At 37.7% G+C, this 115,343-nt stretch carries 103 protein-coding genes and 1 riboswitch (2 of these 104 running past the window's edge); of the genes, 53 read left to right on the top strand and 50 right to left on the bottom strand.

Annotated features, from left to right (window positions below):
• The 3 genes from J0M37_13345 to lexA all read right to left on the bottom strand — a co-directional run.
• On the bottom strand, nt 1–698 hold the 5' portion of the coding sequence (locus tag J0M37_13345) for a tetratricopeptide repeat protein (protein MBN8586070.1). It extends 169 nt beyond the left edge of the window; 698 of the gene's 867 nt are visible here — the first part of the coding sequence; it begins with the start codon at nt 696–698; its stop codon lies off the left edge, out of view.
• 38 nt (nt 699–736) lie between these two features.
• The gene (locus tag J0M37_13340) at nt 737–2,056 is read right to left on the bottom strand and encodes a DNA polymerase IV (protein ID MBN8586069.1); all 1,320 of its coding nucleotides are present in this window, start codon (nt 2,054–2,056) and stop codon (nt 737–739) included.
• Nucleotides 2,057–3,148: 1,092 nt separating this feature from the next.
• On the bottom strand, nt 3,149–3,769 hold the full coding sequence (gene lexA / locus J0M37_13335) for a transcriptional repressor LexA (GenBank protein ID MBN8586068.1): 621 nt from the start codon (nt 3,767–3,769) through the stop codon (nt 3,149–3,151).
• Between the two features lie 862 nt (nt 3,770–4,631).
• Between lexA and J0M37_13330 the strand changes: the two genes are divergently transcribed.
• The 3 genes from J0M37_13330 (at nt 4,632) to J0M37_13320 (ending at nt 8,465) form a co-directional block, all read left to right on the top strand.
• Entirely contained in the window at nt 4,632–4,898 is a 267-nt protein-coding gene (locus J0M37_13330; protein MBN8586067.1) for a hypothetical protein, read from the top strand.
• A 205-nt stretch (nt 4,899–5,103) separates the two neighbouring features.
• Nucleotides 5,104–6,882: a phosphoenolpyruvate carboxykinase (GTP) gene (locus J0M37_13325; GenBank protein ID MBN8586066.1), complete on the top strand. Its 1,779-nt coding sequence runs from the start codon at nt 5,104–5,106 to the stop codon at nt 6,880–6,882.
• A gap of 149 nt (nt 6,883–7,031) precedes the next feature.
• Nucleotides 7,032–8,465 (top strand): sodium/solute symporter, encoded by a 1,434-nt coding sequence (locus tag J0M37_13320; protein MBN8586065.1) that lies wholly within the window; start codon nt 7,032–7,034, stop codon nt 8,463–8,465.
• A gap of 49 nt (nt 8,466–8,514) precedes the next feature.
• On the opposite strand, the gene J0M37_13315 is transcribed toward J0M37_13320, so the two are convergent.
• Nucleotides 8,515–9,030: a TlpA family protein disulfide reductase gene (locus J0M37_13315; GenBank protein MBN8586064.1), complete on the bottom strand. Its 516-nt coding sequence runs from the start codon at nt 9,028–9,030 to the stop codon at nt 8,515–8,517.
• Between the two features lie 171 nt (nt 9,031–9,201).
• On the bottom strand, nt 9,202–9,615 hold the full coding sequence (gene mscL, locus J0M37_13310) for a large-conductance mechanosensitive channel protein MscL (GenBank protein MBN8586063.1): 414 nt from the start codon (nt 9,613–9,615) through the stop codon (nt 9,202–9,204).
• 115 nt (nt 9,616–9,730) lie between these two features.
• Here mscL and J0M37_13305 point away from each other — a divergent pair, with 115 nt between their 5' ends.
• The 3 genes from J0M37_13305 (at nt 9,731) to J0M37_13295 (ending at nt 16,133) form a co-directional block, all read left to right on the top strand.
• Nucleotides 9,731–11,614, top strand: coding sequence for a PAS domain S-box protein (locus tag J0M37_13305; GenBank protein MBN8586062.1), 1,884 nt, complete (start codon nt 9,731–9,733; stop codon nt 11,612–11,614).
• Nucleotides 11,615–11,786: 172 nt separating this feature from the next.
• A complete protein-coding gene (locus J0M37_13300) occupies nt 11,787–14,282 on the top strand; it encodes an ATP-dependent Clp protease ATP-binding subunit (protein MBN8586061.1) in 2,496 nt (831 codons plus the stop codon).
• Between the two features lie 165 nt (nt 14,283–14,447).
• Nucleotides 14,448–16,133 carry an ATP-binding protein gene (locus J0M37_13295; protein ID MBN8586060.1) on the top strand — a complete coding sequence of 562 codons (1,686 nt, stop codon included), beginning with the start codon at nt 14,448–14,450 and terminating at the stop codon, nt 16,131–16,133.
• A gap of 95 nt (nt 16,134–16,228) precedes the next feature.
• On the opposite strand, the gene J0M37_13290 is transcribed toward J0M37_13295, so the two are convergent.
• The 14 genes from J0M37_13290 to J0M37_13225 form a co-directional block, all read right to left on the bottom strand.
• Complete coding sequence (locus J0M37_13290) at nt 16,229–16,834, bottom strand: hypothetical protein (GenBank protein ID MBN8586059.1); 606 nt, start codon at nt 16,832–16,834, stop codon at nt 16,229–16,231.
• A gap of 1 nt (nt 16,835) precedes the next feature.
• On the bottom strand, nt 16,836–17,192 hold the full coding sequence (locus J0M37_13285; GenBank protein MBN8586058.1) for a hypothetical protein: 357 nt from the start codon (nt 17,190–17,192) through the stop codon (nt 16,836–16,838).
• A 293-nt stretch (nt 17,193–17,485) separates the two neighbouring features.
• A complete protein-coding gene (hemW, locus tag J0M37_13280; GenBank protein MBN8586057.1) occupies nt 17,486–18,607 on the bottom strand; it encodes a radical SAM family heme chaperone HemW in 1,122 nt (373 codons plus the stop codon).
• 276 nt (nt 18,608–18,883) lie between these two features.
• Nucleotides 18,884–19,993, bottom strand: coding sequence for a signal peptidase I (lepB, locus tag J0M37_13275; protein ID MBN8586056.1), 1,110 nt, complete (start codon nt 19,991–19,993; stop codon nt 18,884–18,886).
• Between the two features lie 5 nt (nt 19,994–19,998).
• A complete protein-coding gene (locus J0M37_13270) occupies nt 19,999–21,144 on the bottom strand; it encodes a hypothetical protein (protein ID MBN8586055.1) in 1,146 nt (381 codons plus the stop codon).
• A 29-nt stretch (nt 21,145–21,173) separates the two neighbouring features.
• Entirely contained in the window at nt 21,174–22,181 is a 1,008-nt protein-coding gene (gene lepB, locus J0M37_13265; GenBank protein ID MBN8586054.1) for a signal peptidase I, read from the bottom strand.
• 26 nt (nt 22,182–22,207) lie between these two features.
• A complete protein-coding gene (gene lepA, locus J0M37_13260) occupies nt 22,208–24,004 on the bottom strand; it encodes an elongation factor 4 (protein ID MBN8586053.1) in 1,797 nt (598 codons plus the stop codon).
• A gap of 216 nt (nt 24,005–24,220) precedes the next feature.
• On the bottom strand, nt 24,221–24,418 hold the full coding sequence (locus J0M37_13255; protein ID MBN8586052.1) for a histone H1: 198 nt from the start codon (nt 24,416–24,418) through the stop codon (nt 24,221–24,223).
• Nucleotides 24,419–24,462: 44 nt separating this feature from the next.
• Entirely contained in the window at nt 24,463–24,852 is a 390-nt protein-coding gene (sdhD, locus tag J0M37_13250; GenBank protein MBN8586051.1) for a succinate dehydrogenase, hydrophobic membrane anchor protein, read from the bottom strand.
• 6 nt (nt 24,853–24,858) lie between these two features.
• Nucleotides 24,859–25,269 carry a succinate dehydrogenase, cytochrome b556 subunit gene (gene sdhC / locus J0M37_13245; protein MBN8586050.1) on the bottom strand — a complete coding sequence of 137 codons (411 nt, stop codon included), beginning with the start codon at nt 25,267–25,269 and terminating at the stop codon, nt 24,859–24,861.
• A 100-nt stretch (nt 25,270–25,369) separates the two neighbouring features.
• Entirely contained in the window at nt 25,370–26,239 is an 870-nt protein-coding gene (locus J0M37_13240) for an ABC transporter permease (protein MBN8586049.1), read from the bottom strand.
• Complete coding sequence (locus tag J0M37_13235) at nt 26,240–26,560, bottom strand: DUF5615 family PIN-like protein (GenBank protein MBN8586048.1); 321 nt, start codon at nt 26,558–26,560, stop codon at nt 26,240–26,242.
• A 3-nt stretch (nt 26,561–26,563) separates the two neighbouring features.
• Nucleotides 26,564–26,779 (bottom strand): DUF433 domain-containing protein, encoded by a 216-nt coding sequence (locus J0M37_13230; GenBank protein ID MBN8586047.1) that lies wholly within the window; start codon nt 26,777–26,779, stop codon nt 26,564–26,566.
• A 48-nt stretch (nt 26,780–26,827) separates the two neighbouring features.
• Entirely contained in the window at nt 26,828–28,606 is a 1,779-nt protein-coding gene (locus J0M37_13225) for a Na+:solute symporter (GenBank protein ID MBN8586046.1), read from the bottom strand.
• Nucleotides 28,607–28,829: 223 nt separating this feature from the next.
• Between J0M37_13225 and J0M37_13220 the strand changes: the two genes are divergently transcribed.
• The 4 genes from J0M37_13220 to J0M37_13205 all read left to right on the top strand — a co-directional run bounded on the left by J0M37_13220 (nt 28,830) and on the right by J0M37_13205 (nt 34,726).
• Entirely contained in the window at nt 28,830–30,998 is a 2,169-nt protein-coding gene (locus tag J0M37_13220) for a T9SS type A sorting domain-containing protein (protein MBN8586045.1), read from the top strand.
• 166 nt (nt 30,999–31,164) lie between these two features.
• The gene (locus J0M37_13215) at nt 31,165–32,718 is read left to right on the top strand and encodes a M20/M25/M40 family metallo-hydrolase (protein ID MBN8586044.1); all 1,554 of its coding nucleotides are present in this window, start codon (nt 31,165–31,167) and stop codon (nt 32,716–32,718) included.
• 37 nt (nt 32,719–32,755) lie between these two features.
• Nucleotides 32,756–34,225 (top strand): exo-alpha-sialidase, encoded by a 1,470-nt coding sequence (locus J0M37_13210; GenBank protein ID MBN8586043.1) that lies wholly within the window; start codon nt 32,756–32,758, stop codon nt 34,223–34,225.
• Between the two features lie 51 nt (nt 34,226–34,276).
• Nucleotides 34,277–34,726, top strand: coding sequence for a hypothetical protein (locus J0M37_13205; GenBank protein ID MBN8586042.1), 450 nt, complete (start codon nt 34,277–34,279; stop codon nt 34,724–34,726).
• An 87-nt stretch (nt 34,727–34,813) separates the two neighbouring features.
• Here J0M37_13205 and J0M37_13200 read toward each other — a convergent pair whose 3' ends face one another.
• From J0M37_13200 to J0M37_13185, 4 genes are all read right to left on the bottom strand, one after another.
• A complete protein-coding gene (locus J0M37_13200; GenBank protein MBN8586041.1) occupies nt 34,814–35,170 on the bottom strand; it encodes a hypothetical protein in 357 nt (118 codons plus the stop codon).
• A 495-nt stretch (nt 35,171–35,665) separates the two neighbouring features.
• Nucleotides 35,666–37,735 carry a ferrous iron transport protein B gene (gene feoB / locus J0M37_13195; protein MBN8586040.1) on the bottom strand — a complete coding sequence of 690 codons (2,070 nt, stop codon included), beginning with the start codon at nt 37,733–37,735 and terminating at the stop codon, nt 35,666–35,668.
• A 3-nt stretch (nt 37,736–37,738) separates the two neighbouring features.
• Nucleotides 37,739–37,999 (bottom strand): ferrous iron transport protein A, encoded by a 261-nt coding sequence (locus J0M37_13190; GenBank protein MBN8586039.1) that lies wholly within the window; start codon nt 37,997–37,999, stop codon nt 37,739–37,741.
• A 215-nt stretch (nt 38,000–38,214) separates the two neighbouring features.
• Complete coding sequence (locus tag J0M37_13185) at nt 38,215–40,437, bottom strand: T9SS type A sorting domain-containing protein (GenBank protein MBN8586038.1); 2,223 nt, start codon at nt 40,435–40,437, stop codon at nt 38,215–38,217.
• A gap of 216 nt (nt 40,438–40,653) precedes the next feature.
• Here J0M37_13185 and J0M37_13180 point away from each other — a divergent pair, with 216 nt between their 5' ends.
• The 8 genes from J0M37_13180 to J0M37_13145 all read left to right on the top strand — a co-directional run bounded on the left by J0M37_13180 (nt 40,654) and on the right by J0M37_13145 (nt 49,032).
• Nucleotides 40,654–41,973 carry a thymidine phosphorylase gene (locus J0M37_13180; GenBank protein ID MBN8586037.1) on the top strand — a complete coding sequence of 440 codons (1,320 nt, stop codon included), beginning with the start codon at nt 40,654–40,656 and terminating at the stop codon, nt 41,971–41,973.
• Nucleotides 41,957–42,553: a thermonuclease family protein gene (locus J0M37_13175; protein MBN8586036.1), complete on the top strand. Its 597-nt coding sequence runs from the start codon at nt 41,957–41,959 to the stop codon at nt 42,551–42,553. The genes J0M37_13180 and J0M37_13175 overlap by 17 nt, the downstream gene beginning before the upstream one ends.
• 77 nt (nt 42,554–42,630) lie before the next feature.
• A complete protein-coding gene (locus tag J0M37_13170) occupies nt 42,631–43,044 on the top strand; it encodes a hypothetical protein (protein ID MBN8586035.1) in 414 nt (137 codons plus the stop codon).
• 67 nt (nt 43,045–43,111) lie between these two features.
• Nucleotides 43,112–43,975, top strand: coding sequence for a hypothetical protein (locus tag J0M37_13165; GenBank protein MBN8586034.1), 864 nt, complete (start codon nt 43,112–43,114; stop codon nt 43,973–43,975).
• 95 nt (nt 43,976–44,070) lie between these two features.
• Complete coding sequence (locus J0M37_13160; GenBank protein ID MBN8586033.1) at nt 44,071–44,892, top strand: hypothetical protein; 822 nt, start codon at nt 44,071–44,073, stop codon at nt 44,890–44,892.
• Nucleotides 44,893–44,913: 21 nt separating this feature from the next.
• Nucleotides 44,914–46,140: an ABC transporter permease gene (locus tag J0M37_13155; GenBank protein MBN8586032.1), complete on the top strand. Its 1,227-nt coding sequence runs from the start codon at nt 44,914–44,916 to the stop codon at nt 46,138–46,140.
• Nucleotides 46,141–46,358: 218 nt separating this feature from the next.
• Nucleotides 46,359–46,982: an ABC transporter ATP-binding protein gene (locus tag J0M37_13150; protein ID MBN8586031.1), complete on the top strand. Its 624-nt coding sequence runs from the start codon at nt 46,359–46,361 to the stop codon at nt 46,980–46,982.
• Nucleotides 46,983–47,115: 133 nt separating this feature from the next.
• Nucleotides 47,116–49,032, top strand: coding sequence for a hypothetical protein (locus tag J0M37_13145; protein MBN8586030.1), 1,917 nt, complete (start codon nt 47,116–47,118; stop codon nt 49,030–49,032).
• Here the strand turns inward: J0M37_13145 and J0M37_13140 are convergent.
• The 5 genes from J0M37_13140 to J0M37_13120 form a co-directional block, all read right to left on the bottom strand.
• The gene (locus J0M37_13140) at nt 48,997–50,076 is read right to left on the bottom strand and encodes a glycosyltransferase family 9 protein (GenBank protein ID MBN8586029.1); all 1,080 of its coding nucleotides are present in this window, start codon (nt 50,074–50,076) and stop codon (nt 48,997–48,999) included. The genes J0M37_13145 and J0M37_13140 overlap by 36 nt on opposite strands.
• A 101-nt stretch (nt 50,077–50,177) precedes the next feature.
• A complete protein-coding gene (locus J0M37_13135; GenBank protein ID MBN8586028.1) occupies nt 50,178–50,855 on the bottom strand; it encodes a class I SAM-dependent methyltransferase in 678 nt (225 codons plus the stop codon).
• A 21-nt stretch (nt 50,856–50,876) separates the two neighbouring features.
• Entirely contained in the window at nt 50,877–52,880 is a 2,004-nt protein-coding gene (locus J0M37_13130; GenBank protein MBN8586027.1) for a hypothetical protein, read from the bottom strand.
• Between the two features lie 88 nt (nt 52,881–52,968).
• Nucleotides 52,969–55,788, bottom strand: coding sequence for a DUF2723 domain-containing protein (locus J0M37_13125; GenBank protein MBN8586026.1), 2,820 nt, complete (start codon nt 55,786–55,788; stop codon nt 52,969–52,971).
• 526 nt (nt 55,789–56,314) lie between these two features.
• A complete protein-coding gene (locus J0M37_13120; protein MBN8586025.1) occupies nt 56,315–57,229 on the bottom strand; it encodes a T9SS type A sorting domain-containing protein in 915 nt (304 codons plus the stop codon).
• A 162-nt stretch (nt 57,230–57,391) separates the two neighbouring features.
• On the opposite strand from J0M37_13120, the gene rfaD reads away from it, so the two are divergent.
• Nucleotides 57,392–58,378, top strand: coding sequence for an ADP-glyceromanno-heptose 6-epimerase (gene rfaD, locus J0M37_13115; GenBank protein MBN8586024.1), 987 nt, complete (start codon nt 57,392–57,394; stop codon nt 58,376–58,378).
• 66 nt (nt 58,379–58,444) lie between these two features.
• On the top strand, nt 58,445–58,855 hold the full coding sequence (locus J0M37_13110) for a GxxExxY protein (GenBank protein MBN8586023.1): 411 nt from the start codon (nt 58,445–58,447) through the stop codon (nt 58,853–58,855).
• Between the two features lie 121 nt (nt 58,856–58,976).
• Here J0M37_13110 and J0M37_13105 read toward each other — a convergent pair whose 3' ends face one another.
• The 5 genes from J0M37_13105 to J0M37_13085 form a co-directional block, all read right to left on the bottom strand.
• On the bottom strand, nt 58,977–59,720 hold the full coding sequence (locus J0M37_13105; GenBank protein MBN8586022.1) for a glycosyltransferase: 744 nt from the start codon (nt 59,718–59,720) through the stop codon (nt 58,977–58,979).
• A 106-nt stretch (nt 59,721–59,826) separates the two neighbouring features.
• A complete protein-coding gene (rpmB, locus tag J0M37_13100; protein MBN8586021.1) occupies nt 59,827–60,054 on the bottom strand; it encodes a 50S ribosomal protein L28 in 228 nt (75 codons plus the stop codon).
• 63 nt (nt 60,055–60,117) lie between these two features.
• Nucleotides 60,118–60,321 carry a hypothetical protein gene (locus J0M37_13095; GenBank protein ID MBN8586020.1) on the bottom strand — a complete coding sequence of 68 codons (204 nt, stop codon included), beginning with the start codon at nt 60,319–60,321 and terminating at the stop codon, nt 60,118–60,120.
• Between the two features lie 53 nt (nt 60,322–60,374).
• Nucleotides 60,375–61,412 (bottom strand): DUF2279 domain-containing protein, encoded by a 1,038-nt coding sequence (locus J0M37_13090; GenBank protein ID MBN8586019.1) that lies wholly within the window; start codon nt 61,410–61,412, stop codon nt 60,375–60,377.
• Entirely contained in the window at nt 61,412–62,374 is a 963-nt protein-coding gene (locus tag J0M37_13085) for a DUF2279 domain-containing protein (protein MBN8586018.1), read from the bottom strand. The genes J0M37_13090 and J0M37_13085 overlap by 1 nt, the downstream gene beginning before the upstream one ends.
• A gap of 191 nt (nt 62,375–62,565) precedes the next feature.
• On the opposite strand from J0M37_13085, the gene def reads away from it, so the two are divergent.
• Nucleotides 62,566–63,147: a peptide deformylase gene (def, locus tag J0M37_13080; protein ID MBN8586017.1), complete on the top strand. Its 582-nt coding sequence runs from the start codon at nt 62,566–62,568 to the stop codon at nt 63,145–63,147.
• Complete coding sequence (locus J0M37_13075; protein MBN8586016.1) at nt 63,147–64,076, top strand: methionyl-tRNA formyltransferase; 930 nt, start codon at nt 63,147–63,149, stop codon at nt 64,074–64,076. Before def ends, J0M37_13075 begins: the two co-directional genes overlap by 1 nt.
• 3 nt (nt 64,077–64,079) lie before the next feature.
• Here the strand turns inward: J0M37_13075 and J0M37_13070 are convergent, their stop codons facing one another.
• Nucleotides 64,080–65,513 carry a hypothetical protein gene (locus J0M37_13070; protein ID MBN8586015.1) on the bottom strand — a complete coding sequence of 478 codons (1,434 nt, stop codon included), beginning with the start codon at nt 65,511–65,513 and terminating at the stop codon, nt 64,080–64,082.
• 236 nt (nt 65,514–65,749) lie between these two features.
• Between J0M37_13070 and J0M37_13065 the strand changes: the two genes are divergently transcribed.
• The 5 genes from J0M37_13065 (at nt 65,750) to J0M37_13045 (ending at nt 73,081) form a co-directional block, all read left to right on the top strand.
• Nucleotides 65,750–67,489 (top strand): T9SS type A sorting domain-containing protein, encoded by a 1,740-nt coding sequence (locus J0M37_13065; GenBank protein ID MBN8586014.1) that lies wholly within the window; start codon nt 65,750–65,752, stop codon nt 67,487–67,489.
• Nucleotides 67,490–68,242: 753 nt separating this feature from the next.
• Nucleotides 68,243–69,073 carry a hypothetical protein gene (locus J0M37_13060; GenBank protein ID MBN8586013.1) on the top strand — a complete coding sequence of 277 codons (831 nt, stop codon included), beginning with the start codon at nt 68,243–68,245 and terminating at the stop codon, nt 69,071–69,073.
• Between the two features lie 293 nt (nt 69,074–69,366).
• A complete protein-coding gene (locus J0M37_13055) occupies nt 69,367–71,244 on the top strand; it encodes a T9SS type A sorting domain-containing protein (GenBank protein MBN8586012.1) in 1,878 nt (625 codons plus the stop codon).
• A 189-nt stretch (nt 71,245–71,433) separates the two neighbouring features.
• Entirely contained in the window at nt 71,434–72,495 is a 1,062-nt protein-coding gene (locus J0M37_13050) for a hypothetical protein (protein ID MBN8586011.1), read from the top strand.
• A 55-nt stretch (nt 72,496–72,550) separates the two neighbouring features.
• Nucleotides 72,551–73,081: a hypothetical protein gene (locus tag J0M37_13045; GenBank protein MBN8586010.1), complete on the top strand. Its 531-nt coding sequence runs from the start codon at nt 72,551–72,553 to the stop codon at nt 73,079–73,081.
• 76 nt (nt 73,082–73,157) lie between these two features.
• Here J0M37_13045 and J0M37_13040 read toward each other — a convergent pair whose 3' ends face one another.
• Complete coding sequence (locus J0M37_13040) at nt 73,158–75,236, bottom strand: VWA domain-containing protein (protein MBN8586009.1); 2,079 nt, start codon at nt 75,234–75,236, stop codon at nt 73,158–73,160.
• A gap of 148 nt (nt 75,237–75,384) precedes the next feature.
• Between J0M37_13040 and J0M37_13035 the strand changes: the two genes are divergently transcribed.
• From J0M37_13035 to rmuC, 3 genes are read left to right on the top strand one after another with little or no spacing between them, the layout of a single operon-like run.
• A complete protein-coding gene (locus J0M37_13035; GenBank protein MBN8586008.1) occupies nt 75,385–75,801 on the top strand; it encodes a GatB/YqeY domain-containing protein in 417 nt (138 codons plus the stop codon).
• Between the two features lie 24 nt (nt 75,802–75,825).
• On the top strand, nt 75,826–76,659 hold the full coding sequence (locus tag J0M37_13030) for a tetratricopeptide repeat protein (GenBank protein ID MBN8586007.1): 834 nt from the start codon (nt 75,826–75,828) through the stop codon (nt 76,657–76,659).
• A 17-nt stretch (nt 76,660–76,676) separates the two neighbouring features.
• The gene (gene rmuC / locus J0M37_13025) at nt 76,677–78,008 is read left to right on the top strand and encodes a DNA recombination protein RmuC (GenBank protein MBN8586006.1); all 1,332 of its coding nucleotides are present in this window, start codon (nt 76,677–76,679) and stop codon (nt 78,006–78,008) included.
• Here the strand turns inward: rmuC and J0M37_13020 are convergent.
• Nucleotides 78,005–79,228, bottom strand: coding sequence for an FAD-dependent oxidoreductase (locus J0M37_13020; protein MBN8586005.1), 1,224 nt, complete (start codon nt 79,226–79,228; stop codon nt 78,005–78,007). The genes rmuC and J0M37_13020 overlap by 4 nt on opposite strands.
• Nucleotides 79,229–79,347: 119 nt before the next feature.
• On the opposite strand from J0M37_13020, the gene J0M37_13015 reads away from it, so the two are divergent.
• Both J0M37_13015 and J0M37_13010 read left to right on the top strand, forming a co-directional pair.
• On the top strand, nt 79,348–80,868 hold the full coding sequence (locus J0M37_13015) for a DUF3808 domain-containing protein (GenBank protein ID MBN8586004.1): 1,521 nt from the start codon (nt 79,348–79,350) through the stop codon (nt 80,866–80,868).
• A gap of 63 nt (nt 80,869–80,931) precedes the next feature.
• Entirely contained in the window at nt 80,932–81,351 is a 420-nt protein-coding gene (locus tag J0M37_13010; GenBank protein ID MBN8586003.1) for a YjbQ family protein, read from the top strand.
• A 7-nt stretch (nt 81,352–81,358) separates the two neighbouring features.
• On the opposite strand, the gene J0M37_13005 is transcribed toward J0M37_13010, so the two are convergent.
• The 3 genes from J0M37_13005 to J0M37_12995 form a co-directional block, all read right to left on the bottom strand.
• Entirely contained in the window at nt 81,359–83,485 is a 2,127-nt protein-coding gene (locus tag J0M37_13005; protein MBN8586002.1) for a GAF domain-containing protein, read from the bottom strand.
• A 115-nt stretch (nt 83,486–83,600) separates the two neighbouring features.
• On the bottom strand, nt 83,601–84,029 hold the full coding sequence (locus tag J0M37_13000; GenBank protein MBN8586001.1) for a T9SS type A sorting domain-containing protein: 429 nt from the start codon (nt 84,027–84,029) through the stop codon (nt 83,601–83,603).
• A 623-nt stretch (nt 84,030–84,652) separates the two neighbouring features.
• Nucleotides 84,653–84,925, bottom strand: coding sequence for an oxidative damage protection protein (locus J0M37_12995; protein MBN8586000.1), 273 nt, complete (start codon nt 84,923–84,925; stop codon nt 84,653–84,655).
• Between the two features lie 225 nt (nt 84,926–85,150).
• Here J0M37_12995 and J0M37_12990 point away from each other — a divergent pair, with 225 nt between their 5' ends.
• Nucleotides 85,151–86,911, top strand: coding sequence for a M61 family metallopeptidase (locus tag J0M37_12990; protein ID MBN8585999.1), 1,761 nt, complete (start codon nt 85,151–85,153; stop codon nt 86,909–86,911).
• Nucleotides 86,912–86,979: 68 nt separating this feature from the next.
• Here J0M37_12990 and J0M37_12985 read toward each other — a convergent pair whose 3' ends face one another.
• From J0M37_12985 to J0M37_12965, 5 genes are all read right to left on the bottom strand, one after another.
• Complete coding sequence (locus tag J0M37_12985) at nt 86,980–87,333, bottom strand: hypothetical protein (GenBank protein MBN8585998.1); 354 nt, start codon at nt 87,331–87,333, stop codon at nt 86,980–86,982.
• 113 nt (nt 87,334–87,446) lie between these two features.
• Nucleotides 87,447–88,421, bottom strand: a complete 975-nt coding sequence (locus tag J0M37_12980; protein ID MBN8585997.1) for an AAA family ATPase — start codon at nt 88,419–88,421, stop codon at nt 87,447–87,449.
• Nucleotides 88,422–88,552: 131 nt separating this feature from the next.
• The gene (locus J0M37_12975; protein ID MBN8585996.1) at nt 88,553–89,947 is read right to left on the bottom strand and encodes an insulinase family protein; all 1,395 of its coding nucleotides are present in this window, start codon (nt 89,945–89,947) and stop codon (nt 88,553–88,555) included.
• A 53-nt stretch (nt 89,948–90,000) separates the two neighbouring features.
• Nucleotides 90,001–91,308, bottom strand: coding sequence for an insulinase family protein (locus tag J0M37_12970; GenBank protein ID MBN8585995.1), 1,308 nt, complete (start codon nt 91,306–91,308; stop codon nt 90,001–90,003).
• Nucleotides 91,309–91,368: 60 nt separating this feature from the next.
• Complete coding sequence (locus tag J0M37_12965) at nt 91,369–92,670, bottom strand: insulinase family protein (protein MBN8585994.1); 1,302 nt, start codon at nt 92,668–92,670, stop codon at nt 91,369–91,371.
• Between the two features lie 319 nt (nt 92,671–92,989).
• On the opposite strand from J0M37_12965, the gene J0M37_12960 reads away from it, so the two are divergent.
• The 20 genes from J0M37_12960 (at nt 92,990) to J0M37_12865 (ending at nt 111,539) form a co-directional block, all read left to right on the top strand.
• On the top strand, nt 92,990–93,562 hold the full coding sequence (locus J0M37_12960) for a CDP-alcohol phosphatidyltransferase family protein (GenBank protein ID MBN8585993.1): 573 nt from the start codon (nt 92,990–92,992) through the stop codon (nt 93,560–93,562).
• 28 nt (nt 93,563–93,590) lie between these two features.
• Nucleotides 93,591–93,926, top strand: coding sequence for an integration host factor subunit beta (locus J0M37_12955; GenBank protein MBN8585992.1), 336 nt, complete (start codon nt 93,591–93,593; stop codon nt 93,924–93,926).
• Nucleotides 93,927–94,085: 159 nt separating this feature from the next.
• The gene (ruvX, locus tag J0M37_12950) at nt 94,086–94,547 is read left to right on the top strand and encodes a Holliday junction resolvase RuvX (GenBank protein ID MBN8585991.1); all 462 of its coding nucleotides are present in this window, start codon (nt 94,086–94,088) and stop codon (nt 94,545–94,547) included.
• 24 nt (nt 94,548–94,571) lie between these two features.
• The gene (locus J0M37_12945) at nt 94,572–95,246 is read left to right on the top strand and encodes an ATP-binding protein (GenBank protein ID MBN8585990.1); all 675 of its coding nucleotides are present in this window, start codon (nt 94,572–94,574) and stop codon (nt 95,244–95,246) included.
• 117 nt (nt 95,247–95,363) lie between these two features.
• Nucleotides 95,364–96,251: a hypothetical protein gene (locus J0M37_12940; GenBank protein MBN8585989.1), complete on the top strand. Its 888-nt coding sequence runs from the start codon at nt 95,364–95,366 to the stop codon at nt 96,249–96,251.
• 1 nt (nt 96,252) lies between these two features.
• Complete coding sequence (locus J0M37_12935; protein MBN8585988.1) at nt 96,253–98,193, top strand: T9SS type A sorting domain-containing protein; 1,941 nt, start codon at nt 96,253–96,255, stop codon at nt 98,191–98,193.
• A gap of 52 nt (nt 98,194–98,245) precedes the next feature.
• Nucleotides 98,246–98,362, top strand: a riboswitch (TPP riboswitch).
• Between the two features lie 207 nt (nt 98,363–98,569).
• Complete coding sequence (thiC, locus tag J0M37_12930) at nt 98,570–100,486, top strand: phosphomethylpyrimidine synthase ThiC (GenBank protein ID MBN8585987.1); 1,917 nt, start codon at nt 98,570–98,572, stop codon at nt 100,484–100,486.
• Between the two features lie 71 nt (nt 100,487–100,557).
• The gene (locus J0M37_12925) at nt 100,558–101,034 is read left to right on the top strand and encodes a cupin domain-containing protein (GenBank protein MBN8585986.1); all 477 of its coding nucleotides are present in this window, start codon (nt 100,558–100,560) and stop codon (nt 101,032–101,034) included.
• A gap of 13 nt (nt 101,035–101,047) precedes the next feature.
• A complete protein-coding gene (gene thiO / locus J0M37_12920) occupies nt 101,048–102,169 on the top strand; it encodes a glycine oxidase ThiO (protein MBN8585985.1) in 1,122 nt (373 codons plus the stop codon).
• A gap of 5 nt (nt 102,170–102,174) precedes the next feature.
• On the top strand, nt 102,175–102,381 hold the full coding sequence (thiS, locus tag J0M37_12915) for a sulfur carrier protein ThiS (protein ID MBN8585984.1): 207 nt from the start codon (nt 102,175–102,177) through the stop codon (nt 102,379–102,381).
• 88 nt (nt 102,382–102,469) lie between these two features.
• Nucleotides 102,470–103,246: a thiazole synthase gene (locus J0M37_12910; protein ID MBN8585983.1), complete on the top strand. Its 777-nt coding sequence runs from the start codon at nt 102,470–102,472 to the stop codon at nt 103,244–103,246.
• A 35-nt stretch (nt 103,247–103,281) separates the two neighbouring features.
• Nucleotides 103,282–103,605, top strand: coding sequence for a hypothetical protein (locus J0M37_12905; protein ID MBN8585982.1), 324 nt, complete (start codon nt 103,282–103,284; stop codon nt 103,603–103,605).
• An 86-nt stretch (nt 103,606–103,691) separates the two neighbouring features.
• Entirely contained in the window at nt 103,692–104,255 is a 564-nt protein-coding gene (locus J0M37_12900) for a thiamine phosphate synthase (protein MBN8585981.1), read from the top strand.
• Nucleotide 104,256: 1 nt separating this feature from the next.
• Nucleotides 104,257–104,877, top strand: a complete 621-nt coding sequence (gene thiE / locus J0M37_12895; protein ID MBN8585980.1) for a thiamine phosphate synthase — start codon at nt 104,257–104,259, stop codon at nt 104,875–104,877.
• Between the two features lie 7 nt (nt 104,878–104,884).
• Nucleotides 104,885–105,685: a bifunctional hydroxymethylpyrimidine kinase/phosphomethylpyrimidine kinase gene (gene thiD, locus J0M37_12890; GenBank protein MBN8585979.1), complete on the top strand. Its 801-nt coding sequence runs from the start codon at nt 104,885–104,887 to the stop codon at nt 105,683–105,685.
• A 20-nt stretch (nt 105,686–105,705) separates the two neighbouring features.
• Nucleotides 105,706–106,128 (top strand): aminoacyl-tRNA hydrolase, encoded by a 423-nt coding sequence (gene arfB, locus J0M37_12885; protein ID MBN8585978.1) that lies wholly within the window; start codon nt 105,706–105,708, stop codon nt 106,126–106,128.
• A gap of 104 nt (nt 106,129–106,232) precedes the next feature.
• The gene (locus tag J0M37_12880; protein MBN8585977.1) at nt 106,233–109,052 is read left to right on the top strand and encodes a S8 family serine peptidase; all 2,820 of its coding nucleotides are present in this window, start codon (nt 106,233–106,235) and stop codon (nt 109,050–109,052) included.
• A gap of 290 nt (nt 109,053–109,342) precedes the next feature.
• A complete protein-coding gene (locus tag J0M37_12875) occupies nt 109,343–110,197 on the top strand; it encodes a hypothetical protein (protein ID MBN8585976.1) in 855 nt (284 codons plus the stop codon).
• 44 nt (nt 110,198–110,241) lie between these two features.
• Entirely contained in the window at nt 110,242–111,165 is a 924-nt protein-coding gene (locus J0M37_12870; GenBank protein ID MBN8585975.1) for a carboxypeptidase regulatory-like domain-containing protein, read from the top strand.
• Between the two features lie 107 nt (nt 111,166–111,272).
• Nucleotides 111,273–111,539, top strand: a complete 267-nt coding sequence (locus J0M37_12865) for a hypothetical protein (protein ID MBN8585974.1) — start codon at nt 111,273–111,275, stop codon at nt 111,537–111,539.
• Nucleotides 111,540–111,619: 80 nt separating this feature from the next.
• Here the strand turns inward: J0M37_12865 and J0M37_12860 are convergent, their stop codons facing one another.
• The 6 genes from J0M37_12860 to J0M37_12835 form a co-directional block, all read right to left on the bottom strand.
• Nucleotides 111,620–112,084, bottom strand: coding sequence for a hypothetical protein (locus tag J0M37_12860; GenBank protein ID MBN8585973.1), 465 nt, complete (start codon nt 112,082–112,084; stop codon nt 111,620–111,622).
• A gap of 64 nt (nt 112,085–112,148) precedes the next feature.
• Nucleotides 112,149–112,739 carry a hypothetical protein gene (locus J0M37_12855; protein MBN8585972.1) on the bottom strand — a complete coding sequence of 197 codons (591 nt, stop codon included), beginning with the start codon at nt 112,737–112,739 and terminating at the stop codon, nt 112,149–112,151.
• A complete protein-coding gene (locus tag J0M37_12850; protein MBN8585971.1) occupies nt 112,739–113,512 on the bottom strand; it encodes a class I SAM-dependent methyltransferase in 774 nt (257 codons plus the stop codon). The genes J0M37_12855 and J0M37_12850 overlap by 1 nt, the downstream gene beginning before the upstream one ends.
• Before the next feature lie 8 nt (nt 113,513–113,520).
• A complete protein-coding gene (gene recR / locus J0M37_12845; GenBank protein MBN8585970.1) occupies nt 113,521–114,114 on the bottom strand; it encodes a recombination protein RecR in 594 nt (197 codons plus the stop codon).
• A 23-nt stretch (nt 114,115–114,137) separates the two neighbouring features.
• Nucleotides 114,138–114,473: a YbaB/EbfC family nucleoid-associated protein gene (locus J0M37_12840; protein MBN8585969.1), complete on the bottom strand. Its 336-nt coding sequence runs from the start codon at nt 114,471–114,473 to the stop codon at nt 114,138–114,140.
• A gap of 139 nt (nt 114,474–114,612) precedes the next feature.
• Nucleotides 114,613–115,343, bottom strand: the 3' portion of a protein-coding gene (locus J0M37_12835) for a CHASE3 domain-containing protein (GenBank protein ID MBN8585968.1). The gene runs 412 nt beyond the window's last position; 731 of the gene's 1,143 nt are visible here — the last part of the coding sequence; the start codon falls outside the window, past its right edge; the stop codon is at nt 114,613–114,615.

Here is a 115,343-nt window from a genome sequence, read left to right as displayed (position 1 = left end):
TCAATTGACCTGTTCTCATCAAGCATTTGCAGCATCATTCTTGCTGATTCGCTCATTTTTTCGTTCGGGTCTTCATCCTTCGGGTATTTATCAAGGAATTTCTGGTAATTGGCTTTTGCTTTTTCCTTATCCTTCAGCATTTCATCATAAATAAAAGCTACCATGAACATGCCGTATTTTGATTCTTTTGTTCCGGGATGTTTCTGTATCAGCTCTTCGTAATGCTTTATCGCATTGGGATAGTCTTTTAAATTATCCACGTAAATTTTTGCAATGCTGCTGTAAACTTCAGGAGCTTTCTGCGATGCCGGGTATTCTTTCAAAAACTTTTTATACAGCTCAATAGCTTCACCGTATGCTTTTTTGGCATCTTCCGGTTTATTTTCCGTATCAAGCTTTTTTGCTTCTTCAAGCTTTGTTTTAGCTGCAAGCAGAATTGAATCTTCTGATTCCTTTGAACATGCTGTTAACAGCAGGGCGGGAATTAAGATAAATAACAGGATCTTCAGTTTTTGCATAGTTTTTAACGGGATTTGAATGATTAGTTTAATAATTAATGCAAAATTATCAATATTCAGCAAAACTATCAATGAACGGGTTTTTCCTATAATGTGGGTTACAAGTTTAATTATTGCTGTATGACCTTTATGGATTTTGTCGTTGGTGAAAACACCAACGACGGCGTAAAAGGCTTTCAAGTACACAATTTTATATAAGTTCGCAAAAATCAGTGTGCTCAGCTATTGCCCAAACCCATACGGATTATATTTTCACCGTACTTATCCTTCAGCAGGTCAATTTGCTTATAGGGTATCAGATGATCGCGGTTGAAAAGGTCGAGATTGTAAGCTGTGACCTTGAAGAGGTCGTAAACAAAGATGCCGAATGTTCTTATCTTGTATAACGGACCCGGCTGGGGGAGCCTGCGGTAAATTTCCATAGCATTATGGAAAAGCTCCTTTTCGCTGTTGGTTGCATGGCAAAGCCTTACCTTATCGCCCTGGTAGCCAAGGTCTTCGTAACGGAGCGAGAGTCCCACATGATCGGCAATCAGATCCTTCGCGCGCATTCTGCGGCATACATATTCTGTCATCCGTTTGATCTCCATCTCAGCCTTGTCGCTTTCATATATTGCGGTTGAAAGCGTGTGGTTGTGGGTGAATGATTTTTCAACGCGCGGGGTATCGCCCGAGGCGATGCCGCTTGTATCTTCGCCGCGCGCAATTTTGCGCAGTATAACGCCGTTGATACCGAACTCCTTATGTATGGCATGGAAATTGGATTCCGCCAGCTCGCCAATTGTTCGTATGCCGAGGGAGTGCATGCGTATTTCCATACGGTGGCCTATGCCCCACATCTTTTTTACAGGCAGGCGGTATATCATATCACGGTTCTCTTCGCGCACAATTGTAAGCCCGTCAGGCTTGTTGAACTTTGTGGCCATTTTGGCGTAGGATTTATTGAACGAGAGCCCGATAGATGCCGTTAGATCTTCTTTATCGCGGATAAGCTTTTTTATCTGCCATGCAAGCTTTGCCGCCTTAAAATAATCAGGGGCCACGGGCGTAATATCAAGGAAGCATTCATCAACGCTGTACTGCTCAATGCAGTCTTCAGGCAGCAGCTTTGATATTTCATACAGAATGCTCTGCAGGACGGCTTCGTATTTTGTGCCGTAGCAGGGCAGGGAGATCAGCTCAGGGCAGAGCCGCTTCGCGTCAACTACAGACATGCCTATATCAACGCCGTAACGCCGGGCTTCATAGCTTGCTGTCATCACGATACCCTTGTTGCCTTCGCCGCCGCCTACTGAGACAGGCCTGCCGCGCAGCTTTGGATTATCGCGCTGCTCTACCTGCGCGTAAAACGCGTCAAGATCAAGATGTATGAAATATTTGTTGCGGTTTGCGCCTGTGGTGTTGCCAAGATCTTTGTGGTGGGGGAAGGAATACAGCGGCATCATCCTTATCCTTTTAAAAAGATGCGCAGAACGCGAGGCATCTCTGGGGATAAAGAATGATGAACTTATTTTACCTGTATTTTTTGCTGTATTCATTATGACCTCACCCCTATCCTAAGAGGAAAGGGGTGCAATGTGTGATTGAAATGGCTTTAGTGTAGAGACGTCCCGGTGGGACGTCTCCTGATTTTCAGCCTGACAATAATTTTTTAGAGAGCGTTTTATGTGTGGAATAAAATAATCTTTGTAAAATTATTGCCACACACCCTCCCGCTATGGCGGGACAAGCAGTCACCGCCTGCGGCGGTGCCACCCCTCTATAGAGGGGAATATGTGCGACCCCTACGGGGTCATTGAACCATTGTTAATATTTACGTAAATCCTTGTCAGCCTGAGCGAAGATCGTATTATGCAAAGCTTGATCACAGCTTTAACTAATGTGATGATTCACCAAGCTTAAATATCGTCGTCTGGATATAGAAGAGCACTTCGTGACTTCACTCGCTTCGCTCGTTCAGAATGACAAGACTGATAAAAAGTATTGTTATCCTGAGCGCAGCGAAGGATCCAGGGAGTTGAGCGTATTATAATAAAGCTTGATCGCAGCTTTGCTAATGTGATGATTCACCAAGCTTAAATATCGTCCTCTAGATATAGAAGAGCACTCCGTGACTTCACTCGCTTCGCTCGTTCAGAATGACAAGACTAATAAAAAGTATTGTCATCCTGAGCGCAGCGAAGGATCTAGACGATAATTTTTAACAGAACATTGAGCTATGAAATAAGATCATCATATAAAAGCAGCTGAATATGCTATACTCTCACCCCTTCAAAACGCACCCGCAGGTGCGTTTTGGCAGGCAGAAATCTTTGCGGGAGAGTTTTCTGCTTATGCTGCAGGGTGAAAAAATTGCCTGTCACCCTGAACTTGGTTCAGGGTCTACCTTCGGATTCAATAATTATCAATTTAACATTTATTAATTCCATTCTAAAAACTTGCTTCCTGATTTCATTATCCAATGGGTATTCTGACAGATGCTGAAACAAGTTCAGCATGACAGAAAAATTGTCATCCTGAACGGACCGAAGTCACGAAGTGCTCTTCTAAATCCAGTCGATAATTTTCAAGAGAGCGTTACGCTGCCTTGAGACGTCCCGGCGGGACGTCTCTACAAAAGCAAAAGCATGTTACGCTGCTGTAAAATCCCGTGTCAGCCCCACAACAATACCAAGTATCTTAAACGGCCTGTGTATCGGGTCATACTTATTATTAGCCGGCTGAAGGTAGGGTGAACCGTTATTTTTCTTAAACACCTTTACGGTCACTTCATCATCAAGCAGGGCAACAACAATTTCGCCGTCGTTTGCCGTGTTTTGTTTGCGCACTATCAGCTTATCACGCTCAATGATCTTTTTATCGGTCATACTATCGCCGCGGACTGTAACGGCAAACAGCTCGCCTGCGGAGCGTTGGGGCTTATCAACCGTTATGTAGCCTTCTATATTGTTATCGGCAAAGATGGGCTCGCCGGCAGCTACGCTGCCGTATAAGGGAATGGTTATCATCGCCGTGCTACCGTGAAGTATTTCCGCATCAGGCGCGGGCTTTATCCTTAAGCCCCGCGCAATGCCTTCGGAGCGTTCAAGGGCATCCTTTTTTATAAGCGCCGCTACTGTTTGCTGAATGGCGTTAACGTTCACCCCGAAATGCTCAGCGATCTCTTTGTATGTGGGTGAATACAAATGTTTCTTTGTGAACCGGCTGATGAAATCCGCAACCTTTTGCTGGTTTTTAGTGAGTTTTTTCATTTTTTCTCTTTACCCTTATCAGCCCTCCCCCTTAAAGGGGGAGCCGGAGGGGGTTTAAATATACTGTATAAATTTACACTGTATAAATATACAGTATTTTTTAAGCGAAGTCAAGCAGGAAATAATGGAATTTTTTGAGGGGGATTTACAGGGTAATTTTGAACGGGGATTTGCAGTTTTGCAATACATGCGACCCCTGACGGGGTCGTGAGATAATGGCATATCCTTTCTATAAACGTACGACCCCTGACGGGGTCGTGAGTAAAACATGTCATCCTGAGCGCAGCGAAGGATCCAGGGGAGTTGAGTGATATTATATAAAGTTTGATTGTAGTTTTGACTAATGTGATGATTCACCAAACTTAAATATCGTCGTCTAGATTCTTCACTCGCTTCGCTCGTTCAGAATGACAAGGCTAATAAAAAGTATTGTCATCCTGAGCGAAGCGAAGGATCCAGGGAGGTTGAGCGTATTATATAAAGGTTGGATTTAATATTAATTGAAATGTGAAGTTTCAACATGCAATTAAAATTATCGACTAGATATAGAAGAGCACTTCGTGACTTCACTCGCTTTGCTCGTTCCGAATGACAAGGCTGATAAAAAGTATTGTCATCCTGAGCGCAGCGCCTGCCTTGTTGCTAAGGAAGGATCCAGGGGAGTTGAGCGTTATTTTTAAAGTTGGATTTTATATTGATTGAATGTGGAGATTATATTCACATTAAAATTATCGACTAGATATAGAAGAGCACTTCGTGACTTCACTCGCTTCACTCGTTCAGAATGACAAGGCTGAACGCGGCACTAAAAAAAACAAACTCTTTTTGGCATTTGAGCTTTGATATTTGATATCAGTTAGTTATGACCTACATACAAAACCAGGTATATAAACCCATAGAGGTAATTTCGTATTTCCACAACTCAAAGGTTGATATCCTTAAGTTCAAGTGGGATAGGCGCGTGTACAAAGTACACCGCATAGCCAATACATGGCGGCTGCCGGATAATGAAGAAGGATTTAAAACTCACTTTACCGTTATATGCGAGGATGAATCCCTGATATGCGAGCTTTCATTTTACCACAAAAGCCTTAAATGGGAAATTGTGCAGTATGATTCTCTGGATTGAGGACGGGAATCCAGCCAAAACCACGAAAATCCTTACCATATATCCACTATTTTCTAAATTGAAAAAAACATCAAAAAAGCGTATTTTAGCTTTTTGGTTTACCAAAAATTCTGTAAAAAATGAAAAGCTTGGATGAGGAAGTGGGCTTATATTCATTATTTACACTTTCAAGATGTGTTTAATTTCTAACTAATGTTGAGTAAAAATGACAAACAATCAAAAGCTTAAAGACTGGGTTAAGCAAATGGCGGAACTTTGCCAGCCCGATTCAGTCCATTGGTGTGACGGCTCTGAAGAAGAGAATAAAATGCTCATTGAACAGTGCGTAAAGAGCGGTCAGTTCAAACCCCTTAAAAAAAGAGAGAACAGCTACTGGGTGGTATCAGATCCGAGTGACGTAGCAAGAGTAGAAGATAAAACTTTTATCTGTTCCCAAAAGAAAGAAGATGCAGGCCCTACCAATAACTGGATGGATCCGAATGAAATGAAATCAATTTTAAACGGGTTGTTTGCCGGATGCATGAAAGGCAGAACGATGTATGTTATTCCTTTCAGCATGGGTCCGCTTGGCTCAAAAATTTCTCACATTGGTGTTGAGCTTACCGATTCACCCTATGTTGTTATCAACATGAGGATCATGACACGCATCGGACAGAAGGTACTTGATGTACTTGGCGCAGATGGCGAGTTTGTTCCCGCAATTCATTCCGTAGGCTACCCGCTTGAAGGCGGCAAGGCAGATGTTGCATGGCCGTGCAATTCAACAAAATATATTGTACACTTCCCCGAAGAAAAAGCTATCTGGTCATACGGCAGCGGCTACGGCGGAAACGCACTGCTGGGTAAAAAATGTTTCGCGCTCAGGATAGCTTCAGTGCTTGCAAAAGAGCAGGGCTGGCTGGCTGAGCATATGCTTATACTCGGAGTTACACCTCCGGGAGGCGAGAAAAAATATATTGCCGCTGCATTTCCAAGCGCATGCGGAAAGACAAATCTCGCAATGTTAACCCCGTCACTTCCGGGCTGGAAGGTTGAAACAGTGGGTGATGATATCGCATGGATGAAATTCGGCGAAGACGGCAGGCTGTACGCTATTAATCCTGAATACGGATTCTTCGGCGTAGCTCCCGGAACTTCAATGAAAACTAATGCCAATGCAATGCTTTCAATGACAAAAAATACTATCTTCACCAATGTTGCCTATACAGATGACGGCGATGTATGGTGGGAAGGTATGACAGACGAAAAGCCTGCGCATTTAATTGACTGGCATAAGAACGACTGGACACCAGAGAGCAAAGAGCTTTCTTCACATCCCAATTCACGTTTTACAGCGCCTGCTTCTCAGTGCCCTGTAATTGATCCGGCATGGGAAGACCCCAAAGGTGTGCCGATCTCAGCATTCCTTTTCGGCGGAAGAAGGGCAACATTCGTTCCTTTGATCACCGAAGCATATGACTGGAATCACGGCGTGTTTATGGGCTCATCCTGCTCAAGCGAAATGACTGCTGCAGCAGCAGGTACAGTAGGCAAGCTGCGCCATGACCCGTTTGCTATGCTTCCGTTCTGCGGGTATAATATGGGCGACTATTTCGGTCACTGGATAAATATAGGCAGTAAAAACGATAACGCAAAATTACCGAAGATATTTTATGTTAACTGGTTCCGCAAGGATGAAAACGGAAAGTTCATGTGGCCAGGCTACGGTGAAAATATCCGCTCGATAAAATGGGCAATTGAGCGTGTTAACGGAACCGCTAAAGCGGTTGATGCGCCTATCGGCAGGCTCCCGGTTATCGAAGAATTTGATGTAGCAGGACTCGATATAACAAAAGAGAACCTGGAAAAATTATTTGCAGTAGATAATGAACAGGGTATTGCTGAGCTTAACGAAATGCGCGAGTATTATAAAATATTCGAAGGCACATTGCCAAAAGAATTAAGCGCAGAAGTTGATAAAGCTGAAAAAAGATACAAAGCTTAATAAATAGATTCTACGTTTAATAAAAAGATACAAAGTATATTAAAACAGAATTGTTATATTTAATGTGAAATGTACGGTTTAGATATAAATATATTTTTTTAATTAAAGGATTCCCGCTTATGGCGGGAATTTTTTTTATTTAATTTATCATGATAACCCGAATAATAATAATATCACTCTTCTGCCTCGCAATTATTGCAATTGGTATAATAGGCATGAGGAAAACCAAAACGTTCAACGATTACTTCCTGGGGGGAGGTAAGATTGGTGCATGGATGACAGCTTTCACATACGGCACGGCATATTTTTCAGCAGTACTGTTTATTGGTTTCGCAGGGCAGGTTGGCTGGAATTTCGGATTTTCAGGCTTATGGATAGCGCTCTTCAATTCACTGCTCGGTGTACTTGCTGTATGGTGGGTACTTGGCCACAGGATAAAACAAATGTCAATTGAATATAAAGTATCCACGCTGCCTGAATTTTTTGAAAAACGGTATAACAGCAAAGCATTAAAGCTATATTCATCAATTGCGATATTTTTCCTTTTTATACCTTATTCAGCAGCGGTGTTCATTGGACTTTCATATTTATTCAAAGTAACATTTAATATAGATTACACTGTTGCGCTGATATTTATGGGGGGATTCACCGGACTTTACCTTGTGCTAGGCGGGTATAACTCAATGACTATGATAGACGTGATTTTCGGGGTAATAATGATAATAGGCTGTGTAGTCCTGGCATCGGCAACTGTATCATCAGCAGGGGGGATTTCAGTTCTATCAGCTAAGCTTGAAGAGTTTGATCCCAGGCTGGTATCTGTAATAGGACCTGCGGGATTCTGGAACCTGTTTTACCTGGTATTCTTAACTTCAGCAGCGCCGTTTGCAATGCCGCAGCTTATACAGAAATTTTACGCTGTACGTGATAAAAAAGCCATCAGGCTGGGAATGATAGCATCAACTTTATTTTCGGTATTAATAGCCTCAACGGCGTATTTTGTCGGCTCAACTTCGCGGGTGTTTTTAACCCCTGAAAATGCGCCAAACGCATTTAGTAACGGCAAGCCCGTTTTTGATTCTCTTATGCCTGAGCTATTGAATAAAGTAATTCCTGAGTATCTATTTGTAATAATGCTGCTTCTTATCTTATCGGCATCAATGTCAACGCTTGCGGCAATTATACTTATTTCAAGCTCATCGGTTGTAAAGGATTTTTACGCTGGATTTATAAATAATAATGCTTCTGACAGAATGCTTACAAACCTGATGAGGCTGTGTGCGCTCATCTTTATAATAATTTCCGTTGTGCTTGCTTATTTTAAACCGTCTACAATTGTTGCGATACTTGGCATTTCATGGGGAGCAATCGGCGCAGCTTTCCTGGGACCGTTTGTGTGGGGATTACTCTGGAAGAAAACTTCGCTTGCCGGAGCTTTCAGCTCTTCTGCTGCCGGTTTGGGTATTTGCTTAGGAATGTACTTTACCGGTTCGCCATCACCTGAAGCCGGAACAATTGGAATGCTTGTTTCGTTTTTGCTGTGTCCGCTGGTGAGTTTATTATTACCTTCAAAAAATGATTGAATATAGAATTTAAAAAATTCAATTGAATCTAAGAAGATTATTTTTTTATTTATTCCTTTAGAGTATTATCAATTAAATCTTCAAGGTTTTTTTCTGAGGGATGACCAACGAAAACTATTTTCCCGTTTTTGTCTATAAGAAAACAGAGTGGAAGACGAAAATCAGATCCTTCAGATACTCCGTCCCAGTCTTTCTGCATAGAAAGATTTGAATCATATGCAACCCGGTATTCCATTTCATTTCCATGTCTTAACATAAAGTCATCCAGTTTTGTACGACCTTCAAATTCGTGGGTAGCGACTCCAATTACAATCAATCCATCATTTAAATACTTTTTTTGAATTTTACTTAAGTGAGGAATATTAGCAATACAGGGAGAGCACCATGTTCCCCAAAATTCCACTAAATATACTTTACCGTTATCAAATGAATTGATAGCTTCACCTTTAATCCATTCTTCAACTGTTAATGCTGGTGCTTTATCTCCTATTTTTGTACCATTTTGTGAGTATATACTTATTGTATACAATAATATAACTGTTATGAAGATTGTTTTTATTATCATAGTTTTCAATGTTAAATATATCAACTATTTATTAGATGAATAAAATCATAAATTGGTTGTATCTAAAAAATTAATATAAGATCAATATTTGAAAAACATAAAATCTAAAAAAATAAAAAAGCGGCTAATAATTAGCCGCTTTTATAAATTAATTTCAGGATTATAAATATATTAATTCTTCTTCGCCAGCAGGTCCCTTATTTCAGTAAGTAATATTTCTTCTTTTGTTGGGGGAGCCGGCGGGGGAGCTTCTTCCTTTCGTTTCATTGAATTGAACGCTTTTACAAAAACAAAAATAGCTGCTGCAATGATAATAAAATCTATGCCCGTCTGTATAAAATTACCGTAATTAATAGAAACTGCTTCAACAACTTTACCGGCTGGATCAGTTGAAGCTTCCTTTAATATAAATTTTAGTGAAGAAAAATTCATACCTCCAAGCAACACGCCGATCGGTGGCATTATTATATCATCAACTATAGATGAAACTATTTTGCCAAATGCAGCTCCTATTATAACACCAACAGCCAGATCCACAACGTTTCCGCGGGAAATAAATTCTTTAAATTCTTTAAAAAGTCCCATAAATTGCCTCCGTAATTTGTTAATTTCCATAAAATAATAAAATTTTACAACAAATATCAATCTCTTTTATAGCTATAGAATATGTCTAAAAATAGTATTAATATGCATGCCAGGTATGAAAAATGAACCTCTTAACAATACTATAAGTTCTGATGAAGAGATCGCAGCGCTGAAAAAACGTATTTCTGAGCTGGAAAAGCAGCTTGAATCATATGATTTTTCACTGTTCAGCTATCCAAAAGTTGTAGAAAACGCTCCCATAGCGTTTACCCGTGTATTGCAGGATACACAGGGCTATGCCCTTGCAAACAAAGAGTTCACAAGACAATCAGGTTATACACGCGAAGAATTCAATTCACTAAAAGATGATGAAATACTTTCAAGTATTCACAAAGATGACCTTGACGGTTTTTTGAAAGCGCATGAGCAGTGGTGTGATAACGATTTTAAGGATACCTTCCGCTATATGTACAGGATAATTAACCGCGAAGGCAAAACCCTGTGGCTGGATGTATATTATTACGCAGAGCTTGATGAAGACGGAACGCCTTACGCCATAGACCAGATATATGTTGATATTACTGACAGGATAAACGCTGAAAAGCTTCTGCGTGAAAGTGAAGATAAGTACAGAAGGCTGACAGAATCAGTACCTGCCGCAATATTTATTTACTCAGATAATAAGTTCATCTACGGAAATGAATATTCAACTAAAATCACCGGATATGGTGTAAAAGAGCTTATCGGGAAGAACTTCTGGGAGCTTGCGCATCCTGATTTCCGCGAAACTGTAAAGCAGCGGGGTATGAACCGCATAAGCGGCAAAGAAGCTCCCGCAAGGTATGAGCTTAAGATACTTGATAAATACGGCAATGAAAGGTGGCTTGATTACAGCGGCACAAGTATAAACTTCCAGGGCAAACCGGCTGTACTGGGCGTTGCTTATGATATAACAGAGCTTAAAAAAACACAGCAGGCTTTAATAGATAGCGAGCTGAAATACCGTACACTCATAGAAAATATGAGTGAAGTAATATTGTATGTTGATAACGAAGACAGGATACTGTTTGTGAATGATAACGCTATTAACATGTTTGGCTACAGCAAGGATGAGCTTATCGGGAAAATATCAGGCAAGCTTCTGGTAGAGGATGAATATTCTGATTTTGTAAAAGACAGGATAAAGCTCCGCCGCCATGGCTTTACGGACAGGTATGAAGTGAAGATGAAGCGCAAGAACGGCGAGATTATCTGGGTTGAAATTTCGAGCGCTCCGCTGAAAGATGTAAACGGAAAGATCATCGGCTCAATTGGCATTCACAGCGATATCACTGACAGGAAAAAATACGAAAATACCATTGAAAATTCTCTGAAACAAAAGGACTTGCTGCTTAAGGAGATACATCACAGGGTTAAAAATAACCTGCAGATAATTTCAAGCCTTATTAAGCTGCAATCAGCCCATGTAAAGGATAAGGAGATACACAGCCTGTTTGCAGAAAGCCAGAACAGGATAAAAACCATGGCTTTAATACATGAAAAGCTGTACCGCTCAACGGATATTTCTGTGATAGAGTTCTATGATTACATCAAAAATCTTGTTGACAGCCTCTATGCATCATACGGAATGAGCTCTGAGCGGGTAAAGCCGGTAATTGAATTCAGAAGTATTTACCTGGATATCGATACGGCTATACCGTGCGGCCTGATAATAAACGAGCTTGTAAGCAATTGTTTAAAATACGCCTTCCCGGCATTAAAAAAGGGGCAGATAACCATTGACCTGCTGGAAGTCAGCGAAAGTGAATATATGCTTAAAATTCATGACGATGGCATAGGAATTTCAGAAAATATCAACTTTGCCAATACTTCATCACTTGGCTTAAAACTGGTAAAAATACTCTCAGAGCAGCTTGGAGGAAATGCGGAAATTATAAGAGGTGGCGGTACGGAGTTCAGAATAAGCTTTAAGAGGTCAAATTACCTGAGAAGGACTTAAGAATAATAATTAACCATAAAAACCTTATAATTTTTAAAATTTAATCAAAATATGTTTTGCAATGTAAAATAGCAATCATTGCAAATAGTTGAATTAAAGCGTAATTTCAGCTGTAGGAAACTAAATTTTAACGTAAATTGTTGAATTTAGTAAATAAAGGAAAATAACATATATGGACAGTAATTTTTCAAACAGAGTTCAGGATGTGATAAGGTTAAGCAGGGAAGAAGCAATTCGCCTCGGGCATGATTACATCGGTACTGAACATCTCCTGCTTGGAATAATCCGTGAAGGAGAAGGGATCGCTATCAAGATCTTCCGGAACCTTGGAAAAGATATCGGCAAGATAAAAAAGACCATAGAAGATACAGTAAGGCAGTCCGGTGCAACACTTACAGTGGGGAATATTCCACTCACCAAACAGGCCGAAAAAGTTTTAAAAATAACTTATCTGGAAGCAAAGATTTTCAAATCAGACGTAATAGGAACAGAGCATTTATTGCTTTCGATATTACGCGAAGATGACAATCTTGCATCGCAGATACTGCAGCAGTTCGGCATAACTTATGAAGTTGTGAAGGAAGAGCTTTCCGCAATACTGAGCGGTAAAACCGCTCCACAGCAGCAGAAGACACCCGCAGCCGAGAAGAAACCGGAAAGGACAAAAACACCGGTACTCGATAATTTCGGCAGGGATCTGACCAAGCTTGCGATGGAAGAAAAGCTTGACCCTATTGTTGGCAGGGAAAAAGAGATAGAGCGCGTTGCGCAGGTATTAAGCCGCAGGAAAAAGAACAACCCTGTGCTTATCGGTGAGCCCGGTGTTGGTAAAACCGCTATTGCTGAAGGCCTTGCAATAAGGATAGTACAGAAAAAAGTATCACGCGTTCTGCATGATAAAAGGGTTGTAACCCTTGACCTTGCTTCGCTTGTTGCGGGTACAAAATACCGCGGCCAGTTTGAAGAGCGTATGAAAGCTGTAATGAATGAGCTTGAAAAGGCGAAGGATGTTATCCTTTTCATAGATGAGCTGCATACAATTGTAGGCGCAGGCGGCGCATCCGGCTCCCTGGACGCATCGAACATTTTCAAGCCGGCGCTTGCAAGGGGAGACCTTCAGTGCATAGGCGCAACAACACTTGATGAATACAGGCAGTATATCGAAAAGGACGGCGCTTTAGACCGCCGCTTCCAGAAGATCATAGTTGACCCCACAACAGAGGAAGAAACTATGCAGATCTTAAACAACATCAAGCATAAATACGAAGAGCATCATAACGTAAAATATACAGAAAAAGCAATTGAAGCGGCTGTTAAGCTGAGCTCAAGGTATATCACAGACCGTTACCTGCCGGATAAGGCGATTGACGTAATGGATGAAGCCGGTTCAAGGGTTCATTTGGCAAATATTGTGGTGCCTGAAAATATCGTGGCTTTGGAAAATGATATTACAAACATCAAATCAAAGAAGAACCAGGTTGTAAAGAACCAGAACTTCGAAGAAGCAGCGAAGCTGCGTGATGAGGAAAAGCGCCTACTCAATGAGCTTGAGCAGGCAAAGCTTGACTGGGAAGTTAAATCACAGAGCATTATTCACGAGGTATCAGAAGAGAACGTTGCTGATGTGGTATCGATGATGACAGGCATTCCCGTTAACCGCGTAGCGCAGTCAGAAAGCGACAAGCTGGTTAAAATGGAAGATGAGCTTAAGAAATATATCATCGGCCAGGATGAAGCTATCGTAAAGCTTTCCAAAGCAATACGCAGAACAAGGGCAGGACTAAAAGACCCCAACAGGCCAATCGGTTCATTCATCTTTACAGGACCTACCGGTGTTGGTAAAACCGAAATGGCGAAGGTACTTTCAAGATTCCTGTTTGACAGCGAAGAGAACCTGATAAGGATCGATATGAGCGAATACATGGAAAAATTCAATGTATCTCGCCTGGTCGGTGCTCCTCCGGGATATGTGGGATATGAAGAAGGCGGACAGCTTACCGAAAAGGTAAGGCGCAAGCCGTATTCTGTGGTGCTGCTTGATGAAATTGAAAAGGCGCACCCGGATATTTTCAATATCCTTTTGCAGGTATTGGATGAAGGTATGCTGACAGACAGCCTTGGCAGAAAAGTTGATTTCAAGAATACTATTATGATAATGACTTCAAATATCGGTACACGCGATATTAAGTCAATAGGCGGTATGGGATTCGGTGATCCTAACCAGAACGATAAGCATGATAAGATGAAAACACAGATTGAAGAATCAGTAAGACGTGTTTTCAGTCCGGAGTTTATCAACAGAATAGATGACCTGATAACATTTAAACAGCTTGAAAAGGCTGATATATTCAGAATTATAGATATATCAACAAGGCAGCTGCTTAAGAGGATACAGGCGCTCGGCATTACGTTTGAATTTGACGATGCAGCCAAGACGTTCCTTTCAGAAAAAGGCTATGACCCCAAATACGGCGCAAGGCCGCTCAGAAGGGCTATACAGAAATATGTTGAAGACCCAGTGAGCGAAGAAGTTCTGAAGGGTTCATTCAAAGAGGGTTCGCATGTAATGGTATCATACAAAGAAGGCGCAGATGAGCTGGTATTTGTTGATATTTCTCAGAGCAAGCTCCCCGAGAAGATAGAACCGGAATCGATTAAGGAAAATTAAGAAAAATCAGAATTATAATCATGAGGCGGTCAATGACCGCCTTTTTTATTGCTTATGCTTTGCATTTCCCATTGATATTTTTATTGTAAAAACATAAGTTTGAATTTCCAAGGGAATATTGAAAATTCAAACCCTTATTTTACAAAACTAAAAATTTATAGGATAATGAATCCAAAAGTTTGGATCAGCAAGATTAAAATTAATGATGGGACTGAAATTCCATTAAAGCAAAATGATATACTAGTATTTGTTGGACCTAATAATGCTGGTAAGAGTGCTGCATTAAGAGAAATTAATTTATTAATAGAGTCTATTGATAAACCTACAGTTATTATAAAACATGTAGAAATTGAAAAAATTGGAAATGAATCAGATTTAATAGATTTCTTGAAAACTTTTTCCAATATTAAAGTGCACAATTCAAATAATACTCATTACAGTGGTTTTGAGTATTCATTCTTTGAGTCTAATTTAAACTATTTTTGGCCCAATTATAAAAAAGGTTTAGACCAAGTCAAAAATATTTTTGTTAAGTTACTATCAACAATCGATAGAATAAGAGTCTCCGACCCCCCAAATAATATTGCCTTGGATTATGAACCATTTCAACATCCTATACATTTCTTACAAGAAAATGATACAATTGAGAAAAAGTTAAGTGAATATTTTAAGCTTGCTTTTGGAACTGATTTAATCTTAGATAGAAATGCAGGTAGCATTGTCCCTCTTCGTGTAGGTGATATACCATTGAAGGAAATGGGAGAAGATAGGGTTTCCAATAGTTATGTTAAAAAAGTAAAAAAATTACCTTTGTTACAAGAGCAAGGTGATGGAATGAGAAGTTTTACTGGTGTATTATTATATACAACTTTTTTAAGCAGGTATTCGATAGTATTAATTGACGAACCTGAGGCATTTTTACATCCGCCACAAGCAAAACTAATTGGGAAAATGTTAGCAAAAGATTTACTTACTGATAGGCAATTATTTTTGGCGACACATAGTGAAGACTTTCTGAAAGGATTGCTTGATTCAGGAAATCAAAATATCAAGGTGGTAAGAATTAGAAGAGAAGGAGTAGTAAATAAAGTACATATATTAGATAAGAATGATATTAAAGAAATTTGGGAAGATTCATTATTAAGACATTCGAATATACTAGGTGGACTTTTTCATTCTAGAGTGGTTATATGCGAAAGTGATTCTGATTGCAGATTTTATTCTGCAATTTTAACGTCATTGTTTGAAGTAAAAGATGAAATTGCCCCAGATATTTTATTTTTGCATTGTGGTGGTAAACATAGGATCCCAATTGCAATAAAAGCATTAAAAAAATTGGATGTACCGATGCATGTCGTTACTGACTTTGATATTCTAAATGATGAGAACCCATTTAAAGAAATTATAGAGACGCTAGGTGGGGTATGGGATAATTTCAAAGATGATTGGAGAAAAATAAAAATTGGAATTGATGGGAAAAGACCAGAATTACTAAAAGAAAACCTTAAAGAAGAAATTGATAAAGTATTTGCTTCAATTTCAGAAACAAATGTTGGTAAGGAAAAAATACAGGAATTTTCAAAATTGCTTAAAAAAGCATCTCCATGGGCTGAAGCAAAGTTGAATGGTAAAAGTTTTATACCACCTGGTGATGCAAGTAAAGCGTTTATTAAATTAAATACTGAGGCTAGGAGAATTGGGTTAGAAATAGTAGAAATAGGTGAATTAGAAAGTTTTGATAAAAGTGTTGGAAATCACGGTCCTAAATGGGTAAATGAAGTTTTAAAAAAAGATCTTGTAAATGATCCTGAGCTTAAAGAAGCAAGAGATTTTGTACAGAGGTTTGTTTAACAATTCAATAACACTGTAAATTATAAATTTTGTGTCAAGTATAACCCTTTCAACACATGAAAAAGCGGACAATTGAGCACTTTTTTATGAATATTTCATTTTTCATAACTTAAAATTTGTTGAAGTTTTGGGTCAACTTCTAAAGATAACGTATCTGTTTTCGATACAAATGTGAAACTATAACTCTCATTGTCTTCATTCCATTTTTTCTTTATTATGTTAGCGGTAGCGTAAAAACTAGAGTCACTTCTTTGTAAGTATTCTTTTGCAGTTAATTCTGACCTTATAATATCATTTTTATATTTTTCTTTGTCAAATGTTACAGAAAAAATTACAAAACAAGCAACACCAATAAATAAGAGAAAATAGGCAATATTTGATGTTCGTATTGCATTATTAATATTGTTATTATCATCAAGATGACTAACTAGTGATCCTAAAGCGAATAAACATGCAGAAATGCAAAGACCCATAAAAATCCATGTTGCAAATAAGAAACTAGGAATTGAATCTATATTAGGATTATATAATTTTTCAGAAAATGTTACCGTAAAGGCTAAAAAGCCTGTAGTAATTGTAATAATTAATTTTAGGAATTCTTGCATTGTACCCGATGCTTCTGAGTTAATTCTTCTATTTGGGTTGGTTGAAGATGAGGTGCTACCAACTCCTCCATTAGTATTGTCAACTGTTTGAGGCATGTTATCTCCTTTTTTTAATAGGGCATATATTATTTAAGTTATCAGCTAACCAATGAATTAAATCAAACGTTGTTACTTTTTTATATTCATATATATTAATCATAGTCTCTAAATCTTTGTGTAACGATCCTAATTTATCATTAAGTACTATTTCTCTTTCTCGTTTTGAATCACTCCACTGATTTGAAGGATCATTAATTATTGCTTCGAGTAAGTTCATCATTATAACTCTCGCCCCTGTTGTGATTTCAACATTCATTTCTTTACCTATATCATTTGAAACTTGTTCAACTTGTCTTATAATAATGTCTACAAAATCATTTCGAAAGTCATTTGATGGAAAGTATATAAATGGCATTTATAATTCCTTTCTTATCTTAATTTTTAAAAACCTAAAATTTTAATAATAAGTTAAATAATTGTTTTTCATAGCAATTGTAATATTTACAGTAAGCTTAAATAAATTAAATGCTAATTTAAAGTTCACCAAATTTAAAACTTTATTATAGAAATAAAAACGTAAAACTCAGTTTCTCAATAAAGGACATTTAGTATTATGCATGCTATAAGATGCTTTAAAATACTATTCGTTGACAATATTTTCTTAAACATTCCTTAATCTTCAATCGTCATAACTAATCAGGAAAAAGCTCAGAATAGAGTTGCCACTATCTCATCACACACTGCGTAACCTTTGCGGGTGAGGGAGAGTTTGTTTTCATCTTTTACTGCATAGCCGTTGGTGATCAAAGTATTGATAGGGGATTTGTATGTAGATTCAAAATCAATATTATGCCTGCTGCGGAAATCGTCGAAGTTCACTCCAATACTCCTTAGACCCAGCATGATGTGTTCGGTAACGGATGTATCTTTATCGATAGTTTCAATGAAATCATATGCAGGCTTTGCGGAATCCACAAGCTCAATATATCTGCCGATATTTTTAATATTTGTCCACCTGTTATTACCGATAAAAGATGAAGCTGAAGGGCCGAATGAAATATACTCTTCAAGTGTCCAATACTTAAGGTTATGCCGGCACTCGTAGCCGGGCTTAGCGTAATTGGATATTTCATACTGCCTGTAGCCGGCATCCGCCAGTGTTTGCATTGTGTATTCATACATCTCTTGCTCAAGCTCAATATCAGCATTTTTAACCTGACCCTTATCACGCATGCTGTAAAGCATGGTGCCTTTTTCAAATATAAGCGAGTATGCTGAAATATGTTTAGTATCAAGCTTAATGGCTTCATCAAGATTGTATTTCCAGCTATCCATTGTTTGGCCGGGCAGGGCGAATATCATATCCAGGTTAATGTTCTCAAATCCAGACTCTTTAGCGGCATTGATAGATGCCCTTGCCTGCTCTGATGTATGTATCCTCGTTAAGAACTGCAATTCCCGGTCTATGAATGACTGCACGCCAAAGCTTATTCTGTTAATCGGCAATTTCCTGAATACTTCAAGTTTTTTTATATCAAGCGTGCCCGGGTTTGCTTCTATGGTGATTTCGCTATTACCGGAAATATTATAACACTTATAAAGCTCATCAAATATAGCCGTAAATTCATCATAACTTAAGAGTGATGGCGTTCCGCCGCCAAAGAAGATCGAATCGAACTCACGGTTTGCCAGCTGCTGTGAATAGAATTGAATTTCCTTTTTTATGGAATTAAGGAATTCAGCTTTTTTTGTGTGATTTGTAATTGAGTAGAAATCGCAGTAGATGCATTTGGTATCACAAAAGGGGATATGTAGGTAAATTCCTGCCATTGGTTAGTTTAATTTGAAGAAGGGGCTCGAGCCCCTTGTTTATCTCCGTCCGATACTCCGGATTGGGAAGCAGCTAATTATTTGAATAACATTAGTTCTTCACCCTGAGCTTCTCTAAGGGTGGAACAGCATCCCTCGACAAGCTCGGGATGAGATATATCTTTCTCCTTCCCAAACTTCAGTTTGGGAAGGTAAGAAAACTTTTCTTGGAGTGCATCAACTGCGTTGATGCATGCACTGACACAGTCAGTGCACTCCACGACAGGAGATGTTGGTTTACTTTATCGGCATTCCGATCCTATCCCAGCGGATAGAGCCGAGAAGTTTGCCAAAATCACTGAACGGAATTTCTGAATTCCATGAAAAATATGTGAACCATGCCTTGCCAACCATTGCTTCGCGCTTTACAAATCCCCAGAACCTGCTATCAAGTGAATTATGGCGGTTATCGCCCATCATAAAATAATAATTGTTTTCGACGGTATATTTATCAGTTTCCTTGTTATCAATAAATACCTTACCGCCGCGGAGCTCTATATTATGCCCTTCACGCTTTATGAAGGTATCCCACTCACCATAGTTTGCGGCATCAATTGTTACAACATCGCCCTTCACAGGTACGCGCAGCGGACCGTAGTTATCGCGGTTCCATAATTTGTTTTTGGGAAAAATGTCCAAATCCGGCTTATTTGCAGGCTGAAAATTCAATTCAGCAGATTTAACATAGGGTAGTCTCCTGAATTCTTCAACAGTTTTAATAGGGAGAGGAACTACAAGATATTTTTTTCTAAACTCATTTGAATCAATCCGGACTTGTCTTAAATCGGTAATTTCATACTTTTCTAAAAATTCTGAGTTTTGAAGTATTCCGAAAAATTTATTAAAATTCATTTTGGTAGAGTCGAAATAAACTCTAAATGAATATTGCATCGCAGGTGTTTCAGGGAATTTATTCCCGTTAACATACAAAATGGCGTCCTTAATTTCGATAGTATCACCGGGCTCACCCACGCAGCGTTTTAAATATTGAACTTTCATCGAAGCATCAACTTCCTCGCGGTTGCCGGGGAACTCGAAATTCACAATATCTTCCTTCCGAGGATCGCGTATAGCCGGAAGCTGGATATACGGCAGCCTTATTTCTGTAAATGGGATATTCCTGGGTGTTGAACCGCCATATAAAAACTGGTTAAAAAACATTTTATCGCCAATGAGGATTGTATTTAACATTGAGCCGGTTGGCGTGCTGTAACCCTGAATAAAGAAAGACTGAACGAATAACACCACTATCAGGGTCAATACCAGTGAGCCAAAGCTTTTTGCTTTTTCCTCAAGTGAGCTTACCGGTTTTTTCTTTTGTGTTTTTTTACCTAATGTACTTGCCATAAAATTTATTCTATCATTTTACCGATACGATCCCATCGTATCGACCTTAATTTTTTACCGAATTCTGTTAAAGGAATGTCTCTATCCCATGAAAAATAAATCATTGTTAATTTAGATTCGATATCATTTTCATTTACAAATCCGGTAAACCTGCTGTCAAGCGAGTTATACCAGTTATCACCTATCATGAAGTAATAATTATCTTTGAATGTATAACTGTATTTTTCAATATCGTTAATGAAAATTCTATCCTTAATTATTTCCAGCTTATTGCCTTCATCCCTTATTATTCTTTTCCACACATTGATGTTTGAAGTATCAAAACTTACTGTTTCACCTGATTTAGGGACGGTTAATGGACCGTAATTATCAACATTCCAGTTTGAACCTTCCGGAAAGATCAAAGAACTTGTTCCCTTTCCTAAGTATGAGAAGTTCTCGTCAAAATAAAAATTATTGTTTATATACAGCTTACCATTTAGATTAATGACCCTGTTATTTATTACAAGCGAATCGCCCGGAACAGCCAGAATTCTTTTGAGGTAAAGAATTTTTTCCCCGGCAGGAGCCTGGCCGGGTAATCCTTTATATTTAAATTTTACAATTTCACCATTTTCAGGTTTATTATAAATAACTACATACTTTCCTGTAAATGGATTTTTAATACCGTAATAAAGATCATTATCAAAGAACTTGTCACCGGGCAATATAGTATAAATCATGCTGCCGGTAGGTGTTGAAAAATTCCCCGGAATAAATATATCAGTAACCGGACTTACATAAAAAATTGAAGTCATTACAATAGCACTGTAATACCGGGCACTATTATAAAATTGCAGCTTATATTTGTTTTTTTTAATAGCAATGATTATGGATTCGATCAGAAAATATAAACCGATTGGTAATTCTATTAATATTGCTATAACAAAGATCGATTTTTGCGGAATAAACTTAATAACAGCATAAAATAAAACTGTGATAAAAGTAACTGAGAGAAATACAAAAAAGCCGCGTTTTACCTCTCCGCAATAAAAATGTCCCAAACCAGGAACGAGTAATGTTAAAAGAGCTGCAGCTAAAGGTGACCTTTTTTTATAATTTACTTCAGTATTTGTGCCGGAATTTTCAGCAGCTTTAATTTCAGAATTCATTATTTCAGGATTAATGAATTAATTGTAAATTAATGTATTATCTTCGCTATCCTGTTCCACCTTATAGAATCAAACAGCCTGCCGAATTCAGCAAACGGAATATCGGGATTCCATGACCAGTAAATAATCATGGCTTCGCCGATTATGTTATCTTCAGGCATAAAGCCCCATACCCGGCTATCTGAGCTGTTATTCCTGTTATCACCCATCATAAAATAATAATTCTTTTCAACTTTATAACTTGAATTTTCGGTCTCATCTATAAAAACCTTGTTATCGGCTGTGAGCCTTATGGAATGACCTTCTCGCTTGATGAATGTTTTCCAGTCATCAATATTATCCGGTGTAATTTTGATAATATCTCCCTTTTTAGGTACAACAACCGGGCCGTAATTATCATCATTCCACGGCCTGCCTCTCGGAAAAATATCTGTGAACGTGCCGGGTGAAACATTTTTGCTGAACTTTGCATCCGGCGGATTTGGAAATTCTGCTGAGTTAACAAACAGTGTTTTGTTCACTATATGGATAGTATCCCCGGGTTTTCCCACAAGCCTTTTGATATAATTTGTGACCTCGGGAGCTGAGACTTCATTAGCATTGCCGGGGAAATCAAAAACTACAACATCGCCCCTTTCAGGTTCTTTAAGTGCCGGGAAACGGAAAAAAGGGATACGGGTCTGGGTAAAGGGAATATTCCTAGGCGTGGTAGCGCCGTAAATAAATTTATTAACCAGCAGAAAGTCACCAACCAGAAGTGTATTTTCCATTGAGCCTGTTGGAATTCTGTAGGCTTCTACGAAAATAATTTTCAATATTATTGCGACAAGTCCCGCAAAAAGCAGGGCATCAAAATATTCCTTAAGCTTTGAATTTGGTTTTGGACTGTGTGTAACGTGAATTACAGTGCTTTTAGGCGCAGCATCATTATTATCCTTTATCAGGGTAGTATCTGTGCTTTTAACTGCTGGATCATTTTTTGTGGAATTAGTTTCGCTGTTTACCGGAATTTTATCAGTCTTTTCTTTTTCTGTCATTTCAGAATTTAGTTTGTCATCCCGGTTTATTCATCAATTGAAAGCACAGCCAGGAAGGCTTCCTGCGGAAGCTGGACGGAGCCAACCTGTTTCATACGTTTTTTGCCTTCTTTTTGTTTTTCCAAAAGTTTGCGTTTACGTGAAATATCGCCGCCGTAACATTTTGCAATAACATTCTTGCGAAGCGCTTTTACGGTTTCGCGTGAAATGATCTTAGCGCCAATTGCTCCCTGTATCACAATTTCAAACATCTGCCTGGGGATAAGCTCCTTTAGCTTTGTACAAAGCTTTCGGCCGTATTCATAGCTTTTTGAGCGGTGTACAATTGATGAAAGCGCGTCAACCGGCTCATTGTTAAGGAGTATATCAAGCTTAACAAGGTCAGACTTGCGGTAATCGATAAATTCGTAATCAAGCGAAGCATAGCCTTTGGAAATTGACTTAAGCTTATCGTGGAAATCAAAAATTATTTCACTCAAAGGGAATTCAAATATCAGGTCAACCTTTGTTTCAGAAAGATAATTTGTACTTACAAATACGCCGCGCCTGTCATTTGCAAGCTTCATTATGTTTCCCATATAATCTGTGGGAGTTATGATCTGCGCTTTAATGTATGGCTCTGTAATGTAATCAATATTTCCAAGAGGCGGCATTTGTGAAGGATTATCAACAAGCACCATGTTGCCATCAGTTTTGAATACCTGGTATTCTACGTTAGGAACGGTGGTGATAATAGTCTGGTTGTATTCCCTGTCAAGCCTTTCCTGGGTGATCTCCATATGAAGAAGTCCGAGGAAACCGCAGCGGAAACCGAAACCGAGAGCTGAGGATGTTTCAGGCTCAAAGATAAGGGATGCATCATTGGTTTTAAGCTTAATGAGTGATTCCCTGAGGTCTTCAAAATCATCACTTGATGAAGGGTAGATACCTGAAAAAACCATTGGCTTAATCTTCTTATACCCGCCAAGCGGCTCTGCCGCGGGATTTGCTACGTTGATTATCGTATCACCAACAAGCAGCTCTGCGGCTGTTTTAATGCCTGTAACCATATAACCAACATCACCTGAGCGGAGCTGGTCTTTTACGACCCGGTTCATTTTTAAAATTCCAACTTCTTCGGCATCACTTGGAATTTCTGTTTCAAAAAATCTAACCTTATCGCCTTTTTTCAGAACACCGTCAACAACTCTTAAATAAACAATAATTCCGCGGTATGCGTCAAATGTTGAATCGAATACCATAGCCCTAAGCGGAGCGTCTTCTTTTATCTCAGGCGCAGGTATCCTGTTTACAATAGCCTCGAGGATATCTTCTGTGCCGATATTTGCTTTTGCGCTTGCTAGAATAATTTCGCTTTCATCGCAGCCAAGCATTTCTATTATTTGCTTTTTAACGCCTGCAACATTTGCGCTGGGCAGGTCAACTTTATTTATCACAGGAATAATTGTCAGGTTTGCATCAATAGCCAGGTAAAGATTGCTCACGGTCTGCGCTTCAATCCCCTGGGAAGCATCAACAACAAGCAATGCGCCTTCACAGGCTGCAAGTGAGCGTGATACTTCATATGAAAAATCAACGTGCCCGGGGGTATCGATCAGGTTCAGTGTATAAAGCTCGTTATCTTTGGCTTTGTACTGAAGCTGGATAGCATGCAATTTAATTGTAATACCGCGTTCCTGTTCAAGATCCATATCATCAAGCACCTGCTTGATCATATCACGCTGTGCTATTGTGTGGGTTTCTTCAAGTAAACGGTCTGCAAGGGTAGATTTACCGTGATCAATATGTGCAATTATGCAAAAATTCCTGATTTTAGACTTCATCTGCTCTGGTTAAGTAAAACTTAAATTCCGTATGGTTTGTATTAATAATGTAAAAAAAGAGTATTAAATTCCTGAAAAATTAAATGCTGTAATATAAATAAAAATAAGTAGCAATTTAATCCGAAAGCAATATACCTCCGTTTAAACCGCTACTTAAAGAAATTTGTAAAAAATCGTTTCCTTCGCTATAATCCCAGCAGCTAAAATCCCTTTAAATTAAGAAGCAGGAGCTGATGATTTTCTATCCTGTCTTATGGTCTGGATCTCATTTCTCATTTCCTGGCATTTCTTTCTGACTTCGTTCAAAGATTTTCTTAACCTTGTGCCGGCAGAATTCTGTCCTTTGGAATAAAACTTCTCAAGATCCTTGCCCATATCATCCAGCATTGCTTTAATTTCGTTGATTTTTTCCATTTGTTTTCTCCTTTTTGATTGAAAAAAGTTATTTAATGGTACAGCTATTTTACAAGAAGCTCTCCGGTGGAAGTTTGGACATATGGAATATCAAGAATAGTTTTGATGCCCCATAAAGTAAATGCCAAACCGATAATTATTAATAAGCTGACAATTGTAATTGATTGCCAGGATTTCAGCCTGTAATCCCTGAATATTCCCCACACACCGTTTAAACCGTGATACATAGCAAGAACAACAAATGTAAGGTCTAAAACACGGTACCAGTTGCTCTGCATTCTGGCTAGTACTGCATCGTATGTGTGACCTGATTCAGGTGTGTAATGCATTAAAATATAGTGACCTATCATTACAACAACAAGTATTAAGCCTGTTACCCGCTGGAATACCCAGCTGAATGACCCTGAACCCTGAGAATTTCTGTGTTTGTACAACTTAGCTTATCTGAATAATTTGTGAATTTCGTGTGAAAACATTACATAGCCCATTGCAAAAAACATTACCACGCCTATAACTATCGAATACCTGTATAAAGCTTTATGGTATCTTGCGCCGTCAGCCCAATCAACCAATACAATTCTCACTCCGTTGAGTGAGTGAAACAAAACAAATGCAAATAAAAACCACTCCAATGCCATAAAAAACGGAGTAGTGTATGCTGAAATAAATTTATTAAATGCTTCTCTGCCCTGTGAAAGAGGAGAAAGGGAATAAATATGCATAAAAAGGTAACCTAATAATGCAATTCCGGTTATGCGGTGCAATATCCAGGCCCAGCTTCCGCTATCCTTCTTATAACTTAAATTGGTTTTTACCCAATTTCTCTGGTCAAATTTTTTAAATTCTGCCATTTCTATACAAAAGTAGTTAAAAATGTAAGAAAATGCAATATCTGAAAAAAAATATTTGTTTTTTGATTGTTTTTAAAAGTGAGGGCAAAAAAGTGATTAATTAAGCTATTTTTAAAAATCTGCGTATAGAAATCGCGCTGCCTAAAGTACCAAGTAATGAACCAAAGATGACAAGTAATATCAGGAACTTAGTATCCATAATTGAAAAATTAAAATCATTATTGGTATAAGTAGCATAAAAATAACCTAAAAATACCTGAAGCAGAATTACAGCTAAAAGGCTTCCTACGAATCCCTGGAAAAATCCTTCCATTATGAAAGGAGTGCGTATGGTTTCCTTTGTAGCTCCAATTAACTTCATAATTTCAATGGTATCTTTTTTGGCAACTATCATTAACCTTATCGTATTGCCGATAAGGAATATTGAAGAAAATGTAATAATTACCAATAAACTAAGATTAAGGAATACAAGCGATTGTGAGTTCCTTTCAATTATTTCTAGATTTTTCTGAGCGTAAACAACATCTGTAATTTCTCGATTTTTCCCAAGTTCCTGTTTTATCTTCTCAATACGGTCAATAGTTTTATATTCATCATAAAGATTTATCTTAAGCGAAGGCGGCAGGGGATTATGGTCAAATACTTCGAGTATATCCTGCCCGAATTCTTCGGCAAAGATCTTTGCTGCTTCATCTTTTGAAACGAAATTCACGCTTTTTACTCCGCCAATTGATTTAATTGATGATGTTAATTTGCTGATATCGGCAGTCTGAATGTTATCTACAAGGTATGCGTCAATTTCCACTTTATCTCGAATGAGCTTAAGCAGCTTTACGGAATTTATGGATATGGTCAAATAAATGCCAAGCAGTAATACTGCAAGCGCTATGACCACGGTGGAGCTGATAACAGCCGATTTGGCTGTCTTCAGGTACCGCATAAATTCCTTAAAGTAGTATGATGGATTCATTTAAATAATTTTCGTTATACCTGTTGGTAGGGCAGAATTCAATAAATCTAATAATTTATCTTTGTATTTACTTAAAGTAATAAAAGTGTTATCAGGTGCATTAAAAACAAGTACAGGTATCGTAAATTTTCTGAAATTTTGCTGGAATTCGATATTTTTATCAAAGGTTATTATGACATCAAACTTTTTAGCTGCCATAAGTCCCAGTAACTCACCGTTTTGTTTGCCATTCCATCCCATATCGCTCACGGTATGTACCTCATGCAACTTTAAAATTGATTTCAATTTCTTAGGTAAATTTTCGTCAAGTAGAATTTTCATTTACTATTTCAGGCTTTCAGCAGTCACAAGTCCCTCTGCAATTTCCAATAGCTCAATTGCATGTTCTTTTTTTACAGAAGGAAAGTCTTCCAAAAATTCATCTAATGAAATCCCTTTTTCCAGATGAATGAAAAGTGTTTCAATTGGTACACGGGTACCTTTAAAGACCGGTCTGCCGCCCTGTATTTCAGGGTCAATATTTATTATGTCTTTCTTCATCTGTTGATAATTTAATCATTTTTTTGGAATACTTTGAACCATTTTTCATTACTTCTTCTTCACAACTTCATCCCAGCCGAGATAATTTACATGCTTAAGGATTATCCAGCCGGCTGCTGTGCCCAGAACAAGATATATCAATCCCGCCATAAAATCACCTAAGATTATTTTTCCAATACCGAATAAATACATGTATACCAGAATTATCCCGAGCATCCAGTCAATAAACAAAACTGCGTAGCCGCGGTCAGCTTTGATATGCGGGTGTTTCTGCGCGAATTTTTTCCAGCCCCAGCCGCCGGGGTGGACGCGCATATAAAATATGGAAAGCTTATCCTCTGTAACGGGTTTTGTGATGAAAACAGTAACAAGCCATGCAAGTGTTGTTACAGGTACAATTATAAATAATGTTTCCGGGAATTTTACTCCGAAGTTACCAAAATAAAGAATGGCATATACAATAAATGGTGTTACTGTCGCAACTATTTCAGATATCGCATTTATGCGCCACCAGTACCACCGCAGGATCAATATTAAGCCAAGACCCGCGCCGCACTCAATAACAAACGCCCATACACCGGATATTGTTGTCATGAACATTGTTACAATAACAGAAATTATCATAAATATTATTGTAGCAACCCTTGAAACTGTAACGTAGCTTTTTTCTGATCTGCCGGGGGAAATAAAGCGCTTATAAAAATCATTTACAAAATATGAAGTGCCCCAGTTAAGATGAGTAGCAATTGTTGACATGTATGCGGCAAGAAATGCGGCAAGCAGCAGACCCTTCAATCCCATTGGGAGGAAGTCGTTCATAGCTTTAACATAGCCAAGTCCTTTATCTGCCATTGAAAGCTCAGGGTAAAGCACGATAGCGGAGAGTCCGACAAGTATCCATGGCCACGGTCTGATACAATAGTGGGCAACTTGAAAGAATAACGTTGCAAGTAGTGAGTTTTTCTCGTCTTTGGCGGACATTATTCTTTGCGCAATATAACCACCGCCACCCGGTTCAGCGCCTGGATACCAGCTTGCCCACCATTGAATACCTATAAAAGCCAGAAATGTAGATACTGTCATCATTAAAATGCCGCCGGTGCCTGTAGAAGTTCCCGTTTCACCGCCAATTTGAGGTGTAAATCTTAAAGCCCAGTCAGGCAGTTTTTCCTGCAGACCGGTTATACCGCCTATCTGCGGTGAGTTTACAACTATTATAGCCAGAATAATACAGCCTGTCATTGCAAGTATGAACTGGAATGCATCTGTCACTGCTACACCCCACAGGCCGGATATTGCAGAATAAACCGCTGTAATGAACATACAGCCGGCAAGAAAATAAATTACATTACCGGGGTTCACATATTCTGGGAACATACCAAGCATTATCTTACCCATTGCAAGGTTTACCCAGCCCATAATTATACAATTCATGAATATACCGAGGTAAAGCGCTTTGAATCCGCGAAGGAATGATGCTGATTTGCCGGAATATCTTAGCTCAATAAATTCAACATCAGTCAATATGCCCGCTCTGCGCCAAAGCTTGGCAAAAAAGAAAACGGTGAGCATTCCGCCGATAAGCATGTTCCACCAGAGCCAGTTGCCTGCAATTCCGTTCTGCCCTACAAGCTCAGCAACTGCAAGCGGTGTATCGGCGGCAAATGTGGTGGCGACCATGCTCAACCCGGCAAGCCACCACGGCAGCTTTCTGCCGCTTAAGAAAAAATCTTCGGTGTTGCTGCTTGCTTTGCGGTAATAGTATAAACCAATACCAAGGCTGATAATGAAATACAGAGCAATGATGATCCAGTCGATAATATGCATAATATATTATAGTATGATGTAATGCTGAACTCAGATTTCAGCATTTGAATTACTTTTAAATTTATTCCCTGAATAAAAAAACAACGTGATACTCTCACTTAAATATCAAACAAAAATAACGTAAATGCTTTATAATTGCAATTTTTAAAGCTATGTTAATATTTAAATAATAATTTCGAACATTATTGATTATATTTGAATAACCTAAATAAGGAGGCGGCTTATGAAAGCCATTATTACTTTAATATTCCTTCTTCCATCCGTATTATTCACTCAAAATTCAGACTGGGCTTACCGGAATACAAATCCGCAAACCAATTTTTACGGTATAAAATTTTTTGATCAGAATACAGGCTATGTGATAGGCTCCGGCGGAGCGTTCTTGAAAAATGTTACCGGTTCAGATAACTGGATAAATATTGCTACATACACTTCACGTGACCTTTTTGCGATGCATTTTTTTAATATGAGTACCGGGTATATAGTTGGCGATGGCGGAATTATTTTATATACATCAAACGGCGGAGCGAACTGGACTACTATTGCAACCACTAATAATTATGCTTTAAGATCCGTTAAGTTTATAAACCATAACACAGGATTTATTGCCGGTGATAACGGAGCATTATACAAGACAACCAGCGGCATAACTGGGTGGCAGCAACTAAATGTTACATCAGCTAATTTAAGATATATATATTTTTATGATTCGCTTACAGGGTACGTTTGCGGTGATAGCGGTAAATTCCTAAAAACAACAAACTGCGGATTAAACTGGAGTGTACAAACTGTAGGTACAGAAAATCTGCTTAGTGTTGCTTTCATAAATTCTTTAACAGGATACCTAACACCCAGATTAGGCGGATTGAAAACAACAAACGGAGGAAATAACTGGTTCACAAGCCAGGTTGGTTATGCGGGACAGGAGAACTTTGTTAAATTTACTGATGCAAATACCGGTTATGTATATGGGAAGAATGGTCCTGTATCCAGAACGACTAACGGTGGTTCTGTTTGGCAGCCATGGTGTTCATACCAGCTTTTTTCAGGAAACTCATTTTATGATATAAGTATAGTTGATTCTAACACAGCATTTTTATGCGGAAAAAACGGGTGGATCATCAAATGTATCGGTACAGACCAGGTGAATCAGAATGCTTATAACCTGGGGGGTTCACTCGCAAACTTAAGCAGGATCAATTTTACAGATGCCTTAAACGGTGCAGTGATGAGCATTGACGGCTCACTGTTGTTTACAACAAGCAACGGCGGTGATAAATGGAATGTAATTTTTTGCGGAACTAACAGCTGGTTTGAAGGCTCAAGCTCTCTAACTGATCTATGGTTATTTTCACAAAACAGCTGGTATAGAGAAATATATTATCCGGGCATCGGAGGTTTCCCGTCTTTTTCTGTTCAACAGTCTACAGATCAGGGCTTAACATGGGCAGGTCCAAGAAACTATGGTTCAATGGGATACGGGGTTAGTGATATTTTTGAAACTGGCGGAGTAACATATTTAACTAACAGTTTTTCGGTTTTAAAAAATTCCGGAGCTAACTGGGCAACGGTTTATACAGGTTCAACAACCGGGAAAATATATTTTGCAGACGCGAATACAGGATTTGTTTCTATAGGCGCAAGCGGTATAAGGGGTATACTATTCACATCTAATGGCGGAACAAACTGGATTATTTATTCTACAGGTTCAACAAAGTATATTGAATCGGTATATCTAAGGCCTTCCGGCCTGGGGTTCGTAGGGTGTGATTCTTCGCTGCTGCTTAGAACAACGAATTTTGGCTTAAACTGGTCACAAATAACAGTGCCAAATAACCTGCGAGTGCAGAATATCAGGTTTGTTAATGAAAACACAGGCTGGTTCATGGCTACTAACCGGAATTCACCATATACAGGCAGGCTTTATGTTACCAATAACGGCGGTACATCATTCCAGCAAATGATGTCTTTAATGAACTTTGATGTTAAGGGATATTCATTCGTAGATGTGCAAAACGGCTTTATATGCGGTGATTCAGGTAAAGTTATAAAAACAACAAACGGCGGATTAACATTTGTGACTCACTATCCCGGAATTACACCTGATAAATATTCACTTTCCCAAAACTATCCCAACCCGTTCAATCCGGTAACGAACATTAAATTCGATATTCCGAAATCAGGGTTTGTGAAAATTACAGTTTATGATCTGCTTGGTAGAGAAATTACTACGCTTGTAAATGAGCAAATGAAGCCGGGAAGTTATAATGTTGATTGGGACGCATCAAACTATTCAAGTGGAGTGTATTTTTATAAGATTGAGGCAGGTGATCCTTCGACAGGCTCAGGACGAAGTTTTGTTGTATCAAGAAAAATGGTTCTGATAAAGTAAAAATTCACAAGATTTTATAATGAAGTTATTTATCATTAATATTAATGATAAATATCATAATTATTCCTTACACTCATAGATATATTTGTAATACCTGAAGCCTTGCATTCAGGCAGCATTCCGCATTCATCCATCCCCATATTTATCAATCTATTTATTAAAACCCATGAAAGCTATCTATACAATTTTTGTTGTATTCATTATTGTTTCATCAACTATTTTTTCACAGGTTGGGTACAGCCCACGGATTGATTCCATTTCAAACCTGGTTACCTTGCAGACACTTTCAAAGCTCAACAGGGAGCTTTGCGGTGATACTTCTACTATAATAGGCGGAGTGCCGTATACTATTGTATCAAGGCATTCAAACACTGTGCATAACCCAAAAGCAGCACAGTTCATTTATGAACGATTCCAGAGTTACGGACTGACTGCAAGGTATATGAATTACAGAACAAACGGTCAGAATGTTATAGCAACGAAGATCGGTACCAAATATCCAAATCAATACTACATAATATGCGGACATTATGATAATATGCCCTCAGGCTCACTGGCACCAGGAGCAGATGATAACGCTTCAGGCACTTGTGCTGTAATGGAAGCAGCAAGGCTGCTTGCTCCGTTTAATTTTGATTATACTTTAATTTTTGTAGCTTTTGATGAAGAAGAGCAGGGTCTAATAGGCAGCCGCGCTTATGCGGATTCATCATATAACAGGGGAGACTCTATTAAAGGAGTATTGAACTTTGATATGATAGCCTGGGACGGGAACAATGATTATAAGCTGAATCTCTTCACAAATTCAGCTTCGCAAAACTTTACCAATATTACCAAGATCGCCTATAACATATATCAGCCAATGCTCGACCCGGTTGTTTCAGTCGGCAATATGTCATCAAGTGATCATTATTACTTCTGGCAGCGCGGCTACAATGCATACTGCGGTATTGAGCTTATGAGCGATTTTCATCCGTATTATCATACTGTGAACGATAATTTCGCCAATGTAAAAATGCCGTATTTTCTTAAGTTCACACAGGCTTCACTTGCAGCTTTAATGACTTACGGATGGAATTTTACAATAAATTTTGCACATACACCAATTACAGGCTCAAGTGATACGGGACCCAGGACTGCCAGCGTGGTAATCACATCACCATATAAACTTAAAAAGATCACAAACGGACCGAGGCTATATTACAGGGTTAATGGAGGCTCGTTTACGGCATTGAATTATGTTTACAATAATCTCGATACTTTCAGATTTACCATTCCCGGCCAAAGCACCGGAGCAAATGTAGAATATTATTTTGCAGCACAGGATTCACTTGCTAATTTTATTGGCACGCTGCCCGTTGGCGGAAAAGGACTTAACCCGCCGGGTACAGTACCACCTGCAACATTCCTGCAGTATACAGTGTTGACGGCTATTGCTTCCAATAATGAACCGGCTGAATTCACTTTAAGCCAGAACTATCCAAACCCGTTTAACCCGATGACGAATATTGAGTTTTCAACCGGGAAATACAGTCATATAAGAATAACAGTGAGTGACCTCTTAGGCAGGGAAACTATTGAGCTGGTTGATAATTATTACCCGCTGGGCGTACATAATGCAGTATTTGAAGGAAAAAGATATTCATCAGGAATATATTTTTATTCAATGTATGTCGATGGAATCCTTACTCATACAAAGAAAATGATGCTGATAAAATAAGCATAATAATTAAAGCAGTTTAATTAATAAATTCAATTTGAAAAACATGAAATATATTAGTTATACAATTGCTTTCATTTTTATTGTACATTGTACTGTAATAAATGAAAATTGTTTTACGCAGTGGGGTCCCGATCTCAGGTTGACGAACGCATCGGGTAGTTCTAATACTACTCACAATCATGCGTGGAGTGTTGCATCAAACGGGAATGTTGTACATGCATTATTTTATGATGATCGCGATGGTAATCAAGAAATATATTATAAACGCTCTATTAACGCAGGCACAACCTGGGGAACGGATACACGGCTAACAAATAACTCCGCTTCATCTCTAATGCCTTCTATTTCAATTGTCGACAATTTAGTACATGCAGTATGGCACGATAACCGTGATGGCAACTGGGAAGTTTACTACAAACGATCAACTGACATGGGTATAACATGGGGAATGGATACACGAATTACTAATAACTCAGCAACTAATTGGCATCCCTCAATTGCTGTCTTTGGTTCAAATGTACATATTGTATGGAGAGACAATCGAGATGGCAACCAAGAGATATATTACAAAAACTCAACAGACGGAGGAGTGACTTGGGGAGCCGATGTACGCTTGACAATTAATTCTTCTTTTTCATGGATGGCAAACATCGCAGTTTATAACTCGGTTGTGCATATAGTGTGGCAGGATAATCGCGATGGTAATTATGAGATTTACTATAAACGGTCGCCCGATGGTGGTTTGAGTTGGGGAGTGGATACACGCATGACAAATAATTCTGCAATTTCTGAGGTTCCTTCCATTTCTGTTTCAAATCAGAATGTGCATATTGTATGGGGAGACCAACGCGACGGCAATAAAGAGATTTACTACAAACGGTCGCCCGATGGGGGTATAAGTTGGGGACCTGATGTACGCGTTACCAGTAACTCTGCTATTTCTGATTATCCATGCATTGCAGTATACAACTCGATATTGCATATTGTCTGGCATGATAATCGCGACGGCAATACTGAGATCTATTATAAACTCTCGATGGACGGGGGATTAAACTGGGGAACTGATACCCGAATAACAAATAATCCTTCTTCCTCTGAATATGCTTCTGTTTCAATCGCTGGTTATAATTTACACATTGTTTGGCAGGATAATAGAGATGGTAACTATGAGATATACTATAAACGCGACCCTACAGGTAATCCAACCAGCATATCAGTAATAAATACAGAAATACCAAAGTATTTTTCACTTTCTCAAAACTATCCAAACCCGTTTAACCCGATGACGAATATTGAGTTTTCAACAGGAAAATACAGTCATATAAGAATTACAGTGAGTGACCTCTTAGGCAGGGAAACTGAAAAGCTAGTAGATCTGAATTTAAATCCGGGAGTATATAATGCTGTATTTGAGGGTAGAAATTATCCATCTGGAATTTATTTCTATACTATGTATATTGATGGAATTAAATTTGATACTAAAAAAATGATGGTTTTAAAATAGATGGTTTTGATGCTTCAATATAAATCAGTTTCAACTCTCGTGTTGCTGTTCATGGTTTTACTAATTACCCTTCCCGGGTGTTTTGCATCAAAAATTGACCGTGAATATTTAGAAGGTGAGTGGACAACCGAAAAGCATGAAGAAGGAAAAATTTATTTTGAAGGCCATCCAGTAACTATATTGTTTAATAAGGACAGCTTTATATTCAGGGAAGCTAATTGGAGTGATGTGGTATCAAATGATCCTTGTAACTTAAATAATGCAGAAAGAAGTGCAAAAGGAACTTATTCAGTTAATGATAATAAGATATATTTAAAAGGATTATGGGATAAAATTCCGGTTGATAAGAGTAAAAATCCATGTTATGATTTTGGGCAATTTGATCTGGTATATCAGGAAGTAGAAAGTCAGGCTGGAATTTTAACCCTCCAACTGATGAAAACTGTAACTCAAAATAATGTATGGCCTTTTAAAGAAAAAATTACGCTTTACAGAAAATAAAAATATGATACAATAACGTTTTAACAGTTTGTATATAAAAAAGCCCGGCAATTGATGCCGGGCTTATATTTTTGCTGCGCTAAACTTTTATTTTGAAAAAGCTACAAATACGGAATCACTTCCCCCGCACTCAACTTTTTGTTTTGTTACATATGTGATCGCTTTGGGGTCAATGTAGTCAGGGTCCTGGTATTCAGCTTTCACCTTGATCCTTTTACCCTGGTCATTTTGCAGATTAATGGTGTAGGTTTTGCTTTTGCCTACAAGCAAATTACCTGAAGGAAATCCGTCAATTGTTAATGTAATTTCGAATAAAGAATTGTTCGATACATAAATATATGCTTCGCAATTTGCTTTGCCGGCATCAGCGTTTATTGCTGAGAGCCCGATATATAAAACAGAAATTATTGCTATAATTGAAAAAAGTATAGTTATGTTTTTCATGATATATGATCCTTTCACTGCACAAATTTAAGCAACATTTACTCAATATAAAATCATATTCCAAGGGATTTTTATTAAAACATATAAACCGATGAATCGGTTAGTGTGATATATTGAATAATGTCCCACGACTGAAGTCGTGGGCTAACATACGAAACAATGTTTAACAACAACTTCGGTAGTGGATCCCAAAAGATTTGATTGAATAAATTGATTCCGATAAGGATTGCTGCAATTATCCCTTGAATTTCAAAACCGGTTAATTCGAACTTTGAATTAAAATGAATAACAGCCCACGACTTCAGTCGTGGAATAAAAGCAAAACACTTTTTTTTATAGCAGCTTAGATTGATTAATCCGCTTTTTGAATTAAAATGAAAAATAGCCCACGACTTCAGTCGTGGGTAAAAATGATATAAAAATTATATAATAACCACTTCAGTGGTTTATTTTAGAAATTTGTAGTGAATTAGTTGGATGTGAGGGGAGTTGTCACTACTGCACACCCAGCAGATTTAAACCGCGGTATGTAATAAACGCCAGCACATAAGCCATGACAGTATATAATCCTATTTGTAATAAAGGGATTTTCCATGAGCCGGTTTCTTTCCTCGCAACAGCAACTGTTGAAAGGCACTGCATTGCGAACATAAAATAAATAATAAGTGCAATTGTAGAAGCAGTTGTGAAAAGCGGCTTTGTGCCGTCAGGTGAACGCGCTTCGCGCATTGAGCTCAAAATTGACTGCTGGAAGTTCTCTTCATCATCTTCGCTTTCGGTTATATTAAACGTAATAGCCATTGCGCTTACAAATATCTCACGGGCTGCAAATGCTGAAATCAGCGAAACCCCTATTCTCCAATCCCACCCGAGCGGTTTTAAGATCGGTTCAAAAACATATTTGCCAATGGTAGCTGCATATGATGTATTCAGACGTTCGGAATCCACTATGTGAGATACCTGCTCTTCGGTCAAACCTGCGGTTCTGACTTCAGGCAGTTCCGGGTTTACATTCGGGAAATATGTTAAAGCCCAAAGGATGAGTGAAAATAAAATTATTATCGGACCTGCCTGTTTTACATATACGAGAGCTTTATAATATGTATTCTTGAAAATATGCCTGAATACAGGAAGCCTGTAGGGGGGAAGCTCAAGCATAAATGTTGATTTCTCTTCGGTCTTTTTGAATTTGCTTATTATTCCGGCAGTTACTGCCCCTGATATTAGGCTGAAAAGATACAATGCTCCAAGCCCGATACCGCCTATCCACGGCTTATCAGGCGGAACAACAAAGGCGAGCAGCATAGCATAAACAGGAAGCCGCGCGCTGCAGCTCATAAGCGGAATTATCATGATTGTCAGGAACCGTTCACGCCTGTTAGAAATTGTCCTTGCCGCCATCATTGCGGGAATCGCGCAGGCGTAGCCTGAGAGCATTGGAATAAATGACCTGCCGTTAAGCCCGAATTTACTGAGCGGTTTATCTATCAGCATTGCAGCCCTTGCAAGGTACCCTGTATCTTCAAGCAGCCCGAGTAAAATGAAAAGTATAACGATCTGCGGAACGAATATCATAACCGAGCCAAAACCGTTGATTAAGCCGTTGGTTATAAGGCTGCTGTACCATGCATCCGGCGGGAGTGCCTCAGAAACCAAACCGGATAAATTGCTGAAACCAGCATCGATGAGATCCATTAAAGGCTGAGCAATCCAGAAGATTGACGTGAATATTATTCCCATTGAGATAATGAAAATAATTATCCCCCAAAGCGGGTGCAGAAAAACTTTATCAAGCTTAAGTGAATTTTTATCAGGGGTTCTTGAAAGTGAATGAAAGCTTTTTTTATTTATTTCATCGAGATCCGGCTTATTAGAAATATGTTCAATTACTTTTCTCTCTGCTGCTTCAGTGTAGTCATAAAGCCTTGCAACATCCTCTTCAGTGGGTAAGGCAAGCTTATGTATATTCGATTTATAGTCTAAAACAGAATTATCTTTATAAAGTGCTTCGGCTTTATTTATAAGTATATCAAGTCCCGCCCGTGATTTACTGTTAACTTTAATAACGGGTGTATCAAGAAGCAGTGAAAGCTTTTCGGCAGAAACTACAAGCTCCTTTTTTTCAAGAAGGTCATTCATAGTTAATGCCACAATAGTTTTAAAGCCCGTATCAATAACCTGTTTTACCAGGAAAAGCTGCCTTGAAAGCTGGGTAGCATCACAGCTTACAATAACCACATCGGGCATTCCGAATTTAGGGTGGTTGAATAATCCGTCAATTGTTACTTCTTCATCAGGAGAGCTTGGATTTAAGCTGATAATTCCCGGTGAATCCATAACGTATGAGTTAAACCGGAATTTGCCGGTAAGCTTTCCAAGTGAATACTCAACAGTTGCCCCGGGATAATTGGATGTTTTGAAGTTTGATCCGGTAAGCGCGTTAAATAAAGTTGTTTTGCCTGAGTTAGGCATGCCAATGAGTGCAATTACCGGTAAATTATTTTCTTTGGTTAAATTATTAAGGGTATCTGTGTGACAGTCTTTTTCAGTGATGTTTAAAGCCATTTATCAGTTTATCTTAATACATTCAGCTTCACTTTTTCTTAAAGCAATTATCGTTCCGCGTACGGATACAGCTATAGGATCTTTAAAAGGTGATCTGGCAATAATTGTGACTTCCTGCCCCGGTGTGAAGCCAAGCTCCATCAGCCTTAAGCAATGGCAGTGTATATCGATGCAGTCATCCCCGACAGAAGTTATGCTGGCAGTTTCACCAATTTTCATATCGGCTACAGAAATATTATTGATTATTCCGGTATTTTCAGTCAATTGCTATAAATTAAAATGATATAAGACTAAATATGTCCAATATTTAGCACAAATTCAATGCAAATAACTTGCAATATAGCAAAATCTATTGAGCCCCGAAAGTACTAAAGAATTGTTTTATCTGTTTATTAATTTTCGGTGATCATGTGAATCATTCTGATTAATAAAAAACCCCGGCTATAAACCGGGGTTTTAATAAATAAAATAAAATGTGATTATTTAATAAGTATCATTTTCTTTGAATCTGTGAATTCACCTGCTTCTATCCTGTAATAATAGATACCGCTTGGAAGGTTTGTTGCGTCGAATTCAACGTTGTAGTAACCTTCTGTTTTAATTTCATTATTTACCAGGGTAGCTGTTTCTCTGCCAAGAGCGTCATATATTTTAAGTGTGACTGCGGATTTTTTAGGCAGAGCGTAAGTTAATATTGTAACAGGATTGAACGGGTTAGGGAAATTCTGAGCAAGCTCAAATTTTACCGGGGTACCGTTCTGATTGTTATTTATACCAATTGAAGCGGTAATAGTAAAGTTAGCATTTGACATATCAAAGAAGATATTATCAAGAGCTTCGATCTTTATTCTTGCCTGTGAATTTTCAATTGCAGGCAGGGTAACTGATTCACTTCCGTCATTTGGAGTGCTAGCTGAAAGAACAGTAGGGAATGTATTACCGCCATCAGTAGAAAGTGATATCTTCACGTTTGCGCAGTTCACAGGTGCTGTGTTAGTATTTGCAACATCCCATGTAACAGTCTGCGCGCCGCCAATAGTAACATTGGTATTAGGAAATGTAACAAGGAACGGTCCTGCGCTTGCAGTAGCCTGGAATACAACTTCATCTGAAGCAATACCGCCGCCGCCGGCACGGTTATCTCTTACTGTCAGCCTGAACTTAAGAAGCCTGTCATATGTAGGCAGACGCTCGCCCAGGGTCTGTGTATTATTGATAATATCAGAAAGCTTGGGGAAAACCCTTGTACCGTTTGTAACCGGTGAAAATGGCCTGAAAATAGGCGCATTGCCGGTTGGAGCATTTGGATTTCCCTGCGGTCCGATATTTGTCTGCTCCCATGAGTATGTTAAAGGATCATTATCAGGATCAGTTGCAGAGCCTGTTAAGCTGAATGGAGTTGAAATAGGTATTACATATCCTCCAACAGAAGGCAGAGTAAGAACAGGCGGATTATTTCCGGTATTGGTAACAACAGGGCAGTTACTGCCTGCTCCAAATTGTGTGAAAGGAAGCATTTCTACAAAAAGGTTGCCGCCGTGTAAATATGGAATACTGTTGTTCGCTAAATTAGGAGCGCAGACTCCTGCATAACCCATAATTGTAATACCGCTTCCGGGTTCCCATGCAGTGGGTGGATTTGCATTACAGCTCAGGTTATTCTGTGTATGGTTGCCGCTGAACTGGTGTCCCATTTCGTGAGCAACATAATCAATTGACCAGGGATCTCCAACCGGATTTGTTGAGCCGGTTGCTCCGCGGCCTTTGTTTCCTGTAACACAAACTACACCGAGTCCTGCAATACCGCCAAAACTGCCTGTACTGAAAACATGCCCGATATCATAATTAGCGTTACCAATAACATTATCCAGGTTAGTCTGGTTTTCCCCGAGTAATGCACCGCCGCTGTTATTAGTATAGGGGTCAGTACCGCCGTTTGTATATATGATGCTCATGTTATTTGCAATAATTACCAGTCTTACTGCCATATCAGTTTCATAAACACCGGTAATTCTGTTAGTGGTTGTTACAACATTATTTAAAGCATTTGCCTGTCCTCCAAGTAAAGTTGTAAATTCACCTGTGCAAGCTACAGCAAGCCTGTAAGTTCTAAGCTGCTCGCCGGTTCTGGTCAATACATTATTGTAGACAGGGCTTTCATGGCTGCTTTCAGTTAAGCAAACAAAGTTCTGCTGAACTACCGGCCTGAAATCATCCCTGTAGTAAGAAATGTAATAATCAGTTTCATTCATGCTGAAAGGATCGATAAAAACAGATCCGTTTGGAGAAAGTATCATAGCATGAAAACCCATTGGAGTGTTATCAAACCTGATCGTTGCATACGGGTCATCAATACCCTGTCCAAGATAAGTTCTCATTTCAGGATGCTGGGCCTGAAGCTCTGCTTCCATAACCGGAGATTCAACGAATCTGAACTTTGCGAATGTACCGTTTGGCATCGGCAAAGAAATAATAGTTGCTGAATTTTTTACCTTAACATTAACTTCAAGAGGTGCAGTGCTTAAAACTCTGAAAAGCTCAGCTTTATTCAGCTTAACAGTCCTGTAAGCTATTGGAGCAAGGTAAACCTGTCCTTTAACTATAAATGAACCGGGCTGAACATCCTGCCACATTGTATTATTTGAAAAAATTGAGGTAGTTAAAACAGAAAAAAACAGTAAAACAGAAAAGAAAATTTTCATGTTAATTTTTTTTAAATTATGAATTAAAAGTTGATAGAAACTGAACAGTAATCCTCCTTTACCGTTCAATTTATCTGAAGAATTGACTGTAAGATAACATTAAATGCAATGTTTTTCAATATATGATTTTAAACTAACGATCATTTGGGGTTAGTTACCCTAATACTACCAATTTTATGGCAAATAAATGATGACTTAAAACCATATATTTGTTGTATGAATCCTGTAGAAATCATAAAAAAGAAGCGAAATGGTGATTCTTTAACTCCCGAAGAGATAAATTATTTTATCTCTCATTACGTTAAAGGTAAGATACCCGATTATCAGAAATCAGCGTTGCTAATGGCTATATATTTCAGGGGTTTAAATGATGATGAGACCCTTGGCTTTGTAAAAGCTTTTATTAATTCAGGTGAAAGGGTTGATCTGTCACATATCAAAAAACCTAAGGTAGATAAACATTCAACAGGCGGAGTTGGGGATAAAACTTCCATAATATTGGCTCCGCTGGTAGCATGTTTTGATGTTATCGTGCCAATGATGTCAGGCAGGGGATTGGGTCACACAGGCGGAACGCTTGATAAGCTTGAATCAATACCCGGGTTTAACGTTCATTTAAGCATACCGGAGTTTGTTAAGAACCTGGAAAAGCTGAATGTTTCTATGATAGGGCAAACCGAAACATTAACTCCCGCCGATAAAAAGATCTACGCACTGCGTGATGTTACAGCTACAGTTGAAAATGTGGGACTCATAACAGCAAGCATAACTAGCAAAAAAATTGCAGAAGGTTCTGAAGGTATAGTTTATGATGTTAAAGTTGGCAACGGCTCAACCCTGCCAACGTATGAAAAATCAAAAGAGCTTGCTTCCAAGCTACTGAAAACTTCAAAAGATTTTGGACAGAGTGCAATTGCTGTACTAACGGATATGAGCTCTCCTTTAGGTTATGCAATAGGTAACTGGGCGGAAATAATGGAATGTATTGAGATAATGGATCCTGCAAGAAAAACATCACCGCTCTCCAAAGATCTTTACGATGTAACGTTATATCTTGCAGGAGCAATGTTAATGATTGCAGGCAAATGCAAAGATATAGAAGAAGGTATTGCAATGGCTGAGGGTAAGTTAAACAATGGTGAGTGCTTTGAAAGATTCAAGCAGCTTGTAAAAATGCAAAATGGTGATCTTTCTGTAATTAACGATCTTGAAAAATACCCCAAAGCATTATTTTCTGATGAGGTCACAGCAAGTGAGAACGGATACATCGCCGGGTTGGATGCCCTGACTTTCGGTTTAGCGGCTGTGAACCTTGGATGCGGCAGAAAGACCGTTGAAGATAAGATAGATTATTCATCAGCAATACTTCTTGAGAAAAAAATCGGTTATAGTGTTAACAAAGATGATATTGTATGCCGGATCTTTGGAGAAACTAAACAACAGGTGCAAAGCACTATAGAGATGCTTATAAATGCAGTTAAGATCTCCGCTGAGAAGCCTGCTGAAAAAGGAAGGATTATTGAAGTCATTAGTTAAAATTGCATTTAAAACCGTTACTACCGCTGCAGTTCTGGTTTTGTTGATTTATTTCGGTTGGAAATATATTATTCCAAAACTGGATCAAAAGGACCTTAAGGATAAACGTTCTTACACAGTGAAAAAGATCTTTGACGGAGATACTTTTGAAGCTGATATTGACGGAAAGTCAGAAAAAGTAAGAATGCTGGGTATTGATACTCCTGAAAAATGGGATTCCGATAAATTTGAAAGGGATTCAGAAAGAACAGGCAGAGATAAAGAAACCATCAGGAAGCTTGGGCAGCTTTCATCTGATTATACAACCAGGCTTATAGGGGGCAAAAAAGTAATACTTGTACCGGATAGCAAAGGCGATGATAAGGATAAATACGGCAGACTGCTGAGATATGTATATCTTGAAGACGGAACATTTGTAAACCTGAAGATAGTGGAAGATGGCTATGCCAATGCATACAGGAAGTTCAATGTTTCTAAACAAAGTGAGTTCATAAAAGCAGAAAAGGAAGCCAGGGAAAATAAAAGAGGTTTATGGGGAGATATTGAAGGGCTTAAATATCTTGATTCACGTGATAAATGAATGTTTCTTATTTTCAGATATTTCGTTATTTTTACATTATAAAATTCCATAAAGGGGAAAATAATTAAGGAGACAAAATGAATAACAGGATCAATTTTAACAGGATTAAACTTTTCGCTTCTTTAGCTGTCTTATTTTTAGTAGTTGTATCATGCTCTAAGCTGCAGGATCTGACAGGCGGTGACAGGCTTTATTTCTGTGAAAAATATACTACTAAAGAGATCGGTGAAGGCACAAAGTTCACTACCGGCACAATTACAGTGATGCTTAAGCTTAAAAAACCGATTGGTGTTACTTCTGTTGATATCAATGTTACAGATGTTGCTTCAGGAAAGGCTGTAGAAACATTTCCGTTCACAGTACAATCAAGCTGGGATTATATTCACTTTGATGATGTAGAATTTAAAGAGCCCGGAAAATATAAGGTCAGCTGCTTAAAGAAAGACGGTACCGTGATTGCAACAAATGAAGTTGAAATAGTAAGTAAATAAAATTTTATAATAGTACATCTTTTAAACGGGCATAACTTTATGCCCGTTTTTTGTTAAAAATACTGAAATGAAAAAATACTGCGGAGCTTTGCCGGTTTTGTTTTTACTTTTGCTCTTTAGCAGCGATACTTCCGCACAGCGCGTGCGCGGGAACCGTTTGCTTGATATACTTGGCCAGACTGCATATTCATACCTGTTGAATGCCAACAGGCCCGGTTACGGTGTTGACGCGTTTACAACTGAAAAAGGTAAAACTAATCTTTCAATTGGAATTTCTTACGGAGATGAAGTTATTGATATTCCGGTTTCTGTTAGTTATGGAATTACTGATAATTTAGAGCTCTCAGGGGGACTTTCCCCGTTTACTGAAAGCTACAATTTCCAGGGAAATAAGGTCAGCGGCTTTGGTGACTCATACCTTGGAATTAAATATTCCTTTCTTGAAACGGATTATTTAATTCACGGTATACAGGGTATCGTTAAGCTTCCAACTGCAAGCCAGTCAAAAGAGCTTGGCACAGGTAAAGCAGATTTTTATTTCGGGATTGCACAGGGGTATGTTAACGGCAGATTCGGGTATGACCTGAGCTTTGAGCTGAATTTGCTGCAAAGGCGTGACTTTCCTAATACAAAAAAATATCCTGCAGTTATTCAGAATCAGATAGACAGCGCCAAGAATTCATACAATTATTCAATTGAACCTGAAATTGTAATTTCAGGAGGTCCATCAGTTGATATATCGAAAAATGTTTCTTGCTACGCCGGATATTCATTTACCAGAAACACACGGCTTAACTATAATTCTCATAGCATATACAGCGGGCTGGGATTTGTACTTTCCAAGAGAATTGGATTTTCAATTGGCAGTTCATACGGACTTGAAGAGGCCGGAACCTGGGGCATTTCAGGGGGCTTAGGTTATACTTTTTAGTGATTTAAGCCAATAACTATAGGATTAATCTTTATACAGAAATCAATTATTATGATTGTTATATTGCCTTTAAAATTTTGACCAAAAATTAAATTATGTCCATCCTCGCCGGGGAAAAGTTTGAACTTAAACTTCTGCCTTCAAAAGCTGTTGCATTACATGAAGAATGCGAAGGTAACAGAAGCAGCAGGCTAGTTGACCGTTTTAAAGATGAGCACGTTCTTTATAATCCGTTAATTGTTGCTAAATATAATGAGAGCCATATACTGATAGATGGAGCAAACAGGTTTGAAGCTTTAAAGCAGCTGGGCTGCAAAGCAATATTGGCACAGCTTGTAGATTATGCTTCAGAAGAAGTTGTACTTAAAACCTGGTATCACTATGTCAGCTTTATGACTATGGCAGAACTCACAGAGTTCGCATCATCAGCAGGGCTTAAGCTGAAAAAAATCCAAAGAACAAAAAATACTGCTTCAGCATGTGATTTACTTGTTTACTCTTCAGAAGGAGAAGCTGTTTCAGTTACGCTTGATAATGACCTGAAAACCATGTTATCTCAGCTTGCGGCACTAAACAGGTATTACGATGAAAAGTACAGCTACACCAGGATAGACAGTGATACGGATATTTCTGATGTAAAAACACTTTCGCCTGATGAAGGGCTTTTGTTCGTGTTTCCGTGTTTGAAAAAAGAGGATATTATAAAAATAGCTGGATTTGATCAAAAGCTGCCGGCGGGTATTTCAAGGCACCTGATACCTAACAGGGTACTTCATATTAAGATACTTATTGATGCTCTTAATACGGATGAAAATATTGATAAACGCAACGAAGAACTGCAGAAACATATTCAGCATAAAATAGATTCAAAAAAAGTAAGGCTTTACAGAGAGCCAATTTTAGTTTTTGATGAATAAAACGGAGCTGTTTAAAAAATAATGTTTGAAAGATTCATTGCCGGAAGATACCTGCTTTCAAAACGAAAAGTTCAGTTTATTACTGTAATTACTTTAATTTCCGTAATAGGGCTATCTGTTGGCGTTACTGCTTTAATTGTTATGCTTTCAGTGTTCAACGGATTCAATAAATTCCAGCTTGATACTCTCACAGGTTTTGATCCGCATATCAGGGTGGAAGCGGATACAGGCTCCACGGTTACTGACTATGCTTCGCTGATAAGTAAAATTTCAGTGGAATCAAATCCTACTGAAATTGCTCCTTATACAATGAACAAAGGGGTTATTTCAACTAAAAAAAATAACATAGTTGCCTTTGTAAAAGGCGTTGATGATAAAAAAATATCGGGACTCTCTGATGTAAAGGATAAAGTGAACCTTGGTACTTTTGAATTCCGTGATAATGATGAATTCGGCGGCATAGTGCTGGGCAACAGCCTAGCTGCCAAGCTTGAAGCAAGAGTGCTGGATACTATCACAGTTATGAGCACAGTTGGAATGGAAAAAGCTTTAACACAGATAATAACTCCCAGGACACAGAAGTTCATAGTCCGCGGGATATTTGACGCAAATAACCGTGATTACGATAAGCTTTATTCATTTATTTCAATACCCAAATCACAAAGCCTGTATGACCTTAAAAATGCAGTTAACGGTGTTGAGCTGAGGATAAGTGATATTGATAATTCTGAGGAAACAAAGCAGAAACTCAGAGCAGTATTAGGAAATGGCTACAGGATCAATTCATGGTATGACCTTCATGAAGACCTTTATTCAGTTATGAAGGTTGAAAGGTGGACCGCTTTTATAGTTCTTTCACTCATAATAGCAGTTGCTTCATTCAGTATTGTAGGCTCATTAACTATGACGGTTATAGAAAAGAAGCGGGATATTGGCATATTAAAGGCAATGGGTACTAAGAACTCCGGTATACTTAAGATTTTTATGTTCGAAGGTATTTTAATAGGTATTTACGGCACTGTTTTAGGTTCAATTTTGGGGCTTGGCGTTTGTTTAGCACAGATAAAATTTAAATTCTACCCGCTTGATAGCATGGTTTATTCAATTGACGCATTGCCTGTTGATATAAGATATACTGATTTTATTTATGTGGGCTTATGCGCTTTGTTGATATCATTTGCTGCCTCATTATACCCGGCATTTAAAGCTGCAAGGCAGGAGCCTATAAAAGCTATTCGCTGGGAATAATTAGCTATGTGCAATGTACAATGAACAATGTACAGTGAGCAATGAAAATGTGTATATAAATAGTATATAACATAATCAGAATATCTAAAATCACAAAGAACTAGAAATGTAGTCGAGGTCTTTCAGGCCTCGTTAAAAATTGCAGGAAAATTTTGGATACAGCAAGAAAAGTAATAATAAAAACAAAAGGCTTAACCAAGGAATACCAGGTATCTAAAGTGGAAACACTGAAGGTATTAAAGGGTATTGATACTGAAATTTATGAAGGCGAGGTAATAACAATTGTCGGACCTTCAGGTGCCGGAAAAAGCACATTGCTGCATATAATTGGCACACTTGATAAGCCAACCAAGGGCGAAGTAATTTTTGACGGCGAAGACGTTTTCAGTATGGGAAGCAATGAGCTTGCAAGGTTCCGCAATACCCGTATAGGCTTTGTATTTCAGTTTCACCACCTTCTGCCGGAATTCAGCGCAATTGAAAATGTTTGCCTGGCTGCGATGATATCGGGTAAATCGATGAAATCGGTGGAACAAAAAGCTAAAGATATACTAACCGAAGTAGGACTTGGTGAAAGGCTTCATCACAAGCCGTCAGAACTATCAGGCGGCGAAGCTCAAAGAGTTGCAATAGCCCGCGCACTGATAAATTCACCCAAGGTTATACTTGCAGATGAGCCGACTGGAAATCTTGACACAAAGAACAGCGATGAAGTTATGCACCTGATATTTGACCTGCGCAAAAAATATAATCAGACATTCGTAATTGTAACGCACAATGAAAAATTCGCAGAAATGACTGACCGCACACTGAAAATGGTGGATGGATTGATACAGGTTTAATAAGTACTTTTAATTCTTCTTGTATATTGTCATTCCTGAATGGCAGGAATCTTATTTGTAGAAAGCTGTAAAATTCAGAATAAACTATTAATTGAATAAAAATATAGTAAATATAATAACATTTTTTCTATTATTGATATCAATTAATATCATTACCTTTACACAGGATACAACAAAACCGCAAACAGCCCCCGTAAAAAAAGAAGACACATTGTATGTTCAGAATTTTATTCTGGCTGACCATAATTACCAGTACATAAACAAAACATCTCCCGATACTCTAACACGCCGCAGATTTTTGTGGTACCCTGCCAAAACTCTTGAGGATATTTTTAACTATATACCGGGATATTATACAAAATTCATGGATGTTGGCCAGCTTAACCCTGTAAATTACAACCAGCAGCCTTATACCAGAACTGGCTTGCTTAGACATGGCAGACCGATTAATGATCCGCTGGATGGTTCGATAGATTATAATTTGTTTTCAAGGAATGAGATAGCGGAAATTGAATTTTCAGGTGACTACAGCAATAATATTTATGGATACAGCAACACAATAAATATTATTCAACGGCAGCTCTTCCAATTCAGACCATATACTGAAATAAGCTACTACCAGGATAGGTATGAAAATCTTTACTTTGACGGAAATTTCCACCAGAATTTATTCCGTAAGCTGAATTTTAATTTTGGCATAACAAAACACTCCTATGACGGGCATTATACAAACAGCGATTTTGATAAATGGCTTGGCAGGTTCAATTTGACATTTGCTCCAAACAATAAGCTTAATTTTTTCGCTTATGTAAATTATGCAAGGATCCAGAAAGGGCTTAATAGCGGTATTGATCCTGATACTGTTAACCTTGGGGATAAAGGCGAAGTTTTTGATGCTACAGAGGCATTTGTGTTTAACGGTGATGCATACGATATAAAAGAAAGATTTGATGTTGATCTGGGAACAATTTTCAAAACCGGTAAGAATTCCAGAACACTCATTCAGGTTTTTGTCAGCAATTCATTCCGCATGTACAGGGATGAAGAGAATCGCAGCAATCCCAACGGTATTTACGAAAAAAATAATTACCAGTGGATTAATTATGGAATAAAATTAAAAGAAGAATTGAATTTTAGCTTATCCCGCGCGTTAAATTTGTATTCTAATACTGAAGGAGAATATAATTATACGATTAAAAATTATAATTTTAGTTTTGGGACTGAGCCTTTTTACAGAAATACTAAAAATATTAATTTTATTCAGGAGCTAACCTTAAAATATAACGATCTGTTGCTCTCCGGATTCGTAAGGGGATTTTCTGAGGCATTTGATTATGAATATTACGCTGCCGGTTTTAACAGCATTAGCATTACTCCCGGCGCTAGAGCAGAGTATAAACTGAAATTTTCGGAAAGCGAAAACATGCAGTTTAAGCTGCAGTACAGTTATAAGGATAACCATGTAAGCACTTCAGCAGTTTACAAGAACGATTTCATGAATGTGGGTACAGAGTTTTATTATTACAAAACGAGAACTTACGATTACTATTTTACCCTGCTTAATTATCCACCTTCAACTGTATTCAGAGGAGTAAATTTATTTTCTGAAATTAAAGTGTTTAAAATTAAGATTGGATTAAATCATTCATACTCGTTTAGAAATGATCATAATATGGATAGTCCTGAAAATTATGGCAGGATAAACTTAGCATGGGAAGACAATGCCTTCAAGAATAAACTTGAATACAAAATCGGACTTGGAACCCGCTATTGGTCAGAATACAGGGCACTATATTATTCCGGTAGTGCAAATACATTCCAGCCGTTTATATTCGAATTAAATTCATTGGAAAGAAGCATTAGAATCCCTGCCAACGCAACATTAGATTTTTACATAATGGGCAGGATAGGCAAAGCCACTTTTGGGTTAACTTTTGAAAATATTCTGGACAGGATAATTTATAACACGGGAGTTTACCCGTTCATGGATAGGGGAGGGTTCTTAAACGCAATGTCAAGGTTTAACATTACGTGGAATTTCTTCGATTAACACTTCGCATGCTCCCATTACATCACTTACTTCAACAAGTTTAATACATTTGAATTCATCCTTACCTTTATAAATACAATTTACGGGTTTAGGTGAATTAAAAAAACAGGGTGAGCAGTCCAGCTCAGTTCGCACAATAATATGCCGGTTTTGCCAGGGGTAAAGCTCTTTGTAATTGGTATATGCAAATACCGCTACCTGCGGTATTGCGAGTCCCGCAGCCATATGCATTAACGCTGAATCATTGCTTACAAACAGGCTGCACTTTTCCATTAATGCCAGAGATTCCATCAGGTTCTTAGTTTCAGGGATAATTACATTTTTACCCCCGAGAGTCTGTATCATTTCGTTAACATCTTTTTCAGTGCCAAAAAGCAGTATTCGCGCGTTATATTGCATAACAAGCTGTTTTGCTAGAGAAGCGTATTTAACCGGTGACCAGCGTTTGTTAATATGGCCTTTAAAAGTTGCTGAGCCTGCATGAAATCCAATGGTTAATTTATCATTCAGCCCGTTATCGTTAAAATATTGTTCGGCAAAGTCCGCGTTATCGCGGGTTAAATATACCTCAAGCGGCCCTGTTTCTTCAGCATTCATGCCCGGAAAAGCAACCTTAACAAGCTCAAAGTTTTCTATGACATTGTGCCTGTCTTTAACCTCATCGATCAAAATATTATTCAGGAAATCCAGGTTAGACTTTGAGTAATTATTATACCTGTGTGCAATTTTTACCTTCGCCCCCTGGAGGTATTGTACAAGATTATATTCCCTGCGGTTAGAAGGATAAACGTTTATTGATACATCATATTTAAGCTTCCTGAGCTCAAGGGTTTGTTTTAACGATTTGAATTTAGATTGTTTGAGGAAATCTATAAAGTAAACTTTGTTTACATGCGGATTGTTTCTAAACAGGTCTTCAACCGGTTTGAACATAACGGCAATATCAATAATGCTTTCGGGTGAGTGTTTTTTCAGAAGGGCAAGCGCAGGTGTGAACATTAATGCATCACCAATACCTGATAACGCGTTAATTAATATTTTCATACCTGATTTTACGAGTTAGTTTTTGTAATGACCGCGAAGGCGGGCATCAGGAAAATAATTTAGTACAGACCTGTAAACAACAGAAAAAGCTTTAACTGGTATTAAGGCTTTCTGAATATCACAAAATACTTATCATTAAAATCTACCTTGGTAAGTACTTCTGAATTCCCGTAAACCTTTTGATACCATTCAATTCCGCGGGGTTTTTCGATCCGGTTCAGGCGAAGCTTGTTTGCAAGGTAAACGTTCTTTGCCGGGTCCCACATGGTAATTATCAGCTTTGCGCCGCTTTTTAATGAGCGCCACAGGTTATCCATAGCCTTTTTGAATCTCTCATCATCTGTAATATGCTGGGTAACGTCTATCATAACGCCAAGATCAAAAGTATTTTCAGGCAGCCTTACTTCGCTGATATCACCGTGTATAAAATTATACTGCGGGTATTTTTTCTGCAGGTTTATAATCGATATTTCGGCAATATCATTACCTGTATAATTCTTTGCGCCAAGAGAGCTGAAAAAATCTGTCCAGTAGCCAACACCTATTCCAATTTCAACTATATTCATATCAGGCGTGATCTCAATACCTGCTTTTTTCATTTCACCCATAAGCACAGTTTTCTTTTCCTCGTACATCTTAAGGTTCTCTTCATTGCTAAGGCGGTAATGCCCAACGCCTTTCAGGTCAAATGAGTTTGTCAGCAGCTCATTCCAGAAAGTTTTAGGCTTGTAGTTGAACATCATTTTGAAGTATATCTTAATATCGTTGTATAGTCCCATAAATTAATTGTCCGTTAGCTGCTATCTGCCCAGCATTTCAGGCGCGTACTTTCTTATTTTATTTAAATTAGCCATTGCATTGGCTGTATCGTTTTTTTCTGCGTAAAGCTGGTATAGATAGTAATGTGCCATTACGTTGTAATCATCCAGCTGAACCGCTTTCTGATAATTTTTAAATGCCTCATCCTTGTTCTTCTGCTGCATATAAATGTCGCCAATCATCTGATATGGTGTGCCCCAGCCTGCGGGTCCCGCAGCAGCTGACTGCAAGTACAGATTGATGGCTTCCTGCAGCTTGGTTTTATCCTTTGTAGTGTTCATTGCCTGGTTATACAGGTTTACAAAGGATTTTTGGTAATTCGGATTCGGGGGAAGCTCCGTAATCTGCTTTACTTCATCATCAGTTTTGCGCTTATACATTACATCAGTAAAGCCTGCTTCTTTTATTGTGAAATAATACGGGTAGTAATATTTCATGAACTCATTGCTTGTGAATAATCCGCGCTCAGCATAAGCGCTGGGCTTTATGCCCGTTGAAAAATAAATATAATCAGGCTTGCGGCTCATAATGTACTCAACATTATAATTTCTTTCCCTCCAGCCTACATCTTTGCTCGAAATCTCAGGTATTGGCTTCGGATTGTGCGCCACTTCCTTATCTGTAAGCCCAAGCATATCTATTAAAATCACATCTGAATAATATGAAATTGCCCCTATAGTTGTGGCTGCTACTGTGAGTGGTTTGCCGTTTTGTGTCTGTTTATTTTTCAGCCAGCCTGCGGTGAGCTTCATTTTTTCAACAAGTCCATTTTCAAGCTCAGCGTAACCCTTAATCGTTTCGGCTTCATTGCTGTATGTGTAATATAACGAGCCTCCTATTATCAGCAGTCCCACAACTGCGCCCATTGCCATTTCACGCTTTTTATCGAACAGGCTCACAAGCATTGCTAGCCCTTCCTGCACCAGGATAAAGAATACCGGCATAATTGGTACAAAGAAACGGTTAGGTCTTAATACATCGCCGCCTACAAAGATCACGTAAACAGTAAATACAACAAATATCATTACAAGGTAAAGATAGCTGTAGAATTTTTCTTTTGAAGTTAGGGTGTAAAATGCTATCAATACAAATAAGCCGTAAAATCCGTATGATTTCAGGAAGGTCCAAGTATAATCAAACCCTGTAGCGAAGTATTCAAGCGATGAACCTGTTTTTGCATAGAATGTATTTGGCAGCATATAACCGTAATATGAATACCGCCATATCATGAATATAATTGCAGGCACAAGGTAAAGACTTAACCAAATCAGGTTATTTTTACTCAGCAGAGTTTTAATCGGGGAAATGCCTTCGGCACGGTTTTGTTTGAGTGTAATTATAAGCTTATGCAGAACTGTAACTGCAAAAATCAGGTTTCCTTCGGGTCTTGTTAACGCAGCAAATAAAAATACCAGCGATGAAATTGGGAAGCCGTCGGAATTTTCCCTTATCTCTGTGAGATATAAGTATATTCCCAGTGTTATCAGGCAAGCGAACAATCCTGTTTCCATTCCGCTGACAGCCCAATAGGCAAACGAACCGTTTGCGGTAAGCATTGCCGATGCTGAAAGCGTGAATACCAGATTATATGCTGAACCCTTGGTTTTAGGGAATATTTTTGACGAAATTAAATATGTGAAAAGTAATGTCAGAAGCGAAGAGATTATCCCAAGTACCTGTGATGCTGAGATAAAATTAAATCCAAGTGATTTTACTCCGGAGAGCAGTATAACCCAGAGAAAGCATGTATAGCCTTCAACACGTTCTCCGATATTGAATACGAGCCCGTTGCCTTCGGTGAAGTTTTTCACATACCGGTAAGTAATAAAGGAATCATCCTGTATAAAATTGAATGTCCTTGCGTAATAATAAGCTATAAGAGCAAGCAGGCCAACACCGATAAAACCGTATATCTTAACATCTGCAGCTACAGGCTTATTCTGTGTTTTAACCGCCGTTTTTTTTACTTGTTTTTTCTGGCTCAATAAAAATTCTGAATAATTTTAAACTGATACGGCAGCCACCTTAAGCAAATAATATTGCTATGATAGCTGCCGTAATTGAAATTGTGATCTATTTACTCTGCTGCTTCTGTTTCATGTTCTCTATTTTGTTCTTAACCTCAGGGTTATTGGGCGAAAGCCTGTCAAGCTTATACAATATATCCAGCGCTTTTGCGTAATCATTTCTTGCTTCGTAAATATCAAGCAGCAGCTTGTATGGATTCCAGTATGACTGAATATCATTCGGATTCTTGTTCATTGCGTCAATTGCTTCTTTTTCAACTATGGGTGAGAGCTCATTGAACTTAGCTATATTATCTGCTTTCAGATACTGCATGGAAACATCGTATAATATTCTGTAATCGTATGGAATTATATTTTTCGGGAATAAAGCTTCCATCCTGTCAAGCACCTGGTTGGTTTTTGCTTTATCGCCGCGGTTCACATATTCATACGCGAACTGCAGGTACTGTGTGCGGTAGCTTTGTACAGCATTGGTTTCTACCTGGTTGAAGAAAATATCCGGATTCTGGAAGTTCTTAAAGAAGTAGCCATCCTGCGGGGTTTTTGAATAACCTGCGGGAGTTTCCATGAAGTTCTTCCACATTCTTTCTTCATTTATCCTGAACTGTGTAAGGCCATCGGCTTTAAACGGCACAATGCGCTTAGCCATACCTTCCTGTACAACATATTCTTCAAGACCGATGAAGTTATCTTCTGTAACTGTGGCTGAAAAATACATCGGCCTTTGCCAGTTGTTTGTTTTAACTATATCAAATATCATCTGGTCCTGAACTTTAACAGCTTTTACATTGCCGGATGCGAAAGTGAACGGCATACGCCATGAAAGCTTATCAGGTGTCTGGTTCTTTGCTTTGAGTGAATCCGGGTAAGCTGTAGGCGGAACAGTTACGCTTACAACCTTGAAATCACCCCATTGAATAGGGGAAAGGCGTTTTATTTCATCATCACTGTAGCTGATCGGTACTTTTAAGCTGCCGTAAGGCATTGAATTCTTCATTTCAAGTATGTACCAGTCAGTATTCAGAAGGCTCAGATTAACAACCCTTACATCAGTTCTGTAGCCTTCAACTGCCTGCAGGTACCATAACGGGAATGTATCGTTATCACCATTGGTAAATAGTATTGCGTCTTTATCGATACCCTGCAGAAGGTTATAAGCATACTCAAAAGGAACGGTATTATCATTCCTGTTATTGTAATGGAAATTCGTTTTGAACATCATACCCGGCACCATAACAAGACATGCTGCAAGCACTGTACCTGAAATTATCTTATTCATCTGGATACTGGGAAGGCTTTCTTTAATAAGCTCCAAAATGCCCATTATACCTATACCGATCCATAATGAATAAACAAAGAATGCCCCGGTATAGAAGTAATCTCTTTCCCTCGGCTGCGGGTCCTGCTGCCTTTGGAAGAGCGCTGTGAATACACCCATAAGCAGGAACATCCAAAGGAATGTAAGACCCAGCTTCCAGTCCTTTCGGAAGTGGTAGAAGAGCCCGAAGAGCCCGATGAGGAACGGTATGGCTTTAAATGCCGTAGACCAGAATCCCGCTGCCCCCACCACCAGCAATAAAATTACACTTACTAAGCTGTAAAGATATTTTTGAGAAGAATAAAAATACATCGATGCCAGCAGCAATGCGCTGAGCCCGATAATTATCAGCATTTTTGAGCCGCTTGATGCGTTCCAGCCGATACCAACATCCTGGTCATAACTTTCTCTGCCGATAAACTGCCAGCCAAGGTAGCGGTTGAACATCTGATTTATCTGGTAGCGCCACATGAAATCTATATCACTCGTGTACATAGACCATGTCCTTTTATGCATCGGTTCCTGTGAGTATCTCCTTGGCCAGAAAGGTGCATCGCCGTACTGTTCACGGCTAAGGTATGATACCAGTGAAGGAAGATTTTTCGGATCGTTCTCATCGATAGGGATATTATCAACTCTAGCCCTTAATATTACTCCGGCATAGATCGTGTATCCCAGTATAACGAGGAAGATAGCAGAAAACGCAACGGCATGAGTTTGTTTTTTATTTTTGATAGCCCAGTAAATGCCGTAAATAAGCGCAGGCGCTATCAGCGCAGCAAACAATGTAACAGCCCCGCTGTCTTCTATCTTAAATGCTTTAATATCGCCGCCAAGCCATGTTGGGAACCAAATTACTGTTATCGGGTAAATGGCAATGAACGCGGCCGCAGAAATTGCGACTGCTATTAAAAATCCTTTTCTTTCGTATTTGTGTTTCCTGAAATAGAATATAAAACCGGCAACCAGAATTACCTGTACAACAAGCAAATGGATACCGAGAGAAATACCAACTATAAAAGCAACAAGAAGCAGTATTCTTTCATTTCCTTTTTCGTCAGCTTTTTCCCACCAGTGCATAAGCAGCCAGATACAAAGCCCGACAAGCATTGTTCCCAATGCGTATACTTCAGATTCCATAGCGTTGAACCATTCAGCGTCACTGAATGTAAATGAGAGCGCGCCTATGGCTGCGGCTGAATAGATCATTATTGCATCCCAGTTATTTGTTATCTCTTTTTTCCATACCTTAATAACAGAAACTATTACGAGGTATAAAAATGCCGCTGTAAAAGCTGAACTTATTGCCGCAAGAGCATTCATCCTTAAAGCGGGATTTGACCCTATTGGTATCATTGTAGCGACTTTACCAAGAAGGATCCATAACGGCGCGCCCGGAGGGTGCGGAATGGAAAGTGTATATGCGCAAGCAATGAACTCACCGCAGTCCCAAAAAGAAAGGGTTTTCTGCATGGTGTATAAATAGGTAATAGCGGAAATAAGCAGCACTATTCCGGCAAAAATGTAATTCAGCCTCTTATAATTCATGTATTTGGTAAAATGTTATGAAAAACAAATATATTTAATCATATGGTCAGTTTCAATGAAAATCGAAGTTTTTTGAGGGTTATTTATTTGCTGATTTTATAGAATTGCAGCATGAAACTCCGCTAAAAACTTAATGAACACTTGTGAAACTGATTACCTATTTCCCAAAATTAGCCGCCGGAATCCCGCTCTGGCAGGAATTACAGAAGCCATAGAACGCCGATGATGCCGGTTGTTTAAATATTCAGGTAAAAAGTGCTTATATCTTAAGTTTTTAAATCCCTTCTTTACAAGATACACCCGTGGGTGTAACGCAGTCAAGCAGAATGATCCATATTTCATTTTGACCACCCCATTCAAAACAATATGACGATTGTTTTGAATTTCCCCTCCTAATAACAGGAGGGGAGCTTTGTTATAATTCAGTTATATCCGTTTCATCAGTGTTCGATTAATTTCAGTCCATGCATAAAAAAAGGGACGCAAAATTGCGTCCCTTTTTGATAAAAACTATTTAATGATGATTTTATTTAACAAGTATCATTTTATTTGTCTGTACAAAATCACCTGCTGTTAGCCTGTAAAAATATGAACCGCTTGGCAATCCGGAAGCATTGAAGTCATATTTATATGTTCCGGGTTTTAATTCCTGGTTAACAAGAGTTGATACAACCTGACCAAGTGAGTTAAACACAATTAAATTAACCTGATTAGTTTTAGCTATACTAAACTCAATGTTTGTAACCGGGTTAAACGGATTTGGGTAATTTTGTTTAAGCGCATATTTTTGAGGAATTTCAGTGCTTATATTCTGAATGCCGATTGGATTGTTAACTTCAACATCATCTATGTGCATAAAAACGCCGTCCGTTGTCACATCCATATTATACCTGAAGCCAACCCAAACTGTCTGCCCTACATAAGAACTAAAATCAACTGCGAACTGGGTAAATTCACCCCAGGTTCCCGGACCTATGACCTGTGTTTCATAATAATGAGTAAATGATTGAGGTGTTGAATCAACTGTACTTATCCATATCTGAAGACTATCCAGTAAAGTAGGAGTACCTCCTGCAAGCCAATAAGTCATGATTGCTGATGATGAATGGACCTGGATCCTTTTTGAAACCAGCCAGGCATCTGAAACTGTACTTGTTCCGGTATTAGTATCTATTCCTGTATACCAGCTTACTCCAATAGCTTTTAAGCCTGTATGTGAACGAGATAACCTTATAGCGTTAACACCAGGTAAAACTTTGCCTGTGTCTCTAACTGTCCAGTTTGTAAAAGGCTGTATTGGAAAATTTGCCCTGTTATATACACTCCAACCAGCAGGAAGAGATGTAGAGTCGTTTGACTCAAACCCTTCTGTCCAGTTCTGGGAAAATACAGAGCCGGATATTATAGATGTAAAAAAAATTAATAGTAATGCTTTCTTCATGTTATACCTCCACGAGAAATATATAGTTAATTGAGTTAAGAGAAAGTTAACCATTTCTTAACTGAAATTCCATTGAAAAAAATATAAAAATATGTAAAAATGTGTAATAAATTGAATTAGATATAACAAAATCTTAAATTTGTAAATTAAATTACAACTACTATGAAGATAATTACAGGCGGTGCAGGATTTATCGGCAGTGCAATATGCTGGAAACTGAATAAACAGGGGATATCTGATATTATCCTTGTTGATGAAAATACTAACGGCTCAAAAGAGCAGAATATTTCCGGTTTAAAATTTTCAGACTACATCGATAAAGATATTTTCTTAACCAAAATTAATAAAAGCGCTATCAATTATAAGGTTGATACTATTTATCATATGGGAGCTTGCAGCTCAACCACTGAAAATAATATGGAATATCTTATCGAAAATAATGTAGAGTATTCCAAATCACTGGGAAAGTGGTGCCTAAATAATAATGCAAAGTACATATATGCCTCAAGTGCGGCTACTTATGGCAATGGTGAAAACGGATTTGATGATGATATTGCTATCATCCCAAAACTAAAGCCGCTGAATAAATACGGCTTATCTAAGCAGATGTTCGATATGTGGGTGATTGAAAATAAACTCCTTGATAAGTTCACAGGACTTAAATATTTCAATGTATTTGGTCCTAATGAATCACATAAAGGTGATATGCGCTCAATGGTGAATAAAGCATATGACCAGATAAAAGAAACCGGTAAGCTGAAATTATTCCGTTCACTAAAGCAGGAATATAAAGATGGCGAACAGCTTCGCGATTTCGTATATATAAAAGATGCAGTGGGTATGACCGTGTTTTTTGATCCTGTTCTCGGCTCAGGGAAGAATAAGACAGGTATCTTTAATATAGGCTCAGGCACTGCTTCAACATGGCTTGCTGCAGCTGCTGCTGTATTTAAAGCTTTAGGTAAACAAATGCAGATTGAGTGGATCGATATGCCTGATAATATTAAAGACCAGTACCAGTATTTCAGCAAGGCAAATATCACTAAGCTTCGTGAAGCAGGGTATAATAATGAAATTATGAAGCTGGAAGTTTCAATTGACGACTATGTGAAGAATTATTTGATCCCTGGAATTACTCTTTCAGTTTAAATTTCATAGACACTAAGGCGCGAAGTGCACTAAGATTCACAAAGTATTGAATGAAAATTAAATTTTATGGATTCTGAAAAATCAAGTAAGTTCCTGCCATTAAGCGAAAGAGAAGAAGAAATCGGAAAAATTATTGTGAATTCTGCTTTCAAAGTTCATAAAGCTTTAGGGCCAGGTTTACTGGAAAAAATTTATGAGATTTGTTTTGTCTATGAACTGCATAAGGCAGGCTTAAACGCTGTCAGACAAATCGATCTTCCGGTAAGATATGATGGAATGATTTTTGAAGAAGGACTTAGACTCGATGTGTTTGTTGAAAATCTGGTTATTGTCGAAATAAAAGCAGTTGAACAGGTAAATCCATTATGGAGCGCTCAGGTATTAAGCCATTTGAATCTTACAGGAAAACGTTTAGGATACTTGATTAATTTTAATGTAGAATTGATAAAAAATGGAATTAAAAGAATTATCAATTGACAGTGTATATAATTATTTAACTTTTAAACTTTCCGGAATTTCTTTGTGTACCTTGGTGGTCTTTGTGACTTTGTGTCTGTAGCAATATAACTTTAGGATTTTGGATGCAGAAATCTGTTGCTTACCTCACTGCTTCCCATTCTTTGCTAACCGATTTATTTTTAAAGAATACTGAAAAGGAATTTTTTGTCCAGTCGCCCAGCACCTTCAGGTATCCGAATTTCCTGTATCTGCGGGGTGATTCATACACAAGCACATCATTCAGGAATTTTATCCTGCCTGAACCAAGCTTTTTTATCCTTCGGTAAAGGTCGTAATCTTCCCCTGCGGCAAGCAGCTCATTATAACCGTTCACTTTCATAAATACATCGCTTCGTACCATTTGGCACTCACCCCTGCCCATACCCATTCCAAGCTTATTGAGCAAACGAACATAGTTATTATAAAACCCATGGAATAATCTATCGGATAAACGGACATCTTCCGGGAATACATGAAACCTGCAGGTAATGGCAAGGTTCCTGCTGTCGCTGAATTCCGTCACAGTTCTTTCAAAGAATTTATTTACATCCTGAAGGATGGTATCTGCGTTGATAAAATAAAGGTATTTTCCGTCCGCAGCTTTTGCGCCTGCATTTCTGCCCTGGGGAATGTTTTGCTTAACTCCCGGGATAGCATGCACTACTTTATCTACATTATCTGTAAGCAACGAAAGTGTTTTATCGGTGCTGCCGCCGTCAGAAATGATTATTTCTAAATTGAACTTGTTTTTTATTTGTTGAGTGAATTGTTCAAGCGTTTTAACGATGAGTTTTTCTTCGTTAAGTGTGGGTATTATTACGCTTATTTTGGGGATGTTTTGCAAAATGCAGAAATCTTTAACAATATTTTAATACACCGTTACACAAAATAATAGGAGTGTAATGAAAATTACACTCCCAAAATTTGTTTTTAGAAAACTGTTTTTTAGATCAGCTGGCCCTGTTCATTTCAGCTACCATTTTAGCATAGCCTTTTTTCTTCAGTGTTCTGAGAGCACTTGTTGAAATCTTCAGGGTAACATATTTATTTTCTTCCTCAACCCAGATCCTTTTGGTGCGTAAGTTGGGAAGCTGTTTTCTTTTTGTTTTATTATGCGCGTGGGAAACGTGGTTTCCTGATAGCGGTTTTTTTCCGGTTAATTCGCAAACTTTTGACATTGTACTGTTTTCTTTTCCTGGTTAAAAAATTCTTACTAAAAAATAAACTGTAAACAGTTATTGTTACGGTTTATACGGTTTCAAAGATGATTCATACACCTTCTGCATTCTTTCCAAGAATTTCCAGGTGCCTTTTTCAGTTTTAACTGATTCTATGAATTTTACGTTCAGCAGTTTAGTTTCTTTTCCTGAATCCGGATCAATAACTACTTCAGCTTTTTTGCCTAATTTTCCTGCTTTATCTGCAAATGTTTGTTGTTTAGCCATCGGTTTATGATATGTGAAATTGTATTAAAGCTACAAAAATAAAAGAAAAATACTTAAAAATAAAGTCCATACCAGACTCCCTCAGGAGAAATCTTTACTGCAGGTGCCGGGAAATGGTAAAAATTGAGTATTTTCTTCAGTTTTTTCATAAAATCTGATTTTCCCGGAAGCTGATTCACATCCCAGTCAAGTGATAAAAACCATTCGACTTTGGCAGTTCCGCTGCCTGTAACATGCGAAGCGTTCTTAATGCTCATCCCGACAGCTAAAGCGAGGAAATTCGGGTATAATTTAGCTTTTGTCACTTCTTTTGGCAAAGCAATCATTGGATTAACGCTTAACCAAAAGGTCATATTAGTATAATCATCCAGAAGGTCATCCTGTGAGCTTGAAGTTTTTGATTTAATCCAGCCCGGTTTAAAGCTCCATTTAAAATTAATATGCCTGAAAGGCTTCACTTCTTCCTGTATAAAAGGATAAACCGCACCGAAAACATTTGCGCCCATATCACCCCAGTCAAATCCCCAGTTCGGAGCGAAACCGTCGTTTATTTCAATATATGTTTCGTAAGCCAGGGATGTAATTGCACCGTATAAAAGAGATTTAGATGGGGAAATTCCAGCCCATTCATAAGCAACAGAAGTAGCAACTGTGAAAAAATTTGCTGTATAAATATGCGAAGCTTTATCCATATTCCTGGCGTAATATCCATCTGCCGCGTATTTAAAATAATCCCTTTGATCTTTCCACCATGTGTTTGAATAATAAATATGGAATCCGGTAAACACACCTGCACCAACTACACCAAGTATGGTTAATTTTAACGGGTCAGCTTTATATTGCTTTATTTTACGGGGAGTGCTGTTCTTTTCATAAGAAAGATCAGTAATTGATAGTTTTTTTTCAGCAAAAGTTTTTTTAATGCCATTGAGATCAGGCTTGAAAAATTCTGATTTTTGCTTTTCTTTTAGCTTAAGCTTTATTTCTGATAATCCTTTCAGGCCTGATGCTTCCTCAGCATTAATAGTGATAGAAAATATCAATAATGCAGTTAAAGCCGTTATAAGTTTATCGGAAATATTTTTTTTCATCAGAAGTTAACAATATAAGTTACGCCGTCTTTATTAAATCTTAAAGCAGGCAGAGGAAGAAAGCGGAAATGGTTGATTACATTTTTGAACCAAAGCATAAATTTTGAATTGCCGGGAATGATGCGCTCCCAGTTCAGATCAAGTCCAACATAATAATCTGCGTAGCGTTTATCATATTCCTGGTAATGATTTACACCATAACCGGTTACAATATTCAGGTAATCCGGCCAGAATTTCTTTGCCTTTTTACCAAGGAAATCATGTACATTTACTGATAGCCACATTGTTTGGCCGTTATAATCATCAAGAAATGCGCCGTTCTTTTTACCGCTTGTTATATCCTCGGAAGGGTAATAGCTCCATTTAAAATTAAAGCTTCTAAGCGGCTTCCAGTAATACTGCGCTACGGGGTATAATGCTCCGGTTACGTTGCAGATCTGGTCACCAACTGAAAATCCCCAGTCCCTTGCGAAGCCGTCTTCAATTTCCACATCGGTCATATATGCAATACTGAATGCAGCTCCGAGCCACACTGAAGCGGTAGGGTTAAATCCAGCCCACTCAAACGCACCTCGGTAAATAGCCTGTATTAAAGCTCCGTCAAAAAAGTGTCCGGTTTTATCAGCACTCATCGCATAATCCCAGTCATTTTGAATGTGAAATTGCCCGCGTTGCCCGCTCCACCATGCATTTTTCTGATAATTATGCAGCCACCAGAATGCGCCAGCGGTTACACCTGTAATTGCTGCAAATTTATAGTAGTTTATTTTATATTTTGGCTTCATGAACTGGCTGCCGCTGTTAAGCTTTTTTTCAGTGCTGCTTTTGGTTGAATCATTAAACCTGAATTTATCTTTCAGCTTTAATTCAGGCTTATATACCATATAACTTTGAGAATATGCGCCGAGAGTAAATATTAAGCTTGCAAGTGAAACAATTATTATTTTAAATGTATTTATCAATACAGTCAATTAATCAAAATTTTTATTTTAATTGCTGTAAGTTTAACCTAAAATCTTCGCTTATTCAATACTTGGATTTATGGTAAAATTCAAACGGAATAAAAACGATATACACATATATTGATAGTATCATAAATAACTCATTTTTCTTGAATTGATTTTTCAAACAATTACGGATATTTTTGTAAATATTGAAAACATTACCCATTTATACATACGGTTTCGAGGTCTTAAGAAAAAAGACCAAAAAGGTCACAAAAATTGATGATAAGTTCATTGAGCTTGTTGGCAGTATGTTCAAAACAATGCACAGGGCAACTGGGATTGGGCTTGCCGCTCCGCAGATAGGAAGTGAACTTGCTGTAACTGTAATCGATATTTCACGCACTGAAGATAAGAAAAAGATAAAAACCGAACCTATTACACTTATCAATCCTGTAATAAAAGATCATCACGGTGAAATTACACTCGAAGAAGGCTGTCTCAGCATTCCGTATGTGCGTGCTGATGTTACCAGGCCTGAAACAATATATGTGGAATACCAGGACCTTGACCTGAATAAACATTATGTAGAACTTAAAGGGTTTTTAGCGCGGGTTGCACAGCATGAGATCGATCATTTAAACGGTGTGCTTTTTATTGATCATTTAAACAAAGATGAGAAAAAACTCCTTAAGCCTGAGCTTGATCTGATCAGAAAAGGAGAAATAGAAACTGATTATCTATTGGCAGAACTTCCTAAAAAAGGAAAACCTATAATACACAGGAAATAATGAATATCATATTTATGGGTACGCCGGAGTTTGCCGTACCTTCACTTGACGCCCTTTTAAATACACATCATAAAATATCAGCAGTAGTAACAGTACCGGATAAACCCAAAGGCAGGGGGCAGCATCTTTCGGAAAGTGATGTAAAAAAGTTTGCATCAGAGCGTGGCCTTAGTATTTTACAGCCTTCCAGCCTGAAGGACCCGGATTTTATAAATGATATAAAAGAGATTTCACCTGATCTTATAGTGGTTGTAGCGTTCAGGATACTGCCTAAAAATATTTTTAAGATTCCTAAATACGGATCGATAAATCTGCATGCATCGCTTCTTCCCAAATACCGCGGAGCTGCCCCTATAAACTGGGCAATTATTAATGGTGAGCGTGAAACAGGTGTTACAACTTTTTTCCTGCAGGAAAAAGTTGATACAGGCAATATCATTATGCAAAAAAGAATTGATATAACAAGTGATGATACTGCCGGTACTTTGCATGATAAGCTAAAAACAATGGGGGCTCAGGTCTTATTTGATACTGTTGATTTGATAGAGAATTCAGGCGGAAATCCGCTGGTTTCAAAACAGAATAATGGTGAAGCAACGCCTGCGCCTAAAATATTTAAAGAAGATTGCAGAATAAACTTTGATACTCCTGTTGACAGGGTTTATGATTTTATCCGCGGACTTTCACCATATCCCGGGGCATTTACAGAATATAACGGTAAGATAATTAAAATTTTTAGTACTGTTAAATCACACTGGGATAGCCTTAAGGGCCCGGGCAGGTTTTTTATTAAAGAAGGCAGGTTGTATGTTTCTACCCTTAATGAATTCCTCGAGATCACCGAGCTTCAGATAGAAGGCAAAAGAAGGATGAACTCAGTGGAGTTCCTTAACGGTCACGTAGGTATGTTCAAAAAATTCAAAGGTTAAACCCTATTTCATTTCAATAATTTTTTCAATAAGCCATTCACGGGCAATTGTTGTCCTGTTCTCATCAAGCTTTTTCATCAGCATTTTAAGCTCGGGTTTTTGTTTCTTATCCAGCTTCAGCAGGTTTATTACGTAATTCAGGAACAGGATATACCTGTCAAAATGGATCGATAACATTTCCTTATGACGCTTCAGGTAATGTTTTGCAGCATCTACTACAGCTTCAAGTGATTCTATTTCTCCCAGTTCGTAATATGCTTTAATTAGCGTTTCCTTTGATTTAAGGTAAAAGTACGTGTATTTATATCCAACCTTGCTCAAAAATCCGACACAATCCTTATATTTTTTATTCTGGAAGGCAATAAGTGCTGAAGAAAGATTTATAGTATCACGCTTAACTTCGCTTGCTATATTGCCTTTGTATGTATCAAAGAAGTGTTCGACCCACTTCATTTGTTTCATATTTAGCCCGCAAATTATCACTCCTATAAAATCTGTGTACTGAAGGTTTTTATTCTTTTCATAGAAACCTGTCTTTTCGAAGTTGGAATGTATCTTATACAGCTCGTTAACAAACTTATCTTCACCAAGGGCAATTTTATTTACACAGTAATTTGAAAGCGAATAATATACCTGCTCAAGCTCTTCTTCGTTATATCGTGAAATATTATGGAAAACGTGTTTTTCAAGATCATGAAAATGTTTTACCTTATCAGGCTCAAGCACCATCATCAAGATTTTATATTCAGAATAAATTATCGGATGATGCTGCTCGATATCATCGATATTTTTCTCGATATATTTAAGGATATTTTCAACAGCCCAATATGTTTTATAAATGCTGATGCCTGAAAGTATCTTTCTGCTTATAACTGTGTTCAGTACCTTAAGTTTTGTTACTATGAAAAGGTGGTCAGCATTATCGCTCATTTCCTGGTAGCTTTTATCCAGGTCAAGATCAAGATCTTCACCGTGATAGTTAAGCCATGTTTCTTTGAAAGTGAATTCATTGTAATAATAATCGGTATTCCTGTTAAAATCTTTTTGCTGGATGTCAGTTATTTCCTTTGATACCATATCAAAGGTCTTAAGTATGTTTCTATCACGCAAAGATTTAAGCAGGAATGTTTTACCATGTAATGAATTGTTGTTCAGCTCTTCTATCACCAGGAATTCTTCAAGCAGGGCAGTAAAACTGCTGATGAGGGTCCTTACGTTCTGATCTTTATCGCCTTCACCGCTGAAAATTGCCTTGGCAATTTTTTCATTGGTAATGACATTTGCATCGAATTCATCATAATTAAAGTTGATCAGTTCGTAAAGCTGAATAATTTTTCTGCTTTTGTTATGGTAGGGTGAGTTCAGGAATTCACCGAATTTTCTGAATTCTGCCGGGCTGATGCCCTTAACCATCTCAGTAAGCTTTGATTCCCGCATATTTTATGATTGGTTTTGGATTTGTGTATTTAACAAATCTAAATTAATTAAACTGCAAAAACGCTGAAAATTAATAAAAAACTTTGATATTGTAGATAATTATCATATAAATATCAATATTTACATTTAACAAATCTATTTAAAAATCTTTGCCTATACCTATGGAATGTGCTATTTTTATATTAGCAAAAACCATAATTGCTTAAAAATTATTTCATAACTAACCTGAATTTAATATGAAAAATTTAGTCCTCTTTGCAGTCCTTATTTTATTTCTAGCGTCAGGTTCTTTTTCAAAAGAACGTGAAGGCTCATTGCTTAACATTGAATCATCATTTGCTCCTGCTCAAAGTATTTTCCTTCAGAGCGGTAATATAAATACCGTATTCAGAACAGACGGATATTTTAACTATGATAAAATTACTTTTGTGAGCGGAGATGCCGGGTTTATCTGGCCGGTTGCAGCAGCACAAAGAATGACAACGGTATTTGCATCAGGCCTGTGGATAGGTGCAAAGGTAAATATCGGCTCAAATCAAAAAGAGCTGAGATTAGCTGCTTCAATGTACAATACGCATTATTCTCCGGGTAATATTCCTGTTATTGGGCAGGTTCCTCCATCTTCTGTATGCAGTGACCCTGCATTCAGCGGTTACCTTGTCAGCCTTAATGATCAATCCCTTGTAAACGGCGGTACTATCACTAAAAATGCCGGAGGCAGAACCTATACTTTTGTTTATTCATCATGGGCTTCCTGGCCGGTTGGACAGGGTGCTCCATATGTCGAAGTCAACGGTATAGCAGGTTATCAGCCTGGTTGGAATTCTGACAGACCAGGTACCGGAATTGGAAACTCCAGACCCTCAGAAATGATGTTTTCTGTTTTTATGGATTATACCAATTGTACTAACAATCCTCATGCCAGAGAGTTAAGCCTCCCCGGAGGAACTCTGCCGCTCGGAGTAGAAGTTCAGCAGCTAGCATATGCCTTTGATTCTGAAGGATTCAGAGATACATATTTTATCAGGTATAAGATAATTAATAAAAGCGGAAAAGTATGGGATAGCACTTATATAGGTTTAGTTAATGATGCTGATCTGGGTGAAGCTAATGATGATGCAACAGGGTGTGATACTTCAAGAAATATTGCTTTTACTTATAATTTTGATAATAACGACCCTGTTTACGGAGCAGCTCCTCCGGCTGTTGGATACAGGATGCTTCAGGGTCCGGTTGTATTTACAGGTAATAACAGTGATACTGCAAAGCTGCCTTGTAACACACTTGTTGGATATAAAATGAAATTAATGTCCGGTCATTTTGGTTTTTTTAACAGCGGAACAGTTTGTTACGGAGACCCTGATAGTGCATCAGTTGCATACGAAATGCTGCGCGGGAAAGATGGTTGCAGTAATACTTTGATTAATTATACTACCGGTCAGCCAACTACATATGTATATTCCGGAGATGCATGTACAAAAACCGGCTGGTATGACAGTACTGGTAATGATGTCAGGAATTTGATGAATTCCGGACCGTTCACGATGAATTCAGGAGATACACAAGTAGTTGTATACTCCTATACAATTGCAAGAGGAAGCAATAATAACCAAAGCGTGTGTGCTTTGCTAAATGCTACTGATAATATTAAAAACTATTATTATAATTGTTTTAACCTGATTGGTATTGAGCCTGCTAGTAATATGATACCTGCAAAGTATTCATTAGAACAGAACTATCCGAATCCATTTAATCCAAATACAACTATCAAGTTTTCCATTCCTAAAAGTGGTTTTGTAAAACTTGTTATTTATGACGCTCTTGGAAGAGAAATAAAAGTACTGGTTAACGAAAATATACAGGCGGGTATTTACAGCACTGATTTCAATGCGGCTGATTATCCGAGCGGAATTTATTTTTACAGTTTGACTGCCGAAAACTTCAGTGAAACTAAAAAAATGGTATTAGTGAAATAATTAATCACTCAAATTTTTAATTTACCCCGTTATTAAAAATAACGGGGTTTTTCTTTATAATGTATTTTTCACTACCTATCTGTTAGTAATTAATTGAAAAATAAGTAATTATCTACTTTTAACAAAACTAGATTTGTGTCATTTTAAAATGTGTAAAATTTCAATAAAAATACAATATAAAGTAATTTACCGGGACTTTTTTGTTGATTTTAGCTTTTAACAAACGTATTTAAATATCTTTGGCAAATCATACTAAATATATTATTTTTACAACAGAAAGTTTAAACAGTTTAAGAAAATTTCAATCATCTCTTACTAATGTTGTTGACCGGGGTCAGAGTAAGCTCCAAAGGCGTCAACGGAGGTAATTAAAAGTGAGCTTCCATGACCCCGGTTTAGAATAAAATTGAGATTTATTTTAATAAAAAATTGTTAATGATAATAAGCGCAGCAGCCTCTGTCTTGATAAATTGTCCTCTTTCGAAGGGCGGGAGAAACAATTATGATCACTGCAGTTCAGGAAGCTGCGCTAAGTTTTTAACGCCCTCTTTTAAAACCTAGCTATTTTATTTTCATTTCCTTCTTTTCTGTTTTTCATTTCAGTTTGTTAATTCAGCGATCAAATATACTGTTTGATCGCTTTTTATTTATTGTAAATCATTAGTTTAAGCAGTGACTAAAATAGCTATATTAGGTATATTGACAATTCAATTATACTTTGCTATATTGCAGTAGTTTAAAACTACAGCAATATTGAATAAGGAAATTTTAATAGAACGCCTCAAAACTTTAGGATTCAAAGAATATGAATCCAAAGTGCTGATAGTATTATTGGGGGGCTCTCCTATGAGCGCTTCTGAAATTGCTAAGGAAGCTAAAATTATCCGTAATTCAATTTATGATATTCTTAAATCATTTGTAGAAAAAGGATATTGCAACGAAATTGAAACCAATACTATTTTAAACTACCAGATAATAGACCCTGCGATCATTTTAGATAAAATTACCAGCGATTATAAAAAGAACTTCAACAGGAAGCTCGAAAGCCTGAATGAAACCTTTGGTGAGCTTCAACAGATATACAAATCGGAATCTGAAAAAACTGAAGGGCCAGATAAGAATATTCAGCTTATACGCGGATTTAATAAACACCGTGTGCAGCGTTATATGGAGCTTGTTAACACTTCCAAAAAGGAAATCCTGGGAATGTACAGTCCCCGCAGGGTTGTTGTTGAAGAGCTTAGCCGTGATGCCCAGGTATTCATAAAAGAAGGCGGTGTGATCAGGTCATTATACCAGCTTAGTGAAGATAAAGCATTAAATGCTGAACTTGTTGCTGCTTGCGAGCTTTTTGAAAAAGGGGGAGAGAAAGTAAGGCTGGCACCTTATAAATTACCAAACATTACAGTATTTGATTCAGAAAATGTTTTTATAAATCTTTCAGTCGATAAGAACGTACCTAAACATAAACAAGCAGACCTTATTATTAAGAATCCTGATTATGCTTCGCACATGAAAGATCTTTTTAATAATTACTGGGAGAAAGCATTAACTATTGATGAATTTAAAAAAAATAAAACTTAATAAATACTGCTATGGAATTTAAAATTAAATTTTCATTACGCGGAGTTATCAGTTTGTTTTTCATTTTTTTGCTGCTTTTATTAATTATATAAGCTGCAAAAAACCCTAAAAAATGAAGGAAATAAGCTATGGTGGTTAACGGTTTTCAGGGATTTCAGATCCTTTTGATAATGATAGCGATTTTTATGCTGTTATTTTTGTAAATTACTGTTAAATTACGTATGAATGGATAAAACCATTTATTAATTTAGCAGACTTTACAAGTCTAAAGAATTTTTGTGAGGTTAAAAATAATGAATAAAAAATACATACATATTATATTCGGCTTTATACTGGCTGTAATATTTTCTGTGTCCGGACGCCTCACAGCGCAAAACGGGTGGTATCCACTGCAGTCAGGCACAGAAAATGTTCTGAAGTCTGTATTTTTTGTTAATGCCAATACTGGTTATATGTCGGGTAATGGTATCATATTAAAGACCCTTAACGGCGGAACAAACTGGCTGGTGATATCAACTGCCTTTAGCGGTTCATCAATTTATTTCAGCAATCCCTATACAGGCTATATAAGCGAAGGTACTTTGTTTAAAACTACTGATGGCGGCGTTAGCTGGGCAGACCTGCACCAGGCATCTTTGCTGGCAGTTAATTTTGCCGATAATAATACAGGCTATGCTGTTGGTTACAACAGCAAGATACTAAAATCCACTGATGCCGGCTTGAACTGGGAACTCCAGTTCGTAAGTATGTACGGCAATAAATTTAACTCTGTATATTTCAGGAATCCGCAAACAGGTTTCATTGCCGGCGGTAAAATGACTGAACCTTACAGCGGTGTTATTTATAAAACCATCAATGGCGGTTCTTCATGGTATGAAGTTTCTCCTTCTACAACAGATATAGATTTCAGAAGTATAACATTTCCAACAGATAATATCGGCTATGCCGTAGGCGGTTATGAATACGGTTCATCCGGGGTAATTTATAAAACTTCCAACGGGGGAGAAACCTGGATACAGCAGGGGATTGTGAATAGAGATCTGAATTCTATCCACTTCCGTGATGCTTTGACCGGGTATACTGTTGGTGAGAGCGGTATAATTCTTAAGACAACTAATGGCAGCTCTATATGGAATTCCCAGGTATCAAGTTCAGATAAAGACCTGAACTCTGTTTATTTCATTGAAGGGAATCTGGGCTATACTGTAGGGCTTTCAGGTTCAGTACAGAAAACTATCAATGGAGGTGTGTTCGGCCCGCCCTTTGCCGTATCCGGAAAAGTTACATTCCCCAACGGTCAGCCGGTTACAAAAGGTATGGTTAAAGCGTTAAGATATGATGCTCAGTCAAATACTGTACAGATAGTAGATACTGCAAGTATTCAGCTTAACGGTGACTATATGCTGAGGAATTTAACTATTGACAGCGTTGATATTATGGCATATCCTAATGATGAAGATATTGATGCCTTCCCGCCGCAGTTCGTACCAACTTATCATACCGGTAATGCTAGCGGAACAATAAGCTGGACAGCATCAAAAACACTATATGTGAACAATAATTTATTTAATGTTGATGTAAAAGTATTTAATATAACAGGCTCAGGCGGAAACTCATTTATCAGCGGCGGTGTATTTGTTGCCCCGCCTCAAACCGGAGGTTTGCAGAATGCTATAGTTTACGCTATGAGCGGAAATGAGTTTAAGGGGTTTTCAGTATCACGCTCGGGCGGTCCGTATGATATTAATAATATTACAACTGGCAATTACAGGGTAATTTGCGACAGAATGGGTTACTGGCAGGCAGAAAAAAATGTAACAGTTGGCAGTGTTAGCCCTGATACAATTAATTTTTATATGACAGGCATTAATGTTATTGGCATAGAGCCTGTTTCAGGAATTGTTCCTAAAACATTTAACTTAAGCCAGAATTATCCTAATCCGTTTAACCCGGTAACTAATATTAATATCGATGTACCCAAGAACTCCATGGTAAAAGTGGCTGTTTATGATATGTTGGGCAAAGAAGTTGAAATACTGGTTAATCAGCAGTTAACAGCAGGCAGTTATAAACTGGACTGGAATGCTGCAAAATTTGCAAGCGGAATTTATTTTTACAGAATAATAACTTCAGAGTTTACCGATATTAAAAAGATGGTATTGGTAAAATAGTAACTTGCTGGATTTTTCCTGAATTTTCTCCTCCTTTAGAAAAGGCTGACATTCTCGTACCTCCGTAGAATGACAGCCTTTTGTTTTGATAAAATTTGAATTTCGGAGTATTTTAACCCTTTGTAACCTAATTATGAATAATGTATATTTGAAAATTATTTGGAAAGTTTATAAAAGACAAATTTATTCATGACAGGATCAATAAAAACAGCTTTTTTTGCATTTAGTGTAATGTTAATTTCTTATCATTTCAGCGGATGCAGTGATGACCTAATGGGAAATGGCGGAATTACAACTCCTATGTTCGGCGGGTATGACCAGGGCGAAGCAGGTGTGATGATGACTCTATCAGCACTATGCTATGTTGCCGAAGGTAATACAAATGCTCTGCAGATAAGAGATTCAATCAATCTGCAGCTAGCGGATACTAATTATTCTACCGGCGGCAGCTGGAAAGTATGCTGGGGACCCGGTATTAGCCCGACAGGTGATAACCTGATGTATATGGCAGTCGATTCAACCGGTGATTCTTTAAAATACGCTATCTGCGTTCGCGGGACTGTTTTTAACTTTGCCAATATTGTAGAAGACCTAGAAGTTTGGGATATGGAAAAATGGCCCTATTCAGGGGGAGGAGATTCTGTTGCATTGGGGTCGTACCGCGGACTGGATACTTTGCTTAATACAAGTGATCCTGTAACATTTACGAGCTTACAGTCTTATTTAAATACACTTAACTCTTCCAAGCAAAAAATGTTTATAACGGGTCATTCCTTGGGTGGTGCAATGGCAACACTGATCACTAAGTGGTTTATTGATCTTGGTTTTACCTCAAAATTTAAGCTTGAAACATATACATTTGCCGCTCCCACCGTTGGCAATGTTTCATTTGTAAATACATATCATGCCCAAATGTTATCAACCGGAAGCCAGTCTCATCGTTGTGTAAATACAAAGGATGTAGTCCCTTATGCATGGGCAGGATTACCGAATATAATCAGTGAAAATATTCCGACAACAGTACCGCCGCTTATCGCAGCGCTTATCCAGACAACATACGATTTTATGAAGGATAGCATCATTTATAAACATGTCGAAACAAAACAGTCGCTGGGTTATATAGATCCCGTTAATTGCGGAGCATCCGGGGAAGACAGTACATATTTCTGCTGGGTAGGTTTTGAACATGCATCTAACACGTATTTGCGTCTTTTGAATGCTGATACTATCAACTGGAACAGAAGACGGTAATAAAAGTATAATAAATTAATCTGTATAATTATCTTTAAATTTGTAATCTCTAAATATGTCTGATATATCTGAAAAATATTTCCATATGCTGGAAGGCTGGCTGAAATATTACGGCTTCGAAGCAATTAGCGTTAATGAACAGGCAGGAACTGACCGGGTATTTAAACGCAGCAGGGTAGAAGTCACTAAATTCGGAAAAGTGGATTGTTATATTTGCGCTAAATATATGCCTGAAGGAGCTACCGGAGAAGAGCTGCGTTTATACAGCGAAAAAATGTTCTCATTAGCCAACAGGCACAGAACAGGTCCGCCATTAGGCTTTGGAGCTATGCTGGTTGTATATCCTTTAATTATTACTCAGAACATTTCAGCAGAGCTTGCCGGGTATCTAAGCAGGTACTGCCCCAAACATTTTGCTGCAGCTGAATTTCCTTCAGTACTGGATATCAATACTAAAAACCTGTATTACTATCCAAATACCCCCTTGTGGGGCTATGCTTATTATGCTACTTACAGACGGGAATCATACAGCTTTTTTTCACCTAATGCATGGGAAGAAGTAAGCAGGCAGCAAACTGTCAAATAATATTCTTAAAGAATCACTATAAATCAAAAAGCCTCTTAAATTAAGAGGCTTTTTGATTTATAAATTAAGTTCAGTTTTATTTCAGCAGAACCATTTTATTGTTGAGCAAGATTTCACCAAGATCAATAACATAAAAATATACACCGGAAGGAGCGTTTAATCCGGTGCTTAGAGTGCCATCCCATGGAATCTCATAAATTCCTTTACCGTTTATATTAAACCTTATTACTTTTATAAGCTGACCGGTAATATTATAGATCCTTACATAAGCTGTTTTAAATATCTGTTTATTCACCTGAAGCTTAATGGTAGTTGAGGGATTGAAAGGATTTGGATAATTCCCCGTTAGTACATAAGTTTCAGCATTAATATTTGGTTCATTTACCGGTTCATTAACTGCTGTTACTGAACCAAAGCTGGTAAACGGTGAAAGAACGCCATAAGCAATGCTTATTTGAATAATCTGAGCTTTTAAAGCCAATGCAGCCGGGTCACTAGGATTTAAAGCATAATAAAGTACCAGCAGGTAATCAATTTTCTGTTTAGCCCATATTTTAGTTAGGAATTGGTACCGTGAATCTGCTGTATCAATCCTGTTAAAGCTGTATTGGTATGAAACCGGCTGATTAAAAGCATATCCGCTTAAAGTTACAGTTACCGGTCCGGGCTGCAGGTATCTTCCTGATACTATCATTTGCTGCCCTTTGTACAAATTTGGCAGAGGCGAAGGATACACTTCTATCACATTTGAAGGAGAAAATGAGATTGTAGGCGATAGCAGAACTGGATTTCTTATACGCAGGTAAAAATCAGTTATTCTGCTGTATAATTCATCGTTACCTAAAAATTCAGCCAGACCCTTATTTTGAGAACCTAATAGTGTCAGCAGCTGAACATTAACATCGCTCCCGATTCCGAAACAATAAAGGAATATGTTAGTTTCAGTACTTATAATCAGATTTCTAACATGTGCCAGCAATTGTGTTGTATTAGTGATGCCTGAAGTAGCCTGACCATCAGTAAAGAATATAATAATGTTCGCAGAACTATCATTGCTGGTGGAAAATTGCGGTACTGCTGTTGAAAATGCTCCGGAAATATTTGTACCTCCGCTTGCTATAAATGCATTGATATAATTAAGAGCTGAATCCCTAGACTGGTTTGTATAATTTACATGTCCCGGACGGAACGAGAGCACATTGTCCGAAAAATCAACAATATTGAACTTGTCGCCGTCATTCAGATTATTCACAATGAATTTACTTGCATTTCTTGCCTGTATTATCTTATCTCCGCTCATGCTTCCTGAACGGTCGACTATAAGCGTGAAGGTTTTTTTTATAACCTGGTTGGAACCCGGATCGGGTTCAGCAATAAATGTAAAAAATCCACCCAGAGAGTCCGGCAGCTGCGCCTGGGGTATTAAGGTTGAATAACTGTACAAACCAAGCTGGTTCAGGTTCAGCGAATACTTAACGGAATAATTCTGGTTTGCAGCTGATTCCATAAGTACACTTTTTATGTGTGCAGTGGTTCCGTTATTGGAAAATTCTGTGACCGGTTGAGTACTTACAAGCCTGATACTGTCTATTGTTCTTGGTGATGACAGATTGAAATCAAGAACCTGGCTGTTCAGTATTGCTGTCTGGATAAGACTGTAGTTGTTTGGAAATGTAAATGTAACATTTCCGAATGAATAAGGAAGAAGCTTTACATATTTAAGTTCAACTATTAAACTGGAGTCAGTTTTAACTGTTTGTGGTATTGTAAAGAATAAAGGTGTTGAACCTAAATGTGTTTTAAGGTTATTGTTCATAGAACCTCCGGGTAAACCGGTATCCTGTGAATTTGGATTAATTTGAGCCTGGTACCATAAGCCATTTATTTTCCACCTGAGACTTATTGCACTAGCTCCTTCAGGCATTGGGAATGCATATTTGATATTCTTATCCGCGCCTAAATTATTAAGAAATATCTGAGTTGCAGTTACAACAGAAACCTGGCTTTCGCAATTAACTAACACATCACTGGATGTTAATTTCAGGTAAATTCCTGTTGCTGCATTTACAACTGAAACTCCGTTTGAATATAAATGGCTGCTTAAAGATATGGTAAGAATGGATATAAACAGGGTAAAAAGAGATCTTATTGTCATAAATCATCTCCTTTCTTATTACAAATATAATACATCATTTAAGGAATTGTTCTTACAATATTTAATATAGATAAATTTAGGCAGTTTAAATTTCGAGAAATGTTCATAATTTTAAAGAATTAGTGAAATTTTACTTTAAATTATTAAAATGCTGATAGAAACAATAAGAAAAGACATGCAGCAGGCAAAACTTGCCAAAGAAACTGTGAAAGCCAATCTGCTTTCAACACTTTATGCCGAAATATTCACCCAGTCCAAAAGCGGAAAAGAAATGACTGAAGATGATGAATTTAAAATAATCAGGAAATTCATTAAAAACGCCGATGATACAATAGCGCTTGGTGTTTCAGATGAGGCTGTTACAAAGCTGAATCAAGAGAAGAAGATACTCGAAGCTTACCTTCCAGCACAGCTTAGCAGGGAAAAGATCGAAGAAATTGTATCAGGCTTAATAGCTGAAGGCAAAACAATGAAGGAGATCATGCCATTTTTCAAGGAAAAATATAATGGCTTGTATGACGGAAGACTTGTAAGCGAGACTGTTAAAGCTAAATCTGTATCATAAGGTAATCCTGAAAAATATCATTCAATGATACACATACTAAAATTAGTTATATTATTTTTACTTATAAGCGTTCCGGTATTTACACAGGAATCAGAGGTACTATTTACGCAAGGTGAAGAGTATTTTAATGAAGGCAGGTTTGCTGACGCATATTTCAGCTATTCAAAATATATAGAATACAATCCCGATAGTGTAAAAGGATATATTTCCCGCGGAAACACTCTTATCTTTTTGAAAAAGATAAAAGAAGCGCTTAGTGATTTCGAAAAAGCTATATTGCTGGATCCCAAGAACTACAAAGCCCACAGCGGCAGGGGCACTGTTTATGTTTATCTGCAAAATGGCGAAGAAGCAATAAAAAGCTATCAAAAAGCACTTGAGCTGAATCCGGATGATGTTGTATCAATAAATTCAATGTCAGTTATATACTACGGTGAAAACAAAACTTCAGAAGCATTGGCTTTGCTTGATAAAGCAATAAAAATAAAGCCTGATCACGTTGATTCATATAGGAACAGGGGCTCTATGCGGCTGTTTTCCGGAGATACAACCGGTGCGCTTGATGATCTGAACAAGGCTGTTGAGTACGGGCCAAACAGGGTAGATGTTTATAATACCCGCGGGGCAATTTACCGTGAAATGCAGAAGTATGATGAGGCTATTGCTGATTTTAATAAAGCGCTTGAACTTGATCCCAATTCAGCTGAGGCATATTGCCGGATGGGAATAGCTTACCTGTATAAAGGCGATTATGATAACGCAATTATGAATATGGAAAAAGGTTTGCGGATAGACCCTGCTTTAACTGAAACAATGAGCGGTTATCTTAAGGAAGCTAAAGAAAAAAAAGGAAAATAAAAACAAACTGAATTAAAATGGAAATAATACTCTTAATTTCGGGATTGCTTATAGGTGCTTTGCTTGGATATTTTATTTCAAAGAGCAGACAATCTGCATTAATTTCCAAACTTTCTGAAAAAGAACTTAATTTAGCCGAAAAAGAAAAGCAGCTCAATGATGCCGGTTCACTTACTGAACAACAGCGTAAAAAAGTAATAGAGCTAACAGGTGAGCTGGCAGCAGCAAAAGCAAATAATGACAACCTTGAATCCAGGCTTATTGAACAAAAAAATGATTTTGCTGATCTTCAAAAGAAATTTACTGCAGAATTTGAGAATCTCGCAGGGAAAATCCTTGAAGATAAAAGCAGAAAATTCACAGAACAGAACAAAGAAAATCTGGATACGATACTAACACCTTTAAAAGAGCGAATTGCTGATTTTGAGAAAAAAGTAAATGATGTTTATATTACCGAGACCAAAGAGCGCGCTGCGCTGGCAGAACAGCTGAAATTTCTGCATGAGCTGAATAAACAAATGTCAGAAGAGGCAAATAACCTTACACGTGCATTAAAAGGCGATACAAAAACACAGGGTAATTGGGGTGAATACATACTCGAAAGTATCCTGGAAAAATCAGGTCTTGTTAAGGGCAGGGAATTTGTCATCCAGGAAACTATTAAATCTGATGATGGCTCTAATCTAAGACCAGATGTAATTGTAAATATGCCTGATAATAAAAGCATGATTATTGATTCTAAGGTATCACTTACAGCTTACGAAGCGTATTGTTCTGCCGAAGATAAGTCAATTAAAGAAAGATCACTGAGTGAACATATTAATTCAATTCGCAGGCATATAAAAGGGTTAAGTCCAAAGGATTATCAGAATCTGTACGGCTTGCAAAGCCTGGATTTTGTGCTTATGTTCATTCCAATTGAACCTGCATTTGCACTTGCAGTGCAGAATGATGCAGCGTTATTTTATGATGCATTTGAAAAAAATATAGTAATTGTAAGTCCCTCTACTTTACTTGCAACTTTACGTACAATATCCAGTATCTGGAAACAGGAAAAACAGAACAGGAATGCGCTTGAAATAGCCAAAAAAGGCGGTGAGCTCTACGATAAGCTTTCGGGGTTTGTTGATGATCTGATCGAGGTTGGCACCAGAATGAAAAGAGCCAATGAAAGTTATGAGGGTGCTATGAAAAAACTTTCTGAAGGCAGAGGCAATATAATAAGCCGCGCAGAAAACCTGAAATTAATGGGTGCTAAAGCTACTAAAAATATTGACCCAAGGATAGTTGACCGCTCAGCAGAAGATAACGAAAATGATGATCAAAGTGAATTAAAGCTTTTGCCTTAAAAGTTACTCACATCTCTTCCGAACACAAATGTTTTGAACCAGTCAAAAAGTACCAGGATCTTATTCTTTAAGCTCACAAGCTTGGTTATATAAACGCTTCTCCAGAATATCCACGTAGCAAATCCGCTTCCTTTATACTGTGTTGTATTGGCAAGCGCTTTATGGCTGCCAATGTATGCAAGCATACCAAGGTCTTTATATTTGAAAGGTTTTATATCTTTACCTTTTGCAAGTTTATTAAGTGCTTTACCTAAATATTTTCCCTGCCTTTGTGCTACCTGTGCTGTTACCGGGAAAGGTTCATCCGGTATTTCAGTGCAGTCACCCAGTGCATAAATATTTTCTGTGCCCAATACTTTAAGGTAATGATCAATTACAAGCTTATTTCTTTTGTTCTTTGGCAAAGTGCTGTTTCTGATAAGTCCGGTAGCAGTATTCCCGGCAGCCCATACAAGCAAACCGTAATTGAAGTGTTTGCCGTCGTTTACATAAATTTCTTTTTCTGTTACCCTGGTTATATATGATTTTGTTTTAACATTTATCTTTTGCCTTTTGAAGATCTTAAGTGTGTATTCTGAAAGTTTTTCATCAAATGAATTTAGCAGCTTATCGCCTGCTTCTATCAGAATTATCTCAATATCATTTTCCATCCCGGGATATTTCTTCCTTACATCCTCTTCGATAAAATCATGAAGCTCTGCTGCGAATTCCACACCGGTAGGGCCGCCTCCGCAAACAACAAATCTAAGAAAGCTTTTCTTTTCCTCTTCGCTTAAACCCGGAATAGATGCATTTTCAAAGCAGTCAATTACTTTTATCCTTATTCTTCTGGCATCTGCAACTTCCCGCAAGAAATAAGCATATTTTTCAACACCTTCAATGTTATATGAATTTGTTATCTCACCCACTGAAATAATCAGGATATCGTAATCTAGTGTAAACTGTTTCTGTGTATCAGTATCTTCGCAGTAAATTATTTTTGCAGCTTCATCTATTTTACTGCAGAATGCCTGGATATAAACTGCATTTTTTATATTCCTGATCGGTTCAATAATGCTTCTGAATTCAATGGTGCCTACAGTGGTGCTTGGGAGGAGGCATGTAAAAAGGAAATGATTACGGGGACTGACTATTTTTATATCGTACAGGTTTGTATCAAGCTCTTTTAATGCGCTGAACGCGCCAAAGCCGCTGCCTAAAACAACTAGTTTCTTTTTCATCTTTATGTTTAACCTTTTCTATACAAAAATAGCAAGATTAAAAGTTACTTAAAATATAAAAAAATGCAATTTTTTGCTTAAAAATGGAATTTATTTTCTTAAATTATTGTTAAGCAGGTATGAAAAGATATTTACTGGTATTTATAGTATTTTTAATACAACTGAATTCACTTAAAGCGGCTATTCCAGATGAAAAAATCAAAGCCGGCATGGATTTAATTTACGATCTGAAGTTTGATGAAGCAGAGAACTTTTTTAACAGTCTTCAAAAGGAAGATCCTGAAGATCTGAGACCTTTATTCTATTCATCCCAAATATATTTCTATAAAGCATTGCCAAGCAGAAGCAATGATGATTATCTCAGGTTTCTGGAATTGAGTGATAAAGTTATAGAAATAGCCGAGAAAAAACTGGATAAAAATGAAAAAGATTACGATTCAATGTACATTCTTGGGCTGGCACACAGCTATAGGTCTCTTTTAATGCTGAACCTTAATAAAAATCTGATTGGAGCAGCATTCAGCGGTAAAACCGGGTACAGGATCTTAAGTGACCTTGTGAAAGAAAATCCCGGTTATTACGATGCTTATATGGGGCTTGGTTTATATAAGATCGCAATCGGTTTTGTTCCGGGAAAATACCAATGGCTGCTTTCTATTATAGGTTTTGAAGGAAATTTAAAGGAAGGCAAACAATATCTTAAAACTTCTTATGAAAAAGGTAAATTCACTTCAGTGGAATCAAGAGTTTACCTCTCATTTTTTTCAATCAAAGAGCGTGAAGAACAAAGTTTTGAAGCAGTGAACATTATGCGGCAGCTTGTAAAAGAATATCCGCAAAGCCCCGTATTCAGGCTTTTTCTTGCCAGCCTTTATCAGCAGATGAGCAGAATGGATGAATCGATTGAGCTTACAAATGAAGCACTGAGGCTGAATACCAATTCATTGCAAAATGAAATGAAAAAGGGGGCTTACTCATTGCTTGGGACAGCGTATTTCAGAAAAAATAATTTCAATGAAGCAATCAGGAATTTTGAAGAACATTTGAAATATGTGCACAACGATGACAGATATAATGTAAGTTTATTTCTTCTCGGGCTTTCGTATGAGTTATCCGGGAACAGGCTGAAAGCTCTCGAAAATTACTCGAAAGTAAGGGAAAATTATATTAATGAACGTGATGGTGAAGGTGAAAAGTTTTTCTATAGACTGGCTGAGCAGAGGAAGGGCAGGGGACTGAATAAGTTTGATTCACTGCTTATAGTAACTATGAATTTGCGGGAATGCGGCAAGCTTGATGAAGCTTTGGTTACTTATAATAATTTGTTGAACCCGGAGTATTCAGGAAAAAAGCTGAGTGAAGATGATATTGCTAAGGTATATTTTGAGCTTGGCAATACTTTTTTCCTGAAAAACGACCTGAGATCTGCTGCAGAAAATTATAAAAAATGTATCAATATATCTGTTGAAGCAGAAACGTGGCTAAAGCCGCATGCGATGTTTGAGCTTGGAAAAATATACAGGCTCGAAGGTAAAATCAAGGAATCAGATGATTTATTTGATGAAATGAGCAGTATTTCAGATTTTGACTTTGAGGTTTTTCTTGATATGAGATATATCAATTATTTAAATAACAGGTAATGATTTAATTAATGTGATATATTATATTTGCTTTAAATCATTTAACTAAATATTATATTTTCAATGAAATCATTCAGGAAAGAGCTGTGGTTCAATACACCTTCCCGAAGAGCATATATTAATATAACTCCGGATATAGAACATTGCCTGGCCGATAGCGGTATAAAAGAAGGTATCCTGCTGTGCAATGCTATGCATATTACTGCAAGTGTGTTTATTAATGATGATGAAAGCGGACTGCACAGTGATTTTGATAAATGGCTCGAAAACATTGCGCCTGAAAAACCATACACCCAATATAAACACAACAATACAGGGGAAGATAATGCTGATGCACATTTAAAAAGATCAGTAATGGGCAGGGAGGCAATTGTGGCAGTGACAAACGGCAAGCTTGATTTTGGACCCTGGGAACAGATATTTTACGGCGAGTTTGACGGGAAAAGAAAAAAAAGAGTGCTTGTGAAAATTATTGGTGAATAGTATATGATTATCTTCTTGCTTTATAAATAGCTTCTTCAAATGTAATTTCAAATTCAGTACCCTTGCCCGGTTCTGAGCTGATATCAATTGTACCGTTAAGCTGCCTGGTAAGTAAAGTTATCAGCTGAATTCCCAAAGTATCGGAATTTTTAATTTCTTTGCCTAATTCAGAACCGGCTCCGTTATCTTTTACAACAAGCTTAAAAATATTTCCGTTTACTCTTTCTACAGATATATCAATTTTACCTTCACCGCCATCAGGGAACGCATATTTAACAGAATTTGATATAAGCTCATTAATTATCAGTCCGCACGGAATTGCTGTATCTATATTCAGCTTTAGCTCACCAATATTTATCTTGAACCTTACATTCCTAAGCTTATAACCGTATGCGCTCTGGAAATTTTCTACCAGGTTTTTTACGTACTCACCAAACTGAATATATTCATAGTCTTTGGAATTATAAATTTTAGTATGAACAATTGCCATGGATTGTATCCTGCCCCCTGTTTCTTTCAGTATCTCCAGCATTTTATCATCCTGAAGGTACCTTGATTGCAGCTTTATGAGGCTGGACATTACCTGCAGATTGTTTTTTACCCGGTGATGTACTTCCTGAAGCAGGAGTTCTTTTTCGCGGAGTGATTTAGTGACCTCAGCATAAAGGTAAGCATTTTCCAGAGCAATAGCTGCCTGTGAAGCAATTGTTGTAAGTAATTCCAGCTGGCTTTGGGTGTATGAATTTTCAAGCTTATAATTCTGAATAACTATTACGCCTATAACTTTTTCTCCGGCGATCATAGGGGCAGCTAAAAGAGCTTTTGCGTTATCTTCGTTGTAATTAATTCCCAATATTTTAAGTGATTGAGCCAGATTTTCATTCAGTATCATCCCTTTTCTGGACTTTATAATGAATTCAGAAAGATTTGAGCCAAACATACGGCTTTCAATATCTTTCCGTTCATTATCCATGACATAAAAAGGATATGATATTACATTATCTGATTCGTTGTATAGAGCAATAAATATATTTTCTCCGTTAAACAGCTTAATAAGCATGCTGCCTATATCATTTATTAATGCATCCGGTTCTGCCAGTCTGCTTAGTGCTCTGCCGAAGTTATATATAGCAGAAAGCTCGTTGTTCTTTTTGATTATCTCTTCTTCAAACAGCTTTTTTTCTGTGATATCAGTTACAAAACCTTCTGTGGCAATCAGCTCATCGTTTTCACCGTAAACGCCGCGTCCCTGCTCCCAGACCCATTTGATCTTGTTTTCAGCAGTACTTATCCGGTAATTTATCCTGTAGGGTTGTTTGGCAGCCAGCGCTTTTGAAATTATCTCTCTTCCTGAAGCTTTATCTTCTTCATTAACCATCATCGAGTAATAAAGAACTTTATTCCTCGTAAGCTCATCAGGTTTGTATCCGGTCAGGTCGTAAACACCATCACTAATATATTGAATTGACCAGGTGTCTCCATCTTTATTAACCCTGTAAACATACCCCGGCAGGTTACTTATAAGTGTTGAAAGAAATCTCTGGCTTTCATGAAATTCTTTTTCTTTATTTTTGCCAAAGTCAATTTCTATTGATGTTGAAACGAGGGTCGAAATTGCCGTAGCAAAATCAATTTCTTCCCGCTTCCAGTTCCTTAATTTATCCTGTTCTTCATGGCAAATTATACCAATAATTTCACCGTTAAAGTAAACCGGAACGTCCATCATTGAATAAATACCGCGGGGCTTTAAATATCTTTCACTTAATTCACAGGTATTAATATCCGTACGTGCATCATCAGCTGCCACATATAGCATTGATTCAATTGCTTTGAAATAATTGGGATAATCCTCAACAGTAAGTGTAGTCTCATTGGCAAATTCACCGAATTTTTTAAGATAAAGATAGTCACAGTAAATAGAAGTTCTGCCTTCATTAAAAAACCAGATCGAAACACGTTCAACATCCAAAGTATTTGATACTACATCCAGTACTTTTTTCAGAAATACATGTAGATCAGCTTTATCCATTTTTTTCAGATCAAGCAGAACAGAATGATATTGAATTGCCTGTTCATCTGAATTATGTTCAGTCGAAATACTGTCCGGTCTGATATTTAAGTTACTGAAATCCAAATATTCCTGTTGGTTCCCTTTTTTTGTTGAATTAACCTGTATACCCTAAAAAAAGAAGAGCGTTATTATAAAATAACACTCTTCTTTAATAAAGTAAACTGTATTTCCGGTGATTTTATTTGATAAGAAACATTTTCTTTGTATCGGTAAATTCACCTGCTGTGATCCTGTAGAAGTATAAACCGCTGCTGAAATTAGAAGCGTTCCAGTTTATGATATAAGTTCCTGCTGATCTCTGTTCATTTACAAGTGTAGCAACTTCTTTGCCAAGTACATCGTAAATTTTCATAGTTACATTCGCGTCTTTTGGAATTGAATATTCTATCGTTGTGCTCGGGTTAAACGGATTCGGATAATTCTGGCTCAGGTCAAAATTTTTAGGTATTAAATAATCTTCAGCACTTGGTAGTGTTCCGGGTCTGCTCTCTTCATCTACAATTAGGTCAATTACACCATCGGAGCTGTAATTTAATGAATTGTAAGTTTCCTGGTCTATCTGGTTTGAAAATCGTAAAATAATTACTCTTGCTTTAAATAAAGCCATTTCTATCAAAGCAAGGAATTCATTGTTGTTGTCCAGTCTTGTTTTAGCTTTATTAAGTCTGTGAATAAGCTGGTTGCCGAAAGGTGCAGCTATTTCCTCATCAGCAATGAGGTCAATAACTCCGTCTGTCAGATTTTCAATACTGCCAACAGCATCAGTTGCCTGTGTAGTAAAAGCAAAAAATCCTGAAGGAGCGCTCCAGCCTTCATTGCTGCAGGCGAAGACTCTCCAGTAATAAGTTGTATTCATCTCTGTTTCTGATATCGGAATATCAAAATGTGATGTAGGTGCATTACATGTACCGGTAAATTTATCAGGACTGGTTGTGTCGGTATAAATCTCTACCCTATAACATAGCGCTCCGGCAACTTCATTCCATTCTAAAGTTACGGGTGCTAATGCAACATCAACATCTTTTGGAGGCTCAACCAATATTGGTGAACTGGGCTGCGATATTGCAGCAGAAGTTATTATAGATAGTATTCCGATGAAAAACAGTAAATTCTTTTTCATGCTGTTTTTATTTAAATTTTATCCCCGACTTACCCCTAATATAATTATAAATCTTCTAAAAACAAGCATAATTTTATAAAAAATCTAACGTGAATAAGTTATTTTTTTGCTTATTTTTCCGGAATGTAGCCTTCAGGCATCTTATAATTGTCAGAAAAGAAGAACTCATCGGCTTTTTGTTCAAATACCTGGTCAGCTAAGGGACTAGTCAGATCAAGGCGGTATTCATTTATTACCATCTTGAAATGTTCAAGAAATTCCTGCCAAGCCTGTTTTGAAACATTTTCATATATCCGCTGACCAAGTTCATTTGGAAGCGGGGGAGCGTCTAATCCGGGAAGTTCAGTTCCTAATTTGATACATTTTATTATTCTTTCACTCATTACTATTGATTTGTTATTTGATGTAATATGACAAATTTTGATAATATTTAATATGGAAATATTTGTATAGATTAAGCAGGATTCAATTTTCCTGATAATTATATCATTAATTGAGTTAAAAATTTAGTGCATGATTTTATAAATTAAATTTCAATAATTTTATAACGATTTTAGTAAACAATGAAGCTATTTCTTATAATTTTAATTTTTAGTGTTATAACTCAAATGATAAAATCCCGCACCGTTTCTAATGGAAAAAATTTTCCTGTCGAATATTCACTTTCTATGCCGGACCCTTCTTCACATTTTTTTCATGTTAAAATAGAGATCAGTAATGTACCGGCACAAAATAAATTTTTTGAGCTTAAAATGCCTGCTTGGCGCTCAGGAAGATATTTAATTTTTGATTTTTCAGGTGGTGTTCAGGAGTTTACCGCTGAAAATGAAAAGGGTAAACAACTTAAATGGGAAAAAACAGATAAAGCAACCTGGCAGATACAAAAAAACGGAAACTCAATAATTGTTAAATACAAAGTGTTTGCAAATGATTTTCTTTCCCGTACACGCGGATTAGATAGTGAGCACGGATTTATTAATAACCTGGCAGTATTCATGTTTGCACCTAAGTTTTATAAAAAGCCATTAATTCTTAAAGTTGAGCCTTATGAAAACTGGCATGTTACTACAGGGTTGGAAAATTACAATAATGAACCAAATACTTTTTTCGCCCCTGACTATGACTACTTCGCTGATTGCCCACTTGAAATTGGCACGCAAACTGATTTTGATTTTGAAGTAAGGGGAATTAAGCATACAATCAGTTTCTTTGGCGAAGCTAAATATGATAAACAAAGACTGATAAAAGATTTTACCACTATCATTGAAAAGAATTTCGAGTTTTGGGGAAGTGTTCCGTACAAACATTATACTTTTATTGTGCACTGCACACCGCAAAGCGGAGGCGGTACAGAGCATATTAACTCAACTGTAGTTGGTGTTAAGCCTCAGGCGTTTGAGACCGAAGCCGGGTATGAGTCGTTTTTGAGGCTGATATCACATGAGTTTTTCCATACATGGAATGTTAAGCAGCTAAAGCCGGCAGGCTTGACGCCGTATGACTGGACGAAGGAAAACTATACATCGGAACTATGGATAGCTGAAGGAGGAACCAGTTATTACGACGGGCTTATGCTGGTGAGAACAGGGCAGATGAGCATTGAAAACTTCTACAAGGAAATTACCGCAGGTGTTGATGATGAGCGCCGCAGGCCCGGCAATAAAATTCAGCCTTTAACTGAATCAAGCTTTGATGCCTGGGTCAAATTCTGGAAACGATCTGCAAATTCTTACAATTCTGAATCAGATTATTATTCGAAAGGTTCACATGTTTGTATAGTGCTCGATATGGAAATAAGAAATGCTTCAAAGAATGAACATTCACTGGATGATGTGTTTCGCTACATGTTCAAAAAATTCCCGCTTGATGAAAAAGGCTATACAAATGATGACTTCCGAAAGACCTGTGAAAAATTCGCCGGGAGATCACTTAAGCAATTCTTTGATGATTACGTTTATGGCGTTAAGCCAATTGAATGGGAAAAATATCTTGGGTATGCAGGTCTAGTCTTAACTCACAGCGACTCTGTTATTACGCCAATAGTAGGCTTAAAGTGTTCCAAGAACGAAAATAGAATTATTATCGAAGAAGTTATCGCGGGTTCATCCGCTGAAAAAGCAGGTTTGCTAAGCGGTGATGAAATAATTGCTGTTGACGGAAGCCGCCTAAGCTACGAAGAAGCAGAAAAACGCATTCGTGAATTAAAAACCGGCGAGAGAATAACAGTTACAGCTTTCAGGAATAATAAACTTATCGAAGCCAAGCTAAGTATGGAAGAAATAAAGCTTTCAAATTATAAGCTTGAAATGTCGGCAAGTCCCACAGCTTTACAGAAGAAGATCTATAACAAGTGGCTTGAGTTAAAATAATTTATTTTAAATTCCTTTGTTGGTGCTAATCTGCATGTGCAGTTTTTCACCAACAACAAGATTATTTGTTAATCCAGCCGTTCTTTATTGCTTCCGGTCCAGTTCAACAAGCCAGAGCGTACCTGTTCGCTCAACTGCGTCCAGCTGAATCGGGTTGGATTATATTCATCACCAAACAATACATATTGCATCGCAGTATTATTATCTCTTACATCAACAATAATAGTATATCTTTCCATTTTTGGGTCAATTCCAAGGTCATCCTGCAGTTTTACATAAATAGGGTCATCATCAGCATCAGCCAGAATGCGGAAGTACTTTGATGATTTAAGATCTTTCGTGTTTTTAGAAATTTTTGTGCCAGAACATGCGATAAGGCAAAAGGCAGAAATAAAAAGTGAAAAATATATTAATGTTTTCATTATGAATTTATAACAATTAAACAAATCTAAAGAGATGCCGAAACAAGTTCGGCATGACAAAAAATTACTTCAAAATTTGATTAACTACTTACCTACTCAACAACTCAACTACCTTACTCACTCAAAAGTTTCTCAATTATATCAGTAGTCTTAATTCCGTCTGCTTCGGCGTTGAAGTTAGTAATAAGCCTGTGTCTGAGTACTGGCTTTGCTACCTTTTTGACATCTTCAATTTCAGGGGAGTATCTTCCGCTGAGTATCGCATTTGTTTTTGCGCCAAGTATCAGGTACTGGGAAGCTCTAGGTCCTGCACCCCATTCAAGCCAGTCCTTAATGTATTTCTGTGCATTTGCTCCTGCAGGTCTGGTTCTGTTTACCAGGTTAACTGTGTATTCTATTACATTATCTGAAACAGGAACACGTTTTACAAGCTCCTGCAGCATGGTAATTTCATCTTTTTTTAATACTATATTCAGCTTTGGTGAATACATGCTGGTCGTATATTTGATAATATCCATTTCTTCCGATATACTTGGATAGTCAAGCCAGATATTGAACATAAACCTGTCAAGCTGCGCTTCCGGCAGGGGATAGGTTCCTTCATGTTCGATTGGATTCTGCGTTGCAAGTACAAAGAACGGTTCATCAAGAGTATAGGTTGTTCCTGCAGCTGTTACCTTATGCTCCTGCATGGCTTCAAGTAATGCAGATTGTGTTTTAGGCGGTGTACGGTTGATCTCATCCGCAAGAACCATATTCGCAAAAACGGGTCCGTGAATGAATTTGAAGTTCTTGGAGCCGGTTGTTCGGTTATCTTCAAGGATTTCGGTGCCTATAATATCACTTGGCATAAGGTCAGGTGTGAACTGAATTCTTGAAAATTTAAGCTCTAAAACATCTGCCAGCGTTTTAACAAGCAGTGTTTTTGCTAGTCCGGGTACACCCACCAATAAACAATGTCCACGGGCAAGAATTGCTATAATTATCTGGTCAACAATAGCATCCTGACCAACAATAACTTTTGCCACTTCACTTTTCAGCTCCGTAAATTTGCTGTTCAGGTATTTAACCATCTCAACATCATTCATTGCGGAATTACCATTAGTGCTTACAGAAGGCTTTTTTGCAGCAGTTTTATTTTCTTCCATTAAATGTTATTTATGTATAAAGTCCATTTACTTGTTGCTTATACTAATTATTCATTACTCACTGCTAATTGCTAATTGATCTTGTTCCCGTCAGCATCAAATACCTGTACCTCGCCGAATTTTGAAAGCTTATCTTTTACGGCACCTGCATCACCTGAAACTACAATTGTGATGTTTTCAGGTTTGATGTAATTTTTAGCTGCATTCAGTATATCCTGTTTTGTCAGTGCGTTTATAGCGCTTATGTATTTACTGTAATAATCTTTCGGCAGATTATATAGTTTCAGGTTAATTACTCTTGATGCTACAGCATTGGCTGTTTCAAGCTGCAGCGGAAATACACCTGTCATATAGTTCTTTACAGTTGTCAGCTCTTCATCTGTTATTTCTTCAGTTGTAATCCGTTTAAGCTCTTCTATGATCAATGTAACAGATGTATCGGTTACTTCATTCCTGACATCAGTATCCACTGAAAAATCACCTGAATACAGGTGCGGATTAAAATAGCTCCTTGCGCCGTAGGTGAAACCGTGTTTTTCGCGCAGATTGTAGTTTATCCTTGAGCCAAAATATCCGCCAAGTATGGTATTCATTATTGTTACTGCGATAAAGTCAGGATTGTTCCTTGGAATTCCAATATGCCCGACTCTCAGGTTTGACTGCACAGCGCCCGGTTTGTTGATTATATATACTTTTTTTGCCGAGCTGTTCTCATCAAATTTATAAGAATTTACCCTGTTTATTCCTTCTCTAGGCAGCTTGTTGAATTTCTCTTCAGTTATTTTCAGGGCTTCTTCTTTTGTAATATCGCCTACAAATGCAATTATAAGGTTACCTGAATAATAATTCATTTTATAAAATTCCTGCAGGTCAGCTTTTGTGATCTTTTTCACAGTTTCTTCTGTGCCTTCAGCTGGATTTGAATACGGCAGAGTTCCGTAAACCACTTTATTAAACCTTTTATCGCTTAAATGACCTGCATCATCCTTACCCTGTAATATTGAAGATAATCTCTGCTCTTTTACACGTGAAAGCTCTTCATCTTCAAAAACCGGGTTCTGGGCAACATCAGCAAGAATTTCAATTCCTGTATTCAGATGTTTCCTGAGTACAGATAACGAAATGTAGCTTCCGTCCCAGTCACTGCCGGCATTTATACTGCCACCTACAAAATCAATTTCTTCAGCTATTTGTGTTGCTGTTCGGTTGGATGTACCTTTGGTCAGCATTTCAGCTGTTAGTGAGGCCAAACCGTATTTATCGCCGTCATAAAATGAGCCGGCATCTTTAAATACCATTCTGACCGATACTGCAGGTATCTTGTTATTTTCAATTACAAGTATATTTATTCCATTTGGTAATGTTGTATCAAAATATTCCGGAAACTGTACATCTTTGGGCGGACCCGGTTTCGGGGGTTTTGTCCTGTCCAATACATCATCCTGGGCTGTAATATTATTGCTCATATATATTATTAATAATAAAAAAAATATGATTTTAAGTTTAAACATCAACGTATTTAATTTTTTGAAAATTTATTCTTTTCTTCCTTCGGAAGATATTCAAGTATAACCCTGCCGCTGCCTGATAGATATTTTTTTGCGGCATTTTGAATATCATCAAGGGTTACAGACATATATCTGCTTAAGTTTGAGTTTATCATTCCCGGTGTATTGTAAAAGGTTTTGAAGTGTGAAAGCATATCAGCTTTTGAAAGATTTGTCTGAAGCCTGTAAATATTCCGGGTTTCAATCCTGTTTTTTATCTTGGTAAGCTCACGTTCTGTGATCTTTCCTTCAACAGCGTCATTAAATATCCTGTCTATTTCATTCTGCACTTCATCTATTCTAACACCAGGCAGCAGAATTGCATAATAATGCAGCAGACCTGTTAGCTCTCTGCCTTCAACCCAGCATCCAATATCAGATACCATCTGTTTTTTATATACCAGCTCATTATAAAGCCTTGAGCTTTCACCCGTCGAAAGTATATCTGTTAATATATCAAAAACAAAGAACTCATCAGAATTTTCTTCAGGTATTTTATAAGCACCAAAAAGTCCGGGAAGCTGAACATCGTCATAAATAACTTTTCGGATTTCCTTAGCAATTGGTTTATCTGTGAAACTTACTCTTTTTTTCAGTTCATCCTGATCATATTTACCGGAGGATACGGGTCCAAAATATTTTTCAGTCAGCCTTAAAGCTTCCTCCGGTTCGAAATCACCGGCTAAAGTCAATACAGCATTATTGGGAACATAATATTTCTCGTAAAATTCTTTTACATCAGCTAAAGCAGCTTTCTTGATATCATTTACATTCCCGATAGTATCCCAGCTGTAACCGTTGTTATCAAAAAGCAGGGGTGCGAATTTTAGGCTGACTGAGCCGTACGGCCTGTTATCAAAAACCTGTTTTTTCTCTTCAATTACAACGCCTTTTTGTACCCTAAGGCTTTCTTCGGTAACTGAAAACTCAAGCATCCGGTCAGATTCCAGCCATAAACCAAATTCCAGCTGGTGAGAAGGGGTTAACAGGTAATAATTGGTCTTATCTTCTGTGGTGTATGCATTATTTTCGCATCCTGCCTGAAGTGAAAGCCTGTCATAGTCACCGGGCGGTATGTTCTTTGAGCCTTCGAACATTAAATGCTCAAAAAGATGAGCATAGCCGCGTTTATCTTTATCTTCATTTTTAGAGCCGACATGGTAACATAAATTTACAGCTACGGCGGGAATAGAATTATCCGGGGCTAAAATAATCTTTAAACCGTTTTTTAATGTGTGTTCGCTGAATATAACCTGTTTATCTGTGATCGTTTCCTGCAAAATATTCCGCTTATTTTCTATTGAACTTATAAAGTTTTGAACCGGATATTTACTTCCGGATTAATTAATTTTTTTATCTTTGTTTGGCAGGTAAGTTAAAACAACCCTGTTGTTTGAGCTTAGATATTTTTTTGCAGCATTTAAAATATCCTCTTTGCTTACACTTAGGAATTCATCAATATGAGTATTAATAAGTGAAGTATTTTTATGAAAGGTCCAGTAGGAAGCAAGCATATCTGCTTTTCCCATTATAGTCTGCATCCTGTTTATGTGATCGTTTTCCAGGGCATTTTTTGTTTTTTCAAGCTCGGTATCATTTACATGTTCTGTAGTAATTGAATTAACTATAGAAGTAAGCCTGCTAATCAGGGAATCAGGATTTGTATCTTTAAATCCGGTGGCATAAACTATGAACATGCCACCAATTTCATTATCCCAAATGAAGGAACCTGCAGATTTAGCTGATTTGTTTTCATAAACTATATCTTTATATATCCTCGAGCTTCTTCCGTCGCCAAGTATCATTGAAAGTATTTCGAGTGCCTGAATATCCTTATCAGTAGTTCCGGGGATCTTATAACCAATATAAACCGCGGGAAGCTGCACATTATCGTAAATCACATCTTTAACTTCACCCTGGTTGAAAATAATTTTAGCGTATTTGTTCTTAATAGTATTTGCAGGTTTAATATCACCGAAATATTTTTTAACCAAAGAAGCTGTCTCATCGTAATCAATATCACCTGAAACTACAACTACTGCATTATCAGGTGAGTAGTATTTTCTGTAAAATTCCTGTGCGTAATTTAGGTCAGCGCTGTTAAGGTCTTCCATTGAGCCTATTGGAATCCATTCATACGTTTGTCCCTTAAAAAGCCTTTTCATCATTTCTCCCCATCTTGAACCATATGGAACGTTATCATATCTTTGCCGCTTTTCTTCTTTAACAACTTCACGCTGATTATCAAAGTTTTCCTGTGTAACCTGCAGGGTTGCCATACGGTCTGATTCCAGCCACAAAAGCAGTTCAAGCTGATTACTTGGTGCAGTCTCAAAATAATTTGTTCTGTCCTGGTTGGTAGTACCGTTCAATGTGCCGCCTGCATTTTGTATATAGTTGAAATGATCGGTTTTACCTACATTTTTTGACCCCTGGAACATCATATGTTCAAACAAATGCGCAAAACCTGTTCTTCCCGGGTCTTCATCTTTTGCACCAACATGATACCAGATATCAACGCTTACTATAGGGTTAGTATTATCTTTATGAAGTATAACATGTAAACCGTTATCAAGATCAAATTCCCTGAATTCAATAGCTGAAATCTGGGCAACAAGGCTTTCACTGTTAGAAATTAACATGATATATAAAATAATTGTTAAGAATTTTACCATTTTTTGAATAAATTTCGGGTATTTAAGCAAAATAACTATGTGCTTTGTAATAAAAAAGCTAAAAAAATGAATAATTTTTAAATTTTTTGTTTTGTATATTTGTAGATAAATGTATAAATATTATACAGTAATACATCCTGCTCTTTAATTTTTAACATTTATACAATGTTAAGTTAACCACAGTTAAATAACATTATTTTGCTTTATAGAATTGCATAAATTATTGTAGATTCATTCCGGCACTTATTATATATGTAATGACTGATCTAAATTAAGTTAAGGTAAATTGAACAAAGATTTTTTTTACATTTCGAACCTTATAAGTCTATCAAGATTTTTATTACTGGGTATTTGTTTGTATTTCCTGTTAAATGATGACTATCTTTTAACCTGTATTATGATATTTATAATATGGTTAAGCGATCTGCTTGACGGGTATTTTGCAAGAAGCAGGAATGAAATAAGTGAGCTTGGAAAAATTATCGATCCGCTTGCTGATAAAACAACTGTAATTGCACTTGTAATTGTTCTGTTGTTCAAAGGAATAATTCCGCTTTGGTTTGTAATAATCACTGTATTGCGTGATGCGGTTATACTGGCAGGGGGTTTATATTTAAGTTCTAAAAAGAACATAGTATTACAATCAAACTGGACAGGTAAGCTTGCTGTATTTTTTATTGGAAGTGCAATTTTTACTTCAATTTTAACAATAGGGGCCAAAAACGGTCAGTTTGGAAATTTTCTTTCCTATCATAGTGAAATTACGGAACTTTTATATACTGTTTTGCTATTTATTTCTATAGTGCTGGCTATATTGTCTTTATTATCATATTTTCAAAGATTTATCAAAAATAAATAATTTTTAACTTATTAAAATGGAGAGGGATATGGAATCAACAACAGAAAAGAAACTGCGTGTTAGGACATTAACAAAAAAAGATATTGAGATCAAGCTGGCGAAAAAGTTTGAAGGAAGGAAAATTTCTGAAAAGGCTGCAGTTGACGCTTTGTTTGACAGTATCAGAGAGCTTCTCATGACTGCAAGTCCTGACCTGAGAATTGAGATCCGTGATTTTGGTGTATTCGAAGTTAAAACAACAAAACCAAAACCTAAAGCCAGGAATCTGAAAACAGGGGAATTTGTTTTTGTACCGGCAAGAAAAAAAATGCACTTTAAACCCGGAAAATTACTTAAAGAATTCCTCAAAAAACCTTTAGACTGATCTTCTTCAGAAAATTTTTATCTGAAGCCCGGTAATTGCTGCTGAAAGAATAAAATTTTAAAATTCAAACTACAAGAGTTTTATAAAATGCTTTTGTAGTTTGAATAATTTTATTTTATATTATCAGTAAATTTTTTTAATAAATATCTGCGTTCTGTTATGGCTAAAATATTAGGAATCGATCACGGTATTGTCAGGGTTGGAATAGCTGTTTCAGATGAATCTTCTACTATAGCTTTCGGCAGGGAAGTCCTTCCCAATAATAAAGAAATTTTCAAGCGGATCCTGAAATATATTAATGAAGAAAACATTTCTCTCATTGTGATCGGCTATCCGCTTACTTTAAAAGGTGAGCGCTCTGAACAAACCAAAGAAGTCGAAAAGTTTGAAGCTGAGCTGAAAAAAGTCCTGAAGGAAACTCAGTTTTCTAATACAGGTATTATTAGGTGGGATGAAAGATTTACTTCTAAAATGGCATCTGATTCAATGCTTGAGTCCGGAATGAAAAAAAAGAAAAGGCAGCAAAAAGGAAATCTTGATATCATATCTGCATCAATAATGCTTCAAAGCTATCTTGATAGCCGTAAAAAGGAACTTATCATTAACCCTGCGCATTTCTGAACTAATTAATAAAGTTTTTTTGCAGTGAAAAATATTACAACAAATAAGCGGTTAACGCTGTATGAGCTTAATGAATTGATCGAGGCAGGTGAGAACCAATACACTGAATTCAAACGCAAGTTCACAGAGCCTGAAAAAATTGCCAAAGAAATGCTCGCATTCGCTAATACTCATGGGGGGAAAATCCTGTTCGGAATAGATGATGACAAATCTGTTGTAGGAGTTGAAAGCGAAAAAGGAGAGATTGAATACATTCATCTTGCTGCGAAATATTTTTGTGAACCGGAGATCAGTTATTCCCTGGATATCATGCATATTTACAGAAAAGATGTGATCGTTGTTAATATTCCGGAAAGCTTTCAGAAACCTCACCGGCTTATAGAGAACGGGAAATCAGATGATGATGAAACAAAGGTATATATCAGGGTAAAAGATAGATCTGTTCAGGCTTCCAAAGAAACGATCAAAGTGTTAAAAAAGCTGAGACAAGATGCTCCTCCGCAGATAATAAATCTTGGGGATAAAGAGAAAGCGCTGCTCGAATATCTGCAGAGCCATGATAGTGTTACACTTAAAGAATTCCGTGAATTCCTTAATCTTTCCAACCGCCGCGCAAGCAGGATACTTGTAAATCTTGTAAGAGCTGATATAATAAGACTGCATAACCACGAAAAAGAAGATTTTTATACTTTAAATTGAAATAAAATTATATTTTTTCCTAAAATACCCGCTAATGCGGGTTTTTTTATTTTTACTGGTATTGACACTTCCAATAAATTAATCTATATTTGTAGTACTTTAAAAGTACTATGAATTATGGATAAAAAAATTATAATTGATAAGTTTAAATCAATTGGGTTTAAAGAATTTGACGCCAAAGTATTCATTGTTCTGATGAAGGGGATTCCAATGAGCGTTCCCGAAATTGCCGATGAAGCCAAGCTGCTCAGAAATTCCATTTATGATACTTTAAAACATTTTGCTGAAAAAGGCTATTGCAATATAATAGAAACCAACACAACTCTTAAATACCAAATAATTAATCCCGAAGTGATCATAGGCAAACTTGAGAAGGATTATAATGAAAACCTGAAAAACAAGATTTCAGTACTTAAAGATACGTTTGGAGAGCTTGAATCTTTTTATAAACAGAATCCTGCGGAAAGCGATGATAAAACAGATAATGTTGAGCTAATAAGGGGCTTCAATAAGCACCGTGTATTAAAATATATGGGTCTGATAAAAAGTGCTAAAAAAGAAATTCTCTCTATGAACAGGCTAAAAGGTATTGTAACAGATGATATCAATGATTTCAGTTTGAATTTTATTAAAGGGGGCGGATCGATCAGGTCACTTTATAAAATAAGCCTGGATTTTCGTGTTAAAAAGGGTGATAAAACCGTAAACGCTTCAAATGATGACCTTCTTAACATTTGCCGTGTATTCGAAAGTTATGGCGAGCAGGTAAAGCTGACATCAATAGAGATTCCCAATATGGTAATTATTGACAGGGAAAAAGTATTTGTAAATTTAGCCGGAGACCCTGGTTCACAAAAAAACAAACAAACTGACCTGGTAATAAATGACAGGCAATATGCGGAAAATATGTACGACCTGTTTGAAAATTACTGGGAAAGATCAGCAGCACCGTCAGAGTTTCAGGAAATAATAATAAGTATTAATAAACCTTCAGGAAAAATTTAATATGATAAAGACCATATTAGCAGCATTATTTATAACGGTTTCATCCGCATTCGGTCAATGGGTAGAAATGCCTTCACCAACAAGCGCTGATCTTAAGCGGATACATTTCGTTAATTCCCAAACCGGTTATATGATAAACCAATTCTGGATGTTGAGTGCTATAATATATAAAACAACAAATTCAGGGTTGACATGGGATTCAACTTCCATTCCTGATCCTGCAAATGACATATTCTTCATAAATGAAAATACCGGCTGGTTAGCCGGAGGTTCTGCAACTGTTATCGCGCCGGCAAATGTTTGGAAAACCACTAATGGAGGGGCGTTATGGTTTTCAGCGGAATTGATCGATTCAATAAACTGCAATTCAGTTTATTTTGCAGATGCCTTAACAGGGTTTGTTACTGCTAACGGTAATAATGGTATTCCGCATATTTTCAAAAGTACTGATGGCGGAATTCAATGGAATGAAATAACAGGCGTATTGGATGAAAGCAACTTTATACATTCAGTTTTTTTTGTTAACCCAAACACAGGCTGGTTTACAGCCAAAGAAGGCACCGGCAACGATAACAGGAACGTAATTTTCAGAACCACCAATAGCGGTACCAACTGGGTGAAATCCAATTTTCCGGGATTCTTCGGCGGCCACGTCGCAAACTTACATAACATACAGTTTCTGAATCCCAATACAGGCTACGTTGGCGGGTATGTGAATGTTTGGTACAAAGGCGGTGTGCCTTTCCCGAAATTTTTCAGCACAACAAATGGCGGAATGAACTGGATAGATTTAGAAATACCTGAGATTCCACCGTACATGCACTATCTATTATGCATGCATTTTATAAATATTGATACAGGATGGATTGCGGGAAACAGAGGGAATATATTAAGGACAACCAATCGTGGTTTGAACTGGGAATTGCAGCATACCGGATTGCCAACAAATGTTACCCTTTACGATTTGAATTACAGTGAAGGAAATTTATGGGCTGCGGGAAGATATGGTACTTTGCTTAAAACAACAAATGGCGGTGTATCCACTAATGTAACAATAACCGGTACAGTGAAATACAGCGATAACGGCATGCCTGTAACAGGCGGTTATGTAAAGGCTATAAAACATTCTGAACTCGGCGGAGAAGTAATAGTAATTGATTCCGTAGGGATACAGCCAAACGGAACTTACACTTTACCGAATATTCCTCCAGATACAATAGACCTTATGGCATTTGATGACGATGAGATATCGTACAGCGTTTCATTTGTTCCAACTTATTATCCTTCAACAATATTCTGGGAAGATGCACAGCAAATTTATACTGATTCCAATCTTACCGGAATCGATATAGGTGTATTCAGGGTAACCAATGACCAGCAAACAAATATAAGTGTTTTAGGGGGTGTTTATTTTAATGGAGATAATTCTGTTTTGACAGGGATCGATAATGCATTTTTATATGCCCGGTTCGGGAATATTTACCGTTCTTTTGGTATCACAGGTAACAGCGGTACTTATGAGATCAAAATGATGCCGCCCGGCCAGTATGAAATAGTCTGCAGCAGAATGGGTTATGAATCAAAATCCAGGTTTGTAACAATTGAAAGCAATAATCTTACAGATATTAATTTTTATTACGGAGACCTGACGCCTGTCAGCGGAGATCCTGAATTACCAAAAGAATTCTCACTTTCTCAGAATTACCCGAATCCATTCAATCCTAAAACTGTTATACAGTTTTCATTGCCCTACCGTACAATGGCAGAGCTGGTAATTTACGATATGATGGGCAGAGAGGTTTCAAAGGCTGTAAATAAAGAGCTTACTGCCGGGAAATATGAAATTGAATTTGACGCTGCAAATCTAAGCAGCGGTTTGTATTTCTACAGGCTTAAAGCCGGGGAATTTACTGAAACGAAAAAAATGGTGATCTTGAAGTAGGGAACCAATTAATAGGAATTTTGCTTTTTATTTATGTAATCTATTAGCTATATTTGAACTGTAGGGGTGCTTTTCAATAGGAAGGCTGAGATCAAACCCTTGTCATGCAAAGCATGACTGAAACCTGATCCGGGTAATGCCGGCGTAGGAAAACAGAATAAAACCGTTTATCCTGTATCTATTTTCCTGCACCGGAAAACAGAAGTAAGGTAAACGGTTTTTTATTTACGGAAATATGTTATAAAAAGAAATTGAAAATTAAAATATATAACCTCGAGCGGTTATTAACGGAGTAAATATGCAAGAATCAAACTCAAACGGTAACGGGATTCATACCAACGGGAACGGGGCTAATGTAAATGGCAATGGTTCTAACATGAATGGTAACGGCAAAGAAAAGCTATCACATGATTATGTTATGCCTAACAGTAAAAAAGTATATGTTAAAGGCAAATTGTTTAAAGACGTGAACGTTCCGTTCAGGGAAATTTCCACATCGCCAACCAGGCTGCATGATGGAACGCTTGAAGATAACGGCTCAATTAAAGTATATGATACAAGCGGCAAATGGGGAGAAGAAGGCGCAAAAAATGATCCAACCAAAGGTTTGCCCGCAATAAGGCTAAAATGGATTAAAGACAGAAATGACGTTGAAGAATACGAGGGCAGGAATATTACTCCTATTGATAACGGTTATTCAACAGAAGAAGAGATGAAAAATGCCGGCAGCAGCAAAAACGGTAAGCTTGAATTTTATCCGGGGCTCCGCAGAAAACCGCTGAAGGCTAAAAACGGTGCAGCGGTTACGCAAATGTATTATGCCAAAAAAGGTATCATTACTCCTGAAATGGAATATATTGCGATTCGCGAAAACCTGGGCAGAGAGGCGGCAATGGATTATGCATTGTACGATGACTTAAAACGCAATGAGCTTAACTGGCAGCATAAAGGTGAATCATTCGGCGCGAAGCTGCCTGATTATATTACACCGGAATTTGTCCGCGATGAAGTCGCAAGAGGAAGAGCAATCATTCCCGCAAACATTAATCACCCTGAAAGCGAACCGATGATTATCGGGCGGAATTTTTTGGTTAAGATCAACGCGAATATCGGTAACTCCGCAATATCATCATCTATTGACGAAGAAGTTGAAAAGCTTCGCTGGTCTATAAAGTGGGGAACTGATACTGTGATGGATCTTTCAACCGGTAAAAACATCCATGAAACAAGGGAATGGATAATACGTAATTCACCCGTGCCGATAGGCACTGTACCAATTTACCAGGCACTTGAAAAAGTGAATGGCAAAGCTGAAGAGTTGACATGGGAAATTTACCGTGATACATTAATTGAACAGGCTGAGCAGGGAGTGGATTATTTCACTATTCACGCCGGAGTACTTCTGCGTTACATTCCGTGGACAGCGAACCGTTCATGCGGTATTGTATCACGCGGCGGCAGTATTATGGCAAAATGGTGCCTTGCTCATCATAAGGAAAGTTTTCTCTATACAAATTTCCGCGAAATTTGTGAAATTATGCGCGCCTATGATGTTTCATTTTCACTCGGTGACGGGTTAAGACCAGGCGCAATTGCTGACGCTAATGATAAAGCGCAGTTTGCTGAGCTTGAAACACTTGGTGAGCTTACTCATATTGCATGGGAAAATGACTGCCAGGTTATGATAGAAGGTCCGGGTCACGTGCCAATGCATCTCATCAAGGAAAATATGGATAAACAGCTTGAAGTGTGCAAAGAGGCTCCGTTCTATACGCTCGGACCCCTGACAACTGATATTGCTCCGGGTTACGATCACATCACAAGCGCAATAGGCGCTGCTATGATTGGCTGGTACGGAACAGCGATGTTATGTTATGTAACTCCTAAAGAACATTTAGGCCTGCCGAATAAAAAGGATGTTAAAGACGGCGTTATAACTTATAAGCTGGCTGCTCACGCTGCTGATCTTGCAAAGGGTCACCCGGGTGCACAGGTAAGGGATAACATGCTTTCCAAGGCAAGGTTTGAGTTCCGCTGGGAAGACCAGTTTAATCTCTCGCTTGATCCTGAAACAGCGCGTGAATTCCACGATGAAACACTTCCCGCCGAAGGCGCGAAACTTGCGCATTTTTGCAGCATGTGCGGGCCGCATTTTTGCTCAATGAAGATCACAGAAGATGTAAGGAAATATGCTAAAGAACTTGGCGTAAAAGAAGAAGATGCACTCGCAAAAGGAATGGAAGAAAAGAGCAAAGAGTTTGTTGATTCCGGCGCTGAAGTTTATGTGAAATAATTTTATTTTCCCCGCGTAGGCGGGGAACTCAAAGTTTATTTATTCGTTTATCTGAAAATTATTGAGAATTCTTGAAAACAATTTTTAAGTACATAAATTTTTACTTCTTTGCAGTTATAATTTATTCCAATTGCACAGTACTTATTTCACAGGAATTGCCCAAAGGTGCAATACAGGTTATTCCTGAAAGCATTGTATGGGTTAACGCTCCGCCATCGCTTCCTGCGGGCGCAATGATAAGTGTGCTCGAAGGCAATCCGCAGCAGGAGGGAATTTTTACAATGCGTGTAAAATTCCCGCCCTTTTATAAACTGCCGGCGCATACGCATCCAAAAGATGAAAGGGTAACAGTTTTGGAAGGCGCAGTTTATATTGGCTTCGGGAATTCAATTGATACATCAAATGCCCGGAAGTTTACAATTGGTTCATATTATTTAAACCCTGTTAACGAAGCGCATTATGTTTTTACTGGTGAAGAAGGTGTAACATTCCAGGTAACTGGTATGGGTCCATGGGGACTTGAATATACTGAAGTAAAAAGTAAATAACTTTTTGAATATAATGAGTAACACAATTATCATTGGCGGCGGTATAATCGGCCTATCTCTAGGATGGCAGCTCGCCAAAAAGGGAATTAACGTAGAAATACTTGAGCGCCATATAGCCGGAAGAAGCGCCAGCTGGGCTGCTGCAGGTATGCTTGCTCCGCAGGCAGAAATGGGTTTTGAAGATATAGAACTGTTTTATCTTTGCCGTAAAAGCCTGGATATGTACCCCCGTTTTGTTGAAGAATTATATGCCGATAGCGGTATTAAAGTTGAGCTTGAAAAAACAGGATGCATTCTTCCCGGATTTGACAGGGATGATGCTGAAAGGCTTCGCAGGCTGTATGACTTCCGCGAAAAGATAGGTATGCCGGTACTCTGGCTAACAGGCAGCGAAGCCAGAGAAATTGAGCCATTCCTCTCACCGCGCTGTACCGGCGCTATATGGATTGAAGATGACGCTCAAATAAATAACCGGTTATTGCTTGATGCTCTTAAGACCGCGTTCCAAAAATGCGGCGGCAAATTATATGAAGAGCATAATGTAGAAAATATTAATATCACAAACGGCAAAATTGAAGGAGTCAGTGTTCACGGCAAGGACCTGAAGTTTGAAAATATAATTGTTGCAGGCGGTGCTTGGTCAAAACAGATCCCGGGATTACCGGAAAATCTGCAGCCGCCTGTTAGGCCTGTTAAAGGGCAGATCATAAATTTGAGATTGAACGATTCATGCCGTGTAACAAAAGTTGTCAGAGCTCCTGATGTATACCTGCTGCCTAAAAGTGACGGGCGGCTTATTCTGGGCGCCAGTGTTGAAGAGCAGGGATATGATACCGATCCGACTGCAGGAGAAATTTTCCGGCTGCTTGAAAGAGGCTGGGAAGCAGTGCCTTCAATTTATGACCTTTCAATTGAATCAATAGATGTTGGGTTAAGACCCGGCAGCCGTGACCATATGCCGATTATAGGCGATTCAGAAATAGAAGGCTTGTATTTTGCCACAGGTCATTACCGCAACGGAATATTATTAACACCAGTGACAGCTTTTGAACTAAGTGATTGGATAGCTTCCGGCAAAAAAAGCGAAGCATTGAGTGGTTTCGGGATTGAAAGATTTTACAAAGAAACTGTATAAGAAAAATGAATATTAAGATAAATGGCGAAGTTCTGGAACTTGAGGGAAAAATGAATTTAAGTGATTTTGTTGCTTTGAGGTTAAACGGAAAAGAGCCACGCGGAATAGCCGTAGCTGTAAATGATATGATCATTCCAAAGAGTAAATGGAATGAAACTATGCTGAATGAAAATGATAGTATTGAGATAGTACATGCTGTACAGGGCGGGTAGTTTTGTCACCCTGAACTTGTTTCAGGGTCTGCTTCAGTAATAACATTTTAAGATGCTGAAAACGATTTAGCATGACAATATAAAAATTATGAGTAACCTAACAATAGCGGGAAAAGAGTTTAAATCACGATTAATAGTGGGTACTTCACGTTACCCTGATCCGCATACAATGCTTCAGTCACTCGAAGCAAGCGGAACGGATTTTATTACAGTTTCAATACGCAGGCTTAATTTAAAAAGCGCTGACGGACAGGAAAGCATCATGAATATGATTGACAGAAACAAATACTGGATACTGCCAAATACTGCCGGCTGTTTTACAGCTAAGGAAGCTGTGCTCACAGCGCAGCTTGCGCGCGAAGCGCTGGAAACTAACTGGGTTAAGCTTGAAGTAATTGGTGATGATGAAACATTATTCCCTGATGTTACAGAGCTGTTGAAAGCTGCAGAGCAGCTTCTTGCGGATGATTTTATTGTGCTGCCATACTGCAACGATGACCCGATAACTTGCCGCAAGCTGGCAGATATGGGATGCGCGGCTGTAATGCCCCTTGGCGCTCCTATTGGCAGCGGAATGGGCATACGCAATCCGTATAATATTCAAATTATCCGTGATCTGATTGATATACCTGTCATTGTGGATGCCGGTGTGGGTACAGCAAGCGATGCTGCGCTTGCTATGGAGCTTGGTGTAGACGGAATCCTTATGAATACAGCAATTGCCGGGGCTGAACACCCGGTTAAAATGGCACAAGCTATGAAACTCGCAATCGAAGCCGGCAGGCTCGCATTTGAGGCAGGCAGAATTCCGAAAAGACTTTACGCAAAAGCGTCAAGCCCGCTGGAAGGGTTAATTAATTCCTGATAAATAAATCACCTGAGAAATAAATTCAGCTTAAAATGAAAAAACTAACGTTTGTCATATTCTTTTTAATTTTTTCAGCTGCAGTTTCGTATTCACAGACATTTGACGGAGATTATATGCTTGGTGATTTCAAAGTAACAATTTCCCATGATGAACAATTTTATTACGTTACTTACAGTACAGATAATGTTAAACGGATTCTTCAATACGAAGAAAATACCCCGGCCAACGAGCAAATATGGCTTGAATGGGTTAATGCTAAACAAACAGGTACATATGTTATAAAGCAGGATTATTCCTCAGGAATATATACAGATTACAGAACACAGCAGGAATCATACTTTAAGAAAATCTACTAATAAAAATCAAAACATCTTCCATTCCCAAAAATAAACTGCCGTTCAGGCTTCTTGCAATTACTCCCGGAGAGGTTTCCGGCAAAACATTGCACAGGAAAATTATTTCGCTTTCTAAGTGCGGCATTAAAGCTGTGCAGCTTCGCCAAAAACATTCCACAACCGGCGAGGTCCTTGAGCTGGCAAAAAAACTAATGCGGAACGTGGATGGGAAAGTTACTAAAATAATTATTAATGATAGATTTGATATAGCATTGCTTGCAGGTCTCGGCGGCGTTCACGCAGTAACTAACGGCATCCCTGCCGGATATATCAAAAAATTCTGCAAAAGTATGATATCAGGAAAAAGTGTGCATTCCCTTGCAGAAGCTTTGCAGGCAGAAAAAGATGGATTTGATTACGTACTGTTCGGCCCGGTTTACAGGACTCCCTCAAAAGTAAAATTCGGTAAGCCGCAGGGTTTGGAAAAGTTAAGGATTGTGTGCAGTAAAGTTTCAATCCCTGTTATTGCTGTAGGTGGAATAAATCCCATTCGGGCTGAAAAATGCCTTAAAGCCGGAGCGTATGGTGTTGCTGCAATAAGCGATCTTTTTTATTCGCAAAATATTAAAGGAAATATATCGCATTACAAAAAAGTATTAGGAGAGTTGTAAAATGAAAAAGATCGGCAGATTATGCCTGATAACTGATACAGTGATTCAGAATAAATATTCACATATTCAGATTGCAAAAATGGCAATTAAAGGCGGGGCGGATATAATTCAGCTTCGCGATAAATCACTGCCAACAGGTGAGCTGATAAATATTGCAAAAAAAATATTGAAGCTTTGCAGGGAACATAAAGTTCTGTTTATAGTTAATGACAGAACAGATATAGCAATGGCTTCAGATGCTGACGGTGTTCATTTAGGCAAGGAAGATATCCCGGTAAAAGATGCCCGAAAGCTTCTGGGCAGCAGAAAAATAATAGGAGGTACAGCGCATTCAATAAAGGAAGCACTATTACGTCAAAAAGAAGGAGCAGATTATATAGGCTTTGGTCATATATATCCCACTAAAACCAAATATAAACCTGAAAAAGCCAAAGGTGTAAAATTGCTTACTGAAGTAGTGAAAAAAATAAAGATACCGGTGATAGCCATCGGGGGAATTTCACCCGCTAATATTGAGGATGTATTAACTTCAAATGTTCATGGAATTGCAGTTATCGGTTCTGTGCTTAATTCAAAAGACCCTGTAAAAGTATTAAGGGAATTAAAAAAGAAATTAATTTAGTAAAATTATGGCAATCAGCAAAGCAAAAAAATGTGTATTAACAATTGCAGGTTCAGATTCCGGAGCCGGAGCAGGTATTCAGTCAGATATCAAAACCTTTAAAAACCATGGTGTATACGGCCTTTCTGTAGTTACAGCCGTTACAGCGCAAAATACAAAGGGAGTGCAGTCATCTGTTTCAGTAACAAAAAAACAGATAAACGCGCAAATGAAAAGTGTGTTCGATGATTTTGATATCAAAACAGCTAAGACAGGAATGTTAGCCGGTGCAGGTGCTATAGAAGTAATTGCCGGATACTTTAAACGTAAAAAAAACATAAAGCTTATTGTTGATCCTGTGATCTATTCAAAAAACTCGTTCGTTATGCTGAATAAGCAGGGAATTACGGCGCTGAAAAAGCTATTGCTTAAACAAACATACCTGCTTACTCCGAATATCCCGGAAGCTGAGATATTAACGGGATTGAAAATAGAATCTCTTGATGACCTTGAAACTGCCGCTTTGATGCTTTTTGAGCTTGGAGCGAAAAATGTACTTGTTAAAGGAGGTCATTTAAAACATTCAATAGGTTTACCGCTTGGAACAGATGTCCTGTTTGACGGCAAAAAATTTTATCTTTTTAACACTAATTATGTTTCAACCGGCAATACTCACGGGATCGGCTGCACTTTATCTGCGGCAATAACGTCAAATCTAGCTTTAGGATTCAGTTTAATTGAATCAATTGATAAAGCCAAAGGCTATGTAGTCAGATCATTAAAAAGAACTCAAAAGATAGGAAAAGGGTTTAATCCGGTAGAACAATAGTTTTTAAATTTTACAAAATTATGTTAAAGAATATAGATCTGAATAAAATTCTTAAAGAAGTTAAGTTTAACACCTCCCGCAGCGGCGGAAAAGGCGGACAGAATGTTAACAAAGTTGAAACCAAGGTAGAGCTCGTTTTCAATATTCCCGGCTCACTTGTTATTGATGATGAAATAAAAGAAACCCTGCAGAAAAAGCTCTATAATAAGCTTGATTCAGATCACAGCTTAAGGATAACATCACAAACCGAGCGAACCCAGCTTGGCAACAGGAAAAAAGCCATTGAAAAGTTCATCAAGCTTATAAATGCTGCATTGATAAAAGAAAAGATCCGCATTAAAACCGTTAAAAGCTACTCATCCAAACAACAGGTGCTGGAAGAAAAACGCAAACACAGCAAAAAGAAAGAGAACAGAAGAAAAAAAGACTTTGATGATGAATAACATATAACGAATTTCGTCAGTATTAACATTTAAACAGATATATTTTTACTCGAATTTTTTCATTAATTTAGCTATAATTCATCATCAAAGTTCCGGCTAAATATATGAAAACATTTATCAGATTCTTTATTTTGGTTTTTATAGCAGCTTTTTCTAATCCTTTCATTTCATATTCCAAAGATCATTTTGTCTATTACCAGGGCAGCAAATATTTTATGACTGAAAATAACGGTTACATTGCCGTCAAGTTCAGTGATAATACTCCACTGAGTGAAATGAATAAAGTAATCGGCACAATTTCACCGCTTATAGAAAGCCGGAATGATTTCAATGCTTCTTCCGTAGGTAGAAACAGGTATTCAGTTTCTGTTGTGAAGCTTAAAGCCGGGGTATCTGAAAATTCGTATGCGGTTCAGAATATTGCGGAATCTATGCGGAGTTTCGGTAGTGTGAACTATACAGGTATGTGCTACAGGTATAACGATAAGGTCCTGCATTTCTCACTTGGCGAAGTGATAGTTAAATTCAAAAATAACGTTTCAAGCTTTGATATCAGTAATCTCAACAGGTTGTTTAAAGCCACTATTATTGAAAAGATCAACGGGTTTGAAAATACTTACCTTGTATCAATAAATGAAAACAATAGTGATGATGTATTTGAGCTTTCAAATAAATATGCTTTAACGCAGTTCGTTGAATTTGCTCACCCTAATTTTTTAAGAAGTGAAATGCTGCTTGAAGCAGGAAATGAAAATAAAGGTCACAAGGATCACAAAAGTCATTCTTCAAATCAGAATTCACGATTAACACCAAATGATACATTGGTCCCGCGGATGTGGAACCTGAACAATACCGGTACTAATATTCCATTTGGTGTAGTTGGAACCCCCGGGTGCGATATGAATATGTTCAATGCCTGGGATATTACTACAGGTAATCCAAATGTAATGATAGCCATTGTTGATACAGGTATTGATACAAATCATACAGACCTGAGGCCGAATTTATGCGATCGAAATTTATGGTATGATGCATATGATAATGATCAGAAGCCATATGATGAATATTACCACGGTACCGGCGTAAGCGGTATACCAAGCGCAGCAGGCAATAATATTGCCGGTAATGCAGGTATCGCATTTTCAAGCCAGGTTATGCCGGTTAGAGTATTTGGACCAGCTCCAGCCGGATTTACAACTGATCTGATTCTTGCCAAAGGATTGAATTGGTCATGGCAGCACGGAGCATGCGTTATTAACTGCAGCTGGGGAGGCGGAATCCCGGGCTCATTAATTACCTTTGCAATACAGAATGCCGTAAATTACGGCAGGAACGGAAAAGGGGCAGTTGTTTTTGGAGGTGCAGGTAATGCCGATACTAATGTTGTAATATATCCTGCTTCAATGGATGAGGTGATAGGTGTAGGCGGATTGAGTCCGTGTTATGAGCGCAAAAGCAGAACAAGCTGCGATAATATCGGTGGCTTTCAGGATTGGGGCGCATGTTACGGTGAAGGAATGGAACTTGTAGCTCCTTGCACATTTATTGGTACAACAGAGCTTGGCGGCGGTTGGTGTGTTTGCGGAAACGGAACATCTGATTCATCACCAATGGCAGCAGGCGTTGCAGCTTTGATGATAAGTAAAAATATTAATATTTCGGGTGATTCAGTTAAGCTAATAATGGAAAAATATGCAAGGAAGGTCGGTAATTACAGCTACAATGTTCCAAAGGAAAACGGAATGTGGAATGAAGAAATGGGTTATGGAATGATCGATGCTAAAATTTGTCTGGATATGACACCTGCGGGTCCGACTCAAATTTATGACCAGGTTCCGCCAATACTTACAATTTATCCTCCGGAAAGTAATGTATATACAACGCCAATTTCCGTTGAAGCAGTCATCACTGATAATGTGGGCTTAAATACTTCTTCATACGGACCGAGATTGTATTACAAGACTCTCCAGTCAAGTCAGATTCAGGTTATACCGGGATATAATGTATCAGGTAGCAGATATCGTTTTACATTCCCGGTGATTCCGTACAGTGAAGGATTATTCTATTACATCGCAGCTCAGGATGTAGTTCCTGTTCCGAATTATATTACTTACCCATTGGGTGGTTCTGGTGTAAATCCACCCGGAAATATTGCTCCGCAAAAGTTCATGTTTGTAAGGAATACCAATAAGTTTGATTCTTCTTTTGCAAGCAGTGATGTACCTATCAGAATTACTGCTGATAGGGAAACATCATTCGTTTCTATATTAAATAACCCAGTAAATAAAACCATACTTGATGTTAATGTACTGTTGAATGTGCAGCATACATTTGACGCTGATCTTTCTTTCAGCTTAATTTCTCCATCAGGCACTGAGATTATTCTTGCAGGCGGCGTTGGAGTTGACGGAAATGATTTTACCGATACATATTTTGATGATGAAGCGCCTGTTGCAATTGATAGCTCCGCGGCTGCGCCGCCCTTTACAGGGGTATTCAGACCTATTGATAAATTGTGGCTTTTTGATGGCGAAAATTCCCTCGGTCAGTGGAAGCTGCGTGTAACCGATAATGGTTTTCAGGATGGTGGTTTTTTGCTAGGCTGGAGCGTTATTTTTAAATATTCCACCGAAGGAAATAATGTTAATTTACCGGGTAATTTCAGCCTGGTAAAAAATTATCCAAATCCATTTAATCCCAAAACACGAATAATTTTCAACGTACCAAGAACTGCGAATATAAAGATCACCATTTATGATGCTGCAGGCAGGGAAGTAAAAACAATAATGAACGAACAGCGCACAGCTGCTCTGGAAGATTTTGTAGATTTTGATGCTTCGAATTTTGCCAGTGGTGTGTATTTCTATTCAATGCAGGCAGATGGAGAATTTATCGAAAGCAAAAAAATGGTTTTTGTAAAATAATTCCTGAAACCACCTGAGAATTACAATTATTTTTAAAATTGAAAAACGTTGTAAATTAATAGCTTAATAACCAATTAACTTACATACGTTAATAGAATTGTAGTTCTTAATAACAACTACACAAATTTTAAAAAAATATTTTTGCGAATTTTCTCACTCCTACCTAATATTTAAACAGCGAGTTATCATATTTACTTAAAGTAATGCTTTAATTTGTAAAATAGCAATGTATTGCATAAATATTTTTTTTAATATAGATTTGTTGTAGTTAAAGCTACAACAAAAACATTATGGGGAAAGAAATCGAAAAACTGGAAAAGTTTGGCTTTAGCAATTATGAAGCCAGAGTTTTCTTCGCCTTGTACCAGGGTTCAATAATGAGCGCTGCAGAAGCAGCCAGGGAAGCAAAAATTCCGCGACCTTCAGTGTATGAAATACTGAAAAGTTTCTGCAAAAAAGGAATTTGTAACGAAATTCAAACACCATCAAAACAACTTTACGAAATAATTGATTCAGATGTTCTTGAAACAAAGATAGAAAATGAGATCCGTAAAGAAACTTCTTTAAGGCTTTCACTTCTTAAATCCACATTTAAAGAAATAAAACCTCTTTATAAGTCAAAATTTAAAAACTCCAAAACTGGTGATGTGGAGCTGATAAAAGGATTTAACAGGAACAGGGAAACCAAGTTCCAGGACCTGATTAAAAGATCAAAAAAAGCTATTCTTTACATGAACCGTTTTGAAGGCAATGTTTCTGATACCCTTGATTCAGAAACAAAGAATTTCTATAAACGTGGCGGCCAATTCCGTTCCATCTATGAAGCTAACGGCAACTTCAAGATCAAGATAAATAATGACTGGCAGGTTGTTTCAAAAGATCAGCTCATTTTGCTGTGCAAAAAATTTGAAAAACAGGGTGAAAAAATTCGCTTAAGCGATAACGTTCCGCAGATACTTGCTGTGTTTGACGGTAATACAGTATTCATAAGTTTATACGATGAAAGCGTTCCTAAACATGAACGTTCTGATATTATAATTCATAATAAGAGATTCGCAGGCTTTGTCACTGAAATGTTCGAATTATACTGGGATAAGTCTGAGAGTATTGAATCATTTGCAAAAACATTTATAAAAAATAATTAATTCAAAAAAATTCATAACTATTATCTATTAGGGGGATAAAAATCATGAAAGCTTTAAAACTATTTGTAGCAATATTTTTTATTTTAGCAGCAGTAAGAACAGTAACAGCTGAAGATTATACTTTAAGCGGAAAAGTAAGATACGCAGATAATAACGAAATAGTTACATCAGGTTTAGTAAGATTGTATACGCCAGAAGGTAATGTAGAAGCAGAAACAAACATAACTCCGGCAGGGGACTATATCCTTGTAGTACACCGTATTGTTACCGGTGCTGATGTTATAGGCATAGCCGATGATGAATGGGAAGATTTTGTACCGACAGGCTATCCTGATAAAGTTGATCCTGCTATGTTCACACATATTGATTTAACCGGTAACAGAACCGGAATGGATATATACGTTCAGCGCACAGCACAGAACAGACCGGGAGCTACAACAACAATCAGCGGTGTTGTTACCAATAATAATATTCCTGTGCCAAATGCAGTTGTTTATGCAAAAATGGGAAATGAATATTTTGGTTACGGAATTTCAAACAATGAAGGCAGTTATACAATTAAAAATCTGCCGGTTGGTGATTATATTTTAATTGCTCACAGGATCGGAAGCCAGTCTGAATCAATGAATATCAGCTTAACCGAAAATACAAGAGGCGGTTATAATTTTTCACTCAGATCTAAAACATCCGGTGTAAATAATCCATTTGTTTATTCACTTTCTCAGAACTATCCAAATCCGTTCAACCCAAATACCGTGATCAGCTATTCAGTAGCTAAAGAAGGTAATGTGACACTGAAAGTATTCAATGCTGCAGGTCAGCAGGTTTCTGAGCTTGTTAACATGGTTCAGCAGGCAGGTATATATAATGTGGAATTCAATGCTTCTTCACTTTCAAGCGGTGTATATTTTTATAAGCTCGAATCAAACGGCTTTACTGCTGTAAATAAAATGATATTAGTCAAGTAATAAAGCATTAACTGTTTAAATAATTTCTTATTGGGGGTTTCTACAGAATTACCTGTGGAAAAATTGAAACCCTGTAACCGGGTTACAGGGTTTCATCAATAACATACATGGAAAATAAGATCAAATACGAAATATCGGAAGCTGGTAATGTAACGGTAAAAGTTGTTGATATAATCGGTACCCCGGTACGGGTTATATTAAACGAACATAAAGATGCAGGAAGTTATGAGGTCAGCCTTGATGATGAAGCGTTATCCCCGGGGAAATATTATTATAAAGTGCTGTACACCGGTTTAAATGGTCATAACGGGCAGCATGTAAATCATAATAAAGGTGAAACCATTGCCTCCGGTCAGGTAAAAATAGAAGTATAATTCCTAATCTTATTTTTGGATTTTTGATCTAGAGATACTGATATTTTTACAGCAGTTGAGTTTAAATCTATACATAAGAACTAAGGATTCGTCATATCTTTCCATGAACGTATCTTCCACTTATCCTCAACAGATGTCCTTGCTAGGTTCATATCAACAAATCCGTAAAAATTAATAACATCATTCGGGTTAAAAGTTATTGTCAGGTTAAATCCGCGCTTAACATCAACAACCAGTGAATCGCCTTCCTGAAAAACTATATTGTTCCATATCAATCTCAGATCCTGTGTATTGGTAAATAAACCTTCAGTTGTCCTCATATCTGTTGCCCGGTCCCATGAAACATCAACTCCGAGATCGTAATCAAAGTAAGAAAATACAAAATCGGGAGCTAATGTCTGCCCGTATATACTGGTATCTTTGAAAGTGTAAGCGTATTTAAAGTTCTGAAATACACCTTCTATAGTTTTCTGGTCTGAAATAATATTCTCATTGGATTCACTGTTATCGATCCCAGGTGAAAAAGGATTGAAACAGCTTACCAGAAATATTCCGGTGCTTAATGCCAATAAATAAATAAGTATTTTACGGTTATTTCCCAATTAGATATTAATTGCTGAAATTGGCTTTAAATTCACTCCACGTAAAATCAGTGTCATTCTGCCTGAAATCTTCCCAGCGCCTTATATAAAACAATGCGTCACTTTCTGAAGCAAGTGTTAAGCTCATTCTGCCTTTTGATGATTTGGGAATGTTTCCCTGGTCATGCTGGAATACAAAAATGTAATCGGCCTGGTATTTCGCAGAATCACTGGAATACTGTGTCAGCCTTTCATTATCCAGGAACAGCACTGCTGAAGAATTACCGCCTTCCTGCCTGGATATCAGGTTATCGAAGTAATTCTTTTCGGCCTGCACACTCCAGTTATTGAATATAAACTCCCATTGCTGCTGAGACCTTGAATCAGGCACATAGCGGAATGAGTTCAATGATAAACATTTGAAATAATTATCCGAGTTCTTTTCAATTATTGAATAGCTTAAATTATCTATTACAATATCTGCAGAAGTAGGGGGGTAGAAAGTTGAACGGATGGTTTCAGGTTCCTCAGGGTCACGTGTTTCAAATATTCCGCAGCCCTGGTAAAAAATTACCAGTAAAAAATACAGCACTGTATATTTTACTGTCCTGTTGTGCATTACTTTATTTTTTGTGCAAGAATTATCATTCTTTCAGATGAAATTCTGTTGTATCTGCTGCCGGAATAATCACCGAAAGTCTTTATTATTTTCATCCCAGACTCTTTCATTGCTTCTTTTACCATTGCCAGTGAATATAATTTTATCATTTCACTGAACTCATTGATAGCAGGTGAGTTTTTTGATTTATTGTTCTTTATTATATAAATTTTTTTATAAACAGCATTGTTCTTTATTTCTCTAACCTGAATTATAACATTGCGGTTTCTTTTTTTTATATCAAACGGAACCAGGTTTTTTACCAAATTATCTTTATTGAGATAATCGAAGAAAAAATATCCTCCCTGCTTAAGGCTATTTGATATGCTTCTGAACACTTTGAAATTTTCACTGTCTTTTTCAAAATATCCGAAACTGCTGAAAAGATTTACAGCAAGGTCAAATTCATTTTTATGCTGTATGCTGCGCATATCCCTTATTTCGAACTTAAGAAGCTTATTTTGCTTCCTGTAATCTGTTTTCAGCTTCTTAACTGCTTCGCTTATCAGGAATGCTGAAAGATCGATACCCAGAACGTTATATCCTTTGGAAGCGAAGATCAGGCTGTGTCTTCCGTTACCGCAGGCAACATCAAGGATTTTAGAACCCTTTTTAAGTTTTAATGTGCGGAAGATAAGCCCTGCTATTTTTGCAGCATCTGTACTGTTCCTGTGTTTATAAAGCTCAAGGTATTCCTTGGTACTGAACCATTTTTTATACCAGTTTTCTGACATCTTTGCTGTTACAGCGTTATCCTTCCTTCAATTGCCTTGGCGATTGTTATCTCATCAGCGAACTCCAGGTCAGTACCCACGGGTATTCCCCTGGCTATTCTTGATATCTTTATATTAAGCGGCTTTATCAGTTTACTTAAATAGGTTATAGTGTATTCACCTTCAACACTCGGATTTAAAGCCAGTATTACTTCTTCAACATCTCCGCTTAATCTCATAAGCAGCTCTTTTACTTTGATATCTTCAGGACCAATCCCGTCAAGCGGTGAAATTATCCCGTGCAGCACGTGGTACTTACCTTTGAATTCATTCGTTTTTTCTATAGCGAAAACATCACCCGGCTCTTCAATTATACATATCGAATTACCGCTTCTTTTTTGAGAATCACAAATAGAACACGGGTCTGTTTCAGTTATATTGCAGCAAACGCTGCATAGCCTGATTTTTTCTTTCAGCTGCAGAAGTGCGCCTGAGAGATTTTCAACTTCTTCTGCGGGAGATTTAGCCAGGTACATAGCTATCCTGTTAGCGGTTTTCCTGCCAATACTCGGCAGCTTGGCAAGCTCTTCGGCTACTTTTTCCAGCGTTTCTGATGTCTGCATTTTATCTTTCTGTATAAATAATATTACATACCCGGCAAGTTCAATCCGGGAATATTGGGTATTAATCCTGATGTAGCTTTCTGCATTTCTTCCTGAGCCATTTTTTGAGCGGAATCAATTGCTTTGTTTACAGCTGCCACAATAAGGTCTTCAAGCATTTCGGGGTCATCCGGAGAGACTACTTCTTTCTCTATCTGTATCTTTGTTACCTGAAGCTTTCCGTTTGCGGTAACCTTAACCATTCCGCCTCCGGCTTCTTCTGTAACAAACTTATTTTCAAGCTCATTTTGTACTTCCTGCATTTTTTCCTGCATCTTCTGAACCTGTTTAAGCATCCCTGACATTGGGTTTAGCTTCATGTATCCTGCTCCTTACGAATAGATTAATTTTTTATATTTTGACAAATATAAGTAATATGAGGGTAAGTAAAAATGTAACTAATTTGCTTTTTCCTTATTATATAAATATCAGCAGTATTAGCGTTGTGCTATTCCTGTATTATATTGGAACTTTAAGTATCCTGTCTGTGATATCCCTGTTGATGGAAAGTATAACTTTTTTTCCGTTGAACATAAAAACCGATGCGTTAATTTCCATAAGCATCTCAGTCATATCTTTTTTATACTGAACGCTCTGAAAGTTGTGGTAATATCCTTTTTCGAGAGTAAGCTTTAAATTATCTTCACCCTGTTTTACATTTTTGGATATTGATTTCATAGAAAGTCCTATAAATTCATCGCGCTTAAATCCATACAGGTCGCAAGCCCTTCGGTTTACATCAATAACTGTCTCATCATCTGGAGAAAAGATCACAATGGCATCATGTGCCTGCTCGAAGAGCTTCCTGTACTGTTCTGCTGAGCTCTTTAGCTGAGATTCCATTGCTTCGAGCTCACCTATTTTTTTGTACAATTTCTGGTTTATCTGTGAAATCTCGGCTGTTCTTTCCTTTACTATCTGTTCCAGCTCTTCACGGGAAATTTCCTGGTTTTCTAAAGCGAAGGTATGAGAAGCTTTTTTAATCAGTGAAACAAACACTATTACCAGTATTAAAACACTTGCGCCGATACCCGCAAGGAATGAAATAAAAGCGAATTTAGAACCTTGTTCAGCAGTTTCTTTATTTCTTTCGAGATTTTTAAATTCTTCTTTTTTCATTTTATTCAGAAGATTTTTGATATCTATGTTTAGGATCTTTCCTTTATCAAAAATATTCTTGTGAAACTTCA

Source organism: Ignavibacteria bacterium (assembly GCA_017303675.1).
Classification (GTDB): Bacteria; Bacteroidota; Ignavibacteria; order Tepidaquicellales; family OLB5; genus OLB5.
This window is presented reverse-complemented; position numbering and strand designations above follow the sequence as displayed.

Coding starts and splice junctions, on each gene's coding strand:
- J0M37_13340 (MBN8586069.1), bottom strand. CDS start 2,056: ATGAATACAGCAAAAAATACAGGTAAAATAAGTTCATCATTCTTTATC.
- lexA (MBN8586068.1), bottom strand. CDS start 3,769: ATGAAAAAACTCACTAAAAACCAGCAAAAGGTTGCGGATTTCATCAGC.
- J0M37_13330 (MBN8586067.1), top strand. CDS start 4,632: ATGACCTACATACAAAACCAGGTATATAAACCCATAGAGGTAATTTCG.
- J0M37_13325 (MBN8586066.1), top strand. CDS start 5,104: ATGACAAACAATCAAAAGCTTAAAGACTGGGTTAAGCAAATGGCGGAA.
- J0M37_13320 (MBN8586065.1), top strand. CDS start 7,032: ATGATAACCCGAATAATAATAATATCACTCTTCTGCCTCGCAATTATT.
- J0M37_13315 (MBN8586064.1), bottom strand. CDS start 9,030: ATGATAATAAAAACAATCTTCATAACAGTTATATTATTGTATACAATA.
- mscL (MBN8586063.1), bottom strand. CDS start 9,615: ATGGGACTTTTTAAAGAATTTAAAGAATTTATTTCCCGCGGAAACGTT.
- J0M37_13305 (MBN8586062.1), top strand. CDS start 9,731: ATGAAAAATGAACCTCTTAACAATACTATAAGTTCTGATGAAGAGATC.
- J0M37_13300 (MBN8586061.1), top strand. CDS start 11,787: ATGGACAGTAATTTTTCAAACAGAGTTCAGGATGTGATAAGGTTAAGC.
- J0M37_13295 (MBN8586060.1), top strand. CDS start 14,448: ATGAATCCAAAAGTTTGGATCAGCAAGATTAAAATTAATGATGGGACT.
- J0M37_13290 (MBN8586059.1), bottom strand. CDS start 16,834: ATGCCTCAAACAGTTGACAATACTAATGGAGGAGTTGGTAGCACCTCA.
- J0M37_13285 (MBN8586058.1), bottom strand. CDS start 17,192: ATGCCATTTATATACTTTCCATCAAATGACTTTCGAAATGATTTTGTA.
- hemW (MBN8586057.1), bottom strand. CDS start 18,607: ATGGCAGGAATTTACCTACATATCCCCTTTTGTGATACCAAATGCATC.
- lepB (MBN8586056.1), bottom strand. CDS start 19,993: ATGGCAAGTACATTAGGTAAAAAAACACAAAAGAAAAAACCGGTAAGC.
- J0M37_13270 (MBN8586055.1), bottom strand. CDS start 21,144: ATGAATTCTGAAATTAAAGCTGCTGAAAATTCCGGCACAAATACTGAA.
- lepB (MBN8586054.1), bottom strand. CDS start 22,181: ATGACAGAAAAAGAAAAGACTGATAAAATTCCGGTAAACAGCGAAACT.
- lepA (MBN8586053.1), bottom strand. CDS start 24,004: ATGAAGTCTAAAATCAGGAATTTTTGCATAATTGCACATATTGATCAC.
- J0M37_13255 (MBN8586052.1), bottom strand. CDS start 24,418: ATGGAAAAAATCAACGAAATTAAAGCAATGCTGGATGATATGGGCAAG.
- sdhC (MBN8586050.1), bottom strand. CDS start 25,269: ATGGCAGAATTTAAAAAATTTGACCAGAGAAATTGGGTAAAAACCAAT.
- J0M37_13240 (MBN8586049.1), bottom strand. CDS start 26,239: ATGAATCCATCATACTACTTTAAGGAATTTATGCGGTACCTGAAGACA.
- J0M37_13235 (MBN8586048.1), bottom strand. CDS start 26,560: ATGAAAATTCTACTTGACGAAAATTTACCTAAGAAATTGAAATCAATT.
- J0M37_13230 (MBN8586047.1), bottom strand. CDS start 26,779: ATGAAGAAAGACATAATAAATATTGACCCTGAAATACAGGGCGGCAGA.
- J0M37_13225 (MBN8586046.1), bottom strand. CDS start 28,606: ATGCATATTATCGACTGGATCATCATTGCTCTGTATTTCATTATCAGC.
- J0M37_13220 (MBN8586045.1), top strand. CDS start 28,830: ATGAAAGCCATTATTACTTTAATATTCCTTCTTCCATCCGTATTATTC.
- J0M37_13215 (MBN8586044.1), top strand. CDS start 31,165: ATGAAAGCTATCTATACAATTTTTGTTGTATTCATTATTGTTTCATCA.
- J0M37_13205 (MBN8586042.1), top strand. CDS start 34,277: ATGGTTTTACTAATTACCCTTCCCGGGTGTTTTGCATCAAAAATTGAC.
- J0M37_13200 (MBN8586041.1), bottom strand. CDS start 35,170: ATGAAAAACATAACTATACTTTTTTCAATTATAGCAATAATTTCTGTT.
- feoB (MBN8586040.1), bottom strand. CDS start 37,735: ATGGCTTTAAACATCACTGAAAAAGACTGTCACACAGATACCCTTAAT.
- J0M37_13185 (MBN8586038.1), bottom strand. CDS start 40,437: ATGAAAATTTTCTTTTCTGTTTTACTGTTTTTTTCTGTTTTAACTACC.
- J0M37_13180 (MBN8586037.1), top strand. CDS start 40,654: ATGAATCCTGTAGAAATCATAAAAAAGAAGCGAAATGGTGATTCTTTA.
- J0M37_13170 (MBN8586035.1), top strand. CDS start 42,631: ATGAATAACAGGATCAATTTTAACAGGATTAAACTTTTCGCTTCTTTA.
- J0M37_13165 (MBN8586034.1), top strand. CDS start 43,112: ATGAAAAAATACTGCGGAGCTTTGCCGGTTTTGTTTTTACTTTTGCTC.
- J0M37_13160 (MBN8586033.1), top strand. CDS start 44,071: ATGTCCATCCTCGCCGGGGAAAAGTTTGAACTTAAACTTCTGCCTTCA.
- J0M37_13155 (MBN8586032.1), top strand. CDS start 44,914: ATGTTTGAAAGATTCATTGCCGGAAGATACCTGCTTTCAAAACGAAAA.
- J0M37_13140 (MBN8586029.1), bottom strand. CDS start 50,076: ATGAAAATATTAATTAACGCGTTATCAGGTATTGGTGATGCATTAATG.
- J0M37_13135 (MBN8586028.1), bottom strand. CDS start 50,855: ATGGGACTATACAACGATATTAAGATATACTTCAAAATGATGTTCAAC.
- J0M37_13125 (MBN8586026.1), bottom strand. CDS start 55,788: ATGAATTATAAGAGGCTGAATTACATTTTTGCCGGAATAGTGCTGCTT.
- J0M37_13120 (MBN8586025.1), bottom strand. CDS start 57,229: ATGAAGAAAGCATTACTATTAATTTTTTTTACATCTATAATATCCGGC.
- rfaD (MBN8586024.1), top strand. CDS start 57,392: ATGAAGATAATTACAGGCGGTGCAGGATTTATCGGCAGTGCAATATGC.
- J0M37_13110 (MBN8586023.1), top strand. CDS start 58,445: ATGGATTCTGAAAAATCAAGTAAGTTCCTGCCATTAAGCGAAAGAGAA.
- rpmB (MBN8586021.1), bottom strand. CDS start 60,054: ATGTCAAAAGTTTGCGAATTAACCGGAAAAAAACCGCTATCAGGAAAC.
- J0M37_13095 (MBN8586020.1), bottom strand. CDS start 60,321: ATGGCTAAACAACAAACATTTGCAGATAAAGCAGGAAAATTAGGCAAA.
- J0M37_13090 (MBN8586019.1), bottom strand. CDS start 61,412: ATGAAAAAAAATATTTCCGATAAACTTATAACGGCTTTAACTGCATTA.
- J0M37_13075 (MBN8586016.1), top strand. CDS start 63,147: ATGAATATCATATTTATGGGTACGCCGGAGTTTGCCGTACCTTCACTT.
- J0M37_13070 (MBN8586015.1), bottom strand. CDS start 65,513: ATGCGGGAATCAAAGCTTACTGAGATGGTTAAGGGCATCAGCCCGGCA.
- J0M37_13065 (MBN8586014.1), top strand. CDS start 65,750: ATGAAAAATTTAGTCCTCTTTGCAGTCCTTATTTTATTTCTAGCGTCA.
- J0M37_13055 (MBN8586012.1), top strand. CDS start 69,367: ATGAATAAAAAATACATACATATTATATTCGGCTTTATACTGGCTGTA.
- J0M37_13050 (MBN8586011.1), top strand. CDS start 71,434: ATGACAGGATCAATAAAAACAGCTTTTTTTGCATTTAGTGTAATGTTA.
- J0M37_13045 (MBN8586010.1), top strand. CDS start 72,551: ATGTCTGATATATCTGAAAAATATTTCCATATGCTGGAAGGCTGGCTG.
- J0M37_13040 (MBN8586009.1), bottom strand. CDS start 75,236: ATGACAATAAGATCTCTTTTTACCCTGTTTATATCCATTCTTACCATA.
- J0M37_13035 (MBN8586008.1), top strand. CDS start 75,385: ATGCTGATAGAAACAATAAGAAAAGACATGCAGCAGGCAAAACTTGCC.
- J0M37_13030 (MBN8586007.1), top strand. CDS start 75,826: ATGATACACATACTAAAATTAGTTATATTATTTTTACTTATAAGCGTT.
- rmuC (MBN8586006.1), top strand. CDS start 76,677: ATGGAAATAATACTCTTAATTTCGGGATTGCTTATAGGTGCTTTGCTT.
- J0M37_13020 (MBN8586005.1), bottom strand. CDS start 79,228: ATGAAAAAGAAACTAGTTGTTTTAGGCAGCGGCTTTGGCGCGTTCAGC.
- J0M37_13015 (MBN8586004.1), top strand. CDS start 79,348: ATGAAAAGATATTTACTGGTATTTATAGTATTTTTAATACAACTGAAT.
- J0M37_13010 (MBN8586003.1), top strand. CDS start 80,932: ATGAAATCATTCAGGAAAGAGCTGTGGTTCAATACACCTTCCCGAAGA.
- J0M37_13000 (MBN8586001.1), bottom strand. CDS start 84,029: ATGGCTTTATTTAAAGCAAGAGTAATTATTTTACGATTTTCAAACCAG.
- J0M37_12995 (MBN8586000.1), bottom strand. CDS start 84,925: ATGAGTGAAAGAATAATAAAATGTATCAAATTAGGAACTGAACTTCCC.
- J0M37_12990 (MBN8585999.1), top strand. CDS start 85,151: ATGATAAAATCCCGCACCGTTTCTAATGGAAAAAATTTTCCTGTCGAA.
- J0M37_12985 (MBN8585998.1), bottom strand. CDS start 87,333: ATGAAAACATTAATATATTTTTCACTTTTTATTTCTGCCTTTTGCCTT.
- J0M37_12980 (MBN8585997.1), bottom strand. CDS start 88,421: ATGAATGATGTTGAGATGGTTAAATACCTGAACAGCAAATTTACGGAG.
- J0M37_12975 (MBN8585996.1), bottom strand. CDS start 89,947: ATGAGCAATAATATTACAGCCCAGGATGATGTATTGGACAGGACAAAA.
- J0M37_12965 (MBN8585994.1), bottom strand. CDS start 92,670: ATGTTAATTTCTAACAGTGAAAGCCTTGTTGCCCAGATTTCAGCTATT.
- J0M37_12955 (MBN8585992.1), top strand. CDS start 93,591: ATGGAATCAACAACAGAAAAGAAACTGCGTGTTAGGACATTAACAAAA.
- ruvX (MBN8585991.1), top strand. CDS start 94,086: ATGGCTAAAATATTAGGAATCGATCACGGTATTGTCAGGGTTGGAATA.
- J0M37_12940 (MBN8585989.1), top strand. CDS start 95,364: ATGGATAAAAAAATTATAATTGATAAGTTTAAATCAATTGGGTTTAAA.
- J0M37_12935 (MBN8585988.1), top strand. CDS start 96,253: ATGATAAAGACCATATTAGCAGCATTATTTATAACGGTTTCATCCGCA.
- thiC (MBN8585987.1), top strand. CDS start 98,570: ATGAATGGTAACGGCAAAGAAAAGCTATCACATGATTATGTTATGCCT.
- thiO (MBN8585985.1), top strand. CDS start 101,048: ATGAGTAACACAATTATCATTGGCGGCGGTATAATCGGCCTATCTCTA.
- thiS (MBN8585984.1), top strand. CDS start 102,175: ATGAATATTAAGATAAATGGCGAAGTTCTGGAACTTGAGGGAAAAATG.
- J0M37_12910 (MBN8585983.1), top strand. CDS start 102,470: ATGAGTAACCTAACAATAGCGGGAAAAGAGTTTAAATCACGATTAATA.
- J0M37_12905 (MBN8585982.1), top strand. CDS start 103,282: ATGAAAAAACTAACGTTTGTCATATTCTTTTTAATTTTTTCAGCTGCA.
- thiE (MBN8585980.1), top strand. CDS start 104,257: ATGAAAAAGATCGGCAGATTATGCCTGATAACTGATACAGTGATTCAG.
- thiD (MBN8585979.1), top strand. CDS start 104,885: ATGGCAATCAGCAAAGCAAAAAAATGTGTATTAACAATTGCAGGTTCA.
- arfB (MBN8585978.1), top strand. CDS start 105,706: ATGTTAAAGAATATAGATCTGAATAAAATTCTTAAAGAAGTTAAGTTT.
- J0M37_12880 (MBN8585977.1), top strand. CDS start 106,233: ATGAAAACATTTATCAGATTCTTTATTTTGGTTTTTATAGCAGCTTTT.
- J0M37_12875 (MBN8585976.1), top strand. CDS start 109,343: ATGGGGAAAGAAATCGAAAAACTGGAAAAGTTTGGCTTTAGCAATTAT.
- J0M37_12870 (MBN8585975.1), top strand. CDS start 110,242: ATGAAAGCTTTAAAACTATTTGTAGCAATATTTTTTATTTTAGCAGCA.
- J0M37_12865 (MBN8585974.1), top strand. CDS start 111,273: ATGGAAAATAAGATCAAATACGAAATATCGGAAGCTGGTAATGTAACG.
- J0M37_12855 (MBN8585972.1), bottom strand. CDS start 112,739: ATGCACAACAGGACAGTAAAATATACAGTGCTGTATTTTTTACTGGTA.
- J0M37_12850 (MBN8585971.1), bottom strand. CDS start 113,512: ATGTCAGAAAACTGGTATAAAAAATGGTTCAGTACCAAGGAATACCTT.
- recR (MBN8585970.1), bottom strand. CDS start 114,114: ATGCAGACATCAGAAACGCTGGAAAAAGTAGCCGAAGAGCTTGCCAAG.
- J0M37_12840 (MBN8585969.1), bottom strand. CDS start 114,473: ATGAAGCTAAACCCAATGTCAGGGATGCTTAAACAGGTTCAGAAGATG.